Source organism: Phenylobacterium conjunctum (genome assembly GCF_042679085.1).
GTDB classification, from domain to species: domain Bacteria; phylum Pseudomonadota; class Alphaproteobacteria; order Caulobacterales; family Caulobacteraceae; genus Phenylobacterium; species Phenylobacterium conjunctum.
This window is the reverse complement of record NZ_JBHTLQ010000011.1, coordinates 1-92,795: the sequence shown is the minus strand read 5'-3', so window position 1 is coordinate 92,795 and position 92,795 is coordinate 1. Positions and strand designations below refer to the sequence as shown.

Here is a 92,795-nt window from a genome sequence, read left to right as displayed (position 1 = left end):
TCCCACAGGGCGACCTGGGCGCCGCGGGCCAGCAGGGCGCGGGCCGCGGCCAGGCCGGTGCGGGCCAGGCCGAACACCGCCACCGTCTTTCCTTCAAAGCCGCGAACCGGGATCATGCGCTCGCCCCCGCCGAACGCACGTCGAGGGCCTTGAGCGCCGCCGTGACCGCGCCCGCCTTCGAGCCGTTAGACCCTTTGACCATCACCAGGTCGCCGGGCTCTACGTCCCGTGCCACCTGCGGCGCCAGCTCCGCCGCTGTATCGGCGTACCCGCCTCGCCGAGTCGACGGAAGCGCGTCCCAGAGCGATTTCATGTACGGACCGGCGCAGTAGACGCGGTCGATCGCCGCGGCCGCCAGCGGCTCGGCCAGTTCGGCGTGATAGCGCGGGCTGTCCGCGCCCAGTTCCAGCATGTCGGTCAGGGCCACGATCCGCCGGCCCTTGGTCGCCCGCGCGCCCAGGGTGGCGATGGCCGCCTGCATGGAGACCGGATTGGCGTTGTAGCTTTCGTCCACCAGGGTGAAGGCGCCGCCGGCGATGGCGATCTCGCGCTCCGCCCCCCGGCCCTCCAGCGGATGGAAGCCGCCCAGAGAGGCGAGGCTGTCGTCAAGCGTCACGTCCAGGGCTTCCAGCATCAGCAGGACGGCCATGCTGTTGGGCCCCCAGTGGAAGCCGGACTGCAGCAGAGTGAAGTCCAGCGCCTTGCCGTGCAGCCGCGCCTTGACCCGCGCGCCGCCCGGATAGGGCTCGAAGTCGACCAGCTGGGCGTCGCAGGCTTCGGCCCGGCCGAAGCTGCGCACATGGGCGCCGGCCTTGTGGGCCTCGTCCTTCAGGAACTCGAACCAGGGATTGTCGGCGTTCAGTACGGCGATCCCGCCGGGCTCGAGGCCGGTGAAGATCTCGGCCTTGGCCCGCGCCACGCCGATCTCTCCGTCCGGGAAGTTCTCCACATGGACCGGGCCGACGGTGGTGATCGCCACCGCGTGCGGCCGCACCATCTGCGACAGGGGGGTGATCTCGTCGGCGTGGTTCATGCCGATCTCGAACACCGCCCGCTCAGTGTCCCGGGGCATGCGGGCCAGCGTCAGGGGCACGCCGATATGGTTGTTGTAGCTCTTGACCGAGGAGTGGGAGCGCCCGGCCCGCTCCAGCCCCGCCCGGATCGCCTGGGTGACGCTGGTCTTGCCGACCGAGCCGGTCACCGCGCCACGCCGCGCCTGGGGCGCGCGAACCCGGGCCGCCTCGCCCAAGGCCTCCAGCGCCTTGAAGGTGTCGGCGACCAGGACGCCCGGTCCGTCGACGGCCTGCGAGATCAGGGCGCCCGAAGCCCCAGCCGCCAGGGCCTGGGCGACGAACTCATGGCCGTCACGCACCCCGGCCAGGGCCACGAACAGGTCGCCCGGCTCGATGCTGCGGGTGTCGATGGAGACACCGCCCGCGGTGAAGTCCCCGCGCACGGTCCCGCCGGTGGCGGCGGCGATCTCGGCGGCGGTCCACAGGGGCTCAGCCACGGCCAGCCTCCGCGAGCGCCTCAACCGTCTCCGCCACGTCATCGAAGTGGTGCGTCACCTCACCGATGATCTGGTATTGCTCGTGACCCTTGCCGGCCACCACCAGCACGTCGCCGGCCTCCAGCATCGCCACGCCCGCCCGGATCGCCGTGCGGCGGTCGCCGATCTCCTTGGCGCCGCGAGCCCCGGTCATCACCTCGGCGCGGATCGCGGCCGGCAGCTCGGTGCGCGGATTGTCGTCGGTGACGATGGCCACGTCGGCCAGGTCGGCCGCGATGCGGCCCATGATCGGCCGCTTGGTCCGGTCGCGGTCGCCGCCGCAGCCGAACACCACGATCAGCTTGCCGGTGACGTGCGGGCGCAGGGCCTTCAGCACCGTCTCCAGTCCGTCCGGGGTGTGGGCGTAGTCCACATAGGCCTCGCCGCCCTTGGCCGAGGTCCCGACCCGCTGCAGCCGGCCCGGCGCGCCCTCGAGGGTCTCCAAGGCCTTCAGCACCGCGCCGGCCTCTTCGCCCGCGGCGATGCACAGGCCCGCCGCCACCAGGGCGTTGGAGGCCTGATAGGCGCCGACCAGCGGCAGGTGGACGTCGTAGGTCTGTCCCCCTGCGGCGATCTTCAGGTCCTGGCCCCCCGGCGTCGGGGTCCGCGCCAGGAGGGTCAGCCCCTGCCCCGCCTCGCCCACGCTCATCACCGTCTGGCCGGCCGTGACCGCGGCGCCCGCAAACGCTTCATAGGCGTCGGAATCGGCGTTCAGTACCGCCGTCGCGCCGGTCGGCGTCAGGGTCTCGAACAGCCGCAGCTTGGCCGCGCGATAGGCGCCCATGGTGCCGTGATAGTCCAGGTGATCCTGGGTCAGGTTCAGGAAGCCCGCGGCCGTCAGGGTCAGGCCGTCCAGGCGGCGCTGGTCGATCCCGTGGGACGAGGCCTCCATGGCCAGGTGGGTCACCCCCGCCGCCGCCAGCTTCGCCGACAGTTCGGCTACGTCAGCAGCGTCCGGCGTGGTCAGGCCAGGCGGGGTCATCTGTTCGCGCCAGCCATCCGGGCCGGTGGCGAGGACGCCCAACGTGCCCATGCTCGCGGCCCGGCGGCCCAGGGCGTTGAAGATCTGCCGGCAGAAGGCGGCGACCGAAGTCTTGCCGTTGGTGCCGGTGACAGCGACCACCACCGGCGGCTGCGCGCCCCAGAAGGCGGCGGCGGCCAGGGCGTAGGCCCGGCGCGGATCCGGGGTCACGATCACCGGAACGCCCAGGCCGGGCATGTCCTCGGCGGCCAGGATCGCCGCAGCGCCGGCCGAGACCGCCTTGCCGGCGAAGTCGCGGCCGTTGACCTTCGCGCCCGGCAGGGCGGCGAACAGGAAGCCCGGCTTCACCTTGCGGCTGTCGGCGGTGACGCCCGTGATCTCGCAATCCTGCGCCAGGTCGCGCGCCACCAGTTGCGAAAGCTTCACGCCCATCAGTGCTCGTCCTGCGCCAACAGCGCGGTGTTTTCGGTCTTGGCGTGGGCATCAAAGGTGTCGATGCGGCGCTTCACGCCCAGGAACGGCGCGATCCGGTCAATCACCCGCCCGGCGGTCGGGGCGGCGTTCCAGCCCCCGGTGCGGAAGCCGAAGGTCTCCTTGGTGCCGTTCGGCTCATCATAGAGGATCAGCACGAAGTAGCGGTCGGCCTCCAGGGGGCCATCGGTCGGGAAGACGGCGGCGAAGGACGAGACCAGCTTGTCGCGCACATAACGGCCGCCCATGGCCTTTTCGGCCGAGCCGGTCTTGCCGCCGACCCGCAGACCCACGGCGTCGGCCTTGCCGCCCGAGCCGCGCACGACATTGATCCGCATCAGGTCCAGCATGGCCCGAGAGGTCTCTTCAGAGATCACCCGCTCGCCCTTGGGACGCGCGCCCGGCTTCATCGGGCGGATCGTGAGCGGCACGTAGGTCCCGCCGTTCAGAACCGATCCCATGCCCGCCGCCAGCATGACGGGGGACACCGAAATGGCGTGCCCGAAGGAGGCCGAGGCGATGGTGTCGGTGTTCCAATCGCGCGGCACGATAGGCCGGGCGCTCTCGGTCAATTCGATCGGGGCGGGCCGCATCAGCCCGAAGGCCTTGAAATACTTGACCAGATTGTCCCGACCGGCCTTCAGCGCGATCTCGCTGGTGCCGATATTGGACGAGTGGATGAAGATGTCGGGGACCGACAGGATGCTGTCGGTCGCATGGAAGTCGTGGATGACCCGGTCGCCGATGTGCATGGGCGCGCGCGCATCGAAGGTCGAGGACAGGGTGGTGGTCCCAGAGTCCAGGCCCATGGCGATGGTGAAGGTCTTGAAGGTCGAGCCCATCTCATAGACGGAGGCCGCGGCGCGGTTCAGCAGGGCGTCAGGCGACGACTTGCCGGCCTGGTTGGGATCGAAGGTCGGATAGCTGGCGATGCCGAGGATTTCGCCGGTGTGGACATTGGTGACGATCCCCACCGCCCCCCTGACGCCATAGGTCGCCGCGCCCTTGGCGAGTTCGTCTTCCAGCGCCGCCTGGACCCGCAGGTCGATGGACAGAGGCACCGCGCCCTTGCTGGCCGCGACGTAGCGAATGGGATCGTTCAGCGCCCGCTCGGCGCCGGCCAGGCCCTCGCCGCCGGTGTCGGAAAAGCCGATCAGGTGGGCGGCCGTGGTCCCCAGCGGATAGACCCGCTTGCTCTCCGGCTCGAAGGTCACGCCGGGCAGGCCCAGGTCGTGGATGCGGGCGCGGACATCCGGTGTCAGCGAGCCCACCAGGAAGGTCCGCCGCGGCGAGCGCAGAGCCTTGTCCAGCCGCTGGATCGGCAGGTCCGGCAGGGCCGCATGCAGATTCTGACGCGTCTCCTTCAGGTCCCAGATCTCGCGCGGATCGACATAGAGACCGTAGTGCAGCAGATCGGCGGCCAGCATGGCGCCGTTGCGGTCCACCAGGTCCGCCCGCGCCGCGCCGACCGGGCCCGCATAGCCGCTGCCGCGATTGGCCGGGAACAGGGCCATGCGCGTCGCCCCCACCGCCAGCGTCAGGAAGGCGGTGGCGAACAGGGCCAGCACGAAGAAGATGCGGATGCGCGTGTCATCCTCGGCCTTGCCGCGCGCCTTGGCGCGCTCGAAGGCGTGCTCCAGGCCCCAGAGCCGGGCCTTCAACCAGCGCCAGCCGGGATTGGAGAATCCTTGGTGGGTCAGGCTCATGACTGCGGCCCCCGACGCGCCACATCCGCCAGGCCTTCGGGCGTCGTCTCGCGCTTGGCCGGGATCGGGGCCATGCCCAGGAACTGGCTCGACAACCGCTCGATCCGCGACGGCTGCTCCAGATGGCTGACCTCGGCCTGCAGCAGGCGGATGCGCTCGTGCTCGGCCTCGATCTGCCGCTCCACCTGGGCGATCTCGGCCCGCTCCTTACCGGCGAAGGTCTTGGCCAGGTACAGGGACAGGATCAGGGCGATCAGCAGGGCCAGGGCGACGATGTCGACCAGCCGGAATCCCCGGACGCGGCGTTCGAGCAGGCTCATGCGGCCTCCTTCCAGGCCGGCGCGGCTGTGCGCACAGCGGCCCGCAGCTTGGCCGAGCGGGCGCGCGGGTTGGCGCGGGTCTCGGCGTCGCTTGGCGCCTGGGCGCCGTTGAACAAGAGCTTGAAGCTGGGCGGGGTGAAGGCCTCGGCCGGCGGCAGGTAGCGGGAGCCGGCGGGCGTGCGGCCCGCGCGAGGGGTCAGGAACGCCTTCACGATCCGGTCCTCCAGCGAATGGAAGGTGACCACGGCCAGCCGGCCGTCCGGCTTCAGCACGCGCTCGGCGGCGGCCAGGCCGGCTTCGAGCTCGGACAGCTCCTCGTTGACGGCGATCCGCAGCCCCTGGAACACCCGGGTCGCCGGATGCACCTTGGCCCCGCGACGCCCGCCCATGACCCGCTCGACGAAATCGGCGAAGTCCAGGGTGCGGGAAAACGGCTGCTCTGCCCGGCGCCGGGCGATGGCCGCTGCGATCCGGCGCGACTGGCGCTCCTCGCCATAGACCCAGAAGATCCGCGCCAGCTCAGCCGGCTCGGCGGTGTTGACCAGGTCAGCGGCGGTGGGGCCATCGGCGCCCATCCGCATGTCCAGCGGACCGTCGCGCATGAAGGAAAAGCCGCGCTCGGCCTCGTCCAGCTGCATGGACGACACGCCCAGGTCCAGGGCCACCCCGTCGACCGAGGCCTCGCCCAGTTCGGCGTCCATTTCGGAGAACCGCGCCTCGACCAGCCGGAACCGGTCGCCCAGCCCGTCGGCGAACCGGCGAGCGGTGGGGTCGCGATCGAACGCTGTCACCTGGGCCCCGGTCGCGAGAATGGCGCGGGTGTAGCCGCCCGCGCCGAAGGTGCCGTCGATGATGTGCTTGCCGGGACCGGGCTCCAGGGCCTGGATCACCTCGCCCAGCAGGACCGAGACATGCGGGGCCGCGACCTCGCTCATGCGCCGGCTCCGGCGGCGCGGGCCGCGCGCTGGGCGTTGCGCATCTGGGCCAGGCCATCGCGGGCCATCTCGCGCTGGGCGGCGCGATGCGCCTGGAACGCCTCGCGCTCCCAGATCTGGAACCGGTCGCCCAGGCCGACCACCGTGACCATCGCGCCCTCGGCCAGGCCGAACATGTCGCACAGGGTTTCCGGCAGGGTGACGCGGCCGGCCGGATCGAAGCTCATCTTGGCCAGACCGCCCAGGACCGAGGTTTCGAGCGCCGAGCGCAGCGGGTCGCCGAACTCCAACTCCTCGATCAGGCCCACATAACGGTCGAACAAGCTTTTACCCCCACCCTCGATGCAATCCGCCTCGATGCATGGAAAGCAGAAGATTCCGTCGAAAGGTCCAGAGGCCAGGGCGCGAAACTCCTGCGGCACGACGATGCGCCTCTTGGAGTCCAGCTGCTTTTCGAACGTCGAGACGAACATCCCGCCGCGCCCCAGTTCGGAGCCGCCCCGGGCGGCGGGCTCCAGCCAATCCGCTGGCCGGACAGGAGCCCCCCGAACAGGCTCCCGCAGGTTCGCGGAACGACAATTGGGTTAACACGACCCCAATTGGGAGACAATGACTCTGAATGACTATTTCGCGCAGAAACAAAGATGTCGCGGGGAATTATGGTTAACGGGCGTAAACAATTCACAGAACATACAGAGAACTTATTAAATATAGCGACGGGACGCCGCACCTGCTGTGGACAAGGCGCCGCCGCCCCGGACTCGCGAACAAGTTGGGGAGAAGCTTCCCCGGCCCGTTAGACTGGTCTTCACTCCCCAATTTGGGGCGGCGTTTCTGGAATGAGGAAACCAGACGGCCTGTAAGCCGGGTTCTGTCCCGCCCGCGAACGGGCATGGGCGATCATTCCTCTGGACCGTCCATTGCTGGACGGTTCTCGCGACCTACCCGGACCTCTCAGGCCTACGACAGCCCTGCCGGCGAACCGGCGCGAGGTCCCTATTCGGTCTTGCTCCTGGCGGGGCTTGCCATGCCGTTCCCATTACTGGGTCCGCGGTGCGCTCTTACCGCACCCTTTCACCCTTACCGGTCCCGAAGGGCCGGCGGTCTGCTCTCTGTGGCGCTATCCCTAGGGTCACCCCCGGCGGGCGTTACCCGCCGCCATGTCGTCGTGGAGCCCGGACTTTCCTCGAACCCCAAAGGGTCCGCGACCGCCCAGCCGTCTGGTTCCGGAGGCTACATGGTCCGCCAGCGCGCTGCGGTCAATCCGCGAGACGCCCGAACACCATCTGGTCCCAGAACCGCCCCTTCCAGTAACCGTGCTCCCTCAGGACGCCTTCCTGGCGAAAGCCTAGTCGCTCGAGCAGCTTGGCTGAGCGCAGATTGCCCAATGTCACCATGGCCTCCAGCCGATGCAGGCCAAGCTCGCCATACCCGAAGGCCATGACGTGCGGCAGGATCTGGCGCATCACCCCGCGGCCCCAGGCGGCCCGCTCCAGGTCATAGGCGATCTCCCCTCGCCGACCCCGGTCGAGCTCGATCTTGTTGAAGCCGCAGGTGCCGATCAGCCGACCCTCCCGCCGCACGCCCCAGCGCAGCCCATCCCCGCGCGCCGCCAGGTCCCGGGCCCAGCTGACGATCTCCAGGGCCTCGGCCTCGCTGGATAGCGGGTCGATGTCCATGAATTCGGTGACCTCGGGATCGCCGAACAGGGTCCGCAGCTCGCCGGCGTCGGCGACCGCCAGGGGACGCAGCAGATACTCCCCCGCCCGCAAGGTCTGGGCGGAGAGGTCGCGCCTCAAGCGCCGGCCCGCAACAGGGCGATCAGCCGGGCCCGGGTCTCGCCATCGGCGATCCCGTCCACCTTCTCCTGACGCCAGTGCCGCTGGAAGGCGGTGACGACGGCGGTGGTGTGGGCGTCGAACACCCCGGACGGCGCGCAGTCATAGCCCAGCCGCGTGAAGCCGGCCTGCAGGGCGAAGACGCCGGCCCCCTCTTCCCCCTCGCCCAGCGGCGCGCCGGGGGCGGCGGCCGCCTCGGCCCACAGCCCGTGACCGGCTTCGGCCAGCCGCTTCCAGGGGAACAGCTCGCCGGGATCATCCTTACGGTCCGGCGCCACGTCGGAATGCCCGACGATCCAGCCGTTCTCCACGCTCCAGCGGGTGCGGATGTCGGCGACCAGGGCCATGACCGAAACGATCTGGGCCTCTGGGAACGGGCGATAGCCGAACTCGTGGCCGGGATTGACGATCTCGATGCCGACGGAGCGGCTGTTGATGTCGGTCTGGCCCTTCCAGGACGAGACGCCCGCATGCCAGGCCCGGCGCTCCTCCGGCACCAGGCGGAAGATCCGGCCGTCTTCCTCGACCACATAGTGCGAGCTGACCTTGGCCACGGGATCGCGCAGGCGCTCGATCGCCGCCTCGCCGCTCTGCATGCCGGTGTAATGCAGGACGATGGTGTCCGGCAGGACCTTGCGGTCGTCGAAGTTCGGCGAAGGCGCGTCGATGAATTCCATGGGGTGAGCCTATTGCGCCCGGGGCCGCATGGCGAGCACCAGGCTGACCAGCTGATTGAACCTCAAGGCCACGATCAGCACTCCGGCCAGGGCGACAATGGTCCCCAGCGCCATCCGCGGGCCGAAGGGGTCATGCATAAACAGCACGCCCATGCCGATGGTGAACAGCGGCGTCATCAGGGTCAGGGGCGAGACGAGATTGGCCTCATAGCGCTGGATCAGGCCGTAATAGGCGGTGTGGGCCGCCACCGAGACCACAATGGCCGAAAAGCCCACGGCCGCGGCGAACCGCCAGCCCGCGGCGGCGGCCGGCTCAATGGCGCCAGGCTCGAACAGGGCCGAGGCGATCAGCAGCGGCACAGCCGACGAAAAGCCCACCCAGGCCTGGAACTGCAGGGGCTTCACCCCGTCCATCTGCTTCATCATCACCGCCCCCAGCGAACCCAGGAAGGCGGCGGCCAGCACGAACAGGAGGCCCATGGAGGCGTGGAAGCCGCGCGGATCCCACATGACCAGAATGACCCCCAGGGCCGTCAGGCTGACCCCGAAGATGCGGCGTCGGTTCATGGTCTCGCCCAGCATCAGGAAGCTCATCACCGCGGTCAGCGGCGCGCCGATCTGCGAGACGATGGCGGCGGAGGACGGCGTGGCGGTTTTCAGGCCGATGAACAGCAGGGCGAAGTTCCCCGCCCCCATCAGCACGCCAACCGCCAGAATGCGCCACAGGGGCTTGGGCGCCGGCATCAGCCAAGGCGCAGTCGCCAGCGCCACCAGCACGAAGCGGACGCCGGCAAAGAACAGCGGCGGCACGCCCAGATGGCTCACCACATACTTGGAAACGACGTTGCTGGACGCCCAGATCAGGCAGACCACCACCATCAGGGCGAAATCGCGCAGGGTCATGGGAGCCGCTTAAGCCTGCTTCCCCCGAGGTCGGCAACGGCTAATTCCGCCGCAGGGTGAACCTCAGCGCCGTGAGCGTCGGCGAAAAGCCCACTACCTTGTTGTCCACCAGGCCGAAGCTCTTGGCCGCGGCCATCACCTCGACGTCCTTCACCGTGGCGGCCTTGCCCTTGCGCGACACCACCCACAGCGCCCCACGCTCGGCCAGGACCGGGACCAGCTCTCCGATCCGCGCCAGCTCAGCGGCGCTGTCGGCGGCGTAAAACAACAGGTCGAGATCGCTCAGCGCATTCACCGGCGCGGCGCCCTTGTCGGCGAGTTCCTGGGCCAGATCCGCGTCCTCGACGCCCAGCACCGCCACGCGCATGCCGGGCTTCACGCCCAGCTTGTCCAGCCGGGACTTCGGATTGAGGATCGCCTGAGCCCAACTTGCCGCGGCCTTGGCGCCTAGGGCGAACCGCGCGCCGTCGGCCAGCACTAGGTCCTCGCCCTCGGCCCTCAGCCCCTTTAGCGCCTCACCGGTCCAGACCGCCCGGCGGGCGCCGCGGAACAGCAGCTTGTCGCCCTCGAACTGCAGCCGGCCCTCGTCCGGCCCATCGGGAAAGATCGCTCGTGTCGCCGCATCCTTGCCCATGCCCGCCCTCCGCGTCGCCAAAGGCCTAGCCGCCTCCCAACCCGCAGGGCAAGGGTCGACTAGCGCTCGCGGCGCTTGTCGTCCTTGGGCGCCTTGGGCGGGCGCTTGTCGGTCCGCCGGGCGGGCGGCGACAGATTGCCCAGAAACGCGAACGACAGGATCGCGTGGTCCATCTTCGAGATCGTCATGCCGCGCCTCCTTGGCTTGCACTGATTTCGCAAATCATTGGATCGATTGCGAAATTTCGCAAGAAAAATCCGTTTACGGATTAATTCAGCGCACGGAGCATCCCTCAAGAATCTGAACTTGAACGGCTTTCCGCTTTGGCCTCGGACACGAAAAAGCCGGCCCCGCGAGGTCGCGAAGCCGGCTGATCCGGAGCTGAAGGCCCCGTTCCGCGAACGGAACGGCGGCTGTCCTTAGGCGGCGGCGCCCAGGGACAGGCCTTCGTAGCGGGCCAGGTGATGGTCGGTGGAGCCGAAGGCCCCTTCGATCATCGTGGCGCGCTTGAAGTAGTGGCCGATGGCCATTTCGTCGGTCATGCCCATGCCGCCGTGCAGCTGGATGGCGTTCTGGCCGACGAATTTGCAGGCCTTGCCGATCTGCACCTTGGCGGCCGAGACGGCCTTGGCGCGCTCGACGTCGGTTTCGTTCAGCTTGATCGTGGCCATGTAGGTCATCGAGATCGACTGCTCGAGCTGGATGAACATGTCCACCATGCGGTGCTGCAGCACCTGGAAGGACGAGATCGGCACGCCGAACTGCTTGCGCTGCTTGGTGTACTCGAGGGTGCCTTCATGCAGCTTGCGCAGCACGCCGCAGGCCTCGGCGCAGGTGGCGGCGACCGCCTCGTCCAGCACCTTCTCGACCAGGGCCAGGGACTGGCCCTCGGCGCCGATCAGGGCGTCAGCGCCCACCGACACGTTCTCGAAATAGACTTCCGAGGCCAGGAAGCCGTCGACGGTCGGGTAGTCACGGGTGGTGACGCCCTTGGCGCCCTTTTCCACCAGGAACACCGACACGCCCTGGGCGTCGCGCTGGCCGCCGCCGGTGCGGGCGGTGACGATCAGGTGGGTGGCGTAGGGCGCGCCGATCACCACGGCCTTGTGGCCGTTGATCACATAGCCCGAGCCGTCCTTCTTGGCCGTGGTCTTCAGGTCCTGCCAGGTGTAGCGGGCCTGCGGTTCGGCGTAGGCGAAGGCCAGGATGGCGTCGCCGGCGATGATCTTGCCGATCACGTCCGAGGCGCCGGCATAGCCGGAGTGCTTCAGGAAGCCGCCGCCGATCACGACGGTCTGGAGGTAGGGCTCGACCACGAGGGACTTACCCAGTTCTTCCATGACCACCATGTTCTCGGTGTAGCCGCCGCCCAGGCCGCCCAGTTCTTCCGAGAAGGGCGCGCCCAGGATGCCGAGTTCCTCGGCGAAGGCCTTCCAGACGTCCGGGCGCCAGTGCGGCGCGGACTTCAGGGCCGCGCGGCGCTTATCGAAGTCATAGTTGTCGGCCAGATAGCTCGCGACCGTGTCGCGGAGCATCGACTGTTCTTCGGTGAAGCTGAAATCCATCTTTGTCTCTCCCCTTACAGCCCAAGGACCATCTTGGAGATGATGTTCCGCTGGATCTCGTTGGAGCCGCCATAGATCGAGGTCTTGCGGCCGTTGAAGTAGTCGCCAGCCAGGCCTTCGGCATAGGCCGGGCCGATCGGCATGTTGTGGTGCCCGCCGGTGATGAAGGGCGCGCCGTAGTGGCCGACCGTCTCCAGGGCCAGCTCCTGCAGGCGCTGTTGGATCTCGGTGCCCTTGATCTTCAGGATCGAGCTCTCGGTGCCCGGGCCCTTGCCGGAGGACTCACCGGCCAGCACGCGCAGTTCGGTGTACTCGAGCGCGGTCAGGTCGATCTCGAGCTCGGCCACCTTGCGCTTGAAGAACGGGTCGGCCAGCAGCGGGCCGGCGGCGTCCGACAGCTCGGTCGAGGCCATCTGGCGCAGACGCTCCAGGCCACGCTTGGAGCGGGCGACGCCGGCGATGCCGGAACGCTCGTGCGCCAGCAGGGCCTTGGCGCAGGTCCAGCCTTGGTTCTCGTGGAACACGCGGTTCTCGACCGGCACCTTCACATTGTCGAGGAAGACGTCGTTGACCTCGTGGCCGCCTTCCAGGGTGGTGATGCGGCGCACCTCGATGCCCGGGGTCTTCATGTCGATCAGCAGGAAGGAGATGCCCGACTGCGGCTTGGAGTCCGGATCGGTGCGGACCAGGAAGAAGCCCCAGTCGGCGTGTTGGCCGAGCGTGGTCCAGGTCTTCTGGCCGTTGACGATGTAGTATTCCTTGCCGTCGTCGCCGGTGACGCGTTCGGCCTTGGTCTTCAGCGAAGCCAGGTCGGAGCCGGCGCCCGGCTCGGAATAGCCCTGGCACCACCAGATCTTGCCGTCACGGATGTCCGGCAGGAACTTCTCTTTCTGCTCCTGGGTGCCGAAGGTGTAGATCACCGGGGCGAGCATGGCGACGCCGAAGGGCAGGATGCCAATGGTGTCAGCCCGGGCCTGTTCTTCAGACCAGATGTACTTTTGCGTGGGCGTCCAGTCGCAGCCGCCCCACTCCTTCGGCCACGAGGGCGTCGACCAGCCCTTCTTGGCGAGGATGCGGTGCCAGGACAGGTAGTCTTCCTTGTCCAGGGTTTCGCCGCGGTCCTGTTTCTCGCGCAGCGCCTTGGGGTAGTTCTCGGCGATGAAGGCGCGGGCCTCCTCGCGGAAAGCGTTGTCTTCGGCCGAAAAGTCGAGGTTCATGGCGGATCTCCCTGGGGGCGGATTTACAGCGTATCGCGCGCGAGGGCGTACATAGCAGAAGGCCACGCCTTGGAAAGATGACGCTTACGTCAACGTAAGCCGATTTCTTACGGGGTCGCGCCCGGCAGCTTGAATTGCATGGGGATGGTGATCATCCCGTCCCGGATCCGGCGGTCGTCAGGGGCCACCCGGTAGTTCTTGGCCAGCATCAGGGCGAAGGCCCCGACATTGGCCCCCTTTGGGGTCTCCGACACCACCACACAGCGGCTGAGCTGGCCCGAGGCCAGCACCCGGCATCGAATGACCGCCTCCCCCTGGCCGGGAGCAAGAACGGCGGCGGCGGCGAACGCGGCGATCAGCATGGGCGCACTCTGGCGGACGCCAGCGGCCAAACCAAGGCCTTCAGAAGCGCCGCTCCATCCGGACCGGAATGATCACCTCTCCCCCCTTCGTCGACTGGCCGTTCAAGGTGGCAGGCACGCGGAACCGGCGGCTGACCTTGAGAGCGGCGGCGCCGACCCCCGCGCCAACGGGTGACTCGTCGAGGACCTCACAGGTTGTCACCATGCCCTTGTCGCCCACCACGCACTTCAAGGTCACGCTCAGTCTCGGGAAGAGATCCATCGACGGGAGCACCCGATCCCACTCATCTTGACGGGGGCCGCGGATCTGGTTCGAGGGAATCATGATCTTGGCTGGCGGTTGCGCCGCCCCGGCGGCGACCACGGGCGGCGGCGGCTGGTCCGTGGCGAACATTCAAGCGCCTCCATCGTCTTGAACTCGCACGGTGCGAGGCCGTTAAATGCCCTGCCGCAGCGCTTCCGGGCGCGCAACCAAAGATATTCATGCCCCGGATCGTCACCTACAATGTGCACCGCTGTGTCGGCACGGACCGGCGCCTGGACGTGGGCCGCGTCGCCGACGTCCTGGCCGCGCTCGAGCCGGACATCGTCGCTCTGCAGGAGCTGGACGTCGGCCGCGCCCGCACCGGCGGCGTCGACCAGGCCCACGAGATCGCGCGGCGGCTGGAGATGGCCTTCCACTTCCACCCGGCCATGACGGTTGAGGAAGAGCGCTACGGCGACGCCATCCTGACCATCCGGCCCGAGCGCAAGGTCCAGGTCGGCCCCCTGCCCGGCTACGCCCCCGTGCCCCGGCTGGAGCCCCGCGGCGCCCTGTGGGTGGCCATCGACATCGACGGCCGCGAGGTCCAGGTGATCAACACCCATCTGGGCCTAGTGCCGAAGGAACAGCTGCGCCAGGCCGAGCACCTGGCCGGTCCAGGCTGGCTCGGCCATCCCGACTGCCGGGACCCGGTGATCCTGCTGGGCGACTTCAACGCTACGAGCGCCTCGCCGGTGGTGCGCGCCCTGACCCGCGGCCAGTCTCCCAGCCTGACGCCGGCCCGGCTCCTGTCGCCCCAGCAATCACCGACTGCGACCTTTCCCTCCGGCATGCCCGTCCTGCGCATCGACCACCTGTTCGTGAGCGACAGCGTGAGCGTGCGCGACGTCTTCGCGCCCTATACGCCCCTGACCCGCAAGGCCTCGGACCACCTGCCCCTGGTCATGGATTTCGACCTGGCCTGAGCGGCGCCTTCCAGTCCCTGGACCGGATCAGCTCGCGGGGATCAAAGCCGCGCGCCTGGGCGTAAAGCCGCTCGCGCCGTCGGCCCAGCCGCCAGCTGTCCCCAGGGTCGGCCGGGTCGCCCAGGTGGCAGGCGGCGATGAACTCCCCGAACGGCGTCATCCGCAGCGGCTTCAGCGACTTCAGGCGGCCGTCCCGGTTCAGGGCCTCGATGGCCGGGATCAGGCCGCCGCGCTCCGCCTGGGCCCGGGTCACCGAGGCGCCCGTCTGGCCCATGAAGTGCCCGATCAGCCGGTCGCGCAGGGCCGCGAGGCTTAGGCGCGCGGCTTCCGTCTGCGCCTCCACCGCCAGCTCACACTCGGTGTCGAACCCCGCCGAGCGGTTGGACAGGTTCGCCGAGCCCACCCGCGCCAGCCGGTCGTCGAACACCGAGGTCTTGGAGTGGACGATGATGGTCTCGCCGGCCGGCGTCACCGGATAGTAGGCCGCGAACCGCCCGAAGATGTCTGCGGCCCGCAGCCGCCACAGCATGTTGGAGCGCGCCCGGTCCATGGTCAGCCGGTCGAACCAGCTGGGCGCCTGGCCGGTGGAGATCAGCACGATCTCGGGCCCGTCCGGCTCACCCAGGCGCTGGGCCAGGGCCTCCACCACCGGCGGGGCGGTGAAGTACTGATTCTCCAGATAGATGGTCCGCCGGGCCGAGCGGATCGCCGCCAGATGCAGTCGCGCGATCTCGGCGACACCTGGGTTGTCGCGCCAGTCCGGCTCGGTGCGCGCGATGGCGACATCCACATCGCTCAGGTGGGCGGGGATGTGGCTCGGCCACGGGCTGTCCAGGTCCGGCGGCGGCGGCGCGACCACCTCGCCGTTCGGCGCCTTTCGCCAGCGCTCCCGCGCCAGGTCGCCCAGGGCGGCGGCGGCCGGCCCCTCGACCATCATCATCACCTCATGCCGCGGCGCGTGGCAGTCGTGGTCGGGCATCAACCGGCGCAGGTCGCCGTCCAGGTGCCCCGGCGTGTCCCAGCGGTCCACCGCGATATCGCCGCCGCCGCAGAAGGCCAGTTGGTCATCCACCACCAGGACCTTCTGATGGTGGCAGGCGCCCAGGGGCACGGTGTCGTCCAGCTCGAACTTGACGCCTGAGCCCTCAAACCACCTCCGCGCCCGGTGCGGAAAAAACTCCTGGCTGGCGCTGATCGGCAGGGCCGACTTCCAGATCAGCAGTCGGATATCCAGCTCCGGCCGGGCCTTGGCCAGGTCGATCAGGAACCGGCCCACCGTGTCCGGGGTCTGGGTGGCCGTCACCCCGTCGGGGAACAGCCGGGTGCGCGGGTCGAACCCCCAGCCCAGCAACAGGATCGAGCGCTTGGCCTTGCGCAGGGCCTCGAAGACGGCGGCGAAATAGGCCTCGGTGTCGACCAGATAGGCCGCCCGTGTCGCACGCGCGATCCGCCAGCAGGTCTCACCGGGCCTAAGGACGCTATCGCTGGGGATCACCGGTTCGCCTCGCCGCACCGGACGCCACCGGCCCCGGAAGAAAGCTCACGGCCAAGGTAGGTTCCGAGCCGGCGGCGCGGCAATCCCCCTCACAACCCGCCCCCTCCGCCGCCACATGCAGGGAGAGGAACGGGGCGAAGGACTTGGGTTCAGCCCTTATAGGCTTGGCACGGACCGCTGAGCTCCGCGGCCGCCCGCTCGGTCCGGGCCGAGCTCTTGGCGTCGCGCTTGCCGCGAGCCTGTTCCTCGTCAGCGCGCATCTGAATGTAGGACAGGCGGGTCCGGCCGGCCGTCTTGACGAACGCCTCCAGGGCGGTCGCATCGGCCGACAGGCCCTTGGCGATGCCCAGGCAGCGGGCCGCCTGGATGTATTCCACGTCCGAAACCTTGTCAGCGGCCAGAGCCGGCGCGGCGACAGCTAGACCAATAGCGACCATGGCGATGGGGGCGAAGCGCATGGTGTTACTCCCTTGAAATGAACACGGCGGGAACCTGAACAAACAACACGATCACCTCAAATGAATTCGCAGCAATATTCGTGCATCATTACACCGATCGACCAACTTTGTTCGATGATTACTGATATGGAATTACAAGCTTGTAAGGATCGCGGCGTGGCGCCACGACTACAGTCATGCCGCAGCCTGACCTGAAGCTCGACGTCGAGGGCGTGAACGCCCTTCTGCTCAAGGCCTTTCCGGACGCCCGGCCTGAGACCATGGCCCTGGCCGTCGAGGCCGCTCCCGGCCGGGTGCTGGTGCGCCGCCCCTTTGGCCCGGGCCTGCTGCGTCCCGGCGGCGTTATCTCCGGCCCGACCCTGATGAGCATCGCCGACACCGCCGCCTATGGCCTGGTCCTGGCCCATGTGGGTGAGCAGCTGATGGCGGTGACCAGTTCGCTGGTGATGAACTTCCTGCGCGGCGCGGCGCCCGGCGACATCTGGGCCGAGGCCCTGATGCTGCGGCTGGGTCGGCGCATCGCCGTCTGCGACGTCCGGCTCTGGACCGAAAGCCCCGACCGACTGGCGGCCCAGGCCACAGTGACCTACGCTATCCCCTCAGCCTGACCCGAGCGCCCATGACCGCCCAGCCGCCCCGCCCGCCCAAGCCGATCAAGACGCCCTGCATCAAGGTTTGCGTGGTGGATGGCGAGAGCGGCCTGTGCATGGGCTGCTACCGCCGACTGAACGAAGTCGCCGGCTGGGCCAAGCTCAGCGACGACCAGCGCGATGTGATCCTGGCCGAGCTGCCGTCCCGGCGCAGCCTGATCCGTCCCGAAAAACTGGCGATGTTCTAAGACAGGCCGAGCTCGTTCACCGGTTGCAAACCGGTGCGGTCTTAGCGTTCCCCGAGAACTGGCCCGAAGGGGCGAAGGACCTGGGGTGTCGACATGCTCAGAATGGCCGTCCTGGCCCTGGTGTGCGCGGTCTCCGCGGTGGGCGCGGCGCAGGCCGTGGCCGCCTTCGACCCCAATCGTCACCTCGCCAGCCTGACCACCGAGACCGTCCAGGCGCCCATCGAAGCCGCCGCCACCGGCGAGCCGGCCCAGATCGCCAAGGCCGCCGATGGCCACTACTGGGCTGAGGCCTCGGTCAACGGCTCACGCGTGCGCTTCCTGGTCGACACCGGCGCCAGCGCCGTGGCCCTCACCCCCGACGACGCCAAGCGGCTCGGCTTCGAGCCGTCCAAGCTGAACTACGCCTACAAGGTGATGACCGCCAACGGCGAGGCCCACGCCGCCGCCGTCAAGCTGGCCTCCGTCTCGGTCGCCGGGACCAAGGTCACCGACGTCGACGCCCTGGTGCTGGACAAGGGGCTCGACGCCTCCCTGCTGGGCATGACCTATCTAGGCCGCCTCTCCCGCTTCGAGGCCACCCGCAGCTCGCTGATCCTGCGCCCGTAGGGCCAGGGCGGAGCGCACCGCCTCCAGCGCCTGGTCCACAACCTCCAGGCCGGCGCCAGGCTTCACCCCCTCCACCGTCAGAATCCGCCGCCAGGCCCGCGCGCCGGGCAGGCCATGGAACAGGCCCAGCATGTGCCGGCTCATCGCCGCCAGGTGCACGCCGCCCGCCAGCTGCGCGGCCATGTAGGGCCGATAGCGCTCCACCGCCTCAAAGGCGTCGATCTCCGCGCTCGCCTCGCCGAACACCCGCGCATCGACCGCGCCCAGCAGGCCCGGCGTGTGATAGGCCGCCCGGCCGATCATCACCCCGTCCACGTGCTCCAGGTGGGTCATCGCCTCGTCCAGGGCCCCGATCCCGCCGTTGATGGCGATGGTCAGCTCCGGCCGCTCGGCCTTCAGGCGCCAGACCAGCGGATAGTCCAGGGGCGGGATGTCCCGGTTCTCCTTGGGCGACAGCCCCTTCAGCCAGGCCTTGCGGGCGTGCACGACAAAGCTCGTGACCCCGGCCTGGGCGCACAGGTCCACCAGCCGGAACAGGCTTTCTTCTGGATCCTGGTCATCGACGCCGATCCGGCACTTCACGGTCACCGGAACCGACACCGCCGCACCCATGGCGGCCATGCACTCGGCCACCAGCTCCGGCTCGCGCATCAGGCAGGCGCCGAACCGGCCCGACTGCACCCGGTCCGACGGGCAGCCGACATTCAGGTTGATCTCGTCATAGCCCAGGTCCGCCCCGATCCGCGCCGCGGCCACCAGGTCCTTGGGCTCCGATCCGCCCAGCTGCAGGGCGACGGGATGCTCGACCGGGTCATAGCCCAGCAGTCGCTCGCGATCCCCATGCAGCACCGCCCCGGTGGTCACCATCTCGGTGTAGAGCAGGGTGCGCGCACTCAGGCTCCGATGCAGCACCCGGCAGTGCCGATCGGTCCAGTCCATCATCGGCGCGACGGACAGGCGGTGGGCGGGAAATTCAGGCATCTGCTCGAAGGGTGAAGCTGGACATCGGCGCCGCGCACGGCGTGGCCCCTATAGCAGACCGGAGCGCCCAACCCCACTGCGGCGCCCGCCGAATTGGCGACAAGTCTGATTATGCAATCAATTCAGGGGCTAGCGCGACAGCGCATGCGGCGGTTCGCCGCAGGACGCCGAAGGCGCCGCGGACGAGAGATGAACGCGTGGCGAGAAATTGACACGCAGAAAGCCGAAAGTGTGAAGTCTCTGAACAGAGGTCGATGTTCTCGCAGCCTCAAAAGCACACCCAAATTGGAATCGAGGAACGCGAGCGCAATACACGCAATAACATTCTTAAACAAGAACAACATATATTTCAGTAATTCGACGCATCACTCGAAATGAGTACAAATTATACGATGCGAAATCAACTCATTATGACCGCGTTCATTATACTCATATGGGGCATACGTAGAATTACGAACCCCATCAACTTGCTGAATTAAGGCGCACTTAGGAATTGGAGGCCTCCCTGCAGACCACGCCGCGACGTGGCGCAGTAATTGACAGAACGACATGACCGCCAAACACACCTTGGCCGAACGCCTGGATTTCCTGGGACTGGATGCTGCTGATCAGGCGCGGCTTCGCGGGATCAAGCCCGTGGTGGAAGCCAGCATCGGACCGGCCCTCGACGCCTTCTATGACAAGGTGCGCCGCAGCCCGCAGGTCGCCTCCTTCTTCCGCGACGACCGGCACATCGCCCACGCCAAGGCCAAGCAGGCCGAGCACTGGCAGGTGATCACCTCGGGTCAGTACGGCGCCGAATACGCCCAGGGCGTCCAGGCCATCGGCCAGACCCATGCCCGCCTTGGCCTGGAGCCGCGCTGGTACCTCGGCGGCTACGGCCGGGTTCTGGAAAGCCTCCTGGCCGCTGTGTTGGAAAAGCACTGGCCCCGGACGGTCCTGGGCCGCAAGGCCGGACTGGAAGACGCCGCTGGCGACATCGGCGCCCTCGCCAAGGCCACCTTGCTCGACGTCGACCTAGCCATCTCCATCTATCTCGAGGCCATTGAGGCCAAGCGCCAGGAAGCCGAGACCGCGCGTCTCGAGGCCCAGGCCCGCCAGACCCAGGCCCTCGAGGCGGTGGCCGCCGCCCTTCGACAGCTCAGCATGGGGGACCTACGCGCCCGCATCGACGTCCCGATGGCGCCGGAGTTCGACGGTGTGAAAAGCGACTTCAACGAGACGGTGGCGCGCCTGAACGAGGCCATGGGTGGGGTCTGGGACGCCAGCAACCTGATCCGCGCCGGGTCGGAGGAGATCTCCGAAGCCTCCAACGACCTGTCCCAACGCACCGAGCACCAGGCCGCCAGCTTGGAGCAGACCAGCGCCGCCCTGGCCGAACTGACCGCGGCGGTGCGCAAGATGGCCGCCGAGGCCACCGATGCGTCCCAGGCGGTCTCACGGATGAGCGCCGACGCCGAGCGCTCCTCCAAGGTGGCCGATGACACGGTGGGCGCCATGGAGCGCATCGCCCAGACCTCGCGCCAGATCGACCAGATCATCGGCGTCATTGACGAAATCGCCTTCCAGACCAACCTCCTGGCGCTCAACGCTGGTGTGGAGGCGGCCCGCGCCGGGGAAGCCGGCAAGGGCTTCGCCGTGGTGGCCTCCGAGGTGCGGGCGCTGGCTCAGCGCTCTGCGGAGGCGGCCAAGAACATCAAGTCGCTGATCTCCGCCGCCAGCAGCGAGGTTCAGGTCGGCGTCGACATGGTCGGGCGCACCGGGGAGGCCCTCCTGCGGATCGGCGGCGAAGTCACCCGCGTCGACGGCCTGGCCCGCGAAATCGCCCGGCTGGCCCAGGAACAGTCCAGCGGCCTGGCCGAGATCGAGGCCGCTGTCAGCCAGATGGACCAGGTCACCCAGCAGAACGCCGCCATGGTCGAGGAGGCCACCGCCGCCACCCTGTCCCTGAAAGGCGAGACCCAGCGCCTGCACCAGCTCGTGGGCGGCTTCCAGGTTGATCGCGCCGAACCCGAACCTCGCCCGGCGCCGAGGGCGGTCCAGAGCTATGAGCCAAGGACGCGGCGGGTCGCGGCCGGCGGCGGCCGTCGCCCCATGGCGGTCAACAGCGGCTGGGAGGAGTTCTGATGCCCCACCGGGCGCGCCTGCTGGAGGCGGTGTTGGACCGCCCATCGTCGGCAGCATGGCCAGCCGGCGCGTCCCTGGCCCTGGCGCTGGACGAGGCGGCGATCGTCGCCATCACCGACGTCGCCGGGACCATCACCTACTGCAACGACAAGTTCTGTGAGCTCAGCGGCTATGCGCGAGATGAGCTGATCGGCGCCAACCACCGTCTGCTGAAATCCAGCGCCCATCCGCCGGAGATGTTCCGCGACCTCTACCGGACCATCGCTCAGGGGGGCGTCTGGCGCGGCACCCTGTGCAATCGTCGCAAGGACGGCGACCTCTACTGGGTCAACACCACCATCGTGCCGCAGCTCGGCCCCCAGGGGCGGCCCCAGTCCTATATCGCCATCCGCTTTGACGTGACCGAGCACATCGCCCTGCAGGCCGAGCTGGCCCGGGCCAAGCTTGAGGCGGACCGGGCGGCCACCGACAAGGGTCGCTTCTTCGCCAACATGAGCCACGAACTACGCACGCCCCTGGCCGGCGTGACCGGTCTGGTTCACCTGCTGACCGGGACCCGACTTGACCCGGTACAGAGCGGCTATGTGAACACCCTGCGGGAGACCGCCGAGCTTCTGCGGGTGCTGGTCGATGACGTGCTGCTGCTGTCCCAGGCCGAGGCCAACGCCATCACCCTGCATCGCCAGCCGACCTGCGTCGCCAACCTAGCCCGCCGGGTCGGCGACATGGTGGCGCCAACCGCCGCCGCCAAGGGCGTCAGGCTCGCCGTGATCTGCGCCGAGGACCTGCCGGAGCACTTGCAGCTTGACCCGTCGCGTCTGTCCCAGGTGCTGGCGAACCTGCTGGGCAACGCAGTCAAGTTCACCGACGCCGGCGATGTGACACTGCGGGTCGATTGGCGCGCTGGGACTCTGTGCTGCGAGGTCACCGACAGCGGCCCCGGTTTCAACCCGGAGCAGAAAGCTCGCCTGTTCCGGGCCTTCGAACAAGACACCGGCAGCGGCCACTATGCCGAGGGCACGGGCCTGGGCCTGGCGATCGCCGCTGGCATCATCCACGCGATGCAGGGCTGGATCGACGCTGAGAACCGCGCTGAAGGCGGCGCCCGTTTCTGGTTCGAGATCGTGGCCCCGCTGTCAGCGGCGCTCGCCCCCGAGCAGACCCAGCCCGAACCGGCTGACCTGGTTCAGACCTGTCGCCGGGTGCTGGTGGTCGAAGACAACGAGACCCTGCGGTTCCTGGCCCAGCACATCCTAGAGGACGCCGGCCACGCTGTGACCCTGGCCGTGGATGGCGAGGACGGGGTGCGCCAGCTCCGCAGCCAGCCCTTCGACCTTTGCCTCATGGACCTGCGCATGCCACGGATGGGTGGACCGGAGGCCGTCGCGCTCATCCGCGCCGACCCCGATCCCCGGGTGAGCGGGACGCCGGTGGTCGCCCTGTCGGCGGACATCCTGGACTACCAGGACGAAACCCTCGCCGCCTTGGGCTTTGACGGCTTTCTCGCCAAGCCGATCCAGGTGGCGGAATTGCTGGCCCTGGTCAGTCTGATCGGTCAGGCCGCCGAAGCGGCCTGACCCCAATCCTCAAGCCCGAACCGGCGCGGCGTCCGCCACCGCGCCCTCGCGCCAGGCCCGCATGCGGGCGGCGTGGCGGCCCATTTCAAGGCGGGCGATGGCGCGCAGGTGGACCTCGTCGGGACCGTCGGCGATGCGCAGGGCGCGCTGGCCGGCATAGGCGCGGGCCAGGCCGAAGTCTTCCGACAGGCCGCCGCCGCCATGGGCCTGGATAGCGTCGTCGATGACCCGCAGAGCCATGCGCGGCGCCGAGACCTTGATCATGGCGATCTCGAGCTGGGCTTCCTTGTTGCCCGCCTTGTCCATCATGTCGGCGGCCTTCAGGCACAAGAGGCGGCTGGCCTCGATGTCCAGGCGGGCCTCGCCGATCCGCTGCTCCCACACCGACTGGTCAGCCAGGCGCTTGCCGAAGGCGATCCGCGAAGTCAGGCGGTCGACCATCTTCTCCAGCGCCACCTCGGCCGCGCCGATGGTGCGCATGCAGTGGTGGATGCGGCCCGGGCCAAGCCGGCCTTGCGCGATCTCGAAACCGCGGCCCTCGCCCAGCAGCACGTTCTCCACCGGCACCCGCACGTCGCGCAGCACCACCTCGGCGTGGCCGTGCGGGGCGTCGTCATAGCCAAACACCGGCAGCATCCGGACGATCTCGATGCCGGGTGCGTCGGTAGGCACCAGGATTTGGGACTGCTGGGTGTGGCGCTGGCTCTCCGGGTCGGTCTTGCCCATCAGCACCGCCACCTTGCAGCGCGGATCGCCCAGGCCCGAGGACCACCACTTGCGGCCGTTGATCACGTACTCGTCGCCCTCGCGGCGGATCGAGGTCTGGATGTTGGTGGCGTCCGACGAGGCCACGTCCGGCTCGGTCATCAGGAACACTGAGCGGATCTCGCCGTCCATCAGCGGCCGCAGCCACTTGGCCTTCTGCTGCGGGGTGCCGTACTGGCGCAGCACCTCCATGTTGCCGGTGTCGGGCGCCGAACAGTTGAACACCTCCGACGCAAAGCCCACCCGGCCCATCTCCTCGGCGCACAGGGCGTATTCCAGATTGGAAAGACCGGGGCCGGCATAGTCGGGATCGTCGTGCTCGGACTTGTTCAGGAACAGGTTCCACAGGCCTTCTGAATAGGCCTTGGCCTTCAGTTCCTCGATCACCGGGATCACCGTCCAGCGCGCCGCGCCTTCCTGGGTGAAGTGTCGGTTATAGGCCGGGATCGCCGGATAGACGTGGGCGGCCATGAAGTCGCGCACACGGTCGCGCCAGTAGGTCTCGCGCTCGCTCAGGCCAAAGTCCATCTTCTGTCTCCCTCGAAATCGAGGGAGCCTTAGGCGGTGGCTGAACCCCCGCCTTGACCGGGATCAACGCGCCGCCTGGACCTGCGTCGCCGTCCAGACCGCCCAGGCCTGCTTGAGGCCCCTGGGATCATGGGTGCGGATGTAGTCGCAACCCTGGGCCGCCGCCCACAGCTCGCCCGCCAGGGTGGCCGGCCCAGCCTCCTCGGCGCTCACCCCGGCGACGGCGCGCAGGAACGACTTGCGCGACACCGAGACCAGCAGGGGCAGGCCCAGGGCCTTCAGTTCCGGCAACCGCGCCAGCACGCGGAACGACGTCTCGGGATTGGCGCCCAGGAAGAAGCCCATGCCGGGATCGAGGATGATCCGATCCCGCGCCACGCCCGCGGCCTCCAGCTCGGCGACCCGGCGCTGGAAGAAGTCGAGGATCGCCTCCACCGCCCGGTCCGGCTCCAGCCCCGCCTCCCGCGTCGCCAGCCCCTCGGCCTGGACGGCGTGCATCACCACCAGCCGGCAGTCGAACCCGGCCAGGGCCTCGCGCACCCGCGCATCCGGAAAGCCGTGGATGTCGTTCAAATAGCCGACGCCCCGCGCCGCCGCCGCCAGCTGGGTCTCGGCCAGGTAGGTGTCGATGGAGACCTGGTCCAGGCGATCCGCCAGGTGGTTCAGCACCGGCGCGATCCGGCGCAGCTCCTCCTCGGCGCTCACCTTGGCGGCGTCGGGGTTGCTGGCGGCCGGCCCCACATCGACCACGTCCGCGCCCGCGGCCAGCAGCCGCTCGGCCCCCACCACAGCCTCGGCCAGGGGCGTCCGACTGTCGGCGAAGAACGAGTCCTCGGTGAGGTTCAGGATGCCGAAGATCTTCAAGGCCGCTGCTCCTGCGGATAGGCGGCCCCAATTGGCCCGGAGCGGCGCGAAAGTCGAGACGCCGCCCCGAGCTCTAGGACCTCAGGCGAAGCCCAGCAGGTGCGCCAGCACCATCACGATCCCAGCCAGGCCCACGCCCCAGATCAGCGGCCGGATCAGCGGCAGGCCGGCCAGATAGACCACCGCGTGCGCCACCCGCGAATAGAAGAACAGCTGCGCGCCCAGCACGGTCAGCGGGCTCGACGCGTCCATCACCGCCACCATCAGCAGCAGCGGCGCCATCATGGTCAGGCCCTCGCGGTGGTTCTGCACCACCCGCCCGGCCCGGGCCTGGAACACGCCAGGCGGCGGCAGGTCGTCCCGGGAATTGGCCAGCGGCATCAGGCCCTGGGTGCGGATGCCCGCCACCACCTGGATCACGATCAGAACCAGCAGCAGGGCCACGCAATAGGCCAGCATGGTCAGTTCGACGCTCATGTTTCACTCCCCCTTTTTGACGCCGCGTATGAGGCGCGGCCTGGGCGGACGATCCGCCCGCTGCGCCCTTGGGTCAACGGCATGGCTGAGAGCCGCCTTGACCCCTGCCCCGACGGCTCTAGGCTGGCTCGCGAGGGGCCCGACCGGGCGTGCGACCGTGTGGAGCTCAAGCTGGCCAGCGACGACGACAGCGGCCCGCCGTCCACCGCGGGAGACCTGCTTGGTCTCTATCTCGAGAAGCGCGCCAACCTCGTGCGCTTCTTCGCGGCGCGCCTCGGCGCCCGCGCGGCCGCCGAGGACCTCGCCCAGGACCTGTACCTGAAGATCGCCGCCCTGCCCGCCGATGAGCCGGTGCAGAACCCCAACGCCCTGCTCTACCGGATGGGCGCCAATCTCATGCTCGATCGCATGCGCCAGGACCGCCGCGCCGCGGCCAGAGAGGGCGCCTGGCGCGAGACCGTCACCGTCCGCATCGGCGCCGAGGATATTCAGGACGAGCCGGCCGTCGACGACGCCATCGGCGATCGCCAGCGGCTGGCCCAGTTGATCGCCGGCCTGCAGGACCTGCCGCCGCGCATGCGCCAGGCCTTCCAGCTTCACAAGCTCCAGGGGCTGAGCCACGCCGAGACCGCCCGCGCCATGGGCGTTTCGGTCAGCGCGGTCGAAAAGCACATCAGCGGCGCCCTCAAGACCCTCCTGGCGAGGCTCGGATGACTCCTTCCCGGCCCTTTGCGCATTTTTTCAAGGTCCCGAACGGGGGGCGCGTCGCCGCGGCGGCGTCATTCCATCAGGACAGCAGCCTTGGCTGCTATGCGGGCGCGACGACATGACCGAGCCGTCACCTCATACGCTGAACACCGCACAGGCGGCCGCCGCCGACTGGCTGGCCCGCCTGGACCGTCCGAACGTGGGCGAGGCCGACTGGACCGACTTCGACGCCTGGCTGAACGCCGCACCGGAACACCAGCAAGCCTATGACCAGCTCCTGGCGCTCTGGTCGGAGATGGAGGCCGCGGCGCCGCACCTTGACCGCGCCCTGACTCAGCCGTCGCGATCCCGCCCCGACGCTTCACGCCGCTGGCTGCTGGCGGGCGGTCTCGCCGCCGCCGGCCTTGTTGCGGCGGTGACGCCCTGGGGCGACATCACCGCCCCCACGACGACCTATCAGACCGCCAAGGGCGAGCGCCTGAGCGTCGCCCTGACCGACGGCAGCCGGATTGACCTGAACGCCGGCACCCGGCTCACCGTGCGGCTCATGGGCCGTGAGCGGCGGGTGGTGATGACCGAAGGCCAGGCCATCTTCGATGTCGCCAAGGACGCCCGCCGCCCCTTCCTGATCGAGGCCGGCGACCGCACTGTCCGCGTGCTCGGCACCCAGTTCGACGTCCGCTATCGCGACGGCCGCCAGTCGGTCACCGTGGCCCGCGGCCGCGTCGAGGTGCGCCCCTCCGCCGGCGCGGCCGGCCAGGCCTATCGCCTGACGGTCGGCCAGCGCCTGGATCATGAGACCGGCGGCGCCGAGGCCCGGATCAGCACCGCCTCGCCCCAGGCCGTGTTCGCCTGGCGCACCGGCCAGCTGGTCTATCGCAACGAGCCCCTGGCCAATGTCGTCGCTGACCTGAACCAGTACTCGGACCAACCCCTGAAGGTGGCCGACGCGCGCACCGGGCGGCTGCCTTTCTCCGGGGTGCTGGCGGCCTCGAACAGCCACGACATGGCGCGCACCCTCACTTTGATCGCCCCGGTGACTTCCACTTCAACGCCCGAAGGCCTACTGCTGCGCGCCAAGTAGGTTCGCCTGCAAGGATTGGTCGTTCGGGGGGCTGCCGCGACACACGACCGGGCCCGCGCCGCGCTGCTCGGCGCGACGGTTCTCGCCGTCGCGTGCGCGCTTGCGCCTCCGGCTCGGGCGGCTGGCAAGGCTCTCCGACTGGCGGTGCCGGCCCAGTCCCGGGCCGAGGCCCTGATCGACCTGGCGCTGCAGTCCGGCGTGTCCATCGGCGGGGTCGGCAATTGCCCGGGCCGGTCCGCCGCCCTGACCGGCGCCTACACGCTCAAGGACGCGCTGGAGCGCCTGACCGCCGGGGCCTGCGCCTTCGAGATCGTTGATGCGCGCGTGGTGCGCATCTCTCCCCTGCGGCGCACGCCGCCGCCCAGTCCGCGCCTGCCCCCGCCGCCGCCGCCCTCCATCGTGTCCGAAGTGCTGGTGACGGCCACCAAGCGGGTCGAAGACGCCAATCGCCTGCCGGCCTCGATCAGCGTCATCGGCGCCGATCAGCTGGAGACCGCGGGTGTGAAGGACGCCGCCGGCCTGATGCGGCTGGCGGCCGGCATGACCACCACCAACCTCGGACCGGGCCGCGACAAGATCATGTTGCGCGGCATCTCCGACGGAGCGTTCACGGGGCGCACCCGCTCCACCGTCGGCATCTTCCTTGACAACGCGCCGATCACCTACAACGCCCCGGACCCCGACCTTCGCCTCGCCGACGTGACCACGGTGGAGGTGGTGCGCGGCCCGCAGGGCGCCCTCTATGGCGCGGGCTCGATCAGTGGCGTGTACCGCATCATCACCCGCAAGCCGGAGCTCGACGCCTTCCACGCCAAGCTGGGCGCCCTGACCGGCTGGACCAAGTCCGGCTCCGCCAGCACCAGCCTGGAGGCCATGGTCAATGCGCCCCTCATTGAAGGCCGCCTGGCCGCGCGCCTGGTCGCCTATCATGACCTGGAAGGTGGCTATCTGGACGACGTGAACCTGCGCCTCTCCAATGTCGACCGCACCATCCGGGACGGCGGCCGGCTGGCGGTGAAGGCCTGGCTCACCCCGGACTGGACGGTCACCCTGTCGGGCGCCGTGCAGCAGCTGGACTCCAACGACACCCAATACGTCACCGCCTCGAACGCCGGCCTGCAGCGGGCCAACCGGGTGCGGGAAAACCACAAGAACGACTTCGCCCAGGTCGGCCTGGCCATCGAGGGCGCGACGCCCTTCGGCCAGCTGCAGTCCTCCACCGCCTATATCCGGCACGCCTTCGTCAGCCAGTATGACGCCTCGGCCGCCCTTTCCCGCTTCGGGGCCAGCGCCGCCGACCTGGGCGTCTACCAGGAGCGGGCCAAGATCGACATGGTGGTCCAGGACGCGGTCCTGACCTCCACCGCCGCCGGCCGCTACCGCTGGCTAGCCGGGGTCTATGGCGCGGTGTCCAACGAGGACTCCCCGTCCGAACTGCGGGTCGGCGTCAACGCCCTCGCGCCCCGGGCCGTCTATTCAGAGATCCGCAGCGACCGCCTGTCAGAGGTCGCCGCCTATGGCGAGGTGTCGATCGACCTGGGGTCCGGCTGGGGACTGGCCTTCGGCGGCCGCGGCTCGCGCATCAGCCGGCGGACCAGCTCCGACGTCACGGTCAATGTCGCGGGCGGCCAGAGCCGGGCCATGATCCGCAAGGCCGACTTCTCCAACTGGTCGCCCAAGCTCTCGCTGCAGTACGTCTTCCCGAACGGCGCCATGGTCTATGGCCTGGCGACCGAGGGCTACCGGGCCGGAGGGTTCAATTCCGGCGGTCTGGTCGCGCCGAACCCCGCCCGCCGCGCCTATCGGCCGGACCGGCTGCGCAACTACGAGCTCGGCGCCAAGCTGAACCTGCTGGACCAGCGCCTCGATGTGCGGGCCGCCGCCTTCTACGATCTCTGGGACGATATCCAGAGCGACCAGTACTTCCCCTCCGGCCTGCCCTACACAGCCAATGTGGGCGACGGGCGCAATGTCGGCCTGGAGGTCGAGGCCACCTGGCGTCCGGCGCCGGGTTGGGCCTTGCAGTCCAACGCCCTGTTCGATGACCCCAAGATCACCCGCGCCGACCCGCGGTTCGCCAGCCGGATCCAGAACCAGCTTCCGGGCGTGCCCGACATGTCCTTCTCGGCCCTGCTGACCTATGAGCGCCCGTTGCGGGACGGGCTGACCCTGCTGTTCACGGGCCAGACCACCTATGTCGGCCGCTCTCGCCTGACCTTTGACCCGGCGCTCTCGCCGGTTATGGGCGGCTATTTCACCGGCCGCCTGTCCGCCCAGCTCAAGGGACCGGTCTGGCGCCTGGCCGCCTTCCTGGACAATCCGGCCAACACCCAGGCCGACACCTTCGCCTACGGCAATCCCTTCAGCTTCGGCCAGGTGCGCCAGGTCACGCCCCAGCGTCCCCGGACCCTCAGCCTGGTGGCCTCGCGAACTTTTTGATCACCATGACCTGAGGGCGGTTTCATCCGGCGCCGTCTCACCCTGTATCGGCGTCGTTCGACGGCCGCGTGGATTTTGGGGGGCAGGCTTCGCAAGAGGCCTGAACAAGGGCCACGCTGGACCGACGTCGCCGTAGCCTGCGGGGGCGGCCGGATGGAGAGTCCGGAGGGCAGAGCTGGTGGGCGCAGTGCTCGCCGCCGGATCGGGTTCGGTCCGCCCCCGCTGGCGATGCTCCTGACAACAATCCGGTCTATGGTGCGTTCCGCACTTATGCCTGGGAGGACAACCATGCGGCTCAGCCTGGCGGCCATTGGCCTGATCTCGCTTGCGATCACCGGCTGCAGCGAGGGCTCGACCTCGCCGTTTGCGGGGTTCGGCGAGCGGCCTGAACTGCCCACGCCCAAGAAGGCCCTGCTGCCGACGGTCAACATCGCCAAGATCGCGCCGTGGCCCGCGGGCGAACAGCCTACGGCGCCGGCGGGCTTCAAGGTCACCCGCTACGCCGCCGACCTGGACCATCCGCGCTGGCTCTACGTCCTGCCCAACGGCGATGTGCTGGCCGCCGAGTCCGCGACCGAGCCGGCCAAGCCCGAGGGCTTCCGCGACTGGGTCGCCCAGATCATCCAGAAGCAGGCCGGCGCCCTGCAGAAGAGCCCGAACCAGATCGTCCTGCTGCGCGACGCCGACGGCGACGGCGTGGCCGAGTTCCGCAGCGTGTTCGCCACGGACCTGAAGCGGCCCTTCGGCATGGCCCTGGTCGGGGACACGCTCTACGTCGCCAATGACGACGCCATCGTCCGCCTGCCCTATGCGGCCGGGGACACCAAGGCCCGCGGCGCGGCGGTCAAGGTCTTCGATCTGCCGGGCGGCCCGATCAATCACCACTGGACCAAGAACATCATCGCCAGCCCGGACGGGACCAAGCTCTACGCCACCGTCGGCTCCAACTCCAATGTCGGCGAGAATGGTCTGAAGGCCGAGGACGGCCGCGCCCAGGTGGTGGAGTTCACCCTGCCCGCCGGGCCGTCCCGCCCCTACGCCACCGGCCTTCGCAATCCCAACGGCCTGGACTTCGAGCCCGTCACCGGCGCGCTGTGGACGGCCGTCAACGAGCGCGACGAGATCGGTAACGATCTGGTTCCCGACTACATGACGAGCCTCAAGGACGGCGGCTTCTACGGCTGGCCCTGGTCCTACTACGGCGATCATGTGGACGTCCGGGTCCAGCCGCCGCGCCCCGACATGGTGGCCAAGGCCATTGCGCCAGACTATGCGCTCGGCGCCCACACCGCCTCCCTGGGCCTGGCCTTCTACAAGGCGCAAGCCTTCCCGGCCCGCTACCAGGGCGGGGTGTTCATCGGCCAACACGGCTCGTGGAACCGCCGGCCGGCCAGCGGCTACCAGGTGGTCTACATCCCCTTCGCCAACGGTCGCCCCAGTGGCAAGCCCGAAGTGTTCCTGGGCGGCTTCCTGAACGCCAAGGGCCAGGCCCATGGCCGCCCCGTCGGGGTGGCGGTGGACGCCCGCGGCGCCCTGCTGGTGGCCGATGACGCCGGAAACGCCGTCTGGCGCGTGGCCCCGGCCAGCTGAGCCGATGCGCGCCGCCGACCACATCGACCGCTTCGCCCAGTCCCCGCTGGCCCGCTGGTCAGAGGCCCCGCCCTGGGCCCTGACCTCCATGTCGCGGGCCATCGTCGCCGAGCTGGTGGCCGAGCTTAAGGATCGGGCCGACTACCGGATCGAAGGTGACATCGCCGTCCACGTCACCGCCACCGTCGAGGCCGCCGCGATCCTCAAGGGCCCGGCCGTGATCGGCGTTCACGGCTTCATCGCCGCCGGCGCCTATGTGCGCGATGGCTGCTGGCTGGACGACAACTGCATCCTGGGACCCGGCGCAGAGCTGAAATCCAGCTTCATGTTCGCCGGCTCAAAGCTCGCCCACTTCAACTTCGTAGGCGACAGCGTCCTGGGCGCGGGCGTGAACCTGGAGGCGGGCTCCATCATCGCCAACTACCGCAACGAAAAGGCCGACAAGCGCATCCGTTTCCACCACGACGGCCGGTTGATCGACACCGGCGTCGACAAGTTCGGCGCCCTCTTGGCCGACGGCGTGCGTCTGGGCGCCAACGCCGTGGTCGCCCCCGGCGCGGCCCTGGCCCGCGGAAGCCTCGTCCCGCGACTGGGCCTCGTCGACCAGGCCTAGAAGATCTTGCGGACCCGGATGAACAGGGCCCGGCCGAACTGCAGGTTCCGGCTGTCGGTATAGAGCTGCGCGCTCGTGGCCCGCGGTCCCGCCCACACCTCGCGGATGCGGTTCACATCTCGCGCGCCCAGGTTCTGGAACTCTGTGCGGACGATCAGGTCGGGCCGCGGCTTGGCCTCGATGAACACCCCGAACATCGTCTCGGACTTCTTGGTCTCGATCTCGGTCAAGCGGAACGCCCGCTCGCGATAGGCGGAGAACAGATCGATCCCCCAGTTCGACTTCCACGCCGGCAGGTCCTGGGTGAAGTGCAGCTCCCAGTCCAGCGGGTGCAGGATGGAGATCTCGCGCCCCAGACCCGTCGCCGGATCCGTCACCTCGGACTTGCGCCAGGTGGCCTGGGTCTTCAGCTGCGCCCGCGCGATGCCGAGCTTTTCCAGCGGCGTCGACAGGCTGACCACCAGCTCGTCCTTGGTCCCCTCGCCGATATTGCCGGGGGCGTCAGCCACGGCGACGCCCGCCCGGTTGAACACCGGCGCCCGGTCGATCACGTCCTTCAGCTCGTAGTGGCGAAGGGTCAGCACCGCCGCCCCGGTCTTCCAGAACCGCCGCTCAACCGCCGCCTCGGCCACCCAGGCCTGTTGCGGCGACAGGTCCGGATTGCCGGCCAGCAGCGAGCCGGTGTTCACCAGCTGCGACGACGAGACGAAGTCGTCGAAGTTCAGCTGGCTGACCTCACGCTCCACCCGCAGCCGCACCTGGTCCTTGGGATCCGGCGACCAGGTCACCGTGACCCGCGGCTTGGTGAAGCTCAGCGTCTTCTCCAGAACCACGTCGCCGCTGGAGGTCACGGTCGAGCGTTCCTGGCGCACCCCGAACTCGGCCGAAAGCGTCGGGTTGGGTCGCCAGATCGCGGCGGCGGCCACCTGGGCGCGCTGCTCCTCGACCCGCACATTGGCGGCCGGCACCCGGACATTCACGCCGTTCTGGATGAAGCGGGTCTGGCTATCGAGCGTGTTCTTCGCGCCCTCGACAAAGCCTTCCACGGTCCATTGGTCCGAAAGCTTGCGGCGCAGGTTGGCCCGGCCGACGCTCTCGGTGACCTTCTTGTCCAGCCGGAAGTCCCGGTCGATGGTCGCCGAGGTGAAGCGCGCCTTGGTGTCGTTGTCGTTCCATTGCTGGAAGGCGATCAGTTCCAAGGACGTCGGCCCGAAGCTGCGCGACCAGCGCGCGCCGAGCTCGGCCTGGCTCTTGTCCATGGTGTCGTATTCGTATTCCCGGCCCGGCGGCGTCTCCAGCCGATCCATGATCTCGGCCGAATAGGGATTGGGCATGAAGGCCCCGTTCAGGCGCAGTCGCCCGCCGAACGCCGGGGTCTCATAGGCGCCGATCAGCCATTTGCGCAGGCCCCCGGCGTCAGCGTCGACGTTGGAGCGGATCAGCACATTGCCCGCCGGCGTCACCCGAATGCGCTGGCCGTCGCCCAGCTGGTCGTCCGGCCCCTTGCCCAGCACGGTGGACAGCTCCACCAGCTTGCCGTTCCAGCGCCACTGCCACTCGGTGCGCACCGAGTTCAGCACCCGATGGTCATCCAGATAGTGCGACGACAGGCTCACCGCGCCCTGGAAGCCGGCGGTTTGCTTGCGCACCAGGTTGGCCACCACCGTGCGGCCCTGCATGTCGATGCCGGGCGCGCCGCCGCGGATCACATCGATGCGCGCCACCGAGGCGGCCGGGATGCGCCGCAGGATCTCGTCCAGGGTGTCGTTTTTGGCCACCGGCACGGCGCCGTCCACCAGCACGTTGCCGCCCGAGCCTTCCAGGCCGCGCACCACCGTGCCCTTGTCGAAGGTGAAGCCCGGCAGGCGCATGACCATGTCGAGCGCCGTCGTCGGCCCGACCGCCGCGAAATACCCGGCGTTGTACGAGATGACCCCGGTCTCGGGCTCGGCCGCCATGGCCAATTGCGCCGAAGCCGCCAGGGCGCTCAGCGCCAGGAGGATGGTCTTACGCATGACAAGGGCCCCCGCCCTACTTGCCGGCGCCGAGGCGCCGCGCCGCGACTGCGGCTGAAATCCAGAAAAATGAAAGACGCGAGCAAATAACTGACAGGCCTGCCGAAACGGCAGCCGGACGTATTTAGCCGGTTTGCAGCCTAAGGCTAGACCCGGCCGGTCACCGGCAGCAGGGCGCCGGTCACCGCGCGCGCCTCTTCGGACGCCAGGAACAGGATCACCGCTGCAAGGTCAGCGGGCGCAACCCAGGCGGAATGGTCCGCATCGGGCATGTCGGCGCGGTTGGTCGGGGTGTCGATGATCGAGGGCAGGACGGCGTTGACCGTTATCCCCTGGGCCTTCAGCTCCTCGGCCAGGCTTTCGGTCAGCTTGTGGACGCCGGCCTTGGAGGCGGCATAGGCGCCCATGCCGGCGGCGGCCTTCACCGCGCCATTGGCGCCGATATTGACGATCCGGCCCGCCTTGGAGCCCGCCAGGTGCGGGATCGCCGCGCGGCTGGCGTTGGCCGCGGTGGCCAGGTTCATGCGGAACATCGCGTCCCACGCTTCGGGCGCGCCGTCGGCCAGGGTCTGCCAGACGAAGCCGCCGGCGATGTTCACCAGTACGTCCAGCCCGTCGAAGGCTTGGGCCGCATGGTCGATGGCGGTGGTCGCCGCGCCGGGCTCAGACAGATCGACCCCGCCGCGGACCTGGGCCTGGGGCCCGCAGGCCGCCAGCAGGCCCGCGGGCGGGGTCGCTGCATAGTCGATCAGGATGACCTTGTACCCCTGCTCCGCCGCCGCCTTGGCGACCGCGGAGCCGAGGACGCCGAACGCGCCCGTGATGGCGATGACGCGTCCGGCCATCTTGGTCTTACAGACGCTCGACGATGGTCACGTTGGCCATGCCGCCGCCTTCGCACATGGTCTGAAGGCCGTACTTGCCGCCCTTCTGTTCCAGCACGCCCAGCAGGGTCGCCATCAGCTTGGTGCCCGAGGCGCCGAGCGGGTGGCCGAGCGCGATCGCGCCGCCGTTGACGTTGATCTTGGCCGGGTCGGCGCCGAGGTGCTTGGCGTAGGCGACCGGAACCGAGGCGAAGGCTTCGTTGACTTCGAAGGCGTCGATGTCGTCGATCTTCATGCCCGCACGCTTCAGGGCGCGCTCGGTGGCCGGAATCGGAGCTTCCAGCATGATCACCGGGTCATGGCCCAGCAGGGACAGGTGGTGGATGCGGGCCAGCGGCTTCAGGCCGTGTTCCTTCAGAGCCTTTTCCGACACGACCATCACGGCCGAAGCGCCGTCGCAGATCTGGCTGGACGAGGCGGCGGTCAGGCGGCCGTTCTCACGCAGCAGCTTCACACCCTTGATGCCTTCGAGCGAGGCGTCGAAGCGGATGCCTTCGTCGACGGTGTGCAGGGTCTTGTTGCCCTCGGCGTCGGTGATTTCCAGAGCGACGATTTCGTTCTTGAAGGCGCCGGCCTGGGTGGCCGCGATCGCCCGGCGGTGGGACTCGTACGAGAACGCGTCCAGCTCATCCTTGGTCAGGCCGTACTTTTCGGCGACCATTTCGGCGCCCATGAACTGGCTGAACTGGATGTTCGGATAGCGCTCTTCCATCCGCGGGCTCTTGTAGTTGCCGAAGCCGTTCTGAGCCGGCAGCACAGCGGCCAGGCCCATCGGCACGCGGGTCATGCTTTCCACGCCCGAGGCGATCACCACGTCCATGGTGCCGCTCATCACGGCCTGGGCCGCGAACTGCATGGCTTGTTGCGAGGAACCGCACTGACGGTCGACCGAGGTGGCCGGCACGCTTTCCGGCAGCTTGGAGGCCAGCACCGCGTTGCGCGCGATGTTCACGGCCTGCTCGCCCACCTGGCCGACGCAGCCCATGATGACGTCTTCGACGGCGGCCGGATCAATGCCGGTACGGTCGATGATGTTGTTGAGCACCGAGCCGCCCAGGTCGGCCGGATGCCAGTCCTTCAGCTTGCCGCCCTTGCGACCACCAGCCGTACGCGTCGCCGCGACGATATAGGCTTCAGCCATTGTTTCGCTCCCATGGAATGCGCGTCATATGCGCGTCGCTGGCGTCTCTATCTCAGGCGCCGTGGCGGAAGCCAAATGGCTCTCTAACCCCTGCGGGGTCAAGCCTGGGAGCGGTGGTTCAGGCCGGCAGCAGCAGACCCGGCCGGCCCGCGTCCAGCCGGAAGCTGGGGGGCAGGACCCGCTCGTTGGGCTTCTGCAGATTAAGCGCCTTGGCGCCCCGCGCCACGGCCAGCTTGCCGATATTGCCCGGGGTGAAGCCGTCCACCAGCTTCGGCTGCGCGCCAAGCCGGCGGCGCATCAGGCCGTTGGCGTAGATGACATTGGCCCGCATCAGGGCCTGGGGCGTCATGAACTCGATGGACAGCGAGACATTCAGCATCGGGCCGTTCTCGATCCGGTGCGGGGCGTTCTGCTTCCAGGTGACCATCTTGCCAGGGGTCAGGATGTGGCTTTCGGCGCCGGCGTCCCAGGCGGGATCGAAGGCGAACTGCTCGGCGGTCTCGCGCAGGACGATCCGCTCCAGGTCCTGCTCGCCCACATAGGGCTCCTCGACCGGATAGACCCAGACCTGCTTCTGGCCGCGCAGCTGCCAAAGGGTCACCAGCGAGACGTCCAGATGATAGAAGACCTGGGCGTTGGCCGACGAGATCAGCATGCCCAGGTCGCGCTTGAAGGTCTTCAGGCCCGGCGCATGCGCGTGCTTCTCGGCGAAGATTTCCGCCTCCAGCTGGCGATAGGGCTCCAGGTACTCATTGGTGTGGCGCAGGTTCAGCCAGATGCGGCCCGACTTGGCCGCCTCCAGCAGCTGTCCGCCAGACAGGTTGTCAGCCCGACCGCGGCGCCAGGTGGTCCAGGCCTTGGGGTCCTCGCCCATGGTGAAGACGCCGAGCTTTTCGCGCGGATAGGTGTCCAGCAGCTGCTCGAGGCCGGCGTCGTCGAACATCGGCCGCTCGTGCAGGCCGTGCTCGAAGGCGAGGTTCTCGCGGGTGAAGGCGCGCCCCTTCTCCGGGGTCCAGTCCTTGATGATGCTCATGTCGCGGGCCTCAGGCCGTAGAAGTGAATCTTGAAGGGACCCCACCACAGGGTCTTGCCCAGGCCTCGGGCGGCCCGGTCGAGCGTAAAGGCGTAGCGTTCCGAGCCGATCAGCCGCTGGGCCAGGGCCACGGCGCCATAGACCGCGGCCTGGGCCAGGCCGATCAGCATCCAGCGGGCGATCCCCAGCCGGTCGTGCTGGATCGCGCAGGCCGAGCTCGGTCCCTGGCCATACGCAAAGGCCCGGCGGATCGTGTAGTCGAGGGTCAGGCGGGCCGGGACCGGGTCTTCCCAGACCCAGGCCTCAGGCGCCCAGGCGAAGCGCGAACCGCGATCCTTCATGGCCCCGAACAACAGGTCGTCTTCGCCGCCGATGTGGTTGCGGATGGCCGAGAACGGCGCGACCGGATCGGGCAGGCTGGAGCGTTTCAAAAGGCTGTCGCCGCAGCCGTAATAGTGGTCCAGCAGCTGGGCCTCAGCCGGGCCGACCCGCGAGAAGAACCATTCCAGATAGCCGCGATGGCGCGCGATCTCGGCCGGCGCCCGGCCCCGCACGGGACCAAAAACGACATCGGCCTCGAACTGCTTCTGGGCCGCCAGCAAGGCGGCGAGCCAGCCCTCGGGAGCCTCCTCGTCGTCGTCCAGGAAAGCGATAAAGGCGCCGCGCGCCTTGGCCATGGCGGCGTTGCGGGCGTTGGCCACGCCCGGCTCCGGCTCATGCACATAGATGACCGGGAACGGCGCCTCGGCGGCCAGGGCCTCGACGGTGGCCTGGGCCGAGGGCTGGACGTCATTGTCCACCACCACCAGCTCAAGGCTCGAAGCCTCGATCCCCTGCTGGCGGAACGTCGAGCGCACGGCCGTCGTCAGTCCCTCCAGCCGGCGCTGGGTCGGGATGATCAGACTGACGTGCGGGGCGGACATCTAGGCGGCCTCGGATTCCGGGTCGGACTTGCGCAGCGCCCCGGCGGCGGCGGCGAGGCCCCGCACGCGGCCGGCCAGCGACGTCTCCACCATGGCGATGGTGTCCAGTCTGCGCTTGACCTTGTCGACAAATCCTTCACGGCCCGCGCCGGCCCACATCCAGGCGCTCTCGGCGACCTTGGCGGCCAGGCCAAAGGCGCTGTCGGTGGCCGCCAGCCCCTGGCCGATCCGGCGCACGGTGCGGGCATAGGGCTTCTTGTAGTGATCGTGGCCGGGGCCGATGTCGTAGCTGGTCAGGCCCAGAGGCCCCATGGCGTCGATGGCCCGCAGCAGGAACACCTGGCCCGGCGACCAGGCGGCCAGGGCCGGGTCGGTGGAGGCGATCCAGGGGTGATAGACGCCGCCCAGGCGAATGCCGAAGTGCCCCGCCACCAGCCGGTCGCCGGCATAGAGGTTGATCATCAGGCCCTGGAACTCGCCCTCGCGGCGGGCGAACAGATTGCGCAGCAGGTCGCGCGTCCAGTCCGGCCCCAGGAAATCATGCGCCCCGGTGCGGATCAGCTGCTCGCGCTTCCAGGTGAGCAATTGCTCAAAGGCCGCCTCGTCCCAATCGGGCGCACGGACGCTGAGTTCGCCCACCTCGCGGTCCAGCTTGTGGTCCAGGCGGCGATAGTTCTTGAACCGCTTGGGGCTGGCGGCGCGCAGGGCCTCAAGATACTCGGCCGGTTCCCCGTCGAGTTCGATCACATAGGCTTCACGCTCGCCGGCCACCGCGCCCGAAAGCGGGCCGGCCGGATCGATCAGGCCGGTGAAGGGATAGGCGGACAGGCCGGCCTCGGCCATGGCCGCCAGGCCGTCGAAACCGGCTTCGGCCACAACGCCGTGATAGTCGCTGAGCGGCGCGCCAACCGGCCGCGCCAGGCCGCCCGGACGGCGATGATGCGCCAGGAAGGCCACCGCCCGCCCGTCGCGCCGCCACACCGTCACGCGGGTGTCGCCCCTCACCTCGCCCACGGCCAGGGCGAAGTCCGGACCCATCAGCGGATTGGCGTAGGCCGGCTCGGCCGCGCACAGGGCGCGCCAGGCCGCGATATCGACCAGGGACAGTTCGGCGGGATGCAGGGTCTGGGCGGTCATCGGTGCAATGTGTCCCGGAAGGGGAAATTTTCCCCACTTCCTGCAAGCACCGGACCGGGAAGACCTAGCTGAAGGTGGCCGCCAGTATGCGTTCCAGCCAGGCCTTGTCCGTCGCGTCGAACGCCGCCGGCGCCTCGGAATCCACGTCCAGCACGGCGATCAGCTCGCCCGCCTTGCCGAACACCGGGACCACGATCTCGCTGGCCGAGCGGCTGTCGCAGGCGATGTGTCCCGGAAAGGCGTGCACGTCCTCCACCACCTGGGTGGTGCGCGTCGCCGCCGCCGTCCCGCAGACCCCGCGCCCGAAGGCGATCCGCAGGCAGCCCAGCGTGCCCTGGTAAGGCCCGACCACCAGCTCGTCGCCCTTGGCCGGGTCGACCACATAGAAGCCGGTCCAGAAATAGTGCGCAAAGCTGTTGGCCAGCATGGAGGCCACCGTCGCCATGCGCGCGGTCAGGTTGGGCTCGCCCGCCAACACCGAGGCGATCTCCTCGGCGAGCGTGGCGTAGCGCTCCGCCTTTTCGGCGGGCAGGGTCAGGTCGTTGAAGGCTTCGGCCATGGCCGCCCATATAGGCTGGTCCGTCTCAGACCGCGATGGGCATTTCGGTCTTGAGCCGCGCCTCTTCCTTCAGGCGCTCGGCGGCCTTGTACTCCACCGTCAGCTCAAGATTGCGGATGATCTTGTCCGCCTGGGCCGTGTCGGCCTCATCGATCCCCATCAGGGTGACGATGGCGTCGAAGTGCACTTCCAGGATCTCGCGGTCGCAAGCCTCCGGCCCGCCGACGGCGTCGATATAGGCCAGCAGCGAGTTTGTGGTCCGCTCCACGGTGCGGTCGCGCACCTGCAGGGCGCGGAAGCGGGTGTGCTGGATCACCCGGTGGGTCATCTGCATCAGGCTGCGGTCCAGGCCGCCGCGGGCGCGGATCAGCCGGCGCAGGGCGGCCAGCTCGACCGCGATGGTCTGGCGGGTCAGGTTGCGTTCGCCGGCGTCCGACATTTCCACCGGATCGGAGCGGCGCCGCGTCGGGCCGGAATAGTCCAGCTGCGCCTTGCGACGCCGGTCAGGCCCCACATAGGACTCGCTGACCACAAAGGGCCGGGGCTTGCGCAGCACCAGCTCGATCCGCGACAGCAGGGCCGCGGGCGTGAAGGGCTTCAGCACGAACTCGTTGACGCCGGCCTGGCGGGCCAGCTCCACGTCCAGCAGCGCCGCCTGGCTGGTGACCATGACGATGGGGATTTCCGGACGGGGGACGACGTCGCCGCCCACCAGGGCCGCCTGGCGGATGGTCTGCGCAAAGGTCAGGCCGTCCATGTAGGGCATCATCCGGTCGGTGAAGATGATGTCCGGATTGATCGCGTGCAGGCTAGCCAGGGCGTGCTTGGAGTCGGTCTTCACATGCACCCGCCCTACCCCGCCGGCGCGCAGGATGTCGGCGATCAGGCGCGCGGTATGGCCATGGTCGTCCACCACCAGCACGCACAGTTCCGAAAGATCGGCCCGCGTGAGATTAGTGCTGGGAAGACTGCGCCGCGCGCTCATGGAAACCCGTCCCGGTTGCTGGGCTACCATCTCGCGGTGCGCGGGTTGAATTTGGGTTTACTCAGGCCGGCGACGTGGCCCGATTTGGGTAAGGCGAGGGATCGAAGAGATGGCGGGATACGGGATTGGCGGCTCGACCGCGGCGGCGGAACTGGCGGACCTGCGCCCCTGGCCGACCCCCGCGGCGCCCATCAGCCAGGACGAGCGACTCCAACGCCTGGACCGCGCCCGCGCCCTGACCCGCGAGATGGGCGCCCAGGCCCTGCTGATCACCGCCGGCGCCAGCCTGCGCTATTTCACCGGCGTCGCCTGGGGCGCCACGGAGCGCCTGGTGGCCCTGCTGCTGCCGGTGGACGGCGCCCCGCGCATGATCTGCCCGCGCTTCGAACTGGGCTCCCTGGAAGCCAGCCTCGCCATCGCGGCCGGGATCGCCCTGTGGGAGGAGCACGAAAACCCCTGCGCGCTCGCCGCCGCCATGCTCGCCGACCTGGGAGCCACCCGCCTGGCCCTCGACCCCGCCGCGCCCTTCTCGGTCGCCAATGGCCTGGCCAAGACGTCCCCTGGCCTGGAACTGTTGGAGGCCGCGCCGGTGGTCGACGGCTGCCGGATGACAAAGTCGCCGGCCGAACTGGCCCTGATGGCCCAGGCCAAGGCCATGACCCTGGAAGTCCACCGCCGCGCCGCCCGCATCCTGGCCGAGGGGATCACCACCGGCGAGGTCCGCCGCTTCATCGATCAGGCGCATCGGGCGCTCGGGGCCGATGACGGCTCCAGCTTTTGCGCGGTGCAGTTCGGGGTGGCCAGCGCCTATCCCCACGGCCTGCCCGGCGAACAGACGCTCACGTCCGGCGACCTGGTGCTGATCGACACCGGCTGCCGGGTCCAGGGCTACAACTCCGACATCACCCGCACCTATGTCTTCGGTGAACCCAGCCCCGAACACCGCCGGATCTGGGAGATCGAGAAGCGCGCCCAGGCCGCCGCCTTCGCCGCCGTGAAGCCGGGCGTGCCTTGCGAACAGATCGACGCCGTCGCCCGCGCCGTCCTGGAAGCCGAGGGCCTCGGCCCCGACTACGCCCTGCCCGGCCTGCCCCATCGCACCGGCCACGGCATCGGTCTGTCGATCCACGAGGCGCCCTATCTGGTGCGCGGCGACAAGACCCCGCTGCAGCCCGGCATGTGCTTCTCCAATGAGCCGATGATCGTCATCCCCGACCAGTTCGGCGTGCGCCTGGAAGACCACTTCTACGTCACCGAGGACGGCGCGGCCTGGTTCACCGAACCCCAGGTCAGCCTGGAGGCCCCGTTCGGGAACCGCTAAGCAGGTCAAAAGCCCAAAGGGAGGCGCGCGTGAGCCAGGCCAACGAAGACATCATCCGGACGTTCATCGAGGCCTGGAGCCGGCGCGATCCGGAGGAGCTGACGGCCTTCTTCACCCCCGATGGCGTCTATCACAACATGCCGACCCAGCCGGTCGCGGGGCATGCAGCCCTGAAGGGCTTCATCGGGGCCTTCCTGAAGGACTGGACCGCCACCGAGTGGGACATCCTCAACCTGATGTCCAAGGGCGACGTGGTCATCGCCGAGCGCCTGGACCGCACCCTGGTCGGCGCCAAGCCGGTCAACCTGCCCTGCTGCGGGGTCTTTGAGATGCGCGACGGCAAGATCGCCGTCTGGCGCGACTACTTCGACATGGGAACCTATGTGAACGCCCTTAAGGGGTGACGGCCGGGCCGCCACCCCTCTAGGGCCTCAGAGCAGGTCGCCGCCGGCCGCCGAGGCCGTGGTGCCGTGTTCCTTGAAGGCCTTGATCACATTGCGGCCCACCGTCCAGCGGTGCACCTCGTCCGGCCCATCCACCAGCCGCTGCGAGCGGATGTGAGTGTACCAGCGCGCCAGGGGCGTATCGGTGGAATAGCCCAGCGCCCCGTGCAGCTGGATGGCGGTGTCCACCACCTTGTGCACCATGTGGGCCAGGAACACCTTGGCGATGGAGTTCTCCTGCCGAAGGTCCATGCCGCGCTCGGCCTTGTAGGCGATGTGCATCAGCATCAGCCGGGCCATGTAGAGTTCGCTGGCGCAGTCCGCCAGCATCCACTGCACCCCCTGGCGCTCGTCCAGCGGCTTGCCGAAGGTTGAGCGGCTGGTCACGTGGGCGGTGGCCAGGTCGAGCGCCCGCTGGGCCATAGCGACATTGTGCATCCCGTGACGCAGACGGCCGTAGGCCAGGCGGTGCTGGCCCATGGCGAAGCCGTTGCCCTCCCCGCCCAGCAGGTTCTCGGCCGGCACCACCAGGTCCTTGATCTCGACCTCGGAATGCCCGCCGCCCAGCACGTGGGAGAGCGGGCCTTCAGCGGCCATGGTCCCGATGTCGCGCACGATGCGATAGCCGGGGTTGGGCAGCTCGACGATGAAGGTCGAGAACTGGCGGTGGCGCGGGGCGTCCGGGTCGGTCTTGGCCATCACCACGGCGATATCGGCGACGCTGGCGGCCGAGGAGAACCACTTCTCGCCGTTCAGGATGTAGTTCTCGTTGCCGTCCTTGACCGCGCGGGTCTGCATGCCGGTGGCGTCGGCGCCGGCCGCCTTCTCGGTCATCGAGTAGCAGATGCGCTTCTCGCCGTTCAGCAGCGGCTTCAGGTACTTCTCCTTCTGGAACGGCGTGCCGTGCTCCAGCAGGGTCAGCATGGTGGCGTCATCAGGTCCTTGGGTGTTCATCGACAGGGCGCCCAGATAGCTCTCGCCCAACTCCATCTGCACCAGGGCGTTGGCCAGCGGGCCCAGGCCCATGCCGCCGTATTCCTTGGGGATGAAGGGGCACCACAGGCCCCGCGCCCGCGCCTTGGTGCGCAGCTCGCCCAGCACGGTCTTGTAGTCCTCGCCGGCGACCAGGCGCTTCTCGGCCGGGATGCACTCGTCCTGCACCCAGGCGCGCACCGTCTCGCGGATGGCCTTGGCCTCCGCCGGAATGTCGAAGTCGATGGCCATGGTCGTTTCCTCGTCTTGTCGCTTTTGAATTGGCGGCCAGCTTCGCCGGCTGTCCGTGCGGAAGGCAAGCCGCCCCGCGCGCCCCAATCCGGGTCACCCCGTAGCCAGGTGTCAACCAAGCCCTAACCGCGTTCGGCGAAATTCCCGCGCTGTGGAAAGGAGGGCGTGGCGGTGCATTTCCTGCTCAATGACACCGTATTGGACCTGGAACTGTCGAACCTCGTGTCGTTCGACGTCGTGGCCCATTTGCGCACGATCCCGACCCTCAAGCTGGTCCGGATGATCACGGACGAGTTCGCCCGCACCCCGAACCTGGCGAGCGCCCAGCCGCACATGGCGCGCAAGGCCGCCGCCATGCTCGTCATCAAGCAGCCCGAGATCAACGCCGCCCTCTTCGCGCCCGGCCCCGACAACAAGGGCGGCGTCAGCTTCGGCTCCCGCTTCGCCTCAATCGACCCCGGCCTGCTGCTGGAGCTCAAGGGCTACCAGGACCAGGGCCGCCTGACCCCAGGCCTCGTCAACGCCTACGTCTGGACCCCCGCCCACGAAATCGCCGCAGCGGCGGCGGCGGAATAGCGACGCAGCCTTCGCTAGCTTCGCATCCTACTCAGTGGGCTGGCTTGCCGAGCCGTAGCTTGCGAAGCAAGCGAAGGCTGGTGGGCCCGGCAGGACTCGAACCTGCAACCAGACCGTTATGAGCGGTCGGCTCTAACCATTGAGCTACAGGCCCCTGCAGCGCTGCGGAGCGCTCGGTTACCACGGGCTGCACGGGCCTTAAAGCCTGCGTTCATGTTGGATTTGCGAGGAGGGGAACCTGCGCTGTCGCTCGCGCTTTGAGAGCGGCGCAGCTAGGTTCGAGTTCACAGCCCTTCAGGGAGACTTCAATGACCACCCTCGCCCGCGCCGGCGCCTTCGGCCTCCTGATCGCCGCCTCGGCGGCCGCCCCCGCCGCCCTGGCCCAGGCGGCCGCGCCCGCCGCGCCGCCCGGGGTTCAGGCCACCACCCTGAACCTGTCGGCCTATGGCGAGACCCGCGTCACGCCGGACATGGCGACCATCAATCTGGGCGTGAACACCGAGGCTGCGACCGCGGCCGGCGCCATGCAGGCCAACGCCGCCCAGATGACCAAGGTCATCGCCGCCCTGAAGCGGGCCGGGATCGCCGACAAGGACGTCCAGACCTCGAACCTGAACCTGTCGGCCCAGTACGACTACGTCCAGAACGAGCCGCCCAAGCTGCGCGGCTATCAGGCGTCCAACCAGGTGACCATCGTGGTCCGCGACCTGGCCAAGCTCGGCCAGGCGGTGGACGCCACGGTCAACGCCGGCGCCAACCAGGTCAACGGCATCAATTTCGGCCTGTCCGATCCGTCCGCGGCCGAGAACGCCGCCCGGCTGCAAGCGGTCAAGGCGCTCGCCGCCAAGGCCAACCTCTATGCGGCGGCCACCGGCTACAAGGTCCAGCGCCTGGTCACCCTGTCGGAAGGCGGCGGCTACACCCCGCCCTCGCCCGTGCCGATGCTGGCCATGGCCCGCTTCGACAAGGCCGAGTCCACCCCTGTCGCCGCCGGCGAAATCGCCGTCCGCGTCGACATCAGCGCGGTGTACGAACTGGGCCGGTAAACCCCCAAAGCCGTCATGGCCGGGCTTGTCCCGGCCATCCATGAACTCCGTATCGGCAGGATCAGGCGCGTATGGGTGGCCGGCACAAGGCCGGCCATGACGACAAAGAGGGAGAAGCCCTCGTTCGTGTGGTTCGTGTGGTTCGTGGACGCCAATCCAGGAGGACGTGACGTCGGCGGCCGCTAAAGCCCCGCCTTCTCGAACGCCGCCTTTAGCTTGTCGGCGATGACCACGCCCGGCGGCACGTTCGGGCCTTCCATGGCCGCGGCGTAGGCCAGGTCCGGATCCGGCGTCGGGCCGGCCGACCACGCCACGCCGCGCGAGCCGTCTTCCAGGCTGGCGCAGCTCTCACGGGTCGCCTCGGCCTTGCCGATGGTCTGGTTCAGGAAGTCCCGCGCCGTACGCTTGCCCCCGGCGCAGTCCGGCCAGGGATGGGTGCAGGTCAGGTAGTTGCCGAACTCGTAGACCACGGTCTTGCCGCTGCGCGAGGCCAGCACCACGCAGGTGTTGGGATCGCCGATAGCCGCGCCGACCGCATCGTCCAGCTGGTCCTTGTTGATCGCCTTGCCGGCCTGGGGCGCGCAGGCGGCCAAGCTCAGCGGAACAAGCCCCAGGGTGACAAGGACGAGAGCCGCCGCGGGGCGCATCACGCGGCCTTCTTGATCTGATTGCCGTCGTCCAGCAGCACGACGGTGGGCGAATAGTTCCGCGCCTCTTCCTCCGGCAGCATGCCGTAGGTGACGATGATCACCTTGTCGTTGGTCTGGACCAGGCGGGCGGCGGCGCCGTTCACGCCGATGACCTTGGAGCCGCGCGGCGCCTCGATGGCGTAGGTGGTGAACCGGGCGCCGGTGGTGATGTTCAGCACGTCCACCTGCTCGTGCGGCAGGATGCCCGAGGCGTCCAGCAGATCACGGTCGATGGCGATGGAGCCTTCATAGTCCATGTCGGCCTGGGTCACCGTCGCGCGGTGCAGCTTGGCCTTCATCAGGGTCACGAGCATGGGGAGGTCTCTCTGATGCGGGGAGCGCGGATATAGCCCCGATACGGGGACCGTTCAATTGCGCGCCGCCCACGACGCCACGTCACCGGAGGCGAATTCCGGCCGCCCGGCCGCAACCTTTGGTTAACAAGCCCTGAAAAAGCAGCCATGCTCAATCTGGGGATCAAGCCGGGGGGCTGACGATGGAACCACGAAACCTGCCGCGTCTGGGATTGCTGGTGGCGCTGGCGCTCGCGGCCGCGCCGGCGGCCTCCCAGGTCCGGCCCTCCACGCCTCTGACCCGCGCCACGGCCGCCCCGCGGGGCGGCGTCGACTGGGCCGCCGCCGTTGGGGGCCTGCGCCAGAGCCAGGGCCAAGGGCCTCAGGCCGCCGCGGGGCTGGGCCTTGATCAGGCCACTGTCGACCGCACCCGCCTGCCGATCCTGCTGCCGGTTGCGCCGGGCTTCTAAACGGCCCGGATCTATTCCTTCGGCGACTACTACGCGATCAGCGCCGACATCGCCGGCGCCGGCTGGGCGCTCACCGGGACCACCGCCAAGGTCAGCCTGCCGGTCACCGCGCCCTTGCGCACCCAGGTCGGCCCGGAGGACCTAGTGATCCAGCGCACCATCGACGGCCAGCTGGCCAGCTTTGTCCGCTACGGGGTGCTCTACACGGTGGAGCTTCGCTGCGACGAACCCACCGACGCCCGCTGCCGCGATGACGCCCTGGTCCGCCAGCTGGTGGCTCGCTCCACCAGCGTGGTGATGGGCAAGGCCGCCCGCCAGGCCGCCGGTCTGGGAGGCTGACCATGCGCAAGACCGTCCTTCTGGCCTCGCTCGCCCTGCTGGCCCTGACCGCCTGCGAAAAAAAGCAGCCGCCCGCGCCGGCCCAGCCGGGGCAGCCCGCGACGCCGGCTCACCCCACGCCGGCCGCCGATCCCGGCGAGCCGGTCGGCGACGGCGGCGCGGAACAGCCCTCGGACGAGGCCCTGCCCGCCGGCCCCGCTAGCCCGGCCAATCCCGGCGAGGCCCCTCCGGTGGTCGCCAGCTTCCAGCATGGCGAGGCCGGCGACCTGATCCCGGGCTCAGGCTCCGGCTATCTCGACCGCACGGTCTGGTCGCCCAATCTCTGCTTCCCCATGGCCGACGGCGGCTTCGCCAATTCCCAGGTCTATGGGGCGGGCGGCGGCAAGGGGCCGAAGGACAAGCCCAGCCAGTGCGACGCCTCCAACTATTCCCTGCCCTGGCGCGACAACTTCTGTGAGGCCCGCGGCTATGCCAGTCCGGTCTGCGCCTCGGGCACAGGCCACCAGGGCCAGGACATCCGCCCGGCCAGCTGCAAGAAGAACGCCCATTGGGTGCTGGCCGCCGAGGATGGCGTCATCACCGACATCGGGACCTACACCGTCACCCTGGTCGCCGCGGCCCCGCCGCACCGGGTCTATCGCTACCTGCACATGACCATGAAGGAGTTGGCGGTCCACGAGGGCTCCGAGGTCAAGGCCGGCGACCACCTGGGCAAGACCTCCAACGACTTCGGCAAGACGCCCACCACCATCCACACCCACTTCGAGATGCGGGCCGGCGTCGCCGGGACCACCACCGACGGCAAGCCCGTGGTGATCCACACCTTCCTGCCCCCCTACCTCAGCCTGGTCGCCGCCTATCAGCGGCAGCTGGACGGGACGCCGTGTTCGTAACCTAAAGCCCCCCCTGCGGGGAGGGGAGCTCCCCTTAAACCCACCGCCTCAGAAACCCACTCATATCCTCCAGCACCGTCCCCCGCCGACGGAACGGCTTGGACAGGGCCAGCACCATCCCGGCGTGGTCCAGGCCCGGATAGATCCGGTCCTCCACCGTCGCCCCGTGCTTGCGATAGGCCTCGGCCAGGGTGCGCAGGTTGCGGCGGCCGACCAGCTTGTCGCTGTCGCCGTGGCCCAGGAAGACCGGCGGCGCGGCCGGGGTCACATGTGGCCAGGGCTGGGTCAGGTGCGGGTCGTCCGCATGGCCGAAGGTGCGGATGATGGTGTCGTTCTTGAACGGCACGAACTCATAGGGACCGGACAGGCCGGCGATGGCCTTGATCCGCGACCGCTCCACCTGGGCAGCGTCCAGCCAGCGCGGCTCCAGGCCCAGCATGGTGGCGATGTAGGCGCCGGCCGAATGCCCGGCGAGCACGATGCGCTGCGGATCCCCACCGTGCGCCGGCGCATGCTCCACAGCCCAGCGCACCGCCGCCGCCCCGTCCTCCAGGAAGGCCGGATAGACGGCTTCCGGATAGATCCTGTAGTCCGGCAGGAGGGTGAGGAAGCCCTTGGCGGCAAGCGCCCGCGCCGCCCAGCCATAGTCCTGGCGCCGCCCGGTCTCCCAGGACCCGCCATAGAAGAACACCGCCACCGGCGCCGGAACCTCCGCCTTCGGAGGCGCATAGACATCGAGCCTTTGCCGCGGACCCGGGCCGAAGGGCGCTGCGGTCAGCACGCGCCGCGACGGGTCCTTGGGCGTCAGGGCCGAGAACAGGCCAAGCGGCGACAGCGCATCCTTCAGAGCCATTCGGTCAAAGCCTCTCTCACGTCTCTGGCGGATTCTCGTCTTCATCGGCCGCATGCATCCGGTGCAGGATCCGATGCAGCACCGGCGACAGGATCAGCCCCGCCGCAGCCACCAGGAACAGCCCCGAATAAAGCGCATAGGCCCCGGCGAACAGCTTGGCCTGATCGTTCTGCAACGGGTTCAGCGGCCCCATCCCCGACAGGATCATGGACGCATCCGCAAAGGCGTCGATCCACGGCTCCCCTTCCAGGGTGTGATAGCCCCACATCCCCACCGCCAGGGAGGCCGCCACCAACATCAGCACGACCAGCAGATTGGTCAGCACCCGCCCGATGAACACGCTGGTCGGCGCCAGCCTCTGTCGCGCCCGCTCGTACGCCATCGCCTTCCCCCCGCTTGACGGCGCCCATCGGCCCCGCCCATTGGTTATCCGAATAGACGGTATGATGAGCCGCATCAGGGAAGGACGCCAGGACCATGGACGGAAGCCAGATCTCCAAGTCGCAACCGGGCCTTTCGGCCGAGGTTTTGGCCGGTATCCCCAAGCATCTGCAGACCGTGGTCGATGCGGGCGACCTTTCGGGGTTCGTGACCCTGACCTGGCGCAAGGGTGAGATCGTCCAGTTGAACACGCTGGGCTGGCGCGACGTGGCGGCCAAGGCGCCGATGACCCGGGACACCATGTTCCGCATCGCCTCCATGACCAAGCCGGTCACCTCCGTCGCCGCCCTGATGCTGATGGAGGAAGGCAAGCTCAAGCTCGACGACCCCATCACCAAGTGGGCGCCTGAGTTCTCCAACATGAAGGTGCTGAAGGACCCCACCGGCCCGCTGGACCAGGTCTATGACGCCCCGCGCGACATCACCATCGAGGACCTGATGACCCACCGCTCGGGTCTGGCCTATGGCTTCACCTCGATCGGTCCCATCGCCCACGCCTACGAGCACGCCCTGGGCTCGCCGCTGAGCAACCCGCATGGGCCGGACCAGTGGATGGAGAAGCTGGCGGGCCTTCCCCTGTCCTTCGCGCCCGGCGAACGCTTCCACTACAGCCACGCCACCGACGTCCTGGGCTTCCTGGTCGGCCGCATCGCCGGCATGCCGTTCCGTGACTTTCTGATGCAGCGCATCCTGGGGCCGCTCGGCATGGTCGACACCGACTTCTGGTGCCCGCCCGAAAAGCGCGACCGCATGGCCCACCTCTATCGCCTGGATGAGGCCAATGACCGGCTGGACGACGTCTCCTTCCCGCATGAGGACCACGCTCCGCATTTCTGCGGCGGCGGCGGCGGCCTGATCTCCACGGCCGATGACTATCTGAAGTTCGCGCGCCTGATGCTGAACAAGGGCGAACTCGACGGCGTGCGGCTGATCAGCCCCGAGACGCATGCCCTGATGACCGCCAACCGCCTGACGCCCCAGCAGCGCGAAATCCCGTTCATGGGCATCCCGTTCTGGATGGGCCAGGGCTTCGGCCTCGGCGTCTCGATGATCACTGACCCGGAGAAGCAGGCCTGGATGGGCGCGGGCTCTGAAGGCTCCTTCGGCTGGCCGGGCGCCTTTGGCACCTGGTGGCAGGCCGATCCAGAAGAAGACATGGTGATGATCTACCTGATCCAGAACTCCATGCCGCTCGGCCCCGAGGCCGCGAGCCAGCTGGCTACCGGCCAACGCCTGGGCGGCCGCGCCGCCCTGCCCGCCTTCCAGAAGCTGACCTACGCCGCGCTCGGCAAGTAGGCGCTTACCGCTGAGAGAGGTCGACGCACATGCGTCGACCCTCGAAGCTGTCGCCCACAAGGGTCCCGTCCTTGCCCGCGACCTTGCGCGCCCGCGACAGGGCCAGGTTCTCCACCGGCGGCCGCTCGCCCGGCGCGCAAACCGAGGCGTCTGTGCGCGCGCCTTCCGGGCACTGGCAGATGGTGTCGCGCCGATCCAGGCGGCTGCCCTGCACGTGGCAGACCACGGGCAACAGGCTGCCGTTCACGTCCAGGCAGACGCTGGTGGTGGCGGGAACGACCGGGCTCTCGGCCAGCGCGGGGCCGGCGGCGAGCGCGGTGACGAAAGCGATCAAACTGAAGCGAACCATGGGGGACCTCCGGATCTTCGACCGAGCATAACCCAGGATGGCTGCGGCCGCGCGCCGCGGATATTCACCACATTTACTGGCTTGGCCTTTACCGCGATCGATCAAGCTCTTCCGCGAGGAAGGATCGCCCATGAACCCCATCGCCACCGCCCAGTACGGCATGCTCGCCGCCACTCGCCGCTTTGAGGCCTCCGCTCAACGCACAGCCCAGGCCGGCTCGCCCAACGCCAGCATCGACATGGTCAGCGAGACGGTGGAGCAGATCCAGGCCAAGTCCGCCTACAGCGCCAACATCAGCGTCATCCGCACGGCTGACCAGATGACCCGCGACGCCCTCAACATGATCGTCTAAGCAACGCGCCCGATCCGGGTAGGTTTCAGGCCTCGGATACTCAAGGCAAACGCAACTTTACCACTTCCAAACGCGATCGTTTAACCGAGCTTGGCTATTCGGTTTCGCGAGGAGGTTAGACCATGAAGACCACCCCGCTTGTCCAGCTTGGCATGCTGTCTCAGGCCCTGCCGCCCCTGCCGCCCGCCGAGGGGCAGGCGCAACCTCGCGACGCCGCCACCCTGCACCACGATTTCGAGACCCAGAAGCAGGAGAAGCTCCAGACGCTGGCGACCCTGGAGAACCAGCGCGTCGCCGCCAGCCTGATGAGCGAACTGCTCCGGTTTCAGGCTACGGGCTTGCCGTCCAACGGCTGAGGCTCTAGCCGAACGGCATGACCGTCCGCGCCCTCTTCGTCACCCGGGTCTATGAGGCCTCCCTCGCCGCCGAGCGCGGCTTTGCCGAGCTCAACAGCGAGCTGGAGGAGGCCTGCCTGTCCTTGGCGCAGGAGGACATGGCCGGCCGCGCCTGGTGCCGCGAGCACCGCTACGGCGGCTACACCTCCTATGCCTCCCTGGACGACCTGCCCCAGCGGATGAGCGTGTTCGATGTCTTGAAGCGCAAGCTCGACAAGCACGCCGCCCAGTTCGCCCGCGATCTTTCCTTCGACCTCGGTGGCGCGCGGCTGAAGATGAACAGCCTGTGGGTCAACGTGCTGAAGCCGGGCGCCGCCCACACCAGCCACATCCACCCGCACAGCGTCCTGTCCGGCACCATCTATGTCCGCACCCCGCCCGGCGCGAGCGCCCTGAAGCTGGAGGACCCGCGCCTGGCGATGATGATGGCCGCCCCGCCGCGCACAGCCGACGCCCCCGAAGACAGCCGCAGCTTCGTCTACCTGCAGCCCGAGCCCGGCACGATCCTGATGTGGGAAAGCTGGCTGCGCCACGAGGTTGAGGCTAACGCCGCCAAGATCCCCCGCATCTCCATCAGCTTCAACTACGGCTGGGGGTGAGGCTCAGCGCTGCTCGCGGATGTGCTTGATGCTGGCGACGATCACGGCGTCAGGATCGACACGGTATCGGACGAGGTAGCCGTCCCGCCCAAAGCGGACGACAAGTTCCCTGTGCTCTCAAAAGACAGGTCGGCCGCGCTCGGGCCGGTCACTCAGGCTGGAAAGTCCTGCGAGTATGGTTTCGGCGGCACGCCAAGCCGCCCTTGGGCTCTTGGATTCAAGGAAGTCGACGAGCCGATCAAAGTCGCGTTGCGCAGCCGGAGAGAGCCGAACCTCACGGCTCATTTGCGGTTAGCGAGCCGCTCTTCAAGCTTGGTCCGGAAGTATGCGGCCCCCTCCTCAAGGGACATGTAGTCCCCGGTCCGATCATACTCGGCGAGCCGCGCAAAAGAGTCCGCCCATTCGCCGGCCAGCCCGCTGGAAATCAGTTCCGCAGCATAGCTCTCAACAGCCTGACCGGCCGCCTCCGCCGCCGCACGCAGGCGGCGCGCCGTGTCGTCGTCGAGTTTCAGGAACAGTTCGCCGTCGGCCATGTGGGAATGCTCCACCCGACGGCGAACCTCGTCAACGCTCTTAGCTGTCCAGGAACGAGCGCAGCTTCCGCGACCGGCTGGGGTGCTTCAGCTTGCGCAGGGCCTTGGCCTCGATCTGGCGGATCCGCTCGCGGGTCACGCTGAACTGCTGGCCGACCTCTTCCAGCGTGTGGTCGGTGTTCATGCCGATGCCGAAGCGCATCCGCAGCACGCGCTCTTCCCGCGGGGTCAGCGACGCCAGCACCCGGGTGGTGGTTTCGCGCAGGTTCGACTGGATGGCCGCATCGATCGGCAGGACGGCGTTCTTGTCCTCGATGAAGTCGCCGAGGTGCGAATCCTCTTCGTCCCCGATGGGGGTTTCGAGGGAGATCGGCTCCTTGGCGATCTTCAGGACCTTGCGGACCTTCTCCAGCGGCATGGCCAGCTTCTCGGCCAGTTCCTCCGGGGTCGGCTCGCGGCCGATCTCGTGCAGCATCTGGCGGGACGTGCGGACGATCTTGTTGATCGTCTCGATCATGTGCACCGGGATGCGGATGGTCCGGGCCTGGTCGGCGATCGAGCGGGTGATCGCCTGACGGATCCACCAGGTGGCGTAGGTCGAGAACTTATAGCCGCGGCGGTACTCGAACTTGTCGACCGCCTTCATCAGGCCGATGTTGCCTTCCTGAATAAGATCAAGGAATTGCAGGCCGCGGTTGGTGTACTTCTTGGCGATGGAGATCACCAGGCGCAGGTTGGCCTCGACCATCTCCTTCTTGGCCTGACGGGCCTCACGCTCGCCCTTCTGCACGGTCTGGACGATGCGGCGGTAGTCGTCGATCGGCACGCCGGTCTCGGTGGCCAGGGCGGCGATCTCGGAGCGGATGTCGCTGATCTGCTGGGCGTCGTTCTCGGCGAACTTGGTCCAGCGCACGCCCAGGGTCTTCACCTGGTCGGACCAGGTCGGGCTCATTTCCGAGCCGAAATAGGCCTTCAGGAACTCGCCGCGGCTGATGCCGTAGCTGTCGGCCAGGCGCAGCAGGCGGCCTTCCAGACCCATCAGGCGCTTGTTGATCGCATACAGCTGCTCAACCAGGGCCTCGATACGATTGTTGTTCAGCTTCAGGGTCTTGAGGTGCTGGACGATGGTCATCGTCGCCGTCTCATAGGCCTTGCGGTCGGCGTCCGAGAGGTCCTCGCCCTTCAGACGCTTGCCGACCAGCTTTTCCTGCAGGCCGCGGAAGCTGTCGAACTCGGCGGCGATGGCGTCCAGGGTCGCCATGACCCCTTCGCGCAGCTCGCCTTCCATGGCGCTGATGGTCGGGCCGGCGCCGTCGTCGAAATCGTCGTCGTCCTCGCCCTCGGCCTTGGCGACGGCCTCGCCGTCCTCGGTCTCCTCGGCGTCGACCTCCTCCTCGGCCGCGCTGGCCAGTTCGGCGGCGGCGGCGTTCTGGCCGCCATAGGTCTGCTCAAGGTCGATCACTTCGCGCAGCAGGATGCGGCCGGAACCCAGTTCCTCACGCCACACCATGATGGCTTCGAAGGTCAGGGCGCTCTCGCACAGCCCGCGGATCATCGTGTCGCGGCCGGCCTCGATGCGCTTGGCGATGGCGATTTCGCCCTCGCGCGACAACAGCTCCACCGAGCCCATCTCGCGCAGGTACATGCGCACCGGGTCGTCAGTGCGGTCGTAGGCCGGCTCCTTGGTCGTCTCGACCACCGCGGTTTCCTCGCGGACCGCGACCTCGCCGCCCTCGGCGTCTTCTTCCGCCTCGACGACGTTGACGCCCATCTCCGACAGCATGGCCAGAGTGTCTTCAATGGCCTCGGAGGTGACTTCCTCGCTGGGCAGCACCTTGTTCAGCTCGTCCATCGTGACGTAGCCGCGGGCCTTGGCCTGTTTGATGAACTTCTTTACCCCGGCGTCGGTAAGGTCGAGCAGCGGGCCGTCGCCCCCGGTGGTCTCGGTCGCTTCCGTGTCAGCGGTGGTCGTGCTCATCTAAGTCTCCGGTCCGGCGCCGCCCCACTCCCCGCGAGGGCCGCGCCGCCAATGGTGAAGTGCGGTCGCTTAAAGGCCGTTTACCTAAACGACCCCTTCAACCGCCTTAATCGTTCCAGTCCCTGATCGCGCGTTTCAGTGCGTCGCGTTCGCCTTTCAGGCGCTCGAGGGTCTCCATAGCTGATCGCCCGCCCAGGTTCCCCTTGGCGGCGGCTATAGCCTCGTCGAGCGCCGCCAGTCTGGAAAGACGGGCGAAGGCTTGCGACCACTGGGATCTAGCCGCGTCGAGGGAGACATCCGTTTTCAGGATGGGCGCGCTCGATGTCGCAGCGGCCCGGTCGATGTCTGTCAGCAGCGTACTATACCCGCAAGACGCCAGATGGCGTGTGAGGGTGGCCGAGTCAAGATGGTCATGGTCAAGACGCAGGCGAATGATTTCCCTCGCCAATTCGGATAGCGCCGTATCGCCGAAGCCGTTAGCGGTCAGCGCGTCCTCCAGGTGATCGTCCAGCACCACCGGATCATTGAGCGCATAACGCACCAGGGCCGCCGCCGTCAGATCGAGCCGATGAGCCAGCCTGCGGGCCGCCGCCTTGCCTTCCGCCGTGGGCGCGGCGGGAACCGGCGGCTGGCCCCAGGCCCCGCGCCTGCGCCCGCCGCCCGGCCCCTGCGGCGTCCATTCCCGGCGCGGTTCGCGCTCCGGGCGGGCGAAGATCGCGTCCAGTCGGGTCAGCAGGTCGTCGCGATAGGCCTGCTGCAGGTCCTTGTCGGCGATGGTCCCGGCCAATTGTCGCAGGCGCGCCTTCAGGCCCGCCCGGCGCTCCGGCGTGTCCAGCGGCTCCAGGTCTCGCTCGCGGACGAACAGGGCCTCCACGAAGGGCGTCGTCTGGGCCATCTGGGCCTTCAGGGCCGCCGCCCCCTGCTCGCGCAGCACCTCGTCTGGGTCCTTGCCGCCCTCGACGATGGCGAACCTGAAACTCTTGCCCGGTTTCAGCAGCGGCAGCGCCCGGTCGATGGCCCGACCCGCCGCCTGGCGGCCCGCCCGGTCGCCGTCAAAGCACAGGGTGGGCTCGGGATGGTGCCGCCAGAGCAGCTCCATCTGCTCCTCGGTCAGGGCCGTGCCCATGGGCGCCACCGCCGGGATGCCCGCCCTCTGGCAGGCGATCGCGTCCATATAGCCTTCGACCACCGCCAGCGGCAGGGTCTCGCCCGTCGGCGCCGCCGCCAGGATCTTGCGCGCCTCGGCCAGGCCATAGAGCTGGTGGCCCTTGTGGAAGACCACGGTTTCGGGGCCGTTCAGGTACTTGGCGCGGGCCTTGGGATCGAGCGCCCGCCCCCCGAATGAGATCACCCGCCCGCGCGCATCGGTGATCGGAAAGATGATCCGCTCGCGGAACCGGTCGTAAGGCGCGCCGCCCTCTTCCGGGGCGATCAGCATCCCCGTCTCCACCAGTTCGGCGGGCCGGGCGCCCTTGGCGACCAGGTAGTCTTTCAGAGTGGTGCGTCCAGGCGGGGCATAGCCCAGCCGGAACCGCGCCCACTCCTTCTCCGGCAGCCCCCGGCGCTCCAGATAGGCCCGAGCCTCCTGTCCCACGGGTCGGCGCAGCTCGGCCTCGAACCATTGCGCCGCCAGTTCCAGCCAGTCGGACAGGCCCTGGCGCTTCTTGTCCTGGGCGGCGCCCGCCGGATCCACCGCCGGCAGGGCCAGGCCCGCCTCGGCCGCCAGCTTCTCCACGGCCTCCGCAAAGGTCAGCCGCTCGGTCTCCTGCAGGAAGGTGATCAGGTCGCCGGTCTTGCCCGACGAGAAGTCGAAGAACTGGCCCTTGTCGTCGTTCACATAGAACGAGGGCGTCTTCTCCTTGTTGAACGGCGACAGCCCCACATATTCGCGCCCCTGCTTCCGCAGCTTCACCGTCTTTCCGATCACGTCGGAGGGGCGAAGGCGGGACTTGAGTTCGTCCAGGAAACGTTCGTCGAAGCGCACGGGGCCACTGTAGCCGCCCCCCTCCTCATCGTCATCCTCCGGTCCCCGCGCCAGCGGGGATCCGGGGGACCCAAGCGGCCTTGCCTATTTGCCCCCGGCAGTTTGGGTCCCCCGGACGGCTTCGCCGCCGGAGGATGACGAGGGGTGGGGATGCAGGTGCCCCAGCTTCTCCGGGTTCCGCACCATGTAGACCCCCGCGATCCGCCCCTGGCCGTCGGGCTGGAAGGCGACCGTCATCGGCCCGTCCTCGCGCTCCAGGATCACACCGGGATAGCCGTTGATCCGCACCGCGCGGAAGCTCACTGGCCACCCCGCGCCATTGCGCCAGGCGAGCCCGGTCAGCAGCGCGATCACATCCTCACGCCCGATCAGCGGCCTGAGCGCCGCGCTGCGCTTGCCGCCGCCGTCGGTGACCATCACCGCGTCTTCGGCCAGCACGGCCTTCAGGCCTTCGAGGTTTCCCTCCGCGGCCGCGGCCATGAAGGCCGCCGCCAGCCGTGCGGCCTCGGCCTCATCGACGGTGAAGCGCGGCCGGGCCTCCTGCACGTGCGCCCGCGCCCGGCTGGCCAGCTGGCGCACCGCCGCCTCGTTGCGGCCAAGGGTCTCAGCCACCTCGCCATAGTCGGCCTCGAAGACGTCGTGCAGCAGGAACACCGCCCGCTCCAGGGGCGACAGCCGCTCAAGAGCCAGCAGGAAGGCCACGGACACCTCCTGGGCCTTCTCCACCGGATCGTCGGCCAGCTCCTCGATCAGCGGCTCCGGCAGCCACGGCCCGCGATAGGCCTCCCGCCGGGCCTTGGCCGACTTCAGCCGGTCCAGGCACAGCCGGCTCGTCGTCCGCACCAGCCAGGCCAAGGGGTCCTCGACCTCGCCCTGGCTCCGCGCCCAACGCAGCCAGGCGTCCTGCACCGCGTCCTCGGCCTCGGCCACCGAGCCCAGCATCCGATAGGCCAGCCGGTTCAGCCGGGGCCGCGCCGTCTCGAAGGCTTCGATGTCGCCGCAAGGGACCATGGCGCGACCCTAGGCCGCCAGCCGGGGCGGAGCCACCGCCGTCCCGTCGACAACCACCCTCGAACAGGTCTTGCCGTGGCCCAGGGCGTATTTCAGCGTCGGGTACATCCGCGCCGTCGTCAGCGACAGGGCGATGGCCACCAGGCCCTTTTGCCCCCAGCGGCGGACGATTTCGTCCCGCAGGGGATCGGCCGCCTCCATGTCGCGGGCCAGGCTCGCCCGGGCGAACTGGTGGGCGAGCGCCGCCTCCGGCCCCATAGCGGCCAGGTCTCCGGCCAGGATCGCCCGCAGCACCTGCCCCGACACGCCGCTCGCCCGCGCCATGTCGGTGGAGATCTGGGTGCAGGGTCCGCAGTCCTCGGCCAGGGTCCCGACAATCCCGGCCGCCGCCAGGGCCGCCGGCGGCGCCGCCCTGCGGTCCGGCAGGCCGGTGACCAGGCTGAACCGCAGGAAGCTCGGGACCGACGCCGCCAACAGGTCGCGCATATAGCTGGCGTCATAGCTCCAGGCGCGCTCGAACCCGTCGATCTGGCGCTTCAGGATGGATCTCAGCATGTCAGGCCTCCTTCGGGCGGAAAACCACCGCGACCAGGATCGCGGCGATGGCGGGCAGGAAGACGCCCGGAAAGTCCCTCACGAGGTCGCGGACCGGATCGGCCGAACAGCTGGCGTCAAAGACGTGCACGCCGGCGTGCAGCCCCAGGAACAGGCCGCCCGCCACCAGGGCCGGCCAGCCCTGCCGGGGCCGCGCGGCGAACCAGGCCAGGCCCAGCACGGCGGCCAGGTAGGCCGCGCCGATGTCCTTCACAAAGTGCGGATTATAGGGCCCGGTCGCCGGCACGCCGGGTACGGCGTTGTACCACCAGAAGGGCTGCGCCATCTGCACGACAGCGTTGATCCCCAGGATCAGCGCCAGCCCCGCACAGACGATCCGCGACGTCCGCTCCATGTCCTCGTCCTCTCGTTTCGAGACAAGGACGAGGCGGAGACTTGGAGTGTGACACGGCCCTCAGCTGTCATCCCGGAAAGCGCGCAGCGCTTGTCCGGGACCCAGACGCGCGGGGACCTGCGGATAAATCGGTGTCTATGGGTCCCGCACTTCCGCGGCTACGCCGCTCCATGCGGGATGACACCCGAGCGTCAGGCGATGCTCGCCAACCACCCGGGAAACGCGCGGATGCTCTCCAGCTCCACGAACCGCGCATGCCCCACCGGTGCGTCAGCCATCTCGTGGGCCCAGGTCAGGGGATAGGGGACGTGGGCGGCCCAGGCGCCCGCCTCCAGGGCCGGCAGGATGTCGGACTTCATGGAGTTGCCGCACATGGCCGCCTGGCCCGCGCCGGTGCCGTGGCGGGCGAACACCCGCTCATAGGTGGAAGCATCCTTCTCCGAGACGATCTCCACCGCCGCGAACAGGTCGCCCAGGCCGGACGCCGCCAGCTTCTGTTCCTGGTGCAACAGGTCGCCCTTGGTGATCAGCACCAGGCGGTAGCGTTCGGACAGCTCCGCCAGGGCCTGGTCAACGCCCGGCAAGGGCTCCACCGGCTCGTTCAGCATCTCGCGCCCGGCGGCCAGGATCTCCCGCACCACCCTCGGCGGCGCCTCGCCGCCGGTCAGCTCCATGGCGGTCTCGATCATCGACAGGGTGAAGCCCTTCACCCCATAGCCGTAGAGCCGCAGATTGCGCCGCTCGACCTCAGCCAGCCGCGCCTCCAGCACCGCGCGCTCGGCCACGTCGGCCAAGAGGTCGCAGAACCGGTCATGGGTCAGCCGGAACAGGGTTTCATTGTGCCAGAGGGTGTCATCGGCATCGAGGCCGACCGTGGTGATGCTCATGGCCTGCTCATAGACCCGACCGCCGCCGGATTGAACCGCCCCGCCACATTTACAGGCGCCCTGTACCGCAAACGCCTGCCCTTGCGGCGCCCCTTAGCCCCCCGCACCTCTGCGTGGCGCCGTAGACAGGATCGCAACCATTTGCCCGCGAGGGTGTCCCCATATCGGGGAATTTCCTCTCGGGGCGTTACATGTGGCGTGGGGTTTTTAGCTGGCTGGGGGGCCTGAAGGCCGACCTGCGGCGCAGGCTCGCCGGTCAGATCCTGGCTGAGGCCGAGGCGGATCGCCGCGCCGCCCGCGACCTTCTGCAGGAAGCCATGGACCTGCTGCCGGAAGGCGTCGTCCTGCTGGACGCCCAGGGCCGCTACATCCTCTGGAACCGCCGCTACGCCGAGATCTACCACCGCTCCGCCGACCTGTTCGCCCAAGGCGCCAGCTTCGCCGACACCCTGCGGGCCGGCGTGGCCCGCGGCGACTATCCTGAGGCCGCCGGCCGCGAAGAGGCCTGGATCGCCGAGCGCCTGCACAAGCTGATGAACCCCACCGGAGAGCGGCACGAACAGCAGATCTCCGACGGCCACTGGCTGATGATCGAGGAGAAGCGCACCTCCGACGGCGGCGTCATCGGCCTGCGGGTCGACATCACCCAGATGAAGCGCCAGGCCGAAGCCCTGGAGGACGCCCTGCACCGGGTCGAGGCCGCCAGTCGCGCCAAGACCGAATTCCTGGCCGATATGAGCCACGGCCTGCGCACGCCGCTCAACGGCGTCATGGGCCTCACCCAGGCCTTGGCGGCCACCGATCTGTCAGAGGTCCAGCGGGGCCTGGTGGAGGACATCCTGCGCTCCGCAGGCGCCCTCGACGATCTGGTCGGCGGCCTGCTCGACTATGGCGACGCCGCCCGTGTGGCCGACGAACACCCGCCCGCCCCCTCGCATCATGTGGGGGCCGAGGCCCCGACCCTGCGGGTCCTGGCCGCCGACGACAATCCCACCAACCGCAAGGTGGTCGAGCTGATGCTGGGCGCGGCCGGCGCCGAGGTGGTCAGCGTCGAGAACGGGCAGGAAGCTGTGGCCGCCTGGCAGGATGGCGCCTTCGATGTGGTGCTCATGGACCTGCGCATGCCGGTGATGGACGGCCTGGACGCCATCCGCGCCATCCGCCGCTCAGAGACCTCCGGCCTCCCGCGCGCCCCGATCATCGTGGTCAGCGCCAACACCTCCCCCGATGACCTGGCCGCCTCCGCCACCGCCGGCGCCGATCGCCACATCGGCAAGCCCATCCGCGCCGACGAACTCTTCGACGCCATCACCGGCGTGATCGAGGCGGCCTGACACCAGAACCGCTCATCCCGGCGAATGCCGGGAACCAGATCATAGAGCGGCGAAGCTGCCAGTCGGTCGCGCGAGTCTTCTGCTGAGCCGCTTGCGCGCTTCACCTGGATCCCGGCATTCGCCGCGACGAGCGGTAGAACTCAGCCGCAGGCCGCGTGAGCCTTCACCACCCGCTCCGTCGAGGCTGGATACTTGGCCAATAACGCCGCTGGCCGGATCGGCCGCGCCACCAGGTTACCGCCGCAGTTCGGGCAAGCCCCGCCCAGCCGCCCCTCGGCGCAGTCCGCGCAGAAGGTGCATTCAAAGGTGCAGATCCGCGCCTCGCCGCTCTCGGGCGGCAGGTCCCGGTCACAGCATTCGCAATTCGGCCGAAGCGCCAGCATCACCCCACTCCCCTTCGCGTCATCCTCCGGGCCTCGCGAAGGCGAGGATCCGGGGGACCCAAGCCGACCCTGCAGCGCTGCGAAGCCGCTAAACCTCAACCACGAACCACACGAAAAACACGAACGGGCGCAGACCGTTCGTACCCATTTGTCATGGCGCGAGGCTCACCGCCCCACAGGCGCCGTTCGTGTTTTTCGTGTGGTTCGCGGTCAATCTTCTTCGCCGACTCTGCCCCATCCCGACGACAGGCAAGAGGCCAAAACCCCCACCAATCCCGCCTATTCGCCGAACCCCTCGCCCGGCTCGTCGATGGGCTCCATGCGCACCAGCCGCGAATCGGCGGTGCCGGCCGTGCGGTGCGCCACCAGGTCTCGGTACTCCGGGTCCCGCACCATCGCGATAAAGGCCTCGGCGTTCGGATACTCGGCGATGAAGGCCAGGTCCCAATCCTCGCTGCGCGGCCCGGTCACCGTCACCTGCGGCTTGCCCGCCCAGACCTGGCGTCCGCCCAGGCGCTGGAAGATGTGCGCCGTTGTCCGCCCATAGGCGCGATAGGCCTCCAGGCCGGTCTTGCCCCTGCCGTGGTCGGGATGGCCTTGCGGATACTCGGCCAGAGGCTTCAGTTTCACCAGGTTCAGCATCTGGATCCGCTCGCCCTTGGGCAGGGACTTGAAGATCTCCCAGGCCTCGCGATCCGGATCGATATAGGTGGGGTCGGCCATGGGCGTGCTCCGTCTGTTTCGGCCAAGCTAGCCCCTCGCAACCCGATGGTCAGCCGTCGCATTGACCAAGCCGGCGAAAGTCCCTAGGTACCCGGCCGTTTGCGCGGCGGGCGGGGTTCACCTCGGCCCGCCTTTTTGCGAAGAAGACCCTCGAAACCCGGAGACCCTGACATGACGAGCGAACTCCTGCCTGGCGTCACCGGGGTCCTGGTCCTGGCCGATGGGACCGTCCTGCAAGGCGTGGGCGTCGGCGCGACCGGCGACGCCATCGGCGAGGTCTGCTTCAACACCGCCATGACCGGCTACCAGGAGATCCTGACGGACCCCTCCTACATGGCCCAGATCGTCGCCTTCACCTTCCCCCACGTGGGCAATGTGGGCGTCAACGTCGAGGACCTGGAGCAGATGTCCGGCTCGGCCGAGACGGCGGCCCGCGGCGCGATCTTCCGCGACGTCCCCACCCCGCCGGCCAACTGGCGCTCCAGCGACACCCTGGACGCCTGGATGAAGCGCCGCGGCGTGGTCGGCCTGGCCGGCGTCGACACCCGCGCCCTGACCCGCGCGATCCGCGAGAACGGCATGCCGCACGGCGTCATCGCCCACGATCCCGAAGGCAAGTTCGACATCCCCGCCCTGGTCGCCAAGGCCAAGGCCTGGGCGGGCCTGGTCGGCCTCGACCTCGCCAAGGACGCCACCTGCCTGCAGCCCTTCACCTATGAGGAAGGCCTCTACGACTGGCCGGAAGGCTATGCGAAGCCCGGCCAGCCCAAGTACGACGTGGTGGTCATCGACTACGGCGTGAAGCGCAACATCCTGCGGGCGCTCACCTCGGTCGGCGCCCGCGTCACCGTCGTGCCCGCCAAGACCTCGGCCGAGGACATCCTGGCCCGCAAGCCGGACGGCGTGATGCTGTCCAACGGCCCGGGCGACCCGGCCGCCACCGGCGAATACGCCGTCCCGGAGATCCAGAAGCTGGTCGCCAGCGGCACGCCGGTGTTCGGCATCTGCCTGGGCCACCAGATGATGGCCCTGGCCCTGGGGGCCAAGACCGCCAAGATGGAACAGGGCCACCACGGGGCGAACCACCCGGTGAAGGACCTGACCACCGGCAAGGTGGAGATCGTCTCCATGAACCACGGCTTCACCGTCGACCGCGACAGCCTGCCCAAGGGCGTGGTGGAGACCCACGTCTCCCTGTTCGACGGCACCAACGCCGGCCTCGCCCTCGAAGGCCGCCCGGTGTTCAGCGTCCAGCACCACCCGGAAGCCTCCCCCGGCCCCACGGACTCCCTCTACCTCTTCGACCGCTTCGCCCAACTGATGGACGCCAAGAAGGCCTGAAGCCGCGCCATCGCGCGTCATCCTCCGGTCGTCGCAATGCGACGATCCGGGGGACCCAACCTGATTGTCGGAACCGGAACCGCCCCATGGGTCACCCGGCTCGCCCTACGGGCGCCCGGAGGATGACGAGGGTTTAGGACTATCCTCTAGATCTTCGCCAGCTTGCCCACCGCGGCCACCGGACCGGTCGGGCCCGCCTGCTTCGAGCCGCCCGGCTGTTCCACCGACACGGCGATGGACGCGCCTTCCTGGGCGAGGGTCGAGAGGTCCTTGGGCATCGGCATGGCCTTGGAGGTCCCCGGCGCGATCAGGCCCAGGGAGTGCGGCTGGCCGTCGGCCGGGATCAGCCAGACCTCGTGGACGTGCACCGGATCGGTCCCCGGCGTCACCAGGGAGGTGACCACCAGAGCCTGGCGCACGGGATCATAGGCCGCCACGAACAGGTGCTGGCCGCCTGAGGTGTCCAGGCGCGCGTTCAACAGGGCGCCCGGTTCCGGCGGCTGGACCACAACGGGCGGACGGTTGGCGAACACCGCCAGGCCCACGGCGCAGGCCACCGCCGCGGCGGTCGAGCCCATGGCCCAGCGGCGCCAGAACACCACGCTGTTGTCGTTGGCCGGCAGGGCCCGGTCGATCCTCGGCCATAAGGCGGCGGAGGGGGCGACGGGGGTGATGGCGACCAGCATGGGCGCGAGCTGCGCGGTCCAGGCCTCCACCATGGCGGCGAAGGCCGGCTCGCGGGCCATGCGGGTCTCCGCCTCGCGCCGATCGGCGGCGTTCAGCACGCCCAGCGCATGCTCGGCCGCGAAGGCCTCGTCCTCGGGCAGTTGATCCACCGGCTCGCTCATCGCTCCAGGCACTCCCGAAGCTTCAGCATCCCGCGGCGGATCCAGCTCTTCACGGTCCCCAGCGGCGTTCCCATCCGCTGGGCCAGGGCCTCATAGGTGACCCCCTCAAAGAAGGCGGTGCGGATCACCGTCTCTGTGCGCTTGTCCAGCTCGCCCAGGCACTTGCCCAGGGCCTCGCCCGACTGGGCGGCCTCGATCAGGGCGTCGGCGCCGACCGAGCCGTCTGAAATCTCCAGTTCCTCCACCGGCTCGGCATAGGCCAAGGGTCCGCGGGCCCGCAGCCGGTCGATGGCCCGGTTCCGCGCGATGGTGGAGATCCAGGTCATGACGCTGGCCCGGCTCGCCTCGAAGCGGTCGGCCCGACGCCAGATGGTGATGTAGACCTCCTGCAGCACGTCTTCGCTCTCGTCTCTGTTGGAGAGGATACGGAGGCACACGGCAAAAAGCTTCGACGACGTCGCATCATATAATTGTCGCAGGGCGCCGCGGTCCCCGCCGGCGATGCGCGGCATGAGCTCGGCGAGCGGATCGGTAGGGTTTGAGACGGCCACGGGATCCTGCGTCGGCGAACGGGAGCCCATAGCCTTGCCTGGGCCTTGGCGGCTCCGCAACCTGCCCTTTAGGGCGCCATGCGCACCAGGTTGGCCTCGCCCGGCGGGGTCTGGTCGATGACCAGCAGGACGGCCGGCTTGCCGTCCATCGCCTCGCCCTTGTGCCACTGGTCGCGGGACTCGATGGAGAATTCCCCGGCCTTCACCACCGACACGGTCCCGGTCACCAGGTTGGTCACCTTCACCGCCCCCTCCAGGATCAGGGCGTAGCGCGCGTAAGGGTGCTTGTGCGGCGGCAGCTGGCCGCCGGCCGGGATGGTGGTGCGGGTCACCGTCACCTGCAAAGGCCCCTGGGGCGCCAGGATCTCCTGTCCGCTCAGGGTCCGGGCGTAGGTTCCCACCGGCTCGGAGACTGGGGTCTGGGCGGCGGCGGCGCCCGCCGAGAGGCTTAGAACGGCGGCGAATGCGATAAATTTCATGAGACGAAGCCCCCTCCGACGCACGATTGCGCCCGGTGTCGCAACAGATCACCGGACAGGAGTCTTCGCCAGACTTGCCATCAACTGTCGATTGATCCACACTAGGAGGGTCAAACTCGTAGGTTCGGCTGTATTTCCTACGCTCCTTGAGCGTCCCGGACCTGCTCCCGAAGCCCCCGAAATTTGATCCTTGCCGGCCAAGCAGGTCGTCGAGGCATATCTATCCAAGGACGAACACCCCTATGTCTACCGGCACCGTGAAGTGGTTCAACGCCACCAAGGGCTTTGGCTTCATTCAGCCCGATGAGGGCGGCGCGGACGTTTTCGTGCACATCTCCGCCGTCGAACGCGCCGGTCTTCGGAGCCTCAGCGAAGGCCAGAAGATCACCTACGAGCTCGAGCGCGATAAGCGCAGCGGCAAGATGGCTGCGGGCAACCTGCAAGCCTAATCGCCGCCCCGAGGGCTTATGGCCCAAGGGATTGCGACATTCGCGGGCCGGCCTTCGGGTCGGCCCGTTTTTGTATCTGCGCACATGGCGGGCATCCGGCCTTGCGCCTGACCGACTCCGTCTCTAAACGGGCGCCTTAACCTGCAACCTGACCGGCCAGAGCGCGCTCGTCCGCGCACGGCCCTTGCGCGCGAATTGTTGATGCCCAAACGCACAGACATCTCCTCGATCCTGATCATCGGCGCCGGCCCCATCGTGATCGGCCAGGCCTGCGAGTTCGATTATTCGGGGGTCCAGGCCTGTAAGGCGCTGCGCGCCGAGGGCTATCGGATCATTCTGGTCAACTCGAACCCCGCCACGATCATGACCGATCCCAACGTGGCGGACGCGACCTATGTCGAGCCGATCACCCCGGAAATGGTCGAGAAGATCATCGCCAAGGAGCGCCCCGACGCCCTGCTGCCGACCATGGGTGGCCAGACGGCGCTGAACACCGCCCTGTCGCTCGAGCAGATGGGCGTGCTGGAAAAGTACGGCGTCGAGATGATCGGGGCCAAGGCCGAGGTCATCGACAAGGCCGAGGACCGCCAGAAGTTCCGCGACGCCATGGACAAGCTGGGCCTGGAAAGCCCCCGCTCAAAGGCCGCCCACTCGATGGACGAGGCCATGGAAGGCCTGGAGTTCGTGGGCCTGCCCGCGATTGTCCGCCCGTCCTTCACCCTGGCCGGCACCGGCGGCGGCATCGCCTATAATGTCGAAGAGTTCCGCGAGATCGTCGAACGCGGCCTCGACCTGTCCCCCACCACCGAAGTCCTCATCGAGGAGAGCGTGCTGGGCTGGAAGGAGTACGAGATGGAGGTCGTCCGCGACAAGGCGGACAACTGCATCATCGTCTGCTCCATCGAGAACATCGACCCGATGGGCGTGCACACCGGGGACTCGATCACCGTCGCCCCGGCGCTCACCCTGACCGACAAGGAATACCAGCGCATGCGCACGGCCTCGATCGCCGTGCTGCGCGAGATCGGCGTCGAGACCGGCGGCTCCAACGTCCAGTTCGCGGTGAACCCAGCCGACGGGCGCATGGTCGTCATCGAGATGAACCCGCGGGTGTCGCGTTCCTCGGCCCTGGCCTCGAAGGCAACCGGCTTCCCAATCGCCAAGGTCGCCGCCCGCCTGGCCGTGGGCTACACCCTCGATGAGCTGATGAACGACATCACGGGCGCCACGCCCGCCTCGTTCGAGCCCAGCATCGACTATGTGGTCACCAAGATCCCGCGCTTCGCCTTCGAGAAGTATCCGGGCTCCGAGCCCTACCTGACCACCTCCATGAAGTCGGTGGGCGAGGTCATGGCCATCGGCCGCACCTTCGCCGAAAGCCTGCAGAAGGCCCTGCGCGGCCTGGAGACCGGCCTTTCGGGCCTGGATGAAGTCGAGATCGAAGGCGCCGCCGACCCCGAGACCGGCCGCGCCGCCATCGTCCGCGCGCTCGGCACGCCCACCCCGGACCGTCTGCGGGTCATCGCCCAGGCCTTCCGCCATGGCCTGACCGTGGAAGAGATCAACGCCGCCTGTTCGTACGAGCCCTGGTTCCTGCGCCAGCTGGAGACCCTGGTCCGCGCCGAGGGCCATGTCCGCGCCGCCGGCCTGCCGACCACCTCGCAGGCCTTCCGGGCCCTGAAGGCGCAAGGCTTCTCCGACGCCCGCCTGGCCAAGCTGACCAACAAGACCGAGGGCCAGGTCCGCGAGGCCCGCCGGGCGCTCGGCGTCCGTCCGGTCTTCAAGCGCATCGACAGCTGCGCCGGCGAGTTCCGCGCCGCTACGCCCTACATGTACTCGACCTATGAGGCCGGCGCCCTTGGCCAGGTTCCTGAGTGCGAGAGCGAGCCGACCGACGCCAAGAAGGCCGTCATCCTCGGCGGCGGTCCCAACCGGATCGGCCAGGGGATCGAGTTCGACTATTGCTGCTGCCACGCCGCCTTCGCCCTGGCCGACATCGGGGTGGAGTCGATCATGGTCAACTGCAACCCGGAGACCGTGTCGACCGACTACGACACCTCCGACCGCCTCTATTTCGAGCCGCTGACGGCCGAGGACGTGCTGGAGCTGCTGGACGTCGAGAAGGCCAAGGGCCAGCTCCTGGGCGTGATCGTGCAGTTCGGCGGCCAGACCCCGCTGAAGCTCGCCCAGGCCCTGGAAGACGCCGGCATCCCGATCCTGGGCACCAGCCCGGACGCCATCGACCTGGCCGAGGACCGCGAGCGCTTCCAGCAGCTGCTGCACAAGCTTGAGATCGCCCAGCCGGTCAACGCCATCGCCCGCTCCCGCGACGAGGCCTTCGCCGGCGCCCATCAGGTCGGCTACCCCGTCGTCATCCGCCCCTCCTACGTGCTGGGCGGCCGGGCCATGGAGATCGTCCGCGATGATGAACAGCTGGACCGCTACATCCGCACCGCCGTGCAGGTGTCGGGCGACAGCCCGGTCCTGATCGACCAGTACCTGTCCCGCGCCACCGAGGTGGACGTCGACGCCCTCTGCGACGGGACCGACGTCTTCGTGGCCGGCGTCATGGAGCACATCGAGGAAGCCGGGGTGCACTCCGGCGACAGCGCCTGCTCCCTGCCCCCGTTCTCGCTGAAGCCGGAGACCATCGCCGAGCTGAAGCGCCAGACCGAGGCCATGGCCCGGGCCCTGAACGTCTGCGGCCTGATGAACGTCCAGTTCGCCATCGAGGAACCGCACTCGGACGCCCCGCGCATCTATGTGCTCGAGGTCAATCCCCGCGCCAGCCGCACCGTGCCCTTCGTCGCCAAGACCATCGGCGAGCCCCTGGCCGCCATCGCCGCCAAGGTGATGGCCGGCGAACCCCTGGCCAGCTTCGGCCTTTCGGAAACGCCCTACGACCACATCGCGGTCAAGGAAGCGGTCTTCCCGTTCGCCCGCTTCGCCGGTGTCGACACGGTGCTGGGTCCGGAAATGCGCTCCACCGGCGAGGTCATGGGCCTCGACTGGCGTCGCGAGGGCGAGAGCCTGGCCCCGGCCTTTGCGCGCGCCTTCGCCAAGGCCCAGCTGGGCGGCGGCGTGCGCCTGCCCCAGGAAGGCTGCGTCTTCGTCTCGGTGAAGGACGCCGACAAGCCCTGGATCCTGGAGCCGGTCCGCCTGCTGCTGGCCAAGGGCTTCCGCGTCCTGGCCACCGGCGGCACCGCCGCCTACCTGGCCGAACAGGGCCTGAAGGTCGAGCATGTGAAGAAGGTGCTGGAGGGTCGCCCCCACATCGTCGACGCCATGAAGAACGGCGAGGTCCAGCTGGTGTTCAACACCACCGAGGGCAAGCAGTCCCTGTCGGACAGCTTCGAAATCCGCCGCACGGCCCTGATGATGAAGACCCCCTACTTCACCACCGCCGCCGGGGCGCTGGCCGCGGCCCAAGCGATCACCGAGTCCGCCCAGGCGCCGCTGGAAGTCCGGCCCCTGCAGAGCTACGCGTAAGGATCATCCTTCTCCCCTTGCGGGAGAAGGTGGCGTCCGAAGGACGACGGATGAGGGGTCGCACGCCCCTATCCGTCGCCTGATGTCTTTCGAGCCGAGAAACCCCTCATCCGACCTGGCTCCGCCAGGCCACCTTCTCCCACAAGGGGAGAAGGGACAGAGAGCCTCGACAGCTGCCCCCGCCGCCACCGCGAGAACGCGCTCAGGCTCCCGTAGCCCAGCCGCTCCGCGATCTCGGTCATCGAATACCGCCCCGCCGCCAGATAGCGCCGGGCGAGCTCGATCCGCGCGGCCTGCAGAAGCTCCGTGAACGTGGGCTCCCCCTCGGCCGCCAGGCGCCGGTGCAGGGTCCGGCGGTCCATGCCCAGGTGGCGGCAGACCCGCTCCACCGTGCAGTCCCCGGCGGGCAGAAGAGCCAGGATCAGGTTGCGCACGGCGTCGGCGACGCGGCGCGGCCGGTCGCCGGCCTCGGCCGCCACATAGCGCAGGGCGCGCTCGGCCATCACCGGGTCGGCGCCGACCACCGGCCGGTCCAGGTCGCGCGCGGCGATCACCAGGCCATTGAAGTCCTGATCGAACCGGGACGTCACCCCAAACACCCGCCGGTGCGTCGACAGGTCGTCGGGCGCGGGGCCGGTCAGCCAGACCTCCTGTGGCCGCCAGTCGCGCCCCACCAACTGGCGGATCGCGCCGGTGATGACGCCGAGGTTCAATAGCGTTCCCTGCCCGCCTGGCCGCGCCCCAGGGGCCCCCTCGCGCAACACCGCGACGTCGCCGTGGACCGCCAGGCTCAGCGCCACAGCCTCGTTCTGCGCCCAGCTGTAGCCGACCATCACGTCCAACGCCCGCCGCAGGGTCGGCTGGTCCCGCGCCACCAGGCCCACGACGCCCAGGTTGGACAGCCGCCGGGTCTCGGCCATCCGCAGGCCCAGGTCCGGCGCGTTCGCCTCCCGCGCCGCGCGCTCCAGCACCCGCCCCACGGCGGCGGCCGACACCCTCAGGTCAGGATCGCTCAGGCTCGCCGCCGGCAGGCCCGCCTCCGTCGTCAGCCGGTAAGGATCAAGCCCCAGGGCGCGGACCACCTCGGCAAAGCCGGTGAGGCTGGCGCTCCGGGTCAGGCTTGGGGGCTCGCGCATTGTCCCCAACTGTCAAATCAATGTCCCGAAATGTCAAACATGCCGGACCGCGTCCGCCTAGGCTGAGGTCAAAGACCAGGGAGAACGCCATGAGCGACGCGGCCTTCAGCCACATCACCCCCACCATCGGGACCGAGATCACCGGCCTGGACCTGACCCAGGCCGACGCGGCCACCATGGCCCGCATGCGCGCCCTCCTGAACGAGCGCATGGTCCTGGTCTTCCGCGACCAACAGCTGTCCCAGGCCCAGCACAAGGCCCTGGGCGCGCACTTCGGGACCGGCGTCCTGCACCGCCACCCGCTGGCGATCCAGGGCGGCAACACCGATCCTGAGGTCCTGCCGGTCAAGGCCGACGCCAATTCCAAGTACGTGGCTGGCGAGGACTGGCACACCGACGTCTCCTGCGACCCGGCCCCGATCGCGGTCTCCATGCTCTACATGCGCAAGACGCCGGAGAACGGCGGCGGCGATACGATGTTCGCCAGCATGTACGACGCGCTGGAGACCCTCTCGCCGCCGATCCGCGCCCTGGTCGAGACCCTGTCGGCCCGGCACAACGGCGCCCGGCCCTGGCGCGACGTCTATGGGATCGAGCCGCCCAAGGACCAGCCCTACAACGTCTCGGTCCACCCGTGCGTGCTGACCCATCCGGAGACCGGCCGGCCGCTCCTGTGGGTCAATGGCGGCTTCACCGACCGGATCCTGGGCCTGTCCCAGCACGAGGGCGGCGCCATCCTGCGTATGCTGCTGTCGCACATTGAGCGCGGCGTGAAGTTCCAGTGCCGCGTGAAGTGGCGGCCCGGCACCCTGGTCATGTGGGACAATATCGCGACCCAGCACACCGCGTCCTGGGACTACTTCCCCCAGTCCCGCCACGCCGAACGCGTCTCCGTCATCGGCGCCGACCTCACGGCCCAGTCCAAGGCGGCCTGACGCGCCCTACTCCTCCCCCGCTTGCGGGGGGAGGATGAAGCGCCCATCCCCTCTCCCCTCGGGGAGAGGGTTAGGGTGAGGGGGCCCGCCGCACCGCCCCACACCAGTTGCATTTCACAATCACTCTGCCATCCTCCCTCAGCAACACCAGGGAGGACCATCCATGCTCACCGTCTGGGGCGAAGGCCGCGGCTTCCGCGTCATCTGGCTCTTGGAGGAGATGGGCCTGCCCTATCGCCTGCGCGACGTGGACCTCCTGAAGGGCGTCGAGAACGACCCCGAATTCCTGGCCGTAAATCCGGGCGGCTTCATCCCCGCCCTGCAGGACGGCGACACCATCCTGGTCGAGTCCATCGCCATCCTGGAATACCTGCTCGCCCGCTATGGTCCGAGCCCGCTCGCGCCCGCCCCGACCGATCCCGCCTTCGCCGCCTACCAGCAGTTCCTGCACCTGGGCGAGGCGGGCCTGGCGGCCTCGGCCTTCTTCGTGATCGGCGCCCGCCGCCTCGGACCCGAAAGCGACCGCAACAGCTTCAGCGCCCGCCAGGCCGAGCACGTCTTCGAAAGCCGCCTGCGCCTGGTGACCCGCCGCCTGGCGCAAGTCCCCTACATGGCTGGCGAGGCCTTCACCGCCGCCGACATCTCCGTCGCCTACGCCCTGCAGCTGGGCAAGCTCGGCGCGGACCTGGAGATCGGCGAGGCGGCGCAGGCCTATGTCCAGCGCCTGAAGGCCCGCCCCGGCTTCCAGCGCGCCATCGCGGCCAGCCCTGCAACGCGGTCGTTCTGGGAGAGCAAAGGCGGGCTGTAGCGCCATCCCCTCCCCCCTTCGTCCATGTTGACGTCAAACGTCACGGAGGATTCCGGTCGTCGATTTCAGCCCACCCGTGAGATCCTTCAGGCTCACGGTCTTTGACATCAGATCTGCGCGAACATCACCGCCGCCGCCGCGGCCATGATCGCCACCGCCGCCCAGCCGACAATCCGTTGGGAGCGGGTCGCGGTGAACCGGCCCATGATCTCGCGGTTCTGGGACATCAGCATGATCAGCACCATCAGCGGCACGGCGATCACCCCGTTGAGCACCGCGCTCCAGAACAGGGCCTGCATCGGGTCCATCGGCGACCAGTCCAGGGCCACGCCGGCCAGGATCGCCAGGCCGATGACGCCGTAGAAGCCCCTCGCCTCCTCGAAGCGCCGCTCCAGGCTCGCCCGCCAGCCCATGGCTTCCGACAGTGCATAGGCCGCCGATGCGGCCAGCACCGGCACGGCCAGCAGGCCGGTGGCGATGATCCCCAGGGCGAACAGCAGGAAGGCGAAGTCGCCGGCGAGCGGCTTGAGGGCCGCCGCCGCCTGGGCCGCGCTGTCGATCCGGGTGATCCCCGCCGCATGCAGGGTCACCGCCGTCGACAGCATGACGAAGAACCCGATGCCGTTGGCATAGGCCATGCCCACATAGGTGTCCCAGCCGATCCGCTTCAGCTCGAACGCCGCCTCCTCCGGGTGGAACTTGAGGGGGTGCTCGTCCTTGTGGATCGACAGGTCCTCCACCTCCTCAGCCGTCTGCCAGAAGAACAGGTAAGGGCTGATGGTGGTGCCGAACACGGCCACGACGACGGTCGCGGTCTCCAGGTCGAAACGGATCTGCGGCAGGAACGAACGGGCCAGCACCTGCGTCCAGTTCAGGTGGGTGGCGAAGGCCACGGCCACATAGGCGAACAGGGTCACCGTCATCCACTTCAGGAAGCCGACATAGCGGTGGTAGGGCACGAACACCTGCAGCAGCAGGGTGAAGCCCGCGAGGCCGAGGGTGTAGAGATGCCGCCCGCCCCCGAACACAAGTTGGGCGGCCTCGCCCATGGCCGCGATGTCCGCGGCGATGTTCAAGGTGTTGGCCAGGACCAGCAGGGCGACAGCGCCCAGAACCACGGGCCTGGGAAAGATCCGGCGCATGTTGATCGCCAGGCCCCGGCCGGTGACGCGGCCGATCCGTCCGCAGATCGACTGGAAGGCGGCCATGAAGGGATAGGTGACGAAGGCCGTCCACAGCATGTCGAGGCCAAAGCGCGCGCCGGCTTCGGAGTGGGTGGCGATGCCGCCGGGGTCCTCGTCCGCGGCCCCGGTGATCAGGCCCGGCCCCAACGCGGTGAAGGGGTTGAAGCGTCGCGCCGGCTTGGTCTGGTCGGTCACGGAAATCCCCCAGGGGCAAGGTTCCGCCTCCATGCCAAGCCGGCCGCCGGAAGTCGAGCGACGGCGACGTTTTGACACTTGTGTCAAAACATTGACCGAACCCCGTTCTGGGCGCAGTCTCGCGGCAGTACCCAGCTTGAGCCGGGTGCAACGAGGGCGCGCACCGGCGGCCCGCACTTAAGACCAGCCGGTCACGCCCGAACGGGCGCCCGTCGCAATCTGGGTTGGGGCATTCGCCCCCAGTCAGAAAAGCGAGGGAAGAACATGCAGACCGAAACCGGCTCCGAAGTCGAAGCCCGCGCCGCGCATCGCAAGGGACACTTCACCCAGCGGTTCGAGGGCGCCACCGACATGCTGATCGTGGGCATCATCATCGCGCTCGGCGCAGCCATGCTGGTGGGTCTCATCACCGCCAGCGGCGCGGCGCCCTGGATGAAGTAGAGCGGTTCCGCCCGCCTGGGCCTCGGCCCAGGCCGGCTGGATCGTTTCAGGCTGTGCAAGCCGCAGCGCCTCGGCTACGACCTCCTCAACTAAACAACGATAAGGGAGGAAGGTCATGGCTGGACGGGTTGCGGGCAAGGTCGCCCTGGTCACCGGCGGAGCGAGCGGTATCGGGCGCGCCTGCGCTGAGCGGCTGGCGCAGGAAGGCGCGGTCGTGGTGGTCACCGACCTGCAGGACGCCAAGGGCGCCGAGGTTGTCGAGGCCATCAGGCCGGCTGGCGGCAAGGCCGAGTACCACCATCACGACGTGACCTCCGAGGCCGCCTGGATCGAGGTCGCGAGCAAGGTCAAGGCCGCGCACGGCCGGCTGGACATCCTGGTCAACAACGCCGGCATCGGCATCTCAGCCTCGGTGCTCGACATGTCCCTGGCCGACTTCCAGCGCCAGGTGGCGATCAATGTCGACGGCGTGTTCCTGGGGACCAAGCACTCGATCCCGGTCATGCGCCTGTCCGGCGACGGCGGCTCGATCATCAACATGTCTTCGGTGGCCGGCCTGAAGGGCTCGGCGATCCTGGCTGGCTATTGCGCGACCAAGGGCGCGGTGCGCCTGTTCACCAAGTCGGTGGCCCTGGAATGCGCCCAGGCCAAGGACGGCATCAGGGTGAACTCGGTCCATCCCGGCATCATCGAGACCCCGATCTGGGACGACATCATCGGCACCGGCGAGCCCGGCGACAACGCCCGCCCGCCCCGACCCCAGACCCTGGACGCCATGACCACCGAGGCCGTGCCGCTGGGCAAGAAGGGCTGGCCGATCGACATCGCCAACGGCGTCCTGTGGCTGGCCTCGAACGAGAGCGCCTATGTCACCGGGGCAGAGCTGGTCATCGACGGCGGGTTCTCCATCCGCTAACGGGACCGCATGACCGCCACGCTTCACGTCGTCTTCGGCCCCACGGGCGCCGGAAAGTCCACCTACGCCAAGGCCCTGGCCCGCTCGGAGCCGGCCGTCCACTTCGCCATCGACGACTGGATGGCCCGGCTGTTCGCGCCCGACATGCCCGATCCGGTCGAGTACGAGTGGATGACCGACCGGGTGGAGCGGTGCGAGGCCCAGATCTGGGCGACCCTGGCCTCGGTCATGGCGGCCGGGGTCTCCACCGTGCTCGACCTGGGCCTGATGCGGCGGGCCGACCGGGCGCGGGTGGCGGAAATCGCCCGCGCGGTGGACCTGCCCTTCCAGTTCCACTTCGTGACCGCCCCGCCCCTGGTGCGGCGTCAACGGATGCTGGAGCGCAACGAGGTCAGCGGCGACGGCTTCTCCTTCGCCGTGACGCCGCAGATGTTCGACTTCATGGAAGGCGTCTTTGAGGCCCCGACGCCGGAGGAACTGACCGGCTGCATCGTCTCTGAAACCGCCTAACCCGCGGCCAGCAGGGTCGCTGCGCCCGCGGCGATGATCAGGACCCCGATCAGCCGGCTCCGGGTCAGGCGCTCCTTCAGATAGAAGACCGCGATGGCGACCCCGAACAGGATCGAAGTCTCGCGCAGCGCCGCCAGCCGGGGCGTGTCCCCCAGCCGGTAGGCCCACAAGGCCAGCCCATAGGTGACAAGCGAGAAGCCGCCCGCGACCATCCCGGACTTCCACTGGTCCCGCGCGGCCAAAAGGAACCGCGGGCCCCGCCACAAAGCGAAGATGGTCCCGATCACCATGCCGTCGACCAGGTAGATCCAGACGATATAGGTCCCCGCGGTCGGCGCGGCCCGAACCCCTTGGGCGTCCAGCACCGTATAGGCCGCAATGGTGACGCCGGTGGCCGCGGCCCAGGCCAGGCTGCGGCGCGAGACGTGCCGCCCCAGGCCCACGGTCAGCACCCCGGCCGAGACCAGCAGCACGCCGATCCCGGTCATCAGGCTGAGCGGCTCGGCGAACACCCCCACCGCCACGGCCGAGGCCAGGGCCGGCGCGACGCCCCGCGAAATCGGATAGGCCACGGAGAAGTCGGCGCCCTCGAACGCCTTGATCAGGCAGAACAGGTAGGCGAAGTGCACGAAGCCCGAGGTCACCAGCCACGGCCAGGCCGCGCCCGGCAACGGCAGGATGAAGGCGAAGGGCAGGACGATGAGGGCGGAAAAGCCGTCCATCAGCGCCCGGCTGGACATCTTGTCGTCGCCGGACTTCAGAATCGCGTTGACCACCGCATGCGCCGCGCCGGAGGCGATGATCATCAGGGCGGCGGTCTGGACGGGGGTCATGGCGCGTCGCAGCTAATCCTGATTCCCTTGTCCGACAGTCGCTTGCGCCGGGTCTGCGACAGGTCGCCCCCAGGCATGCTGCAACGCACCCCTTGAGTTTTGGACGCTCGCAACCTATCCTCTCACCCCCCGGACGCCTGCGCCCGCGGCCGGAAACACTCCCAAAGGCGACCTGAGCACCATCCGCTATGGAAAAAGTCCCGATGACCGCCGGGGGCTATCAAGCCCTCGACGAGGATCTGAAGCGTTTGAAGACCATCGAACGGCCGGCGGTGATCGCCGCCATCGCGGAGGCGCGAGCGCACGGAGATCTCTCCGAGAACGCCGAGTATCATGCCGCCAAGGAGCGACAGGGCTGGATTGAAGGCCAGATCGCCGACATCGAGGACAAGATGGCCCGCGCCCAGGTCATCGATGTCTCCAAGCTGTCCGGCACCCAGGTGAAGTTCGGCGCCACCGTCTCGGTGATCGACGAGGACACCGAGGAAGAGGCCGCCTACCAGATCGTCGGCGAGCACGAGGCCGATGTGAAGTCGGGCAAGATCTCCATCTCCTCGCCCATCGCCCGCGCGATGATCGGCAAGGAGACCGGCGACGTGGTCGAGGTGAACACCCCCGGCGGCGTGAAGGCCTACGAGATCGCCAAGGTCGAGTGGATCTAGCCGCACCGCGGCCCTATTGATCGATCAGGATGCGGCGGCCTGCGGAAGCGGGCCGCCGTCCCCTTATGAGAACCAGGATCTTAGCGCTTGGCGAAGCCCCCCACACCGCCGCCGCTGACCATCTGGGCCGTCTCTGACGGCCGGGCGGGAAACGCCGGCCCGGCGCTTGGCCTGGCCGAGGCCATTCAGCGCAAGCGCAAGGCTGAGATCGTCGTCAAGACCATCGCCTGGAAGGGCCGGATCGGCCGCCTGCCCTGGTTCCTCAATCCCTTTCCGATGAAGGCCCTGGCGCCTGACAGCGGGATCGAGCCGCCTTGGCCCGACCTGTGGATCGCCGCCGGCCGCGCCACCCTGCCCCTGTCCATGCGCCTGCGCGCCTGGTCCAAGAAGCAGACCTTCGTGGTCCAGATCCAGGACCCGCGCATGCCGACCACGCCCTTCGACCTGGTGGTAGCGCCCAAGCATGACCGGACCCACGGCGACAACGTCCTGCAGATCACCGGCTCGCCGCACCGGGTCACGCCCAAGAAGCTGAAGGCCGAGCTGGCCCGCTTCAAGGAGATGATCGATCCCCTGCCCCGCCCGCGTGTGGCCGTGCTGATCGGCGGCAAGTCCAAGGCCCACAACCTGTCGCCGGAACGGGCCGCGGCCATGGCGCACGAGATCGAACTACCGATCGCCCAGGAAGGCGGCTCGGTCATGGTCACCTTCTCGCGCCGCACGCCGGAGCCGGCTCGCGCCATCCTGGCCGCGCGGCTCAAGCACATGCCGGGCGTGATCTGGGAAGGCGAAGGCGAGAACCCCTATTTCGCCTTCCTGGCCGCCGCCGACTACATCCTGGCCACCGAGGACAGCGCCAACATGGCCACCGAGGCGGCGTCCACCGGCAAGCCGGTCTTCATCCTGAAGATGGATGGCGACAGCTTGAAGTTCCGGCTGTTCCACGAGGATCTGGAGCGCATCGGCGCCGCCCGCCCCTTCGGCGGCACCCTGCACAAGTGGAAGTATCCGGCCTTGAACGAGACTGACCGCGCCGCCGACGAGGTCCTGCGGTTGATGGCCGAACGGACCCCCTCATGAGCGTCGAGATCCGCCCCGCTTCCAATGGTGACGTCGCCGCCATCGTGTCCATCGACCCCGCCATGGCCATCGCCGAACGTCGCCACGACTATGTGACCAAGGCCATCGGCGGCCACGGCGGCGCCTTTGTGAAGGTCCTGGTCCTGGACGGCGCGGTGGCGGGCTTCGCCATCATGGGCGAGTTTTTCGGCCACCCCTTCCTCGAACGCATCGCCACCGCCGAGAACCGTCGCCGCGCCGGCGTCGCCTCGGCCCTGATGGCCAATATCGAGATGGGGATCGAGGACGACCGCATGTTCGTCTCGACCAATGAATCCAACGATGTGATGCGCACCTTGCTGGTCTCGCGCGGGTACAAGGTTTCGGGCATGGTCGAGAACCTTGATCCCGGCGATCCCGAGCTGTTCTTCGTCATCTTCAAGACCGACATCGACGCCGCCATCGAGGCTGCGCGCTAACGTCGTCTTTTCAGCCCGCCAAGTTGGGCGTTTCGTACAGTCACGATGATTCCTTCCGGGCCTCGCATCCTGTTCATCGCCAACGCCGGCCTCAAGGTCGGCGGCGGGCACGTCATGCGCTCCGCCACCCTGGCCCGGGCGCTGACGGCGCGTGGCGCGGCCTGCGCCATGGCGGCCTCGCCCGAGGTGGCGGCGGTGCTTGACGCCTTCGCCCCCGATGTCGCCCGCGAACCCGTGACCTCGCTGGCGCCGGACGACCTGGCGGACGCCCTCACCGGCCAGGATTTCGAGGCCATCGTCTTCGACCACTACGGCCTGGACCGGAACGCGCATGAGGCCCTGGCCCACGGCCGCCCCTCCCTGATCCTCGACGATCTCGCCGACCGGCCGCTGGGCGGCGACATGGTGCTGGACTCCGGCCCGGCCCGCAGCCCGACGGACTACGCCCTCTTGGTGGAAAGCCATGTGCGCCTGCTGCTGGGGCCGGCCTTCGCCCCGGTCAGGCCGGAGTTCGCCGACCTACGCGACGCGGCGCTCGCCCGCCGCGGCGGGCCGGTGCGCCGGGTGCTGCTGTCCATGGGCCTGACCGATCCCGGCGGCCTGACCCCACGCCTGGTCGACCGCCTGCGCCTGCGCCTGGGCGACATCGGCCTGGACATCGTCATGGGCGCGACGGCCCCGGGGCTGAAGGGCCTGGCCCGGCTGGCGGCGCATGACCCGCGCCTAACCCTGCACGTCGACACCCCGAACATGGCCCAGCTGATCGCCGAGGCCGACATCGGCTTCGGGGCGGCGGGCTCCACCACCTGGGAGCGCTGCGTCCTTGGCCTGCCCCAGGCCATCGTGGTGGTGGCCGAGAACCAGCGCCCGGCCGCCCAGGCCCTGGTCGAGCGCGGCGCGGCCCTGGTCATCGACGGCGGCGCGGCGGATCTGGACCAGCAGGTGGACCGGGCCATCGTCCGCATGTTCACCGACACCACCTTGCGCGAACGCCTGTCAGCAACGGCCGCCGCGCTGTGCGACGGACGCGGGGCGGCGCGCACCGCCGAGGCCTTCCTGGGCCTGATCGCTGAGCGCGGCGCGCCGCCGCAGATGGCCCCGCCCGCGCCTTAACCCTCTTTTCGCACCCCAAGGCCTAGGTTGAGGCCAACAAGCGAGGCGCCGAATGCGCCCGGGATAGGGGTCAATGGGACAGCATGTCCACGTCGGGGGGCCGAAGCTCCCCAAGGTTCGCATCATCGGCGGAGGCCTCACGGGCGTCCTCGCCGCCTTCCAGGCCCACGAGCTGGGCGTTCGCGACATCGAACTGCACGACCGGTTCGACCAGCTGGGCGGCCAGGCGGTTCCACGCCAGGACCACGGCCTTGAGCTGCGCGAACGCGACCTGACCTTCGGCTCCGCCGCCGATCCGGTCCGCCGCCTGCTGGAAAGCCACGGGGTTCCCTTCGAGGACATCGAGAACCGCAAGGGCGCGGTCACCGCCTGCAACGGCGACCTGACCTACACCCGCGACTTCAACGGCCCGGCCCTGCGCACCCGGGACCTGGGCCTGTCTCCGCTCGCTGGCGACAGCCTGGCCGACCGCATCCGCGCCTATCCGACCGACATCGCCCAGGCCCTGTCGCGCATCTGCCAGTGGCGGCTGGGCGCCTGGCTGGACGAGGTTCACGCCGACACCGCCGCCGCCATCGGCGTCAGCCGCGTCTTTCCGGTCGGCCCGGAGATCGTCGAGATCGCCGGCCTGAAGCGCGCCGACACCAACCATGACGCCCTCTACGGCATCCCCGCGCCCCTGTGGGGCCGGCTGCAGAGCCTGGGCGCCTCGACGCCGAAGGATGGCCTGGGTCCGTTCTTCATGCGCCTGCGCCAGGCCCTGGTCCGCCTGGGCGTCACCCTCACTGCGCCCTCCTTCGTCAGCCCTCACGCCGCCCTTGCGGGCCGAGGCGCCGACGAGGTGGTGGTGTGGGCCGCCGATCCGCGCCCCCTCTTCAAACCCTTCGACCTCGAGGCGCCCAAGCCCGAGGCCCACAGCCTGGTCACCTACATCCTGAAGGTCCGCTACGCCGGCCATCCGCCGCTGGAGGTGCGCAACTTCACGGCCCAGGGCGCGGTCACTCGACTGCGCCTCTATGAGACGCGCGGCCAGGTTCTGCTGGCGGCCGAGTGCCTGACCGAGACCCGCGACACCGACCTGCGGCGCGAAATCCACCGGCTGATGGCCGGCTTCGGCGGCGCCGGCCTGTCGCTCGGCGAGACCCTGGCCATCCGCATGGAGCCGCGCTGGGACATCCTCAGCCTGGATGCGGCCCGCAAGCTCACCCACTTGCGCAAGGCCCTGACCCGCAGCGAAGGCGCCGCCTTCGTCGCCCCGCGCTGGGAAGAGCAGGATGTCGCCGCGCGCCACGCGGCCCTGACCCTGGACCTCGCCCAGGCCCTGCAGGTCTCGGCCCCGGCCGTGCTCGCCGCCTGACCTGTCGGGAACGGACACGCGGCAACGTCCTGGGCTAGATGTCCAGGACGAGGCCCCGCATGACCGCCAAGACCATCGATGACTATCTCGCGCCCCTGCCCGCCGACCAGCGCGCGGCGCTGGAAGCCTTGCGCCGCCAGATCCTGGCCGCCGCCCCCGGGGCTGAGGAGTGCATCAGTTATGGCATGCCGGGCTTCCGCCGGCACGGCGTCCTGGTCTGGATGGGCGCGGCCAAGAAGCACTGCGCCCTTTACCCCCATGGCCTGACCCCGGAACAGCAGGCCGAACTGGCCGGCTATGACATCAGCAAGGGCACGATCCGCTTCACGCCGGACAAGCCCCTGCCCGAGGATCTCGTCCGCGCCATCGTCGAGCGCCGGGTGCGCGAAGACGACGCCGAAGCCGCCCGCAAGGCAGCGAAGCGGAAGCGGCCCTAGGGACGTCCCGACTCAACAACGCGAGCGCCAGCCGCCAGCGCTTCTTCGATTTCAGGCAACCATGGCGACAGCCGCTCAATCAGCGCTGTGTTCCCGACATTGCCAAGACGCAGCCACACCACCTGAGGAGGGCCAGATGAGGCGATAGCCCAGTCGGCGAAGTCCCGGTCCTTTGTGAGAAGCACCAGCCCGCGCGTTCGGGCTTCACGCCAGATCGTCCGGTCATCAGCGCTGAGTAGCCCGATCTCCGAAACGTGGATGGCCTCATGTCCTTGATCCCGCAACCACTCCGCCAACCTCGGGGGAAGTTGGGCGTCGACCAGCAGCTTCACGCTGCGACGACCGCCGTTCCTGCGGCGTGGGCCGCAGCATAGGCGAGAGCCGCTCGGATATCGTCGGCTTCCAGATACGGGTAGTCCCCAAGGATCGCCTCGTGAGACTGGCCGGCCGCAAGGAGCTCGAGAATATCCTGCACGCGGACCCGCAGGCCCCGAATGCTCGGCCGGCCACCGTTCTTCCCGGGCTCAATCGTGATGCGCGCCAGAAGTTCGCTCATGGAGCCTCCATAGCATGGGACAGCGGTCCATCCCAGCGCAGCTCATGGACGCCTCAGACGATCTGCGGCCACTGCCCCGATGCGCGCGGGCGGAATCTCACCTAAATAGCAGCCATGGCTGAACAGACCCCCCGCTCCACCCGCTGCCTGATCCTGGGTTCAGGCCCGGCCGGCTACACCGCCGCCATCTACGCCGCGCGCGCCCTGCTGCAGCCGGTTCTGATCGCCGGCCTCCAGCCCGGCGGCCAGCTGACCATCACCACCGACGTGGAGAACTATCCTGGCTTCGCCGACGTCATCCAGGGCCCCTGGCTCATGGACCAGATGCGCGCCCAGGCCGAGCACGTGGGCGCCCAGCTGATCAATGACATTGTCATCAAGGCCGACCTGTCCCAGCGCCCCTTCCGCCTGGAATGCGACAGCGGCGAGGTGTGGCTGGCGGAGACCCTGATCATCGCCACCGGCGCCCAGGCCAAGTGGCTGGGCCTGCCCTCGGAGCAAAAGTTCCAGGGCTTCGGCGTCTCGGCCTGCGCCACCTGCGACGGCTTCTTCTACCGCGGCAAGGAGGTCGTGGTGGTGGGCGGCGGCAACACCGCCGTCGAAGAGGCCCTGTTCCTCACCAACTTCGCCTCCAAGGTCACCATCGTCCATCGCCGCGACGAGTTCCGGGCCGAGCGCATCCTGCAGGAGCGCGCCTTCAAGCACCCGAAGATCGAGATCATCTGGAACCATGCGGTGGAAGAGGTGCTGGGCGCCACGGACCCGCTCGGCGTCACCGGCCTGAAGCTCGCTCACGCCGACACCGGCGAGACTCGCGAGATACCCTGCGACGGCCTGTTCGTCGCCATCGGCCACGCCCCCTCCTCCGAGCTGTTCAAGGACCAGCTGGAGATGGATTCCGCCGGCTATCTGCACGTGACTCCGGGCACAGCCTCGACCGCCATTCCCGGCGTGTTCGCCGCCGGCGACGTCACCGACGACGTCTATCGCCAGGCGGTCACGGCCGCCGGGATGGGCTGCATGGCCGCCCTGGAAGCCGTGCGCCTGCTGGCCGAGGAAGACCACGCGCGCGAGCACCATCCGATCAGCCACGCCGACGCCAACAAGATCGGCGTCTGGTGAGCCGGCCTACGGCCTGATATCTCCCTAGCGGAAGCCGGCCCTCCTCGGGGCCGGCCCATCCCCCGTTCTTCGAGCCCGACGAGGCCGCAGCCTATGACCAACCTGATCGTGCGGGGCGGCCGCCCGCTTCGCGGCGCCATTTCCCCGTCGGCGAACAAGAACGCCGTCCTGCCGGTGCTCTGCGCCACCTTGCTGACCGACCAGCCGGTCACCCTGCACCGGGTGCCGGACATCACCGATGTCCGCAAGATCCTGGAGTTCTTCGGCAATCTCGGCTCCACGGTGGACATGGACTACGCCACCGGCACGCTGAAGCTGCGCCACGGCGAGGGCCTGAACCCGAAGGCCGCGCACCTACCGCTGGGCATGCGCTCGACCCTGATGCTGATCCCGCCGCTGCTGCACCGGTTCGGCGCGGCCTCCATCGAGGAGGACGCCACCGGCTGCACCCTGGGCGCCCGCGAGATCGACCCGCATATCGAGGTCTTCCAGACCTTCGGGGCCGAGGTCCGGCGTACGCCCGAGGCGCTCTATATCTCGACGCCCAAGGGCTTCCACGCCGCCGACCACTGGCTGGACTACGCCTCGGTGACCACCACCGAGAACTTCGCCCTGTGCGCCGCCACCGCCCGCGGCCGGTCCCAACTGACCAACGCCGCCTGCGAGCCGCACGTCCAGGAGTTCTGCGCCTTCCTCGCCCTGATGGGGGCGGACGTCTCCGGCGTCGGTGGTTCCCGCCTGACCCTTGAGGGCGTCGACAAACTGTCGGGGACCGAGTTCACCTTCGCCGACGACTTCCACGAGGTCGCCACCTTCCTGGCCATGGGCGCCATCACCGGCGGCGAGGTCAGCGTCAAGAACGGCGCGGTGGAACAGTTCCCGCTGCTCGACCGCACCTTCGCCAAGTTCGGCGTCGAGGTGACCCACAAGGACGGCTGGTCCAGCGCCCGCATCGACGGGGCGCTTAAGGTCCGCGAGCCCTTCACCTCCAACATCCTGACCAAGGTCGAGGCCGCGCCCTGGCCCTATGTCCCCGCCGACCTGCTGCCGATCTTCGTGGCCCTGGGCGTGCGGGCCGAAGGCTCGGTGATGTTCTGGAACAAGGTCTATGAGGGCGCGCTGGGCTGGACCCAGGAGCTGGGCAAGTTCGGCGCCCACGCGGTGCTGTGCGACCCACACCGTCTGATCACCTATGGCGGCAAGCCGCTGATGCCGGCGACGGTGGAGAGCCCCTACATCATCCGCGTCGCCATCGCCCTGTTCATGCTGGCCGCCAGCATCGAAGGCCAGTCGACCATCCTCAACGCCGCCCCGATCAAGCGCGCCCACCCGAAGTTCGTCGAGAACCTCAACGCCCTGGGCGCCGACGTGGAGTGGGTGATCGGGGACTGACCGCCCCTACAGCCCGCCGCGCGTCGGCGGGCTTGACCTATAAGAACAAATCAAGAACATTTACCCGGAAGCCGGTTGCTAAGCCGACTTTCTGGGGGTACAAAAATGGAGATCGAGTTCGATCCCCGCAAAGACGCCGCGAACTTGGCCAAGCATGGCGTGTCTTTGGCGCGGGCCGCGGAATTTGATGTGAAGACGTCCTTTAGGGACACGCGCTTTGTTGATGTCCGGTTTCTGAGCTTTGGCCTTTTGGATGGGTTACCTCATTCATTGGCCTACACCCTTCCCCGGCCGGGCGTCATGCGAGCCATAAGCCTGCGCCGGGCCCATCTGAGAGAGTATCGTCGTCATGTCGTCGAAGAGAGAGATTGAGGCTCGGCTCGCGGCGCTTCCCGAGCCGGATCTGGACGACCCCGACAATCCCGAATGGACCGAGGAAATGTTCGCCAAGGCCTGGACGGCGGAGACCGCGCCGCCGGAGCTTCAGGAGGTGTTCAAGGCCCTGCGCGGACGCCCCAAGGCCGAGCGCCCCAAGGTGGCGGTGAAGATCCGCCTGGACCAGGACATCGTCGAGCACTTCAAGGCCGGCGGGCGCGGCTGGCAGACGCGGCTCAACGCCGCCCTGGCGGAGATCGTCGCGAAAGCCGGCTGATCTTGACCTAAGGGCGCCATTGCGACCCGCCCGTTGAGGTTTAGACTTCCGGCAAAACATACCGGGAGGACGACCGATGTTTGATCTGGTGATCCGTGGCGGCGAGGTCGTGGACGGGACCGGCGCTGCGAAGCGCAAGGCCGATGTAGCCATCAAGGACGGCAAGATCGCCAAGGTCGGCTTCGTGCCGGAGAAGGGCGCCCGCGAGATCGACGCCACCGGCCTGCTCGTCACCCCCGGCTGGGTCGACATTCACACCCACTATGACGGCCAAGTGACCTGGGACTCCTACCTCTCGCCGTCCTGCTGGCACGGGGTCACCACCGTGGTCATGGGCAATTGCGGCGTCGGCTTCGCCCCGGCGCGCCCCGACCGCCACGACTGGCTGATCAGCGTGATGGAGGCGGTGGAGGACATCCCCGGCGCCGCCCTGGCCGAGGGTATCAAGTGGGACTGGGAGACCTTCCCCGAATATCTCGACAGCCTGGACCGCCGCCCCCGCGTGCTCGACGTCGCGGCGCAGGCGCCACACAGCGCGATCCGCGCCTATGTCATGGACCAGCGCGGCGCGGCCAATGACGTCGCTACGCCCGAAGAGATCGCCGAGATGGCCCGCATCACCCGCGAGGCGGTGGAGGCCGGAGCCCTGGGCTTCTCCACCTCGCGCACCGCCCTGCACCGCACCCGCGACGGCGAGGTCATTCCCGGCACCTTCGCCGGCGCTGACGAGATGATCGCCATCGGTCGCGCCCTGGGCGAGGCCGGCCACGGGGTGTTCGAGCTGGCCTCGGACATGACCATTCCGGAGGATGAGTTCGCCTGGATGCGGACCTTCGCCAAGGAAACCGGCCTGCCGGTGGCCTACAGCCTGCTGCAGTCGCCGGTGCAGCCGGACAAGTGGCGCGACATGCTGGCCTTGACCGCGGAGGCGCGCCAGGACGGCGCCGACATCACCGCCGCCATCGCCTGCCGCCCCACCGGCCTGGTGCTTGGCTGGCAGTCCACCGTGCATCCGTTTATGCGCAAGACCGCCTACCGCGCCATCGCTCACCTGCCTTTCGCCGAGCGCCTGCAGCACCTGAAGGACCCAGCCGTCCGCGAGGCGATCATCAGCGAGCCCGAGGGGCCGGCCGAGCGCCTGGGCGCGGCCTTCTTCCACGGCTTCGACAAGATGTTCCGCCTGGAGCGCGACGGCCGCCTCGACTACGAGCCCCGCGCCGAAGACTCCATCGCCGCAGAGGCCGCCCGCACGGGCCGCGCGCCGGAGGCGGTCATCTACGACATGCTGATGGAGAACGACGGCCAGGGTTACATCTACCTGCCGCTCCTGAACTACGCCCGCTTCGACTTCGAGCACATCGTCGAGATGATGAAGGACCCGGCGACGGTGCTCAGCCTGTCGGACGGCGGCGCCCACTGCGGGGTGATCTGCGACGCCAGCTTCCCCACCTACATGCTCTCCTACTGGGTCCGCGACCGCGTGCGCGGCGAGCGCTTCCCCCTGGAGCAGATCGTCGCCAAGCAAACCCGCGACACCGCCCGGCTTTACGGCCTGAACGACCGCGGCGTGCTCGCGCCCGGCATGAAGGCGGACGTCAACATCATTGATTTTGATAAGCTTTCGATCCGCGCGCCGGAAATGGTCTTTGACCTGCCGGCCAACGGCCGCCGCCTGATCCAAAGGGCCGAGGGCTATGTCGCCACCATCGTCTCAGGCGTGGTCACCTTCGAGAACGGCGAGGCCACCGGGGAAATGCCCGGCAAGCTGATCCGCGGGCCCCAGACCGCGCCGGTGCTGATGGCGGCCGAATAGTCCGCAAGCGCGATCAAGCCCGGGCGGGCTAGGGTCCGGTCATGAACCGACCGCACACCGCCCGGGACTACGCCCGACGCCTGGACAGGGTGGCCGCCCATATCTGGGCCCATCTGGACGAGGATCTCGACCTCGGCGTGCTGGCCGAGATCGCCTGTTTCTCGCCCTATCACTTCCATCGCATCTATCGCGCGGTGCTGGGCGAGACCGTGGCCGAGACGGTCGCGCGCCTGCGGCTGCAGCGCGCCTCCATGGCCCTGGCCCGCAGCGAGGCCCCGATCCGGCGCATCGCCCAGGCGGCAGGATACGGTTCGGTTCCCGCCTTCACGCGCGCCTTCCGCGCCGCCTACGGCCAGACGCCCGCCGCCTTCCGCAGCCGACGCCGCCACCCCCAGGATACCGCCATGACTGTCGACATCCGCGACTGCCCGCCCCTGCGTATCGCCTGCGTCACCCACAAGGGTCCCGCCCCCGAAATCGGCGAGGCCTTCGACCGCCTGATGGCCTGGGCCGGGCCGCGCGGCCTGGCCGGGGGCGAGCACCTGGGCGTTGCGGTCTATCTGTCGGACATGGCGACGACGCCGCCCGCCGAGCAGATCGCCCTGGCCGGGCTGACCATCGAGCCCGACTTCCAGGTCGACGGCGCGGTCGAGACCTTCGACATCCAGGCCGGCCGCTACGCTGTGCTGCTGCACCGGGGGCCCTATGCGACCCTCGGCCAGTCCTACGACGCCCTGTTCGCCTGGCTGACCGCCAGCCCGCACAGCCCGGCCCACGCCCCCTGCATCGAGGTCAATCTCAACGACCCACGGCGGACCGCGCCTGAGGCCCTGATGACCGAGATCCGGCTTCCTCTGGCCTGAAGCCCCGCTAAGCTGGCGGCATGATCCGTCTCGCCCGCCCCGCCGACCACGCCGCCATCGCCCAGATCAACGACGACGCCTTCGGCGGGCCGGATGAGAGCCGCATTGTCGCGACCCTGCGGGCCGACGGCGACATGCTGTTCGAACTGGTCTGGGAGACCGAGGGCGAGATCTGCGGCCACATCGCCTTCTCGCGCCTCTGGGCCGACAGCGTGAACCTCTACGCCGCCCTCGCGCCGATGAGCGTGCGCCCCGGCCTACAGCGGACAGGCCTTGGCTCGCGGCTGGTCACCGCGGGCACGGAGATGGCCAAGGAGTTCGGCGCCCACGGCGTCCTGGTGCTGGGCCATGTCGACTACTATCCGCGCTTCGGATTCAGCCGCGAGGCCGCGCTGAAGGTCGCCTCGCCCTATTCCAAGAGCCCGGCCTTCATGGCCCTGGCCCTGCAGGACGGCGCCTTCGACGCGCCGCTCGCGGTCGCCTATCCGGACGCCTTCAAGGGTTAGGCCTGGCCGGAGCGGCCTGCTCGGCCTCCATCTTGGCGAGGCTCTCGTTGATGCGCCGGATCTCCTCGGCCGTAGGTTTGCGGCGCGGCGCATAGAGCATGCCGGACCCGCCCGGCGTCAGACCGCCAGGCTCGGCCACCGAATAGGTGCGGCTCTCGCCCTCCAGGGTCAGGGTCACCACCCTCGGCGGCGGGGCGACCGCCAGCTCGGCGGGCGGCGCGGCGCCCTGGGTGCGCTTGTCCCAGCCGCTGAGGATATCGAAGCTCAGCTGGTCCTCGCCCCCGGCATAGCGGCCAGTGAAAGCGGCAGGTTCACCCCAGGGCCCGGTCCAGCGATAGAAGATGTGCGCCCCGATCTGCTTCATCTTGACCAGGGTCGGCGCCCAGTACGGCGCCACATAGACCGCGTGATAATGGGTGGCCGAGCCGACCTCCTTGGTCACAAATCCCGCCAGGGCCCGCTCCGCCACGGTCCGCGCCTGCGCCCACAGCCCGGCCTCGGGGACCTGGGTCAGCGACCCGTCGCAGGTGAAGGTGAACTGGCAGCCGGTCTGGCGCGCCGCCCCCTGGTAGACCACGCCACACACCGACTTCGGATAGGCCGGATGCCGCAGCCGGTTGAGCACGACCTGGGCCACCGCCTCCTGGCCGAGTTCAGGCTCACGGGCGCTTTCGTAATAGACCGCCTGGGTCAGGCAGGTCAGGGCCCGGTCACGGTCGGCGGCGCCGGTGTCGAGCACGAAGGGCCGCATCGGCAGGATCGGCCCCTTGGCGAACGGCCGCAGGGCGTTGATCTCCATCGCCGTCTGGTCGGTGGCGGTTCCGAAGCCGAGGTCGGGCGGCGCATCGACATTCAGGCTGGCCCAGCCCAGCGGCCGCCCCCACAGGTCCGCCCGGCGCACCGGATCGTGTCGCCGCGCCAGGGCCAGCATGGCCGGGTCCATGTCCGCGGTCAGACGCTTCAGGCCGGCGTCCGAAAAGGTCTGGGCGATGGAGGCCACGCCCGGCCCATGGCCGGAACGCCAGGGCAGATAGGCGCTGGCGCAGGCGCTGAGCAGCAGGCTGAGTCCCACCGCCCACAGGCTGAGGTGTCGCGTCGGGATCAAGGTTGGCCTGGCGCCGGGCTGCTTATCATTTCAAGGTCTTGGCCCAGGCTTGCGACCGTATGAAGGCGGCGCCCGCAAGGGCCGTCCTGCGATATCCGCAGTTGCGCCCGCCCGCCAGGGGTCTATTCCTTGGCCTCGCCTTCAGGACGGACGGCTGGGGAGTCAACAGTACGGTGAAGCAGCCCATTCGGCTCGTCACCCGCAGGTCGCCACCGGCCTGGCAGGCGTTCGTGGTCACGACCCTGGCCCTTATGGTCGCCATCGCGACGCGCGGGCTGTTCCTGGGCTGGCCCAACGCCGCCGGCATCTCGGCGACCTATTTCCCCGCCTATATCCTGGCCACCCTGTTCGGCGGCGCCCGCTGGGGCTGGGCCTCGCTGATCGTCTCCCTGGGCCTGGGCCTCTTGACCCAGTCGACCTTTCCCAACGAGGTCTCCTTCGCCGGGATTTTCATAGTCTTTGCGATCTCAGGGGCCACCACCGTGATGGTCTCTTCAGCCCTGCGCGAGACGGTGCTGCGTCTCGACGAAGCCCACAGCGACCAGAAGAGCGCGCGCCAGGCCCTGGTGGAGGCCGAGGCCCGCCTGCGCCTCGCCCAGGAGGTCGGCGGGGTGGGTCTTTGGGACTGGGATCTGGAGACCGACGAAGTCTTCTGGTCGCCGATGGTCTATCGCAACCTGGCGCTCGATCCGGCGACCCCACCCAGCTACGCCGCGATCATCGCCTCGGCCCACCCGGACGACCATGCGAGGCTGCGCCAGGCCCTGGCCGAGATCCGCAGCGGCCGCATCGAGGACCTTGAGTTCCGGGTCCTGGGCGCCGACGGCCATACCCGCTGGTTGCTGTCGCGCGGCGACACCCTGCGCGCGCCCGACGGCCGCCCGCTGCGGGCGCTGGGCGTGAACATCGACATCACCGACCGCCGCCGGGCCTTCGAGCTGGTGCAGGAGAGCGAGGCCCGCTTCCGCGCCCTGGCCGACAGCGCCCCGATCCTCATGTGGGTCTCGCTGCCCGGCGGCCGGCGCGAGTTCGCCAACCGCGCCTATGTGGAGTTCCTCGGCGCGCCATATGAGCAGGCGATCAATTTCGACTGGCGGCTGCGGCTGCACCCGGACGACCTGGACCGCATCCTGGCCGAACAGATGGCCGGCGAGACCTCCCGCCAGATGTTCGTGCTCGAGGCCCGCTATCTGAGGGCCGACGGGGCGTGGCGGTGGGTGCGTTCGGTGTCCCAGCCGCGCCGGGGTCCGGACGGCGAGTTCCTGGGCTTTATCGGCATCGGCTACGACATCACCGACGCCAAGCAGGCCGAGGCGGATCTCAAGCGGATCAACGAGCTTCTGGAGACCCGCGTCCGCGAGGCCCTGGATGAGCGCGACAAGGCCGAGGCGGCGCTCAGCCACGCCCAACGGCTGGAGGCGGTCGGCCAGCTCACCGGCGGCGTGGCGCACGATTTCAACAACCTGCTGACGGTGATCATCGGCGCCCTGGACATGATGCAGCGCCGTCCCGACGACACCGCGCGGCGCGGGGACATGATCGACGCCGCCCTGGGCGCGGCACGGCGCGGCGAGCGCCTGACCCAGCAGCTGCTGGCCTTCTCCCGCCGCCAGACCCTGAAGCCCGAGCCGGTCAAGGTCGACGCCGCCGTGCTCGACGCCGAGCCGCTGCTGCGCCGCGCCGTCGGCGAAGCCGTGAACCTGACCTTCGCGCCCAATGCCGCAGAGGCTGTCGCCATGATTGATCCGGGCCAGCTGCAGGCGGCCCTGATGAACCTGGTGGTCAACGCCCGCGACGCCGTCAACCACGGTGGCGCGATCCGGGTGGAGACCGACGTCTGCCGCATTGACCTGGACGGTCCACCGGAGATCCCGCCGGGCCGATATGTCCGCGTGTGCGTCCACGACACCGGCGTCGGCATGGACGCTGAGACCATGGCCCACGTCTTCGAGCCCTTCTTCACCACCAAGGGCGTGGGCAAGGGCACCGGCCTGGGCCTGTCCCAGGTCTATGGCTTCGCCCGCCAGAGCGGCGGCGGCGTGACCCTGGATTCCGCGCCGGGCAAGGGCGCCTCGGTGCGCCTGCACCTGCCCCTGTCGGAAGCCCTGCCCTCGGAAGCCGTACAGGAGCCTGTCGCGACCGCCTCATCCCCCGGGCTGCGGGTGCTGCTGGTGGAGGACGACGCCGAGGTGGCCGCCATGGTCGCGGCCCTCTTGGAAGAGCAGGGCCACCACGTCACCCACGCCGACGGGGTCGGGGCCGCCGAGGGCCACCTGGAGGCCGGCCTGGAGATCGGCCTGCTGCTGACCGACCTGATCATGCCGGGCGGACGCACCGGGGTCGACCTGGCCCGCCGGGCGGTGGAGCTGCGCCCCGGCCTGCCGGTGCTATTGGCCTCAGGCTATACCGGCGACACCCTGGCCGCCGCCGAAGGCGCGCCCTGGCCGCTGCTGCGCAAGCCGTTCAGCGGCGACGCCCTGGCCAAGGCCATCGCCGACCTGATCAGCCCGTCGCCCAGACCCCTCTAGAATTTCTGTCACACGCCACCCTTGGCGCCGGTAGTGAAGGGAGCTATATCTCCATCATCGGTTTTGCTCTCTTTGAGCATATCCGAGACGCCGACGGGCCCCTGAGACCCCCCGCGGCGGTTTTTTTGGTCGGTGAAATGCTCACTGTGAGCATAAGGAGGCGCCGATGGCCGATGGTTTCCAGTTCGATTTCACCCCTGAGGTGGAACGCGCCACCCTCCCCGCCTGGGAGAAGGTCAAGCATCACGTCACCCCCATGGAATGGCGCGCCAAGGCCCCGCTGATCGCCGAGATCAATCGGCTGAAGCAGCAGAAGAACGCTGTCATCCTGGCCCACAACTACATGACGCCGGATATCTTCCACGGCGTGGGCGACTATGTCGGCGACAGCCTGGGCCTGGCCAAGGAGGCCGCGCGCTCGGACGCCGCGGTGATCATCCAGGCCGGTGTCCACTTCATGGCCGAGACCTCCAAGATCCTGTCGCCGGAAAAGCGCGTGCTGATCCCCGACCTGCAGGCCGGCTGTTCGCTGGCCTCCTCGATCACCGGCGCCGATGTGCGGCTGATCAAGCAGCGCTATCCGGGCCTGCCGGTGGTCACCTATGTGAACACCACCGCCGACGTGAAGGCCGAGACCGACATCTGCTGCACATCCGCAAACGCCGTGCAGGTGGTGGAGGAAGCCGCGCGCCAGTGGGGCGTCGACCGGGTCATCCTGATCCCCGACGAGTTCCTGGCCCGCAACGTCGCCCGCCAGACCGAGGTCGGCATCATCGCCAGGAAGGGCCGTTGCGAGGTGCATGAGCGCTTCACCGCCGCCGACATCCTGGAGATCAAGGCCGCCTATCCGGGCGCCGAGGTCCTGGCCCACCCCGAGTGCCCGGCCGAGGTGCTGGAGGTGTCCGACTTCGCCGGCTCCACCGCGGCGATGAACGACTATGTCCTGCAGCGCAAGCCCAAGCAGGTGGTGCTGATCACCGAGTGTTCGATGGCCGACAATGTCGCCGCCGACGCCCTGGAGACCGAGTTCGTCCGACCCTGCAACCTGTGCCCGCACATGAAGCGGATCAGCCTGGAGAACATCTACGAGGCGCTGGTGCATGACCGCTACGAGGTGACGGTCGACGCCGACATCGCCGAGCGCGCCCGCCTGGCCGTCCAGCGCATGGTCGACCTGCCGCCCCCGGCGGTCCCGGCCCGCTACGACCTGGTCAAGGCCCGCCACCACGTCGCCGTCGAGCTGATCTGAGATCGGCCCGGATAAGGAGGGTCCCATGGACCGCATCCACCACGACGGCGTCCTGATCGTCGGCGCAGGGTTAGCCGGCCTGTCGGCGGCCCTGGCCGCAGCGCCGCGCAAGGTCCTGCTGCTGAGCGGCGCGCCGCTCAACGCCGGCTGCTCCTCGGCCTGGGCCCAGGGCGGCATGGCCGCGGCCCTGTCGGCCGGCGATGCGCCCGACCT

General features: G+C 68.8%; 103 protein-coding genes, 1 tRNA gene and 1 other RNA gene. 47 read left to right on the top strand and 58 right to left on the bottom strand.

Annotated elements, in window-relative coordinates; translation table 11 throughout:
* From ACFQ27_RS07105 to ACFQ27_RS07025, 17 genes are all read right to left on the bottom strand, one after another.
* A partial coding sequence (locus ACFQ27_RS07105; RefSeq protein WP_377353111.1) for a hypothetical protein occupies positions 1-116 on the bottom strand: 116 nt, incomplete at its 3' end.
* Complete coding sequence (locus ACFQ27_RS07100) at positions 113-1,510, bottom strand: UDP-N-acetylmuramoyl-tripeptide--D-alanyl-D-alanine ligase (RefSeq protein WP_377353109.1); 1,398 nt, start codon at positions 1,508-1,510, stop codon at positions 113-115. The genes ACFQ27_RS07105 and ACFQ27_RS07100, both read right to left, overlap by 4 nt.
* Positions 1,503-2,963: a UDP-N-acetylmuramoyl-L-alanyl-D-glutamate--2,6-diaminopimelate ligase gene (locus tag ACFQ27_RS07095; protein ID WP_377353108.1), complete on the bottom strand. Its 1,461-nt coding sequence runs from the start codon at positions 2,961-2,963 to the stop codon at positions 1,503-1,505. The genes ACFQ27_RS07100 and ACFQ27_RS07095 overlap by 8 nt, the downstream gene beginning before the upstream one ends.
* Positions 2,963-4,708, bottom strand: a complete 1,746-nt coding sequence (locus ACFQ27_RS07090; RefSeq protein WP_377353107.1) for a peptidoglycan D,D-transpeptidase FtsI family protein — start codon at positions 4,706-4,708, stop codon at positions 2,963-2,965. Before ACFQ27_RS07090 ends, ACFQ27_RS07095 begins: the two co-directional genes overlap by 1 nt.
* Positions 4,705-5,028 carry a cell division protein FtsL gene (ftsL, locus tag ACFQ27_RS07085; RefSeq protein WP_374344884.1) on the bottom strand — a complete coding sequence of 108 codons (324 nt, stop codon included), beginning with the start codon at positions 5,026-5,028 and terminating at the stop codon, positions 4,705-4,707. The genes ACFQ27_RS07090 and ftsL overlap by 4 nt, the downstream gene beginning before the upstream one ends.
* Positions 5,025-5,963 carry a 16S rRNA (cytosine(1402)-N(4))-methyltransferase RsmH gene (gene rsmH, locus ACFQ27_RS07080; RefSeq protein WP_377353106.1) on the bottom strand — a complete coding sequence of 313 codons (939 nt, stop codon included), beginning with the start codon at positions 5,961-5,963 and terminating at the stop codon, positions 5,025-5,027. The genes ftsL and rsmH overlap by 4 nt, the downstream gene beginning before the upstream one ends.
* The gene (locus ACFQ27_RS07075) at positions 5,960-6,436 is read right to left on the bottom strand and encodes a division/cell wall cluster transcriptional repressor MraZ (RefSeq protein ID WP_374344886.1); all 477 of its coding nucleotides are present in this window, start codon (positions 6,434-6,436) and stop codon (positions 5,960-5,962) included. The genes rsmH and ACFQ27_RS07075 overlap by 4 nt, the downstream gene beginning before the upstream one ends.
* Positions 6,437-6,807: 371 nt before the next feature.
* An RNA gene (gene rnpB, locus ACFQ27_RS07070) (RNase P RNA component class A) lies at positions 6,808-7,187 on the bottom strand.
* A gap of 35 nt (positions 7,188-7,222) precedes the next feature.
* Positions 7,223-7,762 carry a GNAT family N-acetyltransferase gene (locus ACFQ27_RS07065; protein WP_377353105.1) on the bottom strand — a complete coding sequence of 180 codons (540 nt, stop codon included), beginning with the start codon at positions 7,760-7,762 and terminating at the stop codon, positions 7,223-7,225.
* The gene (locus tag ACFQ27_RS07060) at positions 7,759-8,478 is read right to left on the bottom strand and encodes a peptidoglycan recognition protein family protein (RefSeq protein ID WP_374344888.1); all 720 of its coding nucleotides are present in this window, start codon (positions 8,476-8,478) and stop codon (positions 7,759-7,761) included. The genes ACFQ27_RS07065 and ACFQ27_RS07060 overlap by 4 nt, the downstream gene beginning before the upstream one ends.
* A gap of 9 nt (positions 8,479-8,487) precedes the next feature.
* Positions 8,488-9,381 carry a DMT family transporter gene (locus tag ACFQ27_RS07055; protein WP_377353103.1) on the bottom strand — a complete coding sequence of 298 codons (894 nt, stop codon included), beginning with the start codon at positions 9,379-9,381 and terminating at the stop codon, positions 8,488-8,490.
* 40 nt (positions 9,382-9,421) lie between these two features.
* The gene (locus ACFQ27_RS07050) at positions 9,422-10,015 is read right to left on the bottom strand and encodes a DUF3052 domain-containing protein (RefSeq protein ID WP_377353101.1); all 594 of its coding nucleotides are present in this window, start codon (positions 10,013-10,015) and stop codon (positions 9,422-9,424) included.
* A gap of 59 nt (positions 10,016-10,074) precedes the next feature.
* Positions 10,075-10,203 (bottom strand): hypothetical protein, encoded by a 129-nt coding sequence (locus ACFQ27_RS07045; RefSeq protein WP_374344892.1) that lies wholly within the window; start codon positions 10,201-10,203, stop codon positions 10,075-10,077.
* A 231-nt stretch (positions 10,204-10,434) separates the two neighbouring features.
* Complete coding sequence (locus ACFQ27_RS07040; protein WP_374344893.1) at positions 10,435-11,580, bottom strand: acyl-CoA dehydrogenase family protein; 1,146 nt, start codon at positions 11,578-11,580, stop codon at positions 10,435-10,437.
* A 14-nt stretch (positions 11,581-11,594) separates the two neighbouring features.
* Positions 11,595-12,797 (bottom strand): acyl-CoA dehydrogenase family protein, encoded by a 1,203-nt coding sequence (locus tag ACFQ27_RS07035; protein ID WP_377353100.1) that lies wholly within the window; start codon positions 12,795-12,797, stop codon positions 11,595-11,597.
* A gap of 107 nt (positions 12,798-12,904) precedes the next feature.
* The gene (locus tag ACFQ27_RS07030; RefSeq protein WP_374344895.1) at positions 12,905-13,159 is read right to left on the bottom strand and encodes a TonB family protein; all 255 of its coding nucleotides are present in this window, start codon (positions 13,157-13,159) and stop codon (positions 12,905-12,907) included.
* Between the two features lie 40 nt (positions 13,160-13,199).
* Entirely contained in the window at positions 13,200-13,553 is a 354-nt protein-coding gene (locus tag ACFQ27_RS07025) for a hypothetical protein (protein WP_377353099.1), read from the bottom strand.
* An 89-nt stretch (positions 13,554-13,642) separates the two neighbouring features.
* On the opposite strand from ACFQ27_RS07025, the gene ACFQ27_RS07020 reads away from it, so the two are divergent.
* A complete protein-coding gene (locus ACFQ27_RS07020) occupies positions 13,643-14,386 on the top strand; it encodes an endonuclease/exonuclease/phosphatase family protein (protein WP_377353098.1) in 744 nt (247 codons plus the stop codon).
* Here ACFQ27_RS07020 and ACFQ27_RS07015 read toward each other — a convergent pair.
* On the bottom strand, positions 14,364-15,881 hold the full coding sequence (locus tag ACFQ27_RS07015) for a phospholipase D-like domain-containing protein (RefSeq protein ID WP_374344897.1): 1,518 nt from the start codon (positions 15,879-15,881) through the stop codon (positions 14,364-14,366). The two genes, ACFQ27_RS07020 and ACFQ27_RS07015, sit on opposite strands and share 23 nt — an antisense overlap.
* A 149-nt stretch (positions 15,882-16,030) precedes the next feature.
* Positions 16,031-16,339 (bottom strand): hypothetical protein, encoded by a 309-nt coding sequence (locus tag ACFQ27_RS07010; RefSeq protein ID WP_374344898.1) that lies wholly within the window; start codon positions 16,337-16,339, stop codon positions 16,031-16,033.
* Positions 16,340-16,515: 176 nt separating this feature from the next.
* Here ACFQ27_RS07010 and ACFQ27_RS07005 point away from each other — a divergent pair, with 176 nt between their 5' ends.
* The 3 genes from ACFQ27_RS07005 to ACFQ27_RS06995 all read left to right on the top strand — a co-directional run bounded on the left by ACFQ27_RS07005 (position 16,516) and on the right by ACFQ27_RS06995 (position 17,783).
* Positions 16,516-16,947: a PaaI family thioesterase gene (locus tag ACFQ27_RS07005; RefSeq protein WP_374344899.1), complete on the top strand. Its 432-nt coding sequence runs from the start codon at positions 16,516-16,518 to the stop codon at positions 16,945-16,947.
* Positions 16,948-16,958: 11 nt separating this feature from the next.
* Positions 16,959-17,177, top strand: coding sequence for a DUF1289 domain-containing protein (locus ACFQ27_RS07000; protein ID WP_377353097.1), 219 nt, complete (start codon positions 16,959-16,961; stop codon positions 17,175-17,177).
* Positions 17,178-17,270: 93 nt separating this feature from the next.
* Positions 17,271-17,783 (top strand): TIGR02281 family clan AA aspartic protease, encoded by a 513-nt coding sequence (locus ACFQ27_RS06995; protein WP_377353096.1) that lies wholly within the window; start codon positions 17,271-17,273, stop codon positions 17,781-17,783.
* Here ACFQ27_RS06995 and dusA read toward each other — a convergent pair.
* Positions 17,727-18,764: a tRNA dihydrouridine(20/20a) synthase DusA gene (dusA, locus tag ACFQ27_RS06990; protein ID WP_377353095.1), complete on the bottom strand. Its 1,038-nt coding sequence runs from the start codon at positions 18,762-18,764 to the stop codon at positions 17,727-17,729. The genes ACFQ27_RS06995 and dusA overlap by 57 nt on opposite strands.
* Before the next feature lie 549 nt (positions 18,765-19,313).
* Here dusA and ACFQ27_RS06985 point away from each other — a divergent pair.
* Entirely contained in the window at positions 19,314-20,891 is a 1,578-nt protein-coding gene (locus tag ACFQ27_RS06985) for a methyl-accepting chemotaxis protein (protein ID WP_377353094.1), read from the top strand.
* Positions 20,891-22,468, top strand: coding sequence for a PAS domain-containing hybrid sensor histidine kinase/response regulator (locus tag ACFQ27_RS06980; protein WP_374344952.1), 1,578 nt, complete (start codon positions 20,891-20,893; stop codon positions 22,466-22,468). Before ACFQ27_RS06985 ends, ACFQ27_RS06980 begins: the two co-directional genes overlap by 1 nt.
* A gap of 9 nt (positions 22,469-22,477) precedes the next feature.
* Here ACFQ27_RS06980 and ACFQ27_RS06975 read toward each other — a convergent pair whose 3' ends face one another.
* From ACFQ27_RS06975 to ACFQ27_RS06965, 3 genes are all read right to left on the bottom strand, one after another.
* Complete coding sequence (locus tag ACFQ27_RS06975; protein ID WP_374344953.1) at positions 22,478-23,761, bottom strand: acyl-CoA dehydrogenase family protein; 1,284 nt, start codon at positions 23,759-23,761, stop codon at positions 22,478-22,480.
* A gap of 63 nt (positions 23,762-23,824) precedes the next feature.
* Positions 23,825-24,625: a dihydropteroate synthase gene (gene folP, locus ACFQ27_RS06970; protein WP_377353093.1), complete on the bottom strand. Its 801-nt coding sequence runs from the start codon at positions 24,623-24,625 to the stop codon at positions 23,825-23,827.
* Positions 24,626-24,706: 81 nt separating this feature from the next.
* Positions 24,707-25,102 carry an MAPEG family protein gene (locus ACFQ27_RS06965; RefSeq protein WP_374344955.1) on the bottom strand — a complete coding sequence of 132 codons (396 nt, stop codon included), beginning with the start codon at positions 25,100-25,102 and terminating at the stop codon, positions 24,707-24,709.
* 81 nt (positions 25,103-25,183) lie between these two features.
* Here ACFQ27_RS06965 and ACFQ27_RS06960 point away from each other — a divergent pair, with 81 nt between their 5' ends.
* The 5 genes from ACFQ27_RS06960 to ACFQ27_RS06940 all read left to right on the top strand — a co-directional run bounded on the left by ACFQ27_RS06960 (position 25,184) and on the right by ACFQ27_RS06940 (position 31,536).
* Positions 25,184-25,816 carry an RNA polymerase sigma factor gene (locus tag ACFQ27_RS06960; protein WP_377353092.1) on the top strand — a complete coding sequence of 211 codons (633 nt, stop codon included), beginning with the start codon at positions 25,184-25,186 and terminating at the stop codon, positions 25,814-25,816.
* Between the two features lie 112 nt (positions 25,817-25,928).
* Positions 25,929-26,894 carry a FecR family protein gene (locus ACFQ27_RS06955; RefSeq protein ID WP_374344958.1) on the top strand — a complete coding sequence of 322 codons (966 nt, stop codon included), beginning with the start codon at positions 25,929-25,931 and terminating at the stop codon, positions 26,892-26,894.
* 144 nt (positions 26,895-27,038) lie between these two features.
* Entirely contained in the window at positions 27,039-29,333 is a 2,295-nt protein-coding gene (locus tag ACFQ27_RS06950) for a TonB-dependent receptor (protein WP_377353091.1), read from the top strand.
* Between the two features lie 288 nt (positions 29,334-29,621).
* Positions 29,622-30,923, top strand: coding sequence for a PQQ-dependent sugar dehydrogenase (locus tag ACFQ27_RS06945; protein ID WP_374344960.1), 1,302 nt, complete (start codon positions 29,622-29,624; stop codon positions 30,921-30,923).
* Between the two features lie 4 nt (positions 30,924-30,927).
* Complete coding sequence (locus ACFQ27_RS06940) at positions 30,928-31,536, top strand: hypothetical protein (RefSeq protein ID WP_377353090.1); 609 nt, start codon at positions 30,928-30,930, stop codon at positions 31,534-31,536.
* On the opposite strand, the gene ACFQ27_RS06935 is transcribed toward ACFQ27_RS06940, so the two are convergent.
* The 8 genes from ACFQ27_RS06935 to ACFQ27_RS06900 form a co-directional block, all read right to left on the bottom strand.
* The gene (locus tag ACFQ27_RS06935) at positions 31,533-33,551 is read right to left on the bottom strand and encodes a TonB-dependent receptor domain-containing protein (RefSeq protein ID WP_377353089.1); all 2,019 of its coding nucleotides are present in this window, start codon (positions 33,549-33,551) and stop codon (positions 31,533-31,535) included. The two genes, ACFQ27_RS06940 and ACFQ27_RS06935, sit on opposite strands and share 4 nt — an antisense overlap.
* Before the next feature lie 146 nt (positions 33,552-33,697).
* Complete coding sequence (locus ACFQ27_RS06930; RefSeq protein WP_377353088.1) at positions 33,698-34,396, bottom strand: SDR family NAD(P)-dependent oxidoreductase; 699 nt, start codon at positions 34,394-34,396, stop codon at positions 33,698-33,700.
* A gap of 7 nt (positions 34,397-34,403) precedes the next feature.
* Positions 34,404-35,576, bottom strand: coding sequence for an acetyl-CoA C-acetyltransferase (locus ACFQ27_RS06925; protein ID WP_374344964.1), 1,173 nt, complete (start codon positions 35,574-35,576; stop codon positions 34,404-34,406).
* A 118-nt stretch (positions 35,577-35,694) separates the two neighbouring features.
* Entirely contained in the window at positions 35,695-36,609 is a 915-nt protein-coding gene (locus ACFQ27_RS06920) for a hypothetical protein (RefSeq protein ID WP_377353087.1), read from the bottom strand.
* Complete coding sequence (locus ACFQ27_RS06915; RefSeq protein WP_377353086.1) at positions 36,606-37,532, bottom strand: glycosyltransferase family 2 protein; 927 nt, start codon at positions 37,530-37,532, stop codon at positions 36,606-36,608. Before ACFQ27_RS06915 ends, ACFQ27_RS06920 begins: the two co-directional genes overlap by 4 nt.
* Positions 37,533-38,669, bottom strand: coding sequence for a GNAT family N-acetyltransferase (locus tag ACFQ27_RS06910; protein ID WP_377353085.1), 1,137 nt, complete (start codon positions 38,667-38,669; stop codon positions 37,533-37,535).
* Positions 38,670-38,733: 64 nt separating this feature from the next.
* Positions 38,734-39,228, bottom strand: coding sequence for a GAF domain-containing protein (locus ACFQ27_RS06905; protein ID WP_377353084.1), 495 nt, complete (start codon positions 39,226-39,228; stop codon positions 38,734-38,736).
* 25 nt (positions 39,229-39,253) lie between these two features.
* Positions 39,254-40,213, bottom strand: coding sequence for a response regulator (locus ACFQ27_RS06900; protein ID WP_377353083.1), 960 nt, complete (start codon positions 40,211-40,213; stop codon positions 39,254-39,256).
* Between the two features lie 109 nt (positions 40,214-40,322).
* Here ACFQ27_RS06900 and ACFQ27_RS06895 point away from each other — a divergent pair, with 109 nt between their 5' ends.
* Both ACFQ27_RS06895 and ACFQ27_RS06890 read left to right on the top strand, forming a co-directional pair.
* Entirely contained in the window at positions 40,323-41,534 is a 1,212-nt protein-coding gene (locus ACFQ27_RS06895) for a M24 family metallopeptidase (protein ID WP_377353082.1), read from the top strand.
* Positions 41,535-41,563: 29 nt separating this feature from the next.
* The gene (locus tag ACFQ27_RS06890) at positions 41,564-41,938 is read left to right on the top strand and encodes a limonene-1,2-epoxide hydrolase family protein (RefSeq protein WP_377353080.1); all 375 of its coding nucleotides are present in this window, start codon (positions 41,564-41,566) and stop codon (positions 41,936-41,938) included.
* 27 nt (positions 41,939-41,965) lie between these two features.
* Here the strand turns inward: ACFQ27_RS06890 and ACFQ27_RS06885 are convergent, their stop codons facing one another.
* The gene (locus ACFQ27_RS06885) at positions 41,966-43,201 is read right to left on the bottom strand and encodes an acyl-CoA dehydrogenase family protein (protein WP_374344972.1); all 1,236 of its coding nucleotides are present in this window, start codon (positions 43,199-43,201) and stop codon (positions 41,966-41,968) included.
* A 165-nt stretch (positions 43,202-43,366) separates the two neighbouring features.
* Between ACFQ27_RS06885 and ACFQ27_RS06880 the strand changes: the two genes are divergently transcribed.
* The gene (locus ACFQ27_RS06880) at positions 43,367-43,777 is read left to right on the top strand and encodes a hypothetical protein (RefSeq protein ID WP_374344973.1); all 411 of its coding nucleotides are present in this window, start codon (positions 43,367-43,369) and stop codon (positions 43,775-43,777) included.
* A gap of 78 nt (positions 43,778-43,855) precedes the next feature.
* Here ACFQ27_RS06880 and ACFQ27_RS06875 read toward each other — a convergent pair.
* Positions 43,856-43,931: transfer RNA gene (locus ACFQ27_RS06875), tRNA-Ile, on the bottom strand.
* A gap of 154 nt (positions 43,932-44,085) precedes the next feature.
* Between ACFQ27_RS06875 and ACFQ27_RS06870 the strand changes: the two genes are divergently transcribed.
* The gene (locus ACFQ27_RS06870; protein WP_377353079.1) at positions 44,086-44,823 is read left to right on the top strand and encodes an SIMPL domain-containing protein; all 738 of its coding nucleotides are present in this window, start codon (positions 44,086-44,088) and stop codon (positions 44,821-44,823) included.
* A gap of 182 nt (positions 44,824-45,005) precedes the next feature.
* Here ACFQ27_RS06870 and ACFQ27_RS06865 read toward each other — a convergent pair whose 3' ends face one another.
* Positions 45,006-45,470 carry a hypothetical protein gene (locus tag ACFQ27_RS06865; RefSeq protein ID WP_377353078.1) on the bottom strand — a complete coding sequence of 155 codons (465 nt, stop codon included), beginning with the start codon at positions 45,468-45,470 and terminating at the stop codon, positions 45,006-45,008.
* Positions 45,470-45,826 carry an aspartate 1-decarboxylase gene (panD, locus tag ACFQ27_RS06860; protein WP_374344979.1) on the bottom strand — a complete coding sequence of 119 codons (357 nt, stop codon included), beginning with the start codon at positions 45,824-45,826 and terminating at the stop codon, positions 45,470-45,472. Before panD ends, ACFQ27_RS06865 begins: the two co-directional genes overlap by 1 nt.
* Positions 45,827-46,008: 182 nt before the next feature.
* On the opposite strand from panD, the gene ACFQ27_RS06855 reads away from it, so the two are divergent.
* Complete coding sequence (locus ACFQ27_RS06855; RefSeq protein ID WP_377353077.1) at positions 46,009-46,275, top strand: hypothetical protein; 267 nt, start codon at positions 46,009-46,011, stop codon at positions 46,273-46,275.
* A gap of 29 nt (positions 46,276-46,304) precedes the next feature.
* Here ACFQ27_RS06855 and ACFQ27_RS06850 read toward each other — a convergent pair whose 3' ends face one another.
* Entirely contained in the window at positions 46,305-46,433 is a 129-nt protein-coding gene (locus tag ACFQ27_RS06850; RefSeq protein ID WP_377353076.1) for a hypothetical protein, read from the bottom strand.
* Between ACFQ27_RS06850 and ACFQ27_RS06845 the strand changes: the two genes are divergently transcribed.
* The gene (locus ACFQ27_RS06845) at positions 46,420-46,614 is read left to right on the top strand and encodes a hypothetical protein (protein ID WP_377353075.1); all 195 of its coding nucleotides are present in this window, start codon (positions 46,420-46,422) and stop codon (positions 46,612-46,614) included. The genes ACFQ27_RS06850 and ACFQ27_RS06845 overlap by 14 nt on opposite strands.
* Positions 46,615-46,616: 2 nt before the next feature.
* Positions 46,617-47,507, top strand: coding sequence for a M23 family metallopeptidase (locus ACFQ27_RS06840; RefSeq protein ID WP_377353074.1), 891 nt, complete (start codon positions 46,617-46,619; stop codon positions 47,505-47,507).
* Between the two features lie 34 nt (positions 47,508-47,541).
* Here ACFQ27_RS06840 and ACFQ27_RS06835 read toward each other — a convergent pair whose 3' ends face one another.
* Both ACFQ27_RS06835 and ACFQ27_RS06830 read right to left on the bottom strand, forming a co-directional pair.
* On the bottom strand, positions 47,542-48,360 hold the full coding sequence (locus ACFQ27_RS06835; RefSeq protein ID WP_374344983.1) for an alpha/beta hydrolase: 819 nt from the start codon (positions 48,358-48,360) through the stop codon (positions 47,542-47,544).
* 16 nt (positions 48,361-48,376) lie between these two features.
* On the bottom strand, positions 48,377-48,742 hold the full coding sequence (locus tag ACFQ27_RS06830) for a hypothetical protein (RefSeq protein ID WP_374344984.1): 366 nt from the start codon (positions 48,740-48,742) through the stop codon (positions 48,377-48,379).
* Positions 48,743-48,837: 95 nt separating this feature from the next.
* Between ACFQ27_RS06830 and ACFQ27_RS06825 the strand changes: the two genes are divergently transcribed.
* On the top strand, positions 48,838-50,097 hold the full coding sequence (locus ACFQ27_RS06825; protein WP_374344985.1) for a serine hydrolase domain-containing protein: 1,260 nt from the start codon (positions 48,838-48,840) through the stop codon (positions 50,095-50,097).
* Between the two features lie 4 nt (positions 50,098-50,101).
* Here ACFQ27_RS06825 and ACFQ27_RS06820 read toward each other — a convergent pair whose 3' ends face one another.
* The gene (locus ACFQ27_RS06820) at positions 50,102-50,446 is read right to left on the bottom strand and encodes a hypothetical protein (protein WP_374344986.1); all 345 of its coding nucleotides are present in this window, start codon (positions 50,444-50,446) and stop codon (positions 50,102-50,104) included.
* Between the two features lie 130 nt (positions 50,447-50,576).
* Here ACFQ27_RS06820 and ACFQ27_RS06815 point away from each other — a divergent pair, with 130 nt between their 5' ends.
* The 3 genes from ACFQ27_RS06815 to ACFQ27_RS06805 all read left to right on the top strand — a co-directional run bounded on the left by ACFQ27_RS06815 (position 50,577) and on the right by ACFQ27_RS06805 (position 51,792).
* Complete coding sequence (locus ACFQ27_RS06815; RefSeq protein ID WP_374344987.1) at positions 50,577-50,798, top strand: flagellar basal body rod C-terminal domain-containing protein; 222 nt, start codon at positions 50,577-50,579, stop codon at positions 50,796-50,798.
* Between the two features lie 122 nt (positions 50,799-50,920).
* Complete coding sequence (locus ACFQ27_RS06810; RefSeq protein WP_374344988.1) at positions 50,921-51,154, top strand: hypothetical protein; 234 nt, start codon at positions 50,921-50,923, stop codon at positions 51,152-51,154.
* A 17-nt stretch (positions 51,155-51,171) separates the two neighbouring features.
* Entirely contained in the window at positions 51,172-51,792 is a 621-nt protein-coding gene (locus tag ACFQ27_RS06805) for a TIGR02466 family protein (RefSeq protein WP_374344989.1), read from the top strand.
* A gap of 117 nt (positions 51,793-51,909) precedes the next feature.
* Here ACFQ27_RS06805 and ACFQ27_RS06800 read toward each other — a convergent pair whose 3' ends face one another.
* The 8 genes from ACFQ27_RS06800 to ACFQ27_RS06765 all read right to left on the bottom strand — a co-directional run bounded on the left by ACFQ27_RS06800 (position 51,910) and on the right by ACFQ27_RS06765 (position 59,134).
* Complete coding sequence (locus ACFQ27_RS06800; RefSeq protein WP_377353073.1) at positions 51,910-52,077, bottom strand: type II toxin-antitoxin system RelE/ParE family toxin; 168 nt, start codon at positions 52,075-52,077, stop codon at positions 51,910-51,912.
* The gene (locus tag ACFQ27_RS06795) at positions 52,074-52,325 is read right to left on the bottom strand and encodes a hypothetical protein (protein WP_377353072.1); all 252 of its coding nucleotides are present in this window, start codon (positions 52,323-52,325) and stop codon (positions 52,074-52,076) included. The genes ACFQ27_RS06800 and ACFQ27_RS06795 overlap by 4 nt, the downstream gene beginning before the upstream one ends.
* A gap of 40 nt (positions 52,326-52,365) precedes the next feature.
* The gene (rpoD, locus tag ACFQ27_RS06790) at positions 52,366-54,303 is read right to left on the bottom strand and encodes an RNA polymerase sigma factor RpoD (RefSeq protein ID WP_377353071.1); all 1,938 of its coding nucleotides are present in this window, start codon (positions 54,301-54,303) and stop codon (positions 52,366-52,368) included.
* A 106-nt stretch (positions 54,304-54,409) separates the two neighbouring features.
* The gene (dnaG, locus tag ACFQ27_RS06785) at positions 54,410-56,287 is read right to left on the bottom strand and encodes a DNA primase (RefSeq protein WP_374344993.1); all 1,878 of its coding nucleotides are present in this window, start codon (positions 56,285-56,287) and stop codon (positions 54,410-54,412) included.
* A gap of 84 nt (positions 56,288-56,371) precedes the next feature.
* Positions 56,372-57,298 carry an RNA polymerase sigma factor SigJ gene (gene sigJ / locus ACFQ27_RS06780; protein ID WP_377353070.1) on the bottom strand — a complete coding sequence of 309 codons (927 nt, stop codon included), beginning with the start codon at positions 57,296-57,298 and terminating at the stop codon, positions 56,372-56,374.
* Between the two features lie 9 nt (positions 57,299-57,307).
* A complete protein-coding gene (locus ACFQ27_RS06775; protein WP_377353069.1) occupies positions 57,308-57,853 on the bottom strand; it encodes a hypothetical protein in 546 nt (181 codons plus the stop codon).
* Position 57,854: 1 nt separating this feature from the next.
* Entirely contained in the window at positions 57,855-58,247 is a 393-nt protein-coding gene (locus ACFQ27_RS06770; RefSeq protein WP_377353068.1) for a hypothetical protein, read from the bottom strand.
* Between the two features lie 191 nt (positions 58,248-58,438).
* Complete coding sequence (locus tag ACFQ27_RS06765; protein ID WP_374344997.1) at positions 58,439-59,134, bottom strand: HAD family hydrolase; 696 nt, start codon at positions 59,132-59,134, stop codon at positions 58,439-58,441.
* A gap of 191 nt (positions 59,135-59,325) precedes the next feature.
* On the opposite strand from ACFQ27_RS06765, the gene ACFQ27_RS06760 reads away from it, so the two are divergent.
* Complete coding sequence (locus ACFQ27_RS06760; RefSeq protein ID WP_374344998.1) at positions 59,326-60,468, top strand: response regulator; 1,143 nt, start codon at positions 59,326-59,328, stop codon at positions 60,466-60,468.
* Between the two features lie 140 nt (positions 60,469-60,608).
* Here the strand turns inward: ACFQ27_RS06760 and ACFQ27_RS06755 are convergent, their stop codons facing one another.
* The gene (locus ACFQ27_RS06755; protein ID WP_374344999.1) at positions 60,609-60,851 is read right to left on the bottom strand and encodes a DUF1272 domain-containing protein; all 243 of its coding nucleotides are present in this window, start codon (positions 60,849-60,851) and stop codon (positions 60,609-60,611) included.
* 279 nt (positions 60,852-61,130) lie between these two features.
* The gene (locus ACFQ27_RS06750; protein ID WP_377353067.1) at positions 61,131-61,574 is read right to left on the bottom strand and encodes a DUF1330 domain-containing protein; all 444 of its coding nucleotides are present in this window, start codon (positions 61,572-61,574) and stop codon (positions 61,131-61,133) included.
* 171 nt (positions 61,575-61,745) lie between these two features.
* Here ACFQ27_RS06750 and carA point away from each other — a divergent pair, with 171 nt between their 5' ends.
* Complete coding sequence (gene carA / locus ACFQ27_RS06745; RefSeq protein ID WP_377353066.1) at positions 61,746-62,915, top strand: glutamine-hydrolyzing carbamoyl-phosphate synthase small subunit; 1,170 nt, start codon at positions 61,746-61,748, stop codon at positions 62,913-62,915.
* A 146-nt stretch (positions 62,916-63,061) separates the two neighbouring features.
* On the opposite strand, the gene ACFQ27_RS06740 is transcribed toward carA, so the two are convergent.
* From ACFQ27_RS06740 to ACFQ27_RS06730, 3 genes are all read right to left on the bottom strand, one after another.
* Complete coding sequence (locus tag ACFQ27_RS06740) at positions 63,062-63,763, bottom strand: anti-sigma factor (RefSeq protein WP_377353065.1); 702 nt, start codon at positions 63,761-63,763, stop codon at positions 63,062-63,064.
* Positions 63,760-64,275, bottom strand: a complete 516-nt coding sequence (locus ACFQ27_RS06735) for a sigma-70 family RNA polymerase sigma factor (protein ID WP_377353110.1) — start codon at positions 64,273-64,275, stop codon at positions 63,760-63,762. The genes ACFQ27_RS06740 and ACFQ27_RS06735 overlap by 4 nt, the downstream gene beginning before the upstream one ends.
* Positions 64,276-64,382: 107 nt before the next feature.
* Complete coding sequence (locus ACFQ27_RS06730; protein WP_377353064.1) at positions 64,383-64,793, bottom strand: cupin domain-containing protein; 411 nt, start codon at positions 64,791-64,793, stop codon at positions 64,383-64,385.
* Positions 64,794-65,035: 242 nt separating this feature from the next.
* On the opposite strand from ACFQ27_RS06730, the gene ACFQ27_RS06725 reads away from it, so the two are divergent.
* Positions 65,036-65,242 carry a cold-shock protein gene (locus tag ACFQ27_RS06725; protein ID WP_374345005.1) on the top strand — a complete coding sequence of 69 codons (207 nt, stop codon included), beginning with the start codon at positions 65,036-65,038 and terminating at the stop codon, positions 65,240-65,242.
* Between the two features lie 201 nt (positions 65,243-65,443).
* The gene (carB, locus tag ACFQ27_RS06720; protein ID WP_377353063.1) at positions 65,444-68,731 is read left to right on the top strand and encodes a carbamoyl-phosphate synthase large subunit; all 3,288 of its coding nucleotides are present in this window, start codon (positions 65,444-65,446) and stop codon (positions 68,729-68,731) included.
* 68 nt (positions 68,732-68,799) lie between these two features.
* Here carB and ACFQ27_RS06715 read toward each other — a convergent pair whose 3' ends face one another.
* Positions 68,800-69,867, bottom strand: a complete 1,068-nt coding sequence (locus ACFQ27_RS06715; RefSeq protein ID WP_377353062.1) for an AraC family transcriptional regulator — start codon at positions 69,865-69,867, stop codon at positions 68,800-68,802.
* A gap of 89 nt (positions 69,868-69,956) precedes the next feature.
* On the opposite strand from ACFQ27_RS06715, the gene ACFQ27_RS06710 reads away from it, so the two are divergent.
* Together ACFQ27_RS06710 and ACFQ27_RS06705 are read left to right on the top strand one after the other, a co-directional pair.
* The gene (locus tag ACFQ27_RS06710; RefSeq protein ID WP_374345008.1) at positions 69,957-70,802 is read left to right on the top strand and encodes a TauD/TfdA dioxygenase family protein; all 846 of its coding nucleotides are present in this window, start codon (positions 69,957-69,959) and stop codon (positions 70,800-70,802) included.
* Between the two features lie 163 nt (positions 70,803-70,965).
* On the top strand, positions 70,966-71,610 hold the full coding sequence (locus tag ACFQ27_RS06705; protein WP_377353061.1) for a glutathione S-transferase family protein: 645 nt from the start codon (positions 70,966-70,968) through the stop codon (positions 71,608-71,610).
* 107 nt (positions 71,611-71,717) lie between these two features.
* Here ACFQ27_RS06705 and ACFQ27_RS06700 read toward each other — a convergent pair whose 3' ends face one another.
* Positions 71,718-72,989 (bottom strand): NRAMP family divalent metal transporter, encoded by a 1,272-nt coding sequence (locus ACFQ27_RS06700; protein ID WP_377353060.1) that lies wholly within the window; start codon positions 72,987-72,989, stop codon positions 71,718-71,720.
* A gap of 264 nt (positions 72,990-73,253) precedes the next feature.
* Between ACFQ27_RS06700 and ACFQ27_RS06695 the strand changes: the two genes are divergently transcribed.
* The 3 genes from ACFQ27_RS06695 to ACFQ27_RS06685 all read left to right on the top strand — a co-directional run bounded on the left by ACFQ27_RS06695 (position 73,254) and on the right by ACFQ27_RS06685 (position 74,856).
* Entirely contained in the window at positions 73,254-73,430 is a 177-nt protein-coding gene (locus tag ACFQ27_RS06695; protein ID WP_374345012.1) for a hypothetical protein, read from the top strand.
* A 115-nt stretch (positions 73,431-73,545) separates the two neighbouring features.
* Positions 73,546-74,346, top strand: a complete 801-nt coding sequence (locus ACFQ27_RS06690) for an SDR family NAD(P)-dependent oxidoreductase (protein WP_377353059.1) — start codon at positions 73,546-73,548, stop codon at positions 74,344-74,346.
* Between the two features lie 9 nt (positions 74,347-74,355).
* Positions 74,356-74,856: an AAA family ATPase gene (locus ACFQ27_RS06685; RefSeq protein WP_374345014.1), complete on the top strand. Its 501-nt coding sequence runs from the start codon at positions 74,356-74,358 to the stop codon at positions 74,854-74,856.
* Here the strand turns inward: ACFQ27_RS06685 and ACFQ27_RS06680 are convergent.
* Positions 74,853-75,689: an EamA family transporter gene (locus ACFQ27_RS06680; protein ID WP_374345015.1), complete on the bottom strand. Its 837-nt coding sequence runs from the start codon at positions 75,687-75,689 to the stop codon at positions 74,853-74,855. The genes ACFQ27_RS06685 and ACFQ27_RS06680 overlap by 4 nt on opposite strands.
* A 188-nt stretch (positions 75,690-75,877) precedes the next feature.
* Here ACFQ27_RS06680 and greA point away from each other — a divergent pair, with 188 nt between their 5' ends.
* From greA to ACFQ27_RS06650, 6 genes are all read left to right on the top strand, one after another.
* A complete protein-coding gene (gene greA / locus ACFQ27_RS06675) occupies positions 75,878-76,351 on the top strand; it encodes a transcription elongation factor GreA (protein WP_374345016.1) in 474 nt (157 codons plus the stop codon).
* Between the two features lie 87 nt (positions 76,352-76,438).
* The gene (locus ACFQ27_RS06670; protein ID WP_377353058.1) at positions 76,439-77,431 is read left to right on the top strand and encodes a mitochondrial fission ELM1 family protein; all 993 of its coding nucleotides are present in this window, start codon (positions 76,439-76,441) and stop codon (positions 77,429-77,431) included.
* Complete coding sequence (locus ACFQ27_RS06665) at positions 77,428-77,889, top strand: GNAT family N-acetyltransferase (RefSeq protein ID WP_377353057.1); 462 nt, start codon at positions 77,428-77,430, stop codon at positions 77,887-77,889. Before ACFQ27_RS06670 ends, ACFQ27_RS06665 begins: the two co-directional genes overlap by 4 nt.
* A 45-nt stretch (positions 77,890-77,934) precedes the next feature.
* On the top strand, positions 77,935-79,002 hold the full coding sequence (gene pseG / locus ACFQ27_RS06660) for a UDP-2,4-diacetamido-2,4,6-trideoxy-beta-L-altropyranose hydrolase (RefSeq protein WP_374345019.1): 1,068 nt from the start codon (positions 77,935-77,937) through the stop codon (positions 79,000-79,002).
* A 73-nt stretch (positions 79,003-79,075) separates the two neighbouring features.
* Positions 79,076-80,359: an NAD(P)-binding protein gene (locus ACFQ27_RS06655; RefSeq protein WP_377353056.1), complete on the top strand. Its 1,284-nt coding sequence runs from the start codon at positions 79,076-79,078 to the stop codon at positions 80,357-80,359.
* 59 nt (positions 80,360-80,418) lie between these two features.
* On the top strand, positions 80,419-80,796 hold the full coding sequence (locus ACFQ27_RS06650) for an iron chaperone (RefSeq protein ID WP_374345021.1): 378 nt from the start codon (positions 80,419-80,421) through the stop codon (positions 80,794-80,796).
* Here the strand turns inward: ACFQ27_RS06650 and ACFQ27_RS06645 are convergent.
* On the bottom strand, positions 80,793-81,128 hold the full coding sequence (locus ACFQ27_RS06645) for a DUF5615 family PIN-like protein (RefSeq protein ID WP_377353055.1): 336 nt from the start codon (positions 81,126-81,128) through the stop codon (positions 80,793-80,795). The two genes, ACFQ27_RS06650 and ACFQ27_RS06645, sit on opposite strands and share 4 nt — an antisense overlap.
* On the bottom strand, positions 81,125-81,352 hold the full coding sequence (locus ACFQ27_RS06640) for a DUF433 domain-containing protein (protein ID WP_374345023.1): 228 nt from the start codon (positions 81,350-81,352) through the stop codon (positions 81,125-81,127). The genes ACFQ27_RS06645 and ACFQ27_RS06640 overlap by 4 nt, the downstream gene beginning before the upstream one ends.
* A gap of 114 nt (positions 81,353-81,466) precedes the next feature.
* Between ACFQ27_RS06640 and trxB the strand changes: the two genes are divergently transcribed.
* From trxB to ACFQ27_RS06605, 7 genes are all read left to right on the top strand, one after another.
* Positions 81,467-82,474, top strand: coding sequence for a thioredoxin-disulfide reductase (gene trxB, locus ACFQ27_RS06635; protein WP_377353054.1), 1,008 nt, complete (start codon positions 81,467-81,469; stop codon positions 82,472-82,474).
* A gap of 93 nt (positions 82,475-82,567) precedes the next feature.
* Complete coding sequence (locus tag ACFQ27_RS06630) at positions 82,568-83,866, top strand: UDP-N-acetylglucosamine 1-carboxyvinyltransferase (protein WP_377353053.1); 1,299 nt, start codon at positions 82,568-82,570, stop codon at positions 83,864-83,866.
* Positions 83,867-83,971: 105 nt separating this feature from the next.
* Entirely contained in the window at positions 83,972-84,238 is a 267-nt protein-coding gene (locus ACFQ27_RS06625; protein WP_377353052.1) for a BrnT family toxin, read from the top strand.
* Positions 84,216-84,518, top strand: coding sequence for a BrnA antitoxin family protein (locus ACFQ27_RS06620; protein ID WP_377353051.1), 303 nt, complete (start codon positions 84,216-84,218; stop codon positions 84,516-84,518). Before ACFQ27_RS06625 ends, ACFQ27_RS06620 begins: the two co-directional genes overlap by 23 nt.
* A gap of 76 nt (positions 84,519-84,594) precedes the next feature.
* The gene (locus tag ACFQ27_RS06615) at positions 84,595-86,331 is read left to right on the top strand and encodes an N-acyl-D-amino-acid deacylase family protein (RefSeq protein ID WP_374345029.1); all 1,737 of its coding nucleotides are present in this window, start codon (positions 84,595-84,597) and stop codon (positions 86,329-86,331) included.
* 41 nt (positions 86,332-86,372) lie between these two features.
* Positions 86,373-87,194 carry an AraC family transcriptional regulator gene (locus ACFQ27_RS06610; protein WP_377353050.1) on the top strand — a complete coding sequence of 274 codons (822 nt, stop codon included), beginning with the start codon at positions 86,373-86,375 and terminating at the stop codon, positions 87,192-87,194.
* A gap of 20 nt (positions 87,195-87,214) precedes the next feature.
* Complete coding sequence (locus ACFQ27_RS06605; RefSeq protein WP_374345031.1) at positions 87,215-87,700, top strand: GNAT family N-acetyltransferase; 486 nt, start codon at positions 87,215-87,217, stop codon at positions 87,698-87,700.
* Here the strand turns inward: ACFQ27_RS06605 and ACFQ27_RS06600 are convergent.
* Positions 87,690-88,805, bottom strand: coding sequence for a cell wall hydrolase (locus ACFQ27_RS06600; protein WP_374345032.1), 1,116 nt, complete (start codon positions 88,803-88,805; stop codon positions 87,690-87,692). The two genes, ACFQ27_RS06605 and ACFQ27_RS06600, sit on opposite strands and share 11 nt — an antisense overlap.
* 173 nt (positions 88,806-88,978) lie before the next feature.
* On the opposite strand from ACFQ27_RS06600, the gene ACFQ27_RS06595 reads away from it, so the two are divergent.
* The 3 genes from ACFQ27_RS06595 to ACFQ27_RS06585 all read left to right on the top strand — a co-directional run.
* A complete protein-coding gene (locus ACFQ27_RS06595) occupies positions 88,979-91,333 on the top strand; it encodes a hybrid sensor histidine kinase/response regulator (protein WP_377353049.1) in 2,355 nt (784 codons plus the stop codon).
* A gap of 166 nt (positions 91,334-91,499) precedes the next feature.
* Positions 91,500-92,582: a quinolinate synthase NadA gene (gene nadA, locus ACFQ27_RS06590; RefSeq protein WP_377353048.1), complete on the top strand. Its 1,083-nt coding sequence runs from the start codon at positions 91,500-91,502 to the stop codon at positions 92,580-92,582.
* 25 nt (positions 92,583-92,607) lie between these two features.
* Positions 92,608-92,795: FAD-binding protein (locus ACFQ27_RS06585; protein WP_377353047.1), on the top strand; the 188-nt coding region annotated here is incomplete at its 3' end.

Coding starts and splice junctions, on each gene's coding strand:
- trxB (WP_377353054.1), top strand. CDS start 81,467: ATGGCTGAACAGACCCCCCGCTCCACCCGCTGCCTGATCCTGGGTTCA.
- ACFQ27_RS06910 (WP_377353085.1), bottom strand. CDS start 38,669: ATGACCGCCCAGACCCTGCATCCCGCCGAACTGTCCCTGGTCGATATC.
- ACFQ27_RS07095 (WP_377353108.1), bottom strand. CDS start 2,963: ATGGGCGTGAAGCTTTCGCAACTGGTGGCGCGCGACCTGGCGCAGGAT.
- ACFQ27_RS06865 (WP_377353078.1), bottom strand. CDS start 45,470: ATGCGCCCCGCGGCGGCTCTCGTCCTTGTCACCCTGGGGCTTGTTCCG.
- ACFQ27_RS06930 (WP_377353088.1), bottom strand. CDS start 34,396: ATGGCCGGACGCGTCATCGCCATCACGGGCGCGTTCGGCGTCCTCGGC.
- ACFQ27_RS06795 (WP_377353072.1), bottom strand. CDS start 52,325: ATGGCCGACGGCGAACTGTTCCTGAAACTCGACGACGACACGGCGCGC.
- ACFQ27_RS06680 (WP_374345015.1), bottom strand. CDS start 75,689: ATGACCCCCGTCCAGACCGCCGCCCTGATGATCATCGCCTCCGGCGCG.
- ACFQ27_RS06960 (WP_377353092.1), top strand. CDS start 25,184: ATGGCTGAGAGCCGCCTTGACCCCTGCCCCGACGGCTCTAGGCTGGCT.
- ACFQ27_RS07000 (WP_377353097.1), top strand. CDS start 16,959: ATGACCGCCCAGCCGCCCCGCCCGCCCAAGCCGATCAAGACGCCCTGC.
- ACFQ27_RS06840 (WP_377353074.1), top strand. CDS start 46,617: ATGCGCAAGACCGTCCTTCTGGCCTCGCTCGCCCTGCTGGCCCTGACC.
- ACFQ27_RS06985 (WP_377353094.1), top strand. CDS start 19,314: ATGACCGCCAAACACACCTTGGCCGAACGCCTGGATTTCCTGGGACTG.
- pseG (WP_374345019.1), top strand. CDS start 77,935: ATGATTCCTTCCGGGCCTCGCATCCTGTTCATCGCCAACGCCGGCCTC.
- ACFQ27_RS07060 (WP_374344888.1), bottom strand. CDS start 8,478: ATGGAATTCATCGACGCGCCTTCGCCGAACTTCGACGACCGCAAGGTC.
- ACFQ27_RS06725 (WP_374345005.1), top strand. CDS start 65,036: ATGTCTACCGGCACCGTGAAGTGGTTCAACGCCACCAAGGGCTTTGGC.
- ACFQ27_RS06800 (WP_377353073.1), bottom strand. CDS start 52,077: ATGAGCCGTGAGGTTCGGCTCTCTCCGGCTGCGCAACGCGACTTTGAT.
- carA (WP_377353066.1), top strand. CDS start 61,746: ATGACGAGCGAACTCCTGCCTGGCGTCACCGGGGTCCTGGTCCTGGCC.
- ACFQ27_RS06995 (WP_377353096.1), top strand. CDS start 17,271: ATGCTCAGAATGGCCGTCCTGGCCCTGGTGTGCGCGGTCTCCGCGGTG.
- ACFQ27_RS06615 (WP_374345029.1), top strand. CDS start 84,595: ATGTTTGATCTGGTGATCCGTGGCGGCGAGGTCGTGGACGGGACCGGC.
- ACFQ27_RS06805 (WP_374344989.1), top strand. CDS start 51,172: ATGACCGTCCGCGCCCTCTTCGTCACCCGGGTCTATGAGGCCTCCCTC.
- ACFQ27_RS06750 (WP_377353067.1), bottom strand. CDS start 61,574: ATGGCCGACCCCACCTATATCGATCCGGATCGCGAGGCCTGGGAGATC.
- ACFQ27_RS06830 (WP_374344984.1), bottom strand. CDS start 48,742: ATGGCGTACGAGCGGGCGCGACAGAGGCTGGCGCCGACCAGCGTGTTC.
- carB (WP_377353063.1), top strand. CDS start 65,444: ATGCCCAAACGCACAGACATCTCCTCGATCCTGATCATCGGCGCCGGC.
- ACFQ27_RS06900 (WP_377353083.1), bottom strand. CDS start 40,213: ATGAGCGCGCGGCGCAGTCTTCCCAGCACTAATCTCACGCGGGCCGAT.
- ACFQ27_RS06605 (WP_374345031.1), top strand. CDS start 87,215: ATGATCCGTCTCGCCCGCCCCGCCGACCACGCCGCCATCGCCCAGATC.
- ACFQ27_RS06630 (WP_377353053.1), top strand. CDS start 82,568: ATGACCAACCTGATCGTGCGGGGCGGCCGCCCGCTTCGCGGCGCCATT.
- ftsL (WP_374344884.1), bottom strand. CDS start 5,028: ATGAGCCTGCTCGAACGCCGCGTCCGGGGATTCCGGCTGGTCGACATC.
- ACFQ27_RS06765 (WP_374344997.1), bottom strand. CDS start 59,134: ATGAGCATCACCACGGTCGGCCTCGATGCCGATGACACCCTCTGGCAC.
- ACFQ27_RS06885 (WP_374344972.1), bottom strand. CDS start 43,201: ATGGCCATCGACTTCGACATTCCGGCGGAGGCCAAGGCCATCCGCGAG.
- ACFQ27_RS07025 (WP_377353099.1), bottom strand. CDS start 13,553: ATGTTCGCCACGGACCAGCCGCCGCCGCCCGTGGTCGCCGCCGGGGCG.
- ACFQ27_RS06920 (WP_377353087.1), bottom strand. CDS start 36,609: ATGAGCATCATCAAGGACTGGACCCCGGAGAAGGGGCGCGCCTTCACC.
- ACFQ27_RS07030 (WP_374344895.1), bottom strand. CDS start 13,159: ATGCTGATCGCCGCGTTCGCCGCCGCCGCCGTTCTTGCTCCCGGCCAG.
- ACFQ27_RS06980 (WP_374344952.1), top strand. CDS start 20,891: ATGCCCCACCGGGCGCGCCTGCTGGAGGCGGTGTTGGACCGCCCATCG.
- ACFQ27_RS06925 (WP_374344964.1), bottom strand. CDS start 35,576: ATGGCTGAAGCCTATATCGTCGCGGCGACGCGTACGGCTGGTGGTCGC.
- ACFQ27_RS06735 (WP_377353110.1), bottom strand. CDS start 64,275: ATGCCGCGCATCGCCGGCGGGGACCGCGGCGCCCTGCGACAATTATAT.
- ACFQ27_RS06710 (WP_374345008.1), top strand. CDS start 69,957: ATGAGCGACGCGGCCTTCAGCCACATCACCCCCACCATCGGGACCGAG.
- ACFQ27_RS06915 (WP_377353086.1), bottom strand. CDS start 37,532: ATGTCCGCCCCGCACGTCAGTCTGATCATCCCGACCCAGCGCCGGCTG.
- dusA (WP_377353095.1), bottom strand. CDS start 18,764: ATGCCTGAATTTCCCGCCCACCGCCTGTCCGTCGCGCCGATGATGGAC.
- greA (WP_374345016.1), top strand. CDS start 75,878: ATGGAAAAAGTCCCGATGACCGCCGGGGGCTATCAAGCCCTCGACGAG.
- ACFQ27_RS07075 (WP_374344886.1), bottom strand. CDS start 6,436: ATGTTCGTCTCGACGTTCGAAAAGCAGCTGGACTCCAAGAGGCGCATC.
- ACFQ27_RS06965 (WP_374344955.1), bottom strand. CDS start 25,102: ATGAGCGTCGAACTGACCATGCTGGCCTATTGCGTGGCCCTGCTGCTG.
- ACFQ27_RS07035 (WP_377353100.1), bottom strand. CDS start 12,797: ATGAACCTCGACTTTTCGGCCGAAGACAACGCTTTCCGCGAGGAGGCC.
- ACFQ27_RS06640 (WP_374345023.1), bottom strand. CDS start 81,352: ATGAGCGAACTTCTGGCGCGCATCACGATTGAGCCCGGGAAGAACGGT.
- rsmH (WP_377353106.1), bottom strand. CDS start 5,963: ATGAGCGAGGTCGCGGCCCCGCATGTCTCGGTCCTGCTGGGCGAGGTG.
- ACFQ27_RS07010 (WP_374344898.1), bottom strand. CDS start 16,339: ATGCGCTTCGCCCCCATCGCCATGGTCGCTATTGGTCTAGCTGTCGCC.
- ACFQ27_RS07005 (WP_374344899.1), top strand. CDS start 16,516: ATGCCGCAGCCTGACCTGAAGCTCGACGTCGAGGGCGTGAACGCCCTT.
- ACFQ27_RS06650 (WP_374345021.1), top strand. CDS start 80,419: ATGACCGCCAAGACCATCGATGACTATCTCGCGCCCCTGCCCGCCGAC.
- ACFQ27_RS07055 (WP_377353103.1), bottom strand. CDS start 9,381: ATGACCCTGCGCGATTTCGCCCTGATGGTGGTGGTCTGCCTGATCTGG.
- ACFQ27_RS06940 (WP_377353090.1), top strand. CDS start 30,928: ATGCGCGCCGCCGACCACATCGACCGCTTCGCCCAGTCCCCGCTGGCC.
- ACFQ27_RS07020 (WP_377353098.1), top strand. CDS start 13,643: ATGCCCCGGATCGTCACCTACAATGTGCACCGCTGTGTCGGCACGGAC.
- ACFQ27_RS06715 (WP_377353062.1), bottom strand. CDS start 69,867: ATGCGCGAGCCCCCAAGCCTGACCCGGAGCGCCAGCCTCACCGGCTTT.
- ACFQ27_RS06730 (WP_377353064.1), bottom strand. CDS start 64,793: ATGAAATTTATCGCATTCGCCGCCGTTCTAAGCCTCTCGGCGGGCGCC.
- ACFQ27_RS06610 (WP_377353050.1), top strand. CDS start 86,373: ATGAACCGACCGCACACCGCCCGGGACTACGCCCGACGCCTGGACAGG.
- sigJ (WP_377353070.1), bottom strand. CDS start 57,298: ATGGTCCCTTGCGGCGACATCGAAGCCTTCGAGACGGCGCGGCCCCGG.
- ACFQ27_RS06905 (WP_377353084.1), bottom strand. CDS start 39,228: ATGGCCGAAGCCTTCAACGACCTGACCCTGCCCGCCGAAAAGGCGGAG.
- ACFQ27_RS07050 (WP_377353101.1), bottom strand. CDS start 10,015: ATGGGCAAGGATGCGGCGACACGAGCGATCTTTCCCGATGGGCCGGAC.
- ACFQ27_RS06870 (WP_377353079.1), top strand. CDS start 44,086: ATGACCACCCTCGCCCGCGCCGGCGCCTTCGGCCTCCTGATCGCCGCC.
- ACFQ27_RS06705 (WP_377353061.1), top strand. CDS start 70,966: ATGCTCACCGTCTGGGGCGAAGGCCGCGGCTTCCGCGTCATCTGGCTC.
- ACFQ27_RS06775 (WP_377353069.1), bottom strand. CDS start 57,853: ATGCTGAGATCCATCCTGAAGCGCCAGATCGACGGGTTCGAGCGCGCC.
- ACFQ27_RS06895 (WP_377353082.1), top strand. CDS start 40,323: ATGGCGGGATACGGGATTGGCGGCTCGACCGCGGCGGCGGAACTGGCG.
- ACFQ27_RS07090 (WP_377353107.1), bottom strand. CDS start 4,708: ATGAGCCTGACCCACCAAGGATTCTCCAATCCCGGCTGGCGCTGGTTG.
- rpoD (WP_377353071.1), bottom strand. CDS start 54,303: ATGAGCACGACCACCGCTGACACGGAAGCGACCGAGACCACCGGGGGC.
- ACFQ27_RS06835 (WP_374344983.1), bottom strand. CDS start 48,360: ATGGCTCTGAAGGATGCGCTGTCGCCGCTTGGCCTGTTCTCGGCCCTG.
- nadA (WP_377353048.1), top strand. CDS start 91,500: ATGGCCGATGGTTTCCAGTTCGATTTCACCCCTGAGGTGGAACGCGCC.
- ACFQ27_RS06760 (WP_374344998.1), top strand. CDS start 59,326: ATGTGGCGTGGGGTTTTTAGCTGGCTGGGGGGCCTGAAGGCCGACCTG.
- ACFQ27_RS06955 (WP_374344958.1), top strand. CDS start 25,929: ATGACCGAGCCGTCACCTCATACGCTGAACACCGCACAGGCGGCCGCC.
- ACFQ27_RS06755 (WP_374344999.1), bottom strand. CDS start 60,851: ATGCTGGCGCTTCGGCCGAATTGCGAATGCTGTGACCGGGACCTGCCG.
- ACFQ27_RS06945 (WP_374344960.1), top strand. CDS start 29,622: ATGCGGCTCAGCCTGGCGGCCATTGGCCTGATCTCGCTTGCGATCACC.
- ACFQ27_RS06665 (WP_377353057.1), top strand. CDS start 77,428: ATGAGCGTCGAGATCCGCCCCGCTTCCAATGGTGACGTCGCCGCCATC.
- ACFQ27_RS06975 (WP_374344953.1), bottom strand. CDS start 23,761: ATGGACTTTGGCCTGAGCGAGCGCGAGACCTACTGGCGCGACCGTGTG.
- ACFQ27_RS07045 (WP_374344892.1), bottom strand. CDS start 10,203: ATGACGATCTCGAAGATGGACCACGCGATCCTGTCGTTCGCGTTTCTG.
- ACFQ27_RS06810 (WP_374344988.1), top strand. CDS start 50,921: ATGAAGACCACCCCGCTTGTCCAGCTTGGCATGCTGTCTCAGGCCCTG.
- ACFQ27_RS06655 (WP_377353056.1), top strand. CDS start 79,076: ATGGGACAGCATGTCCACGTCGGGGGGCCGAAGCTCCCCAAGGTTCGC.
- ACFQ27_RS06690 (WP_377353059.1), top strand. CDS start 73,546: ATGGCTGGACGGGTTGCGGGCAAGGTCGCCCTGGTCACCGGCGGAGCG.
- ACFQ27_RS06740 (WP_377353065.1), bottom strand. CDS start 63,763: ATGAGCGAGCCGGTGGATCAACTGCCCGAGGACGAGGCCTTCGCGGCC.
- ACFQ27_RS06695 (WP_374345012.1), top strand. CDS start 73,254: ATGCAGACCGAAACCGGCTCCGAAGTCGAAGCCCGCGCCGCGCATCGC.
- ACFQ27_RS06820 (WP_374344986.1), bottom strand. CDS start 50,446: ATGGTTCGCTTCAGTTTGATCGCTTTCGTCACCGCGCTCGCCGCCGGC.
- ACFQ27_RS06935 (WP_377353089.1), bottom strand. CDS start 33,551: ATGCGTAAGACCATCCTCCTGGCGCTGAGCGCCCTGGCGGCTTCGGCG.
- ACFQ27_RS06625 (WP_377353052.1), top strand. CDS start 83,972: ATGGAGATCGAGTTCGATCCCCGCAAAGACGCCGCGAACTTGGCCAAG.
- panD (WP_374344979.1), bottom strand. CDS start 45,826: ATGCTCGTGACCCTGATGAAGGCCAAGCTGCACCGCGCGACGGTGACC.
- ACFQ27_RS06855 (WP_377353077.1), top strand. CDS start 46,009: ATGGAACCACGAAACCTGCCGCGTCTGGGATTGCTGGTGGCGCTGGCG.
- ACFQ27_RS06815 (WP_374344987.1), top strand. CDS start 50,577: ATGAACCCCATCGCCACCGCCCAGTACGGCATGCTCGCCGCCACTCGC.
- ACFQ27_RS06685 (WP_374345014.1), top strand. CDS start 74,356: ATGACCGCCACGCTTCACGTCGTCTTCGGCCCCACGGGCGCCGGAAAG.
- ACFQ27_RS07040 (WP_374344893.1), bottom strand. CDS start 11,580: ATGGATTTCAGCTTCACCGAAGAACAGTCGATGCTCCGCGACACGGTC.
- ACFQ27_RS06770 (WP_377353068.1), bottom strand. CDS start 58,247: ATGGAGCGGACGTCGCGGATCGTCTGTGCGGGGCTGGCGCTGATCCTG.
- ACFQ27_RS06620 (WP_377353051.1), top strand. CDS start 84,216: ATGTCGTCGAAGAGAGAGATTGAGGCTCGGCTCGCGGCGCTTCCCGAG.
- ACFQ27_RS06825 (WP_374344985.1), top strand. CDS start 48,838: ATGGACGGAAGCCAGATCTCCAAGTCGCAACCGGGCCTTTCGGCCGAG.